Source organism: Ruegeria sp. SCP10 (assembly GCF_040329495.1).
Lineage (GTDB): Bacteria > Pseudomonadota > Alphaproteobacteria > Rhodobacterales > Rhodobacteraceae > Ruegeria.
Map to the genome: position 1 here is coordinate 449,943 of NZ_JBDZYF010000001.1, position 114,230 is coordinate 564,172.

The 114,230-nt window shown below is 57.1% G+C and carries 111 protein-coding genes, 4 tRNA genes and 1 pseudogene (2 of these 116 cut by a window edge); 60 read left to right on the forward strand and 56 right to left on the reverse strand.

The genetic code is table 11. From position 1 onward, the window contains the following. Positions 1-314: the end of a 3-dehydroquinate synthase gene (aroB, locus tag ABLN87_RS02285; protein WP_353007140.1), read on the forward strand. 799 nt of this gene lie to the left of the window's left edge; only the last 314 of its 1,113 coding nucleotides appear in the window; the start codon falls outside the window, past its left edge; its stop codon occupies positions 312-314. Between the two features lie 8 nt (positions 315-322). Here the strand turns inward: aroB and ABLN87_RS02290 are convergent, their stop codons facing one another. Further along, positions 323-1,393 carry a site-2 protease family protein gene (locus ABLN87_RS02290; RefSeq protein ID WP_353007143.1) on the reverse strand — a complete coding sequence of 357 codons (1,071 nt, stop codon included), beginning with the start codon at positions 1,391-1,393 and terminating at the stop codon, positions 323-325. A gap of 18 nt (positions 1,394-1,411) precedes the next feature. Further along, entirely contained in the window at positions 1,412-1,900 is a 489-nt protein-coding gene (gene ssb / locus ABLN87_RS02295; protein WP_353007145.1) for a single-stranded DNA-binding protein, read from the reverse strand. Between the two features lie 205 nt (positions 1,901-2,105). Here ssb and ABLN87_RS02300 point away from each other — a divergent pair, with 205 nt between their 5' ends. Further along, positions 2,106-2,684 (forward strand): lytic transglycosylase domain-containing protein, encoded by a 579-nt coding sequence (locus tag ABLN87_RS02300; RefSeq protein ID WP_353007147.1) that lies wholly within the window; start codon positions 2,106-2,108, stop codon positions 2,682-2,684. A 189-nt stretch (positions 2,685-2,873) separates the two neighbouring features. Here ABLN87_RS02300 and ABLN87_RS02305 read toward each other — a convergent pair whose 3' ends face one another. The 6 genes from ABLN87_RS02305 to miaA all read right to left on the reverse strand — a co-directional run bounded on the left by ABLN87_RS02305 (position 2,874) and on the right by miaA (position 11,583). Then, positions 2,874-3,563: a HEAT repeat domain-containing protein gene (locus ABLN87_RS02305; RefSeq protein ID WP_353007149.1), complete on the reverse strand. Its 690-nt coding sequence runs from the start codon at positions 3,561-3,563 to the stop codon at positions 2,874-2,876. Positions 3,564-3,820: 257 nt separating this feature from the next. Beyond that, entirely contained in the window at positions 3,821-5,908 is a 2,088-nt protein-coding gene (locus tag ABLN87_RS02310; protein WP_353007152.1) for an ABC transporter ATP-binding protein, read from the reverse strand. A 94-nt stretch (positions 5,909-6,002) separates the two neighbouring features. After that, positions 6,003-7,466: an ABC transporter permease gene (locus ABLN87_RS02315; protein ID WP_353007155.1), complete on the reverse strand. Its 1,464-nt coding sequence runs from the start codon at positions 7,464-7,466 to the stop codon at positions 6,003-6,005. A 13-nt stretch (positions 7,467-7,479) separates the two neighbouring features. Continuing rightward, positions 7,480-8,526, reverse strand: coding sequence for an ABC transporter permease (locus ABLN87_RS02320; RefSeq protein ID WP_353007157.1), 1,047 nt, complete (start codon positions 8,524-8,526; stop codon positions 7,480-7,482). Positions 8,527-8,649: 123 nt separating this feature from the next. Next, entirely contained in the window at positions 8,650-10,320 is a 1,671-nt protein-coding gene (locus ABLN87_RS02325; protein WP_353007160.1) for an ABC transporter substrate-binding protein, read from the reverse strand. Between the two features lie 369 nt (positions 10,321-10,689). Beyond that, a complete protein-coding gene (gene miaA / locus ABLN87_RS02330) occupies positions 10,690-11,583 on the reverse strand; it encodes a tRNA (adenosine(37)-N6)-dimethylallyltransferase MiaA (protein ID WP_353007161.1) in 894 nt (297 codons plus the stop codon). 97 nt (positions 11,584-11,680) lie between these two features. Between miaA and pyrH the strand changes: the two genes are divergently transcribed. The 12 genes from pyrH (at position 11,681) to ABLN87_RS02390 (ending at position 24,322) form a co-directional block, all read left to right on the forward strand. Beyond that, entirely contained in the window at positions 11,681-12,424 is a 744-nt protein-coding gene (gene pyrH / locus ABLN87_RS02335) for a UMP kinase (protein WP_353007164.1), read from the forward strand. A 42-nt stretch (positions 12,425-12,466) separates the two neighbouring features. Further along, positions 12,467-13,693 carry an aminotransferase class V-fold PLP-dependent enzyme gene (locus ABLN87_RS02340; RefSeq protein WP_353007167.1) on the forward strand — a complete coding sequence of 409 codons (1,227 nt, stop codon included), beginning with the start codon at positions 12,467-12,469 and terminating at the stop codon, positions 13,691-13,693. Between the two features lie 48 nt (positions 13,694-13,741). Next, the gene (locus ABLN87_RS02345) at positions 13,742-15,166 is read left to right on the forward strand and encodes a cryptochrome/photolyase family protein (protein ID WP_353007170.1); all 1,425 of its coding nucleotides are present in this window, start codon (positions 13,742-13,744) and stop codon (positions 15,164-15,166) included. Between the two features lie 69 nt (positions 15,167-15,235). Continuing rightward, positions 15,236-16,444, forward strand: a complete 1,209-nt coding sequence (locus tag ABLN87_RS02350) for a cyclopropane-fatty-acyl-phospholipid synthase family protein (RefSeq protein ID WP_353007172.1) — start codon at positions 15,236-15,238, stop codon at positions 16,442-16,444. Between the two features lie 15 nt (positions 16,445-16,459). After that, positions 16,460-16,900 (forward strand): TrgA family protein, encoded by a 441-nt coding sequence (locus ABLN87_RS02355; protein ID WP_353007173.1) that lies wholly within the window; start codon positions 16,460-16,462, stop codon positions 16,898-16,900. Between the two features lie 28 nt (positions 16,901-16,928). Beyond that, positions 16,929-18,044 (forward strand): NUDIX domain-containing protein, encoded by a 1,116-nt coding sequence (locus ABLN87_RS02360; protein ID WP_353007174.1) that lies wholly within the window; start codon positions 16,929-16,931, stop codon positions 18,042-18,044. A 68-nt stretch (positions 18,045-18,112) separates the two neighbouring features. Beyond that, complete coding sequence (locus tag ABLN87_RS02365; RefSeq protein WP_170530120.1) at positions 18,113-19,147, forward strand: cysteine synthase A; 1,035 nt, start codon at positions 18,113-18,115, stop codon at positions 19,145-19,147. Next, on the forward strand, positions 19,147-21,567 hold the full coding sequence (locus ABLN87_RS02370; protein ID WP_353007176.1) for a DUF3772 domain-containing protein: 2,421 nt from the start codon (positions 19,147-19,149) through the stop codon (positions 21,565-21,567). Before ABLN87_RS02365 ends, ABLN87_RS02370 begins: the two co-directional genes overlap by 1 nt. A gap of 90 nt (positions 21,568-21,657) precedes the next feature. After that, positions 21,658-21,747: transfer RNA gene (locus tag ABLN87_RS02375), tRNA-Ser, on the forward strand. A gap of 147 nt (positions 21,748-21,894) precedes the next feature. After that, the gene (locus ABLN87_RS02380) at positions 21,895-22,761 is read left to right on the forward strand and encodes an urea carboxylase-associated family protein (protein WP_353007178.1); all 867 of its coding nucleotides are present in this window, start codon (positions 21,895-21,897) and stop codon (positions 22,759-22,761) included. 137 nt (positions 22,762-22,898) lie between these two features. Next, positions 22,899-23,267, forward strand: a complete 369-nt coding sequence (locus ABLN87_RS02385) for a group I truncated hemoglobin (protein ID WP_353007180.1) — start codon at positions 22,899-22,901, stop codon at positions 23,265-23,267. Next, on the forward strand, positions 23,264-24,322 hold the full coding sequence (locus ABLN87_RS02390; RefSeq protein WP_353007183.1) for an adenylate/guanylate cyclase domain-containing protein: 1,059 nt from the start codon (positions 23,264-23,266) through the stop codon (positions 24,320-24,322). The genes ABLN87_RS02385 and ABLN87_RS02390 overlap by 4 nt, the downstream gene beginning before the upstream one ends. Before the next feature lie 5 nt (positions 24,323-24,327). On the opposite strand, the gene ABLN87_RS02395 is transcribed toward ABLN87_RS02390, so the two are convergent. From ABLN87_RS02395 to guaA, 12 genes are all read right to left on the reverse strand, one after another. Then, positions 24,328-24,942, reverse strand: a complete 615-nt coding sequence (locus ABLN87_RS02395; RefSeq protein WP_170530110.1) for a TetR/AcrR family transcriptional regulator — start codon at positions 24,940-24,942, stop codon at positions 24,328-24,330. Between the two features lie 113 nt (positions 24,943-25,055). Next, positions 25,056-25,706, reverse strand: a complete 651-nt coding sequence (locus ABLN87_RS02400) for a sterol desaturase family protein (protein WP_353007185.1) — start codon at positions 25,704-25,706, stop codon at positions 25,056-25,058. Beyond that, a complete protein-coding gene (locus ABLN87_RS02405) occupies positions 25,607-26,071 on the reverse strand; it encodes a hypothetical protein (RefSeq protein ID WP_353007188.1) in 465 nt (154 codons plus the stop codon). Before ABLN87_RS02405 ends, ABLN87_RS02400 begins: the two co-directional genes overlap by 100 nt. A gap of 115 nt (positions 26,072-26,186) precedes the next feature. Continuing rightward, the gene (ppk2, locus tag ABLN87_RS02410) at positions 26,187-27,056 is read right to left on the reverse strand and encodes a polyphosphate kinase 2 (RefSeq protein ID WP_353007190.1); all 870 of its coding nucleotides are present in this window, start codon (positions 27,054-27,056) and stop codon (positions 26,187-26,189) included. A gap of 48 nt (positions 27,057-27,104) precedes the next feature. After that, the gene (locus ABLN87_RS02415) at positions 27,105-28,058 is read right to left on the reverse strand and encodes an alpha/beta fold hydrolase (protein WP_353007192.1); all 954 of its coding nucleotides are present in this window, start codon (positions 28,056-28,058) and stop codon (positions 27,105-27,107) included. Beyond that, complete coding sequence (gene metA, locus ABLN87_RS02420) at positions 28,048-28,965, reverse strand: homoserine O-acetyltransferase MetA (RefSeq protein ID WP_353007194.1); 918 nt, start codon at positions 28,963-28,965, stop codon at positions 28,048-28,050. Before metA ends, ABLN87_RS02415 begins: the two co-directional genes overlap by 11 nt. Positions 28,966-29,002: 37 nt before the next feature. Next, positions 29,003-29,875, reverse strand: coding sequence for an ATPase (locus ABLN87_RS02425; RefSeq protein ID WP_353008367.1), 873 nt, complete (start codon positions 29,873-29,875; stop codon positions 29,003-29,005). A 50-nt stretch (positions 29,876-29,925) separates the two neighbouring features. Further along, positions 29,926-30,822: a DMT family transporter gene (locus ABLN87_RS02430; RefSeq protein WP_353007196.1), complete on the reverse strand. Its 897-nt coding sequence runs from the start codon at positions 30,820-30,822 to the stop codon at positions 29,926-29,928. A gap of 102 nt (positions 30,823-30,924) precedes the next feature. Beyond that, a complete protein-coding gene (locus ABLN87_RS02435; RefSeq protein WP_353007199.1) occupies positions 30,925-32,070 on the reverse strand; it encodes an OmpP1/FadL family transporter in 1,146 nt (381 codons plus the stop codon). Positions 32,071-32,195: 125 nt separating this feature from the next. Continuing rightward, a complete protein-coding gene (locus ABLN87_RS02440; RefSeq protein ID WP_353007202.1) occupies positions 32,196-33,101 on the reverse strand; it encodes a DMT family transporter in 906 nt (301 codons plus the stop codon). Positions 33,102-33,200: 99 nt separating this feature from the next. Then, positions 33,201-34,217, reverse strand: coding sequence for a hypothetical protein (locus tag ABLN87_RS02445; RefSeq protein WP_353007205.1), 1,017 nt, complete (start codon positions 34,215-34,217; stop codon positions 33,201-33,203). 235 nt (positions 34,218-34,452) lie between these two features. Then, a complete protein-coding gene (guaA, locus tag ABLN87_RS02450) occupies positions 34,453-36,027 on the reverse strand; it encodes a glutamine-hydrolyzing GMP synthase (RefSeq protein ID WP_353007208.1) in 1,575 nt (524 codons plus the stop codon). Between the two features lie 157 nt (positions 36,028-36,184). Here guaA and ABLN87_RS02455 point away from each other — a divergent pair, with 157 nt between their 5' ends. Further along, on the forward strand, positions 36,185-36,880 hold the full coding sequence (locus ABLN87_RS02455; protein ID WP_170530088.1) for an MgtC/SapB family protein: 696 nt from the start codon (positions 36,185-36,187) through the stop codon (positions 36,878-36,880). A 142-nt stretch (positions 36,881-37,022) separates the two neighbouring features. Continuing rightward, entirely contained in the window at positions 37,023-38,567 is a 1,545-nt protein-coding gene (locus ABLN87_RS02460; protein ID WP_353007210.1) for a trimethylamine methyltransferase family protein, read from the forward strand. Here the strand turns inward: ABLN87_RS02460 and ABLN87_RS02465 are convergent, their stop codons facing one another. Continuing rightward, positions 38,568-38,867 carry a DUF6477 family protein gene (locus ABLN87_RS02465; RefSeq protein WP_353007213.1) on the reverse strand — a complete coding sequence of 100 codons (300 nt, stop codon included), beginning with the start codon at positions 38,865-38,867 and terminating at the stop codon, positions 38,568-38,570. A gap of 242 nt (positions 38,868-39,109) precedes the next feature. On the opposite strand from ABLN87_RS02465, the gene ABLN87_RS02470 reads away from it, so the two are divergent. Both ABLN87_RS02470 and ABLN87_RS02475 read left to right on the forward strand, forming a co-directional pair. After that, a complete protein-coding gene (locus ABLN87_RS02470; protein ID WP_353007216.1) occupies positions 39,110-40,180 on the forward strand; it encodes a DUF6456 domain-containing protein in 1,071 nt (356 codons plus the stop codon). A 50-nt stretch (positions 40,181-40,230) separates the two neighbouring features. After that, the gene (locus tag ABLN87_RS02475; RefSeq protein ID WP_353007218.1) at positions 40,231-41,154 is read left to right on the forward strand and encodes a hydrogen peroxide-inducible genes activator; all 924 of its coding nucleotides are present in this window, start codon (positions 40,231-40,233) and stop codon (positions 41,152-41,154) included. Positions 41,155-41,200: 46 nt separating this feature from the next. Here the strand turns inward: ABLN87_RS02475 and ABLN87_RS02480 are convergent, their stop codons facing one another. Continuing rightward, the gene (locus tag ABLN87_RS02480; protein ID WP_353007221.1) at positions 41,201-41,749 is read right to left on the reverse strand and encodes a peroxiredoxin; all 549 of its coding nucleotides are present in this window, start codon (positions 41,747-41,749) and stop codon (positions 41,201-41,203) included. Between the two features lie 262 nt (positions 41,750-42,011). On the opposite strand from ABLN87_RS02480, the gene lipA reads away from it, so the two are divergent. Continuing rightward, entirely contained in the window at positions 42,012-42,962 is a 951-nt protein-coding gene (gene lipA / locus ABLN87_RS02485) for a lipoyl synthase (RefSeq protein WP_353007223.1), read from the forward strand. Beyond that, positions 42,959-44,101, forward strand: a complete 1,143-nt coding sequence (locus ABLN87_RS02490) for an amidohydrolase (protein WP_353007225.1) — start codon at positions 42,959-42,961, stop codon at positions 44,099-44,101. Before lipA ends, ABLN87_RS02490 begins: the two co-directional genes overlap by 4 nt. Before the next feature lie 9 nt (positions 44,102-44,110). Here ABLN87_RS02490 and hpt read toward each other — a convergent pair whose 3' ends face one another. Beyond that, a complete protein-coding gene (gene hpt / locus ABLN87_RS02495; protein ID WP_353007227.1) occupies positions 44,111-44,656 on the reverse strand; it encodes a hypoxanthine phosphoribosyltransferase in 546 nt (181 codons plus the stop codon). A gap of 73 nt (positions 44,657-44,729) precedes the next feature. Here hpt and ABLN87_RS02500 point away from each other — a divergent pair, with 73 nt between their 5' ends. Together ABLN87_RS02500 and ABLN87_RS02505 are read left to right on the forward strand one after the other, a co-directional pair. Further along, complete coding sequence (locus ABLN87_RS02500) at positions 44,730-45,176, forward strand: type II toxin-antitoxin system RatA family toxin (RefSeq protein WP_353007230.1); 447 nt, start codon at positions 44,730-44,732, stop codon at positions 45,174-45,176. 38 nt (positions 45,177-45,214) lie between these two features. Beyond that, positions 45,215-46,510 carry an MmgE/PrpD family protein gene (locus tag ABLN87_RS02505; RefSeq protein ID WP_353007232.1) on the forward strand — a complete coding sequence of 432 codons (1,296 nt, stop codon included), beginning with the start codon at positions 45,215-45,217 and terminating at the stop codon, positions 46,508-46,510. Here ABLN87_RS02505 and pyrC read toward each other — a convergent pair. Beyond that, on the reverse strand, positions 46,507-47,544 hold the full coding sequence (gene pyrC, locus ABLN87_RS02510; protein WP_353007233.1) for a dihydroorotase: 1,038 nt from the start codon (positions 47,542-47,544) through the stop codon (positions 46,507-46,509). The genes ABLN87_RS02505 and pyrC overlap by 4 nt on opposite strands. Before the next feature lie 121 nt (positions 47,545-47,665). Between pyrC and ABLN87_RS02515 the strand changes: the two genes are divergently transcribed. From ABLN87_RS02515 to ABLN87_RS02525, 3 genes are read left to right on the forward strand one after another with little or no spacing between them, the layout of a single operon-like run. Next, a complete protein-coding gene (locus ABLN87_RS02515; protein ID WP_353007235.1) occupies positions 47,666-48,574 on the forward strand; it encodes an AAA family ATPase in 909 nt (302 codons plus the stop codon). Between the two features lie 4 nt (positions 48,575-48,578). Beyond that, positions 48,579-49,124, forward strand: a complete 546-nt coding sequence (locus tag ABLN87_RS02520) for a hypothetical protein (protein ID WP_353007237.1) — start codon at positions 48,579-48,581, stop codon at positions 49,122-49,124. After that, positions 49,117-50,373: a vWA domain-containing protein gene (locus ABLN87_RS02525; protein WP_353007239.1), complete on the forward strand. Its 1,257-nt coding sequence runs from the start codon at positions 49,117-49,119 to the stop codon at positions 50,371-50,373. Before ABLN87_RS02520 ends, ABLN87_RS02525 begins: the two co-directional genes overlap by 8 nt. A gap of 3 nt (positions 50,374-50,376) precedes the next feature. On the opposite strand, the gene ABLN87_RS02530 is transcribed toward ABLN87_RS02525, so the two are convergent. Continuing rightward, on the reverse strand, positions 50,377-50,877 hold the full coding sequence (locus ABLN87_RS02530) for a hypothetical protein (protein ID WP_353007241.1): 501 nt from the start codon (positions 50,875-50,877) through the stop codon (positions 50,377-50,379). A 170-nt stretch (positions 50,878-51,047) separates the two neighbouring features. Between ABLN87_RS02530 and ABLN87_RS02535 the strand changes: the two genes are divergently transcribed. The 5 genes from ABLN87_RS02535 to ABLN87_RS02555 all read left to right on the forward strand — a co-directional run bounded on the left by ABLN87_RS02535 (position 51,048) and on the right by ABLN87_RS02555 (position 56,924). Beyond that, positions 51,048-52,016: an XdhC family protein gene (locus tag ABLN87_RS02535; protein WP_353007244.1), complete on the forward strand. Its 969-nt coding sequence runs from the start codon at positions 51,048-51,050 to the stop codon at positions 52,014-52,016. Continuing rightward, positions 52,013-53,014 (forward strand): molybdopterin-binding protein, encoded by a 1,002-nt coding sequence (locus ABLN87_RS02540; RefSeq protein WP_353007247.1) that lies wholly within the window; start codon positions 52,013-52,015, stop codon positions 53,012-53,014. Before ABLN87_RS02535 ends, ABLN87_RS02540 begins: the two co-directional genes overlap by 4 nt. 152 nt (positions 53,015-53,166) lie before the next feature. Beyond that, positions 53,167-53,652, forward strand: a complete 486-nt coding sequence (locus ABLN87_RS02545; protein ID WP_353007250.1) for a (2Fe-2S)-binding protein — start codon at positions 53,167-53,169, stop codon at positions 53,650-53,652. 25 nt (positions 53,653-53,677) lie between these two features. Further along, positions 53,678-56,038 (forward strand): xanthine dehydrogenase family protein molybdopterin-binding subunit, encoded by a 2,361-nt coding sequence (locus tag ABLN87_RS02550; RefSeq protein WP_353007253.1) that lies wholly within the window; start codon positions 53,678-53,680, stop codon positions 56,036-56,038. Positions 56,039-56,132: 94 nt separating this feature from the next. Next, positions 56,133-56,924: an FAD binding domain-containing protein gene (locus ABLN87_RS02555; RefSeq protein WP_353007255.1), complete on the forward strand. Its 792-nt coding sequence runs from the start codon at positions 56,133-56,135 to the stop codon at positions 56,922-56,924. Positions 56,925-56,969: 45 nt separating this feature from the next. On the opposite strand, the gene ABLN87_RS02560 is transcribed toward ABLN87_RS02555, so the two are convergent. Further along, complete coding sequence (locus tag ABLN87_RS02560) at positions 56,970-57,815, reverse strand: MurR/RpiR family transcriptional regulator (RefSeq protein ID WP_353007258.1); 846 nt, start codon at positions 57,813-57,815, stop codon at positions 56,970-56,972. A gap of 143 nt (positions 57,816-57,958) precedes the next feature. On the opposite strand from ABLN87_RS02560, the gene ABLN87_RS02565 reads away from it, so the two are divergent. The 3 genes from ABLN87_RS02565 (at position 57,959) to ABLN87_RS02575 (ending at position 60,492) form a co-directional block, all read left to right on the forward strand. Continuing rightward, positions 57,959-58,711, forward strand: coding sequence for a 3-keto-5-aminohexanoate cleavage protein (locus ABLN87_RS02565; RefSeq protein ID WP_353007260.1), 753 nt, complete (start codon positions 57,959-57,961; stop codon positions 58,709-58,711). Then, the gene (locus ABLN87_RS02570) at positions 58,708-60,024 is read left to right on the forward strand and encodes an aspartate aminotransferase family protein (RefSeq protein WP_353007263.1); all 1,317 of its coding nucleotides are present in this window, start codon (positions 58,708-58,710) and stop codon (positions 60,022-60,024) included. The genes ABLN87_RS02565 and ABLN87_RS02570 overlap by 4 nt, the downstream gene beginning before the upstream one ends. A 78-nt stretch (positions 60,025-60,102) precedes the next feature. Further along, on the forward strand, positions 60,103-60,492 hold the full coding sequence (locus ABLN87_RS02575; RefSeq protein ID WP_353007266.1) for a hypothetical protein: 390 nt from the start codon (positions 60,103-60,105) through the stop codon (positions 60,490-60,492). A 51-nt stretch (positions 60,493-60,543) separates the two neighbouring features. Here ABLN87_RS02575 and infC read toward each other — a convergent pair whose 3' ends face one another. The 7 genes and pseudogenes from infC to cobA form a co-directional block, all read right to left on the reverse strand. Continuing rightward, the gene (gene infC / locus ABLN87_RS02580) at positions 60,544-61,134 is read right to left on the reverse strand and encodes a translation initiation factor IF-3 (protein ID WP_425328970.1); all 591 of its coding nucleotides are present in this window, start codon (positions 61,132-61,134) and stop codon (positions 60,544-60,546) included. 116 nt (positions 61,135-61,250) lie between these two features. Then, positions 61,251-62,102, reverse strand: coding sequence for a ferredoxin--NADP reductase (locus ABLN87_RS02585; protein WP_353007269.1), 852 nt, complete (start codon positions 62,100-62,102; stop codon positions 61,251-61,253). 106 nt (positions 62,103-62,208) lie between these two features. Further along, positions 62,209-62,616 (reverse strand): DUF934 domain-containing protein, encoded by a 408-nt coding sequence (locus ABLN87_RS02590; RefSeq protein ID WP_353007271.1) that lies wholly within the window; start codon positions 62,614-62,616, stop codon positions 62,209-62,211. After that, on the reverse strand, positions 62,613-63,374 hold the full coding sequence (locus ABLN87_RS02595) for a phosphoadenylyl-sulfate reductase (RefSeq protein ID WP_353007274.1): 762 nt from the start codon (positions 63,372-63,374) through the stop codon (positions 62,613-62,615). Before ABLN87_RS02595 ends, ABLN87_RS02590 begins: the two co-directional genes overlap by 4 nt. Further along, positions 63,364-65,028 carry a nitrite/sulfite reductase gene (locus ABLN87_RS02600; RefSeq protein WP_353007277.1) on the reverse strand — a complete coding sequence of 555 codons (1,665 nt, stop codon included), beginning with the start codon at positions 65,026-65,028 and terminating at the stop codon, positions 63,364-63,366. The genes ABLN87_RS02595 and ABLN87_RS02600 overlap by 11 nt, the downstream gene beginning before the upstream one ends. Before the next feature lie 66 nt (positions 65,029-65,094). Continuing rightward, positions 65,095-65,409 (reverse strand): DUF2849 domain-containing protein, encoded by a 315-nt coding sequence (locus ABLN87_RS02605; protein WP_170537020.1) that lies wholly within the window; start codon positions 65,407-65,409, stop codon positions 65,095-65,097. Then, a pseudogene (cobA, locus tag ABLN87_RS02610) lies at positions 65,409-66,188 on the reverse strand (uroporphyrinogen-III C-methyltransferase); the annotation flags it as partial. The gene ABLN87_RS02605 and the pseudogene cobA, both read right to left, overlap by 1 nt. A gap of 132 nt (positions 66,189-66,320) precedes the next feature. On the opposite strand from cobA, the gene ABLN87_RS02615 reads away from it, so the two are divergent. Beyond that, entirely contained in the window at positions 66,321-66,800 is a 480-nt protein-coding gene (locus ABLN87_RS02615) for an Lrp/AsnC family transcriptional regulator (RefSeq protein ID WP_170537018.1), read from the forward strand. Positions 66,801-66,936: 136 nt separating this feature from the next. On the opposite strand, the gene ABLN87_RS02620 is transcribed toward ABLN87_RS02615, so the two are convergent. Next, complete coding sequence (locus tag ABLN87_RS02620; protein ID WP_353008368.1) at positions 66,937-68,118, reverse strand: cytochrome P450; 1,182 nt, start codon at positions 68,116-68,118, stop codon at positions 66,937-66,939. Positions 68,119-68,165: 47 nt separating this feature from the next. Here ABLN87_RS02620 and ABLN87_RS02625 point away from each other — a divergent pair, with 47 nt between their 5' ends. The 7 genes from ABLN87_RS02625 (at position 68,166) to ABLN87_RS02655 (ending at position 75,629) form a co-directional block, all read left to right on the forward strand. Then, on the forward strand, positions 68,166-69,899 hold the full coding sequence (locus ABLN87_RS02625) for a sensor histidine kinase (protein ID WP_353007281.1): 1,734 nt from the start codon (positions 68,166-68,168) through the stop codon (positions 69,897-69,899). Beyond that, positions 69,896-71,125: a sigma-54-dependent transcriptional regulator gene (locus tag ABLN87_RS02630; RefSeq protein WP_353007283.1), complete on the forward strand. Its 1,230-nt coding sequence runs from the start codon at positions 69,896-69,898 to the stop codon at positions 71,123-71,125. The genes ABLN87_RS02625 and ABLN87_RS02630 overlap by 4 nt, the downstream gene beginning before the upstream one ends. 365 nt (positions 71,126-71,490) lie before the next feature. Next, positions 71,491-72,492, forward strand: coding sequence for a DctP family TRAP transporter solute-binding subunit (locus ABLN87_RS02635; protein ID WP_353007286.1), 1,002 nt, complete (start codon positions 71,491-71,493; stop codon positions 72,490-72,492). A 112-nt stretch (positions 72,493-72,604) separates the two neighbouring features. Then, a complete protein-coding gene (locus ABLN87_RS02640; RefSeq protein WP_353007289.1) occupies positions 72,605-73,282 on the forward strand; it encodes a TRAP transporter small permease in 678 nt (225 codons plus the stop codon). After that, complete coding sequence (locus ABLN87_RS02645) at positions 73,282-74,658, forward strand: TRAP transporter large permease (protein WP_170537003.1); 1,377 nt, start codon at positions 73,282-73,284, stop codon at positions 74,656-74,658. The genes ABLN87_RS02640 and ABLN87_RS02645 overlap by 1 nt, the downstream gene beginning before the upstream one ends. Before the next feature lie 139 nt (positions 74,659-74,797). After that, complete coding sequence (locus ABLN87_RS02650; protein ID WP_170537001.1) at positions 74,798-75,109, forward strand: DMT family transporter; 312 nt, start codon at positions 74,798-74,800, stop codon at positions 75,107-75,109. A gap of 73 nt (positions 75,110-75,182) precedes the next feature. After that, the gene (locus ABLN87_RS02655) at positions 75,183-75,629 is read left to right on the forward strand and encodes a nucleoside deaminase (protein ID WP_353007292.1); all 447 of its coding nucleotides are present in this window, start codon (positions 75,183-75,185) and stop codon (positions 75,627-75,629) included. Between the two features lie 8 nt (positions 75,630-75,637). Here the strand turns inward: ABLN87_RS02655 and tpiA are convergent, their stop codons facing one another. Further along, complete coding sequence (gene tpiA / locus ABLN87_RS02660; protein ID WP_353007294.1) at positions 75,638-76,387, reverse strand: triose-phosphate isomerase; 750 nt, start codon at positions 76,385-76,387, stop codon at positions 75,638-75,640. Between the two features lie 123 nt (positions 76,388-76,510). On the opposite strand from tpiA, the gene ABLN87_RS02665 reads away from it, so the two are divergent. After that, positions 76,511-77,422, forward strand: a complete 912-nt coding sequence (locus tag ABLN87_RS02665) for an isopenicillin N synthase family dioxygenase (RefSeq protein ID WP_353007297.1) — start codon at positions 76,511-76,513, stop codon at positions 77,420-77,422. On the opposite strand, the gene ABLN87_RS02670 is transcribed toward ABLN87_RS02665, so the two are convergent. Next, on the reverse strand, positions 77,419-77,784 hold the full coding sequence (locus tag ABLN87_RS02670) for a HesB/IscA family protein (protein WP_170536994.1): 366 nt from the start codon (positions 77,782-77,784) through the stop codon (positions 77,419-77,421). The two genes, ABLN87_RS02665 and ABLN87_RS02670, sit on opposite strands and share 4 nt — an antisense overlap. 156 nt (positions 77,785-77,940) lie before the next feature. On the opposite strand from ABLN87_RS02670, the gene ABLN87_RS02675 reads away from it, so the two are divergent. Beyond that, positions 77,941-78,267, forward strand: a complete 327-nt coding sequence (locus ABLN87_RS02675; protein ID WP_353007300.1) for a hypothetical protein — start codon at positions 77,941-77,943, stop codon at positions 78,265-78,267. Positions 78,268-78,499: 232 nt separating this feature from the next. Here the strand turns inward: ABLN87_RS02675 and ABLN87_RS02680 are convergent, their stop codons facing one another. The 3 genes from ABLN87_RS02680 to ABLN87_RS02690 all read right to left on the reverse strand — a co-directional run bounded on the left by ABLN87_RS02680 (position 78,500) and on the right by ABLN87_RS02690 (position 80,120). Beyond that, positions 78,500-78,862, reverse strand: a complete 363-nt coding sequence (locus ABLN87_RS02680; RefSeq protein WP_170536990.1) for an SUF system Fe-S cluster assembly protein — start codon at positions 78,860-78,862, stop codon at positions 78,500-78,502. Positions 78,863-78,951: 89 nt separating this feature from the next. Beyond that, on the reverse strand, positions 78,952-79,230 hold the full coding sequence (locus ABLN87_RS02685; RefSeq protein WP_353007303.1) for an NfeD family protein: 279 nt from the start codon (positions 79,228-79,230) through the stop codon (positions 78,952-78,954). After that, a complete protein-coding gene (locus ABLN87_RS02690; protein ID WP_170536986.1) occupies positions 79,230-80,120 on the reverse strand; it encodes an SPFH domain-containing protein in 891 nt (296 codons plus the stop codon). Before ABLN87_RS02690 ends, ABLN87_RS02685 begins: the two co-directional genes overlap by 1 nt. Before the next feature lie 164 nt (positions 80,121-80,284). Here ABLN87_RS02690 and ABLN87_RS02695 point away from each other — a divergent pair, with 164 nt between their 5' ends. The 4 genes from ABLN87_RS02695 (at position 80,285) to lon (ending at position 85,523) form a co-directional block, all read left to right on the forward strand. Beyond that, positions 80,285-81,196, forward strand: coding sequence for a nucleoside hydrolase (locus ABLN87_RS02695; RefSeq protein WP_353007306.1), 912 nt, complete (start codon positions 80,285-80,287; stop codon positions 81,194-81,196). Between the two features lie 63 nt (positions 81,197-81,259). Continuing rightward, positions 81,260-82,390 (forward strand): tRNA guanosine(34) transglycosylase Tgt, encoded by a 1,131-nt coding sequence (gene tgt, locus ABLN87_RS02700; RefSeq protein WP_353007308.1) that lies wholly within the window; start codon positions 81,260-81,262, stop codon positions 82,388-82,390. Positions 82,391-82,482: 92 nt separating this feature from the next. Continuing rightward, on the forward strand, positions 82,483-82,890 hold the full coding sequence (locus ABLN87_RS02705) for a DUF6636 domain-containing protein (protein ID WP_353007310.1): 408 nt from the start codon (positions 82,483-82,485) through the stop codon (positions 82,888-82,890). Positions 82,891-83,114: 224 nt separating this feature from the next. After that, positions 83,115-85,523: an endopeptidase La gene (lon, locus tag ABLN87_RS02710; protein WP_353007312.1), complete on the forward strand. Its 2,409-nt coding sequence runs from the start codon at positions 83,115-83,117 to the stop codon at positions 85,521-85,523. Positions 85,524-85,630: 107 nt separating this feature from the next. Here the strand turns inward: lon and ABLN87_RS02715 are convergent. Next, a tRNA-Val gene (locus ABLN87_RS02715) sits at positions 85,631-85,705 on the reverse strand. Positions 85,706-85,906: 201 nt separating this feature from the next. Between ABLN87_RS02715 and ABLN87_RS02720 the strand changes: the two genes are divergently transcribed. From ABLN87_RS02720 to uvrA, 3 genes are all read left to right on the forward strand, one after another. Continuing rightward, positions 85,907-85,983, forward strand: a tRNA-Asp gene (locus ABLN87_RS02720). A gap of 52 nt (positions 85,984-86,035) precedes the next feature. Next, positions 86,036-86,112: transfer RNA gene (locus ABLN87_RS02725), tRNA-Asp, on the forward strand. A 175-nt stretch (positions 86,113-86,287) separates the two neighbouring features. Then, positions 86,288-89,146, forward strand: coding sequence for an excinuclease ABC subunit UvrA (gene uvrA, locus ABLN87_RS02730; RefSeq protein ID WP_353007314.1), 2,859 nt, complete (start codon positions 86,288-86,290; stop codon positions 89,144-89,146). Between the two features lie 15 nt (positions 89,147-89,161). On the opposite strand, the gene ABLN87_RS02735 is transcribed toward uvrA, so the two are convergent. From ABLN87_RS02735 to ABLN87_RS02755, 5 genes are all read right to left on the reverse strand, one after another. Continuing rightward, positions 89,162-89,545, reverse strand: coding sequence for a hypothetical protein (locus ABLN87_RS02735; RefSeq protein ID WP_353007316.1), 384 nt, complete (start codon positions 89,543-89,545; stop codon positions 89,162-89,164). Positions 89,546-89,654: 109 nt separating this feature from the next. Beyond that, a complete protein-coding gene (mmsB, locus tag ABLN87_RS02740; RefSeq protein WP_353007318.1) occupies positions 89,655-90,527 on the reverse strand; it encodes a 3-hydroxyisobutyrate dehydrogenase in 873 nt (290 codons plus the stop codon). 3 nt (positions 90,528-90,530) lie between these two features. Continuing rightward, a complete protein-coding gene (locus tag ABLN87_RS02745) occupies positions 90,531-91,571 on the reverse strand; it encodes an enoyl-CoA hydratase/isomerase family protein (protein ID WP_353007321.1) in 1,041 nt (346 codons plus the stop codon). A 7-nt stretch (positions 91,572-91,578) separates the two neighbouring features. Next, positions 91,579-92,721 (reverse strand): acyl-CoA dehydrogenase family protein, encoded by a 1,143-nt coding sequence (locus ABLN87_RS02750; protein WP_353007324.1) that lies wholly within the window; start codon positions 92,719-92,721, stop codon positions 91,579-91,581. Between the two features lie 113 nt (positions 92,722-92,834). After that, positions 92,835-93,950 (reverse strand): carboxylate-amine ligase, encoded by a 1,116-nt coding sequence (locus ABLN87_RS02755; protein ID WP_353007327.1) that lies wholly within the window; start codon positions 93,948-93,950, stop codon positions 92,835-92,837. Between the two features lie 141 nt (positions 93,951-94,091). Here ABLN87_RS02755 and ABLN87_RS02760 point away from each other — a divergent pair, with 141 nt between their 5' ends. Both ABLN87_RS02760 and ABLN87_RS02765 read left to right on the forward strand, forming a co-directional pair. Continuing rightward, entirely contained in the window at positions 94,092-94,943 is an 852-nt protein-coding gene (locus ABLN87_RS02760; protein WP_353007330.1) for a class I SAM-dependent methyltransferase, read from the forward strand. 71 nt (positions 94,944-95,014) lie between these two features. Beyond that, positions 95,015-95,491: a fasciclin domain-containing protein gene (locus ABLN87_RS02765; protein ID WP_353007332.1), complete on the forward strand. Its 477-nt coding sequence runs from the start codon at positions 95,015-95,017 to the stop codon at positions 95,489-95,491. A gap of 69 nt (positions 95,492-95,560) precedes the next feature. On the opposite strand, the gene ABLN87_RS02770 is transcribed toward ABLN87_RS02765, so the two are convergent. Together ABLN87_RS02770 and ABLN87_RS02775 are read right to left on the reverse strand one after the other, a co-directional pair. Beyond that, positions 95,561-96,145, reverse strand: a complete 585-nt coding sequence (locus tag ABLN87_RS02770; protein ID WP_353008369.1) for a L,D-transpeptidase — start codon at positions 96,143-96,145, stop codon at positions 95,561-95,563. Between the two features lie 209 nt (positions 96,146-96,354). After that, positions 96,355-97,854: a CoA-acylating methylmalonate-semialdehyde dehydrogenase gene (locus tag ABLN87_RS02775; protein WP_353007334.1), complete on the reverse strand. Its 1,500-nt coding sequence runs from the start codon at positions 97,852-97,854 to the stop codon at positions 96,355-96,357. 103 nt (positions 97,855-97,957) lie between these two features. Here ABLN87_RS02775 and ABLN87_RS02780 point away from each other — a divergent pair, with 103 nt between their 5' ends. The 3 genes from ABLN87_RS02780 (at position 97,958) to coaD (ending at position 99,933) form a co-directional block, all read left to right on the forward strand. Continuing rightward, positions 97,958-98,860: a LysR family transcriptional regulator gene (locus tag ABLN87_RS02780; RefSeq protein WP_353007337.1), complete on the forward strand. Its 903-nt coding sequence runs from the start codon at positions 97,958-97,960 to the stop codon at positions 98,858-98,860. A 61-nt stretch (positions 98,861-98,921) separates the two neighbouring features. Then, positions 98,922-99,359, forward strand: coding sequence for a CBS domain-containing protein (locus ABLN87_RS02785; protein ID WP_353007339.1), 438 nt, complete (start codon positions 98,922-98,924; stop codon positions 99,357-99,359). An 82-nt stretch (positions 99,360-99,441) separates the two neighbouring features. After that, positions 99,442-99,933: a pantetheine-phosphate adenylyltransferase gene (gene coaD / locus ABLN87_RS02790; RefSeq protein ID WP_353007341.1), complete on the forward strand. Its 492-nt coding sequence runs from the start codon at positions 99,442-99,444 to the stop codon at positions 99,931-99,933. Here the strand turns inward: coaD and gap (ABLN87_RS02795) are convergent. The 3 genes from gap (ABLN87_RS02795) to gap (ABLN87_RS02805) all read right to left on the reverse strand — a co-directional run bounded on the left by gap (ABLN87_RS02795) (position 99,925) and on the right by gap (ABLN87_RS02805) (position 102,236). Next, the gene (gene gap, locus ABLN87_RS02795) at positions 99,925-100,929 is read right to left on the reverse strand and encodes a type I glyceraldehyde-3-phosphate dehydrogenase (RefSeq protein ID WP_353007344.1); all 1,005 of its coding nucleotides are present in this window, start codon (positions 100,927-100,929) and stop codon (positions 99,925-99,927) included. The two genes, coaD and gap (ABLN87_RS02795), sit on opposite strands and share 9 nt — an antisense overlap. A gap of 89 nt (positions 100,930-101,018) precedes the next feature. Then, complete coding sequence (locus ABLN87_RS02800; RefSeq protein ID WP_353007347.1) at positions 101,019-101,162, reverse strand: hypothetical protein; 144 nt, start codon at positions 101,160-101,162, stop codon at positions 101,019-101,021. Positions 101,163-101,234: 72 nt separating this feature from the next. Further along, a complete protein-coding gene (gene gap / locus ABLN87_RS02805) occupies positions 101,235-102,236 on the reverse strand; it encodes a type I glyceraldehyde-3-phosphate dehydrogenase (RefSeq protein WP_353007349.1) in 1,002 nt (333 codons plus the stop codon). 183 nt (positions 102,237-102,419) lie between these two features. On the opposite strand from gap (ABLN87_RS02805), the gene ABLN87_RS02810 reads away from it, so the two are divergent. Together ABLN87_RS02810 and ABLN87_RS02815 are read left to right on the forward strand one after the other, a co-directional pair. Continuing rightward, entirely contained in the window at positions 102,420-103,391 is a 972-nt protein-coding gene (locus ABLN87_RS02810; RefSeq protein WP_353007352.1) for a DUF808 domain-containing protein, read from the forward strand. Between the two features lie 86 nt (positions 103,392-103,477). Next, on the forward strand, positions 103,478-104,278 hold the full coding sequence (locus tag ABLN87_RS02815; protein WP_353007355.1) for a thioesterase family protein: 801 nt from the start codon (positions 103,478-103,480) through the stop codon (positions 104,276-104,278). A 49-nt stretch (positions 104,279-104,327) separates the two neighbouring features. On the opposite strand, the gene tkt is transcribed toward ABLN87_RS02815, so the two are convergent. Continuing rightward, the gene (gene tkt / locus ABLN87_RS02820) at positions 104,328-106,349 is read right to left on the reverse strand and encodes a transketolase (protein ID WP_353007358.1); all 2,022 of its coding nucleotides are present in this window, start codon (positions 106,347-106,349) and stop codon (positions 104,328-104,330) included. A gap of 236 nt (positions 106,350-106,585) precedes the next feature. Between tkt and ABLN87_RS02825 the strand changes: the two genes are divergently transcribed. Genes ABLN87_RS02825 through ABLN87_RS02835 form a run of 3 tightly spaced genes read left to right on the forward strand, consistent with a single transcriptional unit; the run spans position 106,586 to position 108,185 of the window. Beyond that, on the forward strand, positions 106,586-107,443 hold the full coding sequence (locus ABLN87_RS02825) for a hypothetical protein (RefSeq protein WP_353007360.1): 858 nt from the start codon (positions 106,586-106,588) through the stop codon (positions 107,441-107,443). After that, complete coding sequence (locus tag ABLN87_RS02830; protein WP_353007363.1) at positions 107,443-107,838, forward strand: cell division protein ZapA; 396 nt, start codon at positions 107,443-107,445, stop codon at positions 107,836-107,838. Before ABLN87_RS02825 ends, ABLN87_RS02830 begins: the two co-directional genes overlap by 1 nt. Then, on the forward strand, positions 107,835-108,185 hold the full coding sequence (locus ABLN87_RS02835) for an MliC family protein (protein WP_353007366.1): 351 nt from the start codon (positions 107,835-107,837) through the stop codon (positions 108,183-108,185). Before ABLN87_RS02830 ends, ABLN87_RS02835 begins: the two co-directional genes overlap by 4 nt. Positions 108,186-108,192: 7 nt before the next feature. Here the strand turns inward: ABLN87_RS02835 and grxD are convergent, their stop codons facing one another. From grxD to ABLN87_RS02860, 5 genes are all read right to left on the reverse strand, one after another. After that, positions 108,193-108,555: a Grx4 family monothiol glutaredoxin gene (gene grxD / locus ABLN87_RS02840; RefSeq protein ID WP_170458109.1), complete on the reverse strand. Its 363-nt coding sequence runs from the start codon at positions 108,553-108,555 to the stop codon at positions 108,193-108,195. 249 nt (positions 108,556-108,804) lie between these two features. Beyond that, complete coding sequence (locus ABLN87_RS02845) at positions 108,805-109,041, reverse strand: BolA/IbaG family iron-sulfur metabolism protein (protein WP_039530494.1); 237 nt, start codon at positions 109,039-109,041, stop codon at positions 108,805-108,807. Between the two features lie 142 nt (positions 109,042-109,183). Then, on the reverse strand, positions 109,184-111,343 hold the full coding sequence (purL, locus tag ABLN87_RS02850; protein ID WP_353007371.1) for a phosphoribosylformylglycinamidine synthase subunit PurL: 2,160 nt from the start codon (positions 111,341-111,343) through the stop codon (positions 109,184-109,186). 186 nt (positions 111,344-111,529) lie between these two features. Continuing rightward, positions 111,530-113,797 carry a mechanosensitive ion channel family protein gene (locus ABLN87_RS02855; protein ID WP_353007373.1) on the reverse strand — a complete coding sequence of 756 codons (2,268 nt, stop codon included), beginning with the start codon at positions 113,795-113,797 and terminating at the stop codon, positions 111,530-111,532. A 278-nt stretch (positions 113,798-114,075) separates the two neighbouring features. After that, positions 114,076-114,230, reverse strand: the end of a protein-coding gene (locus ABLN87_RS02860; protein ID WP_353007375.1) for a LysR family transcriptional regulator. It continues 754 nt past the right edge of the window; 155 of the gene's 909 nt are visible here — the last part of the coding sequence; its start codon lies beyond the right edge, outside the window — the gene reads right to left on this strand; the stop codon is at positions 114,076-114,078.

Consider the following 114,230-nt stretch of genomic DNA (forward strand, 5'->3'; position numbering starts at 1 on the left):
ATGGCGAAGGTGTTGCCATGGGCTGTGCACTGGCGTTTGAGCTGTCATCCCGTCTCGGTCTGTGTTCGCAGGAAGACCCAAGCCGTGTTCGGGCACATCTAAAGGCCATGGGGATGAAAACCGACCTGTCCGATATCCCCGGAGAGCTTCCGGATGCCGAAGCGCTGGTCGACCTGATGGCGCAGGACAAAAAAGTGATCGACGGTCAGCTGCGCTTTATCTTGGCGCATGGGATCGGTCAGGCTTTTGTTACCTCGGACGTACCGCGTGATGCGGTGATGTCGGTGTTGCAGGATGCGTTGGCAGCGCGCTGAAACGCTATTCAGCGTCCACCTATGATCATCAACTCGGCAATGTTCTCGCGCGTGATATAGCCGATCATATTCCCTGTTTGACTCATCACCGCGACGGCAGGTGCGCCTTTGTGCAACTCTCCCAATACCGTTTCCAGCCCTGTGGTCAGCGCGACTTGGGGGATATCGGCCTCCATGATCGATGTTGCCGGGTCGGATCGCGGATGATCCCCGGCCAGCGCTGCAAACAGCCGATCGCGTGTGACAAAGCCCAGCAGTGCTCCGTCAGATTCCAGCACCGGAAACTCATGCTGAGTTGTGTGGATCACGGCCTCGGCCGTTGTGTTCAAAGTATCCTGAGGCGACAGAGAGCGAAACGCGGTGATCATGGCGTCGCGTGCCAGAACGCGCCGTGCCACTGACCTGAGCGCGACGTCCTGATTTTCGGAATTGGCGGCGATAAACACAAAGACTGCGATCAGAACCAGAACCGGATTGCCTGAGCTCAGCCCCCAGAACCCGAAGCCAACCGCGACGATCTGGCCGCTGACCGCGGCGATACGGGTGGCGGTGCTGCGATCCATACGCAGACAGAGCAGGGCGCGAAAGACACGCCCTCCGTCCATGGGAAAGGCCGGGATCATGTTGAATGCCGCCAACAGCAGATTGATGTAAGCCAGCCTTTGTACTAGCCCTGAACTGGCCGTATCCAGATCGGAGAAGGACCCGATCGACATCCCTGCGCCAAGCAGAACCAGCACCAACCAGATGACAATATTCACCGCTGGGCCTGCAAGGGCCACGAGGACTTCTTGCATCGGTTTTTCTGGCATCCGCTCCAGTCGCGCCAGACCGCCGATGGGCAAAAGGGTGATGTCAGGAGTTTTGATGCCAAAGCGCCGGGCCATCAAGGCATGGCCGAACTCGTGCGCCACGACGCAGGCAAACAAGGCCAGAACAAACAGCAGGTTGTCGACAGCCGCTGGCCAGCCGCCGCTGGAATAGGCCGCAAACCCGACCCAGGCGAGCAGAAGGAAGAAGGTGACATGGACCCTCAGTTCAGACCCGAGTAGTCGGCCGAGCGAAAAGGACCATGTCATGCGGTGTCTCCGTCTTGCTTAGAACGGAATCTCGTCGTCGTCGATTCCGCCGGATGCCGGGGCAGGGGCATTGGATTGGCCGTAGGGATCGCCATAGCCGCCACCGGCCTGACCGCCGCCATAACCACCCGACTGGCCACCACCGCCACCTTCGCCACGGCTGTCCAGCAGGGTCAGTTCACCACGATAGGGGCGCAGAACAACTTCGGTCGAGTAGCGATCCTGCCCGGACTGGTCCTGCCATTTGCGGGTTTCCAACTGACCTTCGATATAGACCTTGCTGCCCTTGCGCAGATACTGCTCGGCAATACGAGCCAGCGGTTCCGAGAAGATGGCCACCGAATGCCATTCCGTCCGTTCCCGACGCTCGCCAGTGTTACGGTCTTTCCAGTTCTCAGATGTGGCGATGCGCAGGTTGCACACTTTGCCACCGTTCTGAAACGACCGCACCTCGGGATCGCGGCCAAGATTGCCGACCAGAATGACCTTGTTGACTGAACCCGCCATGTATTTCCCCGTTCTGTATTACTTTGAATGCGCCGAATCTGACGCCGGATATCTTTGCGACCCTATATCGCCTGCGTCATGGTTAAAACATGATTGATCACACTATCGTTCGGCAAGAATTCCCGCCCCGGCCTTAACCAAGCTTTCATTTTTGACTGGAATACCTATACTCCGACTGATTTTTGAGCGAGCGGGATAAGCTTTGATGCGTTCTGTGTGTGTTGGTTTAACGGTTCTGGGCATTGTGCTGCTGTCGGGTGCTGCGCAGGCAGATACCTTGTCGACCAAAAGTCGAATGGATATTTTCCTGAAACAATCCAAAGTGTTGGATGGCCGCGCTGCCACGCAATATCGCGGGTCCGAGCGTTTGAAACCAAAGACCTCGCAAGGCAGTTTCGTCAAACGCTATACCGGTAGCTATCGCGGCCAATATCTGACCATGGCGCGGCAAGCCGCCCGTCTTCATAGCATCCCTGAGGAGCTGTTCTTACGTCTCGTGCAACAGGAAAGCGGCTGGAATCCGCATGCAAAGTCGCACAAAGGGGCGCTGGGTCTGGCGCAGCTGATGCCACAAACGGCTGAATTGCTGGGCGTGAATCCGCATGACCCCAAACAGAACCTGGAAGGCGGCGCGCGGTATTTGTCCTGGCAATATCGCAAGTTCAAATCCTGGCCCCTGGCTCTGGCCGCCTACAACGCTGGCCCCAAAGCGGTTGAAAAGCACGGCGGTATTCCGCCGTACAAGGAAACTCAGAACTATGTGAAAGTGATCTGGGGCGGTTAGTCTAGCGACACGAACACTTTGGTATCTGCGGGCTCACTCATAAAATCGTGCATTCGGTAACACAGAACTAGGCGACGGTTGTAAACTAGGCTACTTGCTGAGCATATTGCCGATTATGTGTCAGGCGTTCCAATATCGACAGCACCTTGATGTCAGCTTCGAGCCTAAAGCTGCGACAATATTTGGGCACTAGAGCCTCAGCGTTTCGGCGTATGCCAAGTAAGCACTTTTTCTGGCCCACTTAATGACATTGCGGCATTCCTCTTGCTCAACCCGTTCGGCCAAGTCGATCAGATTTTCATCTGCAATCAATCTGGGGCGTGTCGCAAGTCCCACGCCAAGCCTATTCGCTATAGGGTTCTCATGGCTCAACAACCATTTGAGTATATTCGGTAACCCAGAAGAAGACCGGTTTGCTCTACGTGAAAAGAAACTGCTTATGACGCGCGGGAATTGTTCGAAAACCGTTTCCTTTTTCGTCGCCGCAGCTTCATTAATCCCAGTAATCAGCATGCCAACTTCACAGTATTGGATGAAGCGCATGACTATGCGGTGCACGAAAGGATCAGGATCATCAAGCAATTCTATGACCTTACCCAAAGCAATGGTATCGAATTTTGTGGCGCATTGTCCCAGCGCAATCACTGCATTGGCACGAATTTGAGGGTCCTCGTGATCCAAGAGTGGGACGATATCGTCCAGAAGGCATCTTACCTTTGTTCCCAACTCATAGATCAGATAGGCAGCAAGGCTTAGAATCTCTGGGTTGCTTGACACCAGCATCGGTCTCAGATTCTCAATCGGGAAACCATTCCAGAAAGCTAAGTACAGTTCCTGACTAAATTCAGTTTCCTTGCCAGTCATGACAAGTTCAATCATTTTCTCGGGGGTCAATTTAAATCGGCACTTAGGCTGCCGCTTCTAGTTCTCTTTGTCAAAATGATATCACGCTTGAATGCAATCAACCACCTGATCCTAAGGTTCGCTTTGTCTCGCTTATCCGATTTTACGAGCTATTGTGCCCTCGCAGCTTTCTGCAAGGGCGTTCTCCTGCAGGAGTACTTGACGCCTTACGTTGGTTTTAACCTTGCAAAGAGTCCGACAAGAGCTGCTTGCCTGAACAGCGCCATTAATTCCTACTCTGCCGCGATTTTGATCACCGGCTCCATGCGAGCCAGAATGTCCTCGGCCAGGTGGCATTTCACCTGATGTCCTTCGGCAAGTGTTCTGACCGGTGGAACATCCGATTCACATCGTCCGTCCGGCACTTCGGATTTCCAGCGGCAGCGTGTCTGGAACGGGCAGCCCGGCGGTGGGTTCATGGCTGACGGTATATCCCCCTCCAGAACGATATGCGTTTTCTCGATGGATGTATCCGCAATCGGAACCGCGCTCAGCAGGGCTTCGGTATAGGGGTGATAGGGGGGGGAGAAGACCTGATCGGTTGTTCCCAGTTCGACCACGTGGCCGAGATACATCACCATCACCCGGTCGCTGAGATAGCGTACAATCGACAGGTCATGGCTGATGAACAGCAGTGTTGTCTTGTGCTCGCGCTGGATCTCCATCAGTAGATCGGTGACCGCCGCCTGTACCGACACATCCAGCGCCGAAACAGGCTCATCCGCCACCACAATCCGTGCATCGCCAGCAAAAGCTCGTGCGATGCCCACACGCTGTTTCTGGCCGCCCGACAATTGCCGGGGCATCCGATCCGCAAAGGCGCGGGGCAGTTTCACCAGATCCAGCAATTCCAGCATACGCTTCTTACGCTCGGCCTCGGAATTGCCGACCCCGAAGATCTCAAGCGCGCGGATGATCTGGCGCCCCACGGTCATCGAGGGGTTCAGCGTGTCAAACGGGTTCTGGAATACCATTTGCACTTCGCCGACAGTTTTGGCGTCGCGTTCTTCGATGGGCACGTCTTCAATATTGCGGTTGTCCAGCAGGATCTGCCCATCAGTCGCCGTCTCAAGCCCCATCAGAACTTTTGCAAAGGTGGATTTCCCGCACCCGGATTCACCGACAATGGCCAGCGTCTCGGATTCATGCGCCTCGAAACTCAGTGTCTCGTTGGCCTTCACAACCTTCGTCTCACCGCCGCCGAACAGAGCGTTGGCTGCCACCTCATAGTATTTCTTGAGGTTGTCCATCTTCAGAACGGTTCTGCCAATCTCGGCCTTTTCCTTCTGCTCGCCCACTGAGATCGGAGCGTTCCAGTCGATCTCTTTGAACTTCAGGCAGCGCGTGTGGTGTCGATCATTGCCGGGCACCGCCTCCATCAGGATATTCTGCGCGTCACAGCGGCCTTCTTCGAAATAGTCACAGCGCGGGCCAAAGTTACAGCCCGGCGGGCGTTCATGCGGCAAGGGGAAGTTCCCCGGAATGGCGACCAGCGGGCGCGCGTTCTTGTCCGCGCCGGGCAGGGGGATCGACCGGAACAGGGCCTGCGTATACGGATGCTGCATCTCGTCGAACACATCTTTGATCGAGCCACGCTCGACCGCTTCGCCCGAATACATCACGCACAGCCGGTCGCAGGTCTCAAGCACCAGACCAAGGTTATGCGAAATAAACAGCATCGATGTGCCGTATTTCTTACCCAGATCTTTGACCAGTTCGACCACGGCAGCCTCAACCGTCACGTCCAGCGCAGTGGTCGGCTCGTCCAGGATCAAAAGCGCTGGCTTCGACATCAGCGCCATGGCGATCACGATCCGCTGCTGCTGACCACCCGACAACTGATGCGGGAAGGAGTTCAGCATCCGCTCGGGGTCGGGCAGGCGCACATCGGTGACCACCTCCAGCGCGCGGGAATAGGCCTCTTCCTGGCTTACCCCTTCGTGGATCATCGGCACTTCCATCAGTTGTTTGCCGATCTTCATGGCCGGGTTCAGGCTGGCCATCGGCTCCTGATAGATCATCGCGATCTCGTTGCCGCGAATGTCACGCAGCTCTTCGGTGGTCATCTCAGACAGATCACGCCCCTTGAACTTGATCGAGCCGCCAACAATGCGCCCGTTCTTGCCCAGATCCTGCATAACACCCAGCGCCACCGTGGACTTACCACAGCCGGATTCACCCACCAGCCCGACAGCCTCACCAGGCTGCACAGAAACCGAGAAATCCATAACGGCGGGAATTTCCCTCAGCCGGGTGAAAAACGAAATCGAAAGCTTGTCGATCTCTAGGATAGGCCCATCATAGTCCGCCAATTTATTCATCTGTGTTTCTCCTCGCGAGAGTCCGGGGGATCCCCTTCATCTGGCTATAAATATCCCGGGGGTCCGGGGGGCTGGCCCCCCGGCCACAGTCACATCAGTCCTTCAGGCTTTCTTCGCGCAAACCGTCTGCCAACAGGTTCAAACCCAGAACCAGTGATAGCAACGCCAACGCAGGCGGAAGGGCAGGGTGCAGATAGATCGACAGAAGCTTGCGCCCTTCATTGATCGTGGATCCCCAATCCGGGCTTTCGGGCGGCAAGCCCAACCCGAAGAAACCCAAGGTCCCTAGAAGGATGGTTGTATAGCCAATACGCAGACAGAAATCGACGATCAGCGGACCACGCGCGTTAGGCAGGATTTCCCACAGCATGATGTACCACGGACCTTCGCCACGGGTTTGCGCCGCCGCCACATAGTCGCGGGTCTTGATATCCAGCGCCAGGCCCCGAACGATCCGGAACACGGTCGGAGAGTTCACAAAGACCACCGAGACGAACACCACCAGAATGCCGCCCGGAATATCGAACAGGTCCAGATAGGTGGGCAGACCCCATATGCGATAGCTATCCGTATTGATGATATAGCCGCCGGTCGATATCAGCGACAGATACAACCACAAGGCCACACCCAGAACACCGATCAGAAGAGGTGTACGGAAATTCGGACGCGTGTAGTAGCGCGAGTTCAACAGCACTCCCAAAAAGATGATCGGGAATATGAACAGGACAGCCGCCATATAGTTCGGCACTCCGGTTGCCACGATCTCGGGCGTCACCAGCAGGTAGAACAGCAGGATTACTGGGAAGGCCAGGATCAGGTTCGCCAGGAACGACAGCAGAGTATCCAGACGACCGCCATAGTACCCGGCGGGCAGGCCCAGCGTGATACCAACCATAAAAGCAAACATCGTGGCCAGCGGTGCGATCTGTACCACGATCCAGGCGCCTTTAACCATTCGGCTAAAGACGTCGCGGGCCAGATTGTCGCCGCCCAGCAGGTACCAGGCGTATTGGCCGTCTTCGATGTTGGATAGTGGGGTGCCGGGAACCTTGTTTTTCATCCCCGAAACCTGTGCCAGCGGATCATGGGTCACGATCATGTCGACCGCCCCGAATATCCCTGTAAAGACCCAGAACATGACAAGGCCGAAACCGATCATGCCGATGGGGCTGTCGAACAGCTTGCCATAAAGGCCCAGCTTGCGTTTGAAAGCGATCGACATGGCATAAAGCAGGATCAGCGAAAGCCAGACAGGTAGAAATTGCTGAGACATGGCGCCGATGATGCCCGCGCCCGTGCCCAGCACAATGCCGAGCACGATATAAGCGACGGCAATCCCGACACTGGCCAGGAAGCTATAGCGCAACGACGCGCCGATGAGATTTCTCAAGCCCGAACTTGAGGTCAGCGTGCCATCCGGGTTCACGGTCATCTGATCCTCTGGCAGCACGATGCTGGCCAACATCCAGACCACGATTGACAAGATCATCAGCCCCAATGCCAGGGCCAATAGCGGGTTCAGGAAGGCGATAGAGCCGGTCCAGGTTAATGGTTCCATATCCTATCCCTCCTTAAGAAATGCGGATGCGCGGGTTAAGGTAGACATAGCCGATATCCGAGATCAGCTGCGTTATCAGCACCACAAAGACCGACACGACTGAGATCGCCAGCAACAGTTGGATGTCGTTATTGCCCGCCGCCTGAACCAGTGCCCAGCCAAAGCCCTTGTAGTTGAACAGGGTCTCGACGATCACCACGCCATTCAGCAGCCATGGGAACTGCAGCATGATGACGGTGAACGGCGCGATCAGCGCATTGCGCAGCGCGTGTTTCATGACGATGTTCGGGAAAGACACGCCTTTCAAACGCGCGGTGCGGATGTACTGCGCCGTCATCACCTCGGTCATCGAAGCGCGGGTCATTCGGGCGATATAGCCCATACCATAAAGCGCAATGGTCAGCACCGGCAGGAAGAAGTTCTCAAACGTCGGGTTCTCCATCGCTTGCGTGGCCGTGCCCTTGAACCATTTCAATCCAACAGCGGATGAGGTGAAGATGGCGATGAAGATCACGCCCGACACATATTCTGGTGTCGCTGTGGTGGTGATGGCAAAGGTTGAAAGAGTCCGGTCGGTGGCCGAACCTTCTTTCATCCCGGCCAGGATACCCAGGATCAGCGCAGACGGGACCATCAGCAACATCACCCAGAACATCAGCCGTCCGGTCAGTGCCAGACGATTACCAACAACGGTTGAGACCTCTTCTTTAAAGACCGTCGAATATCCCCAATATCCTTGTAGGATACCGCAGAAGTTAGGCGCCTCTTCCGCAGATTGACCGGGCAGGATGCATCGGCCTTGAACCGTGCCATCTTCATTCGTATGCCGGTACGAGGGCAGAACCCCCAGCCATTCGCCGTATTTGATCGGCGTGGATTGCAGATAGCCGCCTTTTTCCAGAAAACTCTCAACCTGCTCATCCGACATCCGGAAATTGCCCTGCGTTTTCGCAAGCTTTTCCAGGTTTGGATAGAGGTTCGTCAGAAAGAAGACCAAGAACGTCAGACACAATGCTGTCAAAAGCATGATGCCCACGCGTCTTAGGATAAATAGTCCCATGTTAGCCCCTGTTGGTAGGCTGGCGTGAATGCCTTTTGGCTTCGCGCGTAGCTGTTTTATGGTCGTCGCAGTTAGGACGAAAAGGCCGCGCCAATGTGGCGCGGCCTCGTGTTTGGTATTGGCTCAGGACAGGATGCCGAACTTGTAGATCTGCGGCAGGTCCGCGATGTGCTTTTCGACACCCACCATGTTATCGCGGTGGTGGCGCATTGCTGTTCGCCAGTAAGGCTGAATAGTCACGCCTTCATCGATCATGATCGCCTGCAGTTTGGCCATCACCTCACGACGTCTGTCGACATCAGCGATCGAGTTCGCTTCGGCCAGCAGCGTATCGAACTCCTCATTGGCAAAGCCTGATTCATTCCACGCAACGCCTGATTTATAGGCCAGCGCCAGAACCTGTGTACCCAACGGACGGTGGTTCCAGTTGGTCGACGAGAACGCGTATTTGGTCCAGTCGTTCCAGAAGGTCGATCCCGGAAGAACGGTGTGCTTGGCCTTGATGCCCGCGTCGTTCAGCTGAGCGACAACAGCAGCGGTGGTGTTCCGGCGCCAGTCGTCGTCAATGGATTGAACCTCGTGTTCGAAATCACCCATGCCCGCTTCGTCCATCAGTGCCTTTGCACCTGCCGGATCGTATGGAATACGGGTCACGGCCGAGTCATGCTCGGGGTGCATCGGGCCCACATGGCAGTTGTCGGCTGGGATGCCGTATCCAGACATACCCAGTTCCAGGCAAACCTCGTTGTCCACGGCCATCGCAAGGGCCTGACGGACCCGCTTGTCACCATAGATCTTGTTGCCATTCCCATCTTCGGCCAACTGGTTGGGGCGGATAACGATAGTAAAGCCCGACGGAATTTCCGAACGAACCAGTCCAATACCGTCGAAGATATCAACGAATTCGCCGACCGATTCCCAGTTCATGTCGATCTCTTCGGCCTCATACGCGGCCAGGAAGGCGGCCGGGTCGGTGCCGTAGTCGATGAACTCGATCCGGTCGATATAGCCGCCCTTGCCGGCCTCGTAGCCCCACCACTCATGGCCTTCGTTGCGGACTAGAACGCCCTTCACGCCCACTTCGTGGCTTTCGGGCAGCATGAAGCCTGTTCCGACCGGGTTGCTCAGCATGTCATTGGCGTCAAAGCTGCTGTGCACGATGGCGGCGGGATAGTCGGCCATGCCCGGAATGATGGTGATGTCCGGGGCGTTACATTTCAGCTTAACCGTATGGCTGTCGACAACGGTGATCGCGCCATCGGCTGCTTTCTGCGTGTCTGCATTTGCCAGCGAAGCCATCCGCGCGGCCATCGAGTTGCCTTCGACCGTTGCATCACACCATGCGGTGATGTTGCGCGCCACGTCTTCGGCGGTGAAGTCGTCGCCGTTGTTCCACTTCACACCCTTACGCACGTTCAGCGTATATTCGGTGGCGTCGTCATTGGCTTCCCAGCTTTCCAGAAGCATGGGTTTGAACGTACCGTCGTTGTTATATTCGACCAGATATTCCAGCCAACCTGCGGTGAAGGTGGCGATCTGTGTCCAGTCATATGTGCGCGGATCCTTGAGCGCGCGCACTTCCATCTGATAACGAATGGTGCCGCCGCGCGGAGGTTCTTGAGCAGCCGCAGGTGTTTGCAGGCCGATCATGCCATAGGCTGTGGGTACGGCAACACCCAGCGCGGTTGCGCGCGCCATGAACTCGCGGCGGCTGAGCTTACCGTCGCGGCATTCCTGAGCGTGCATCTCGGCCGCCCAGTGAACATTTGCTCCGGTAGTTGATTGATTTGCCATTAACTCTTCTCCCTGAGTTACAGTTTTTTTTGATGTGATGATTCAGATTACGCGGCGCATTTTGCGCCGTCAGGTAATTCTATGGGTCTCGTTTTTTGGATTCTGTCTCTCCCCATGGGCGTATTCGGCACCAGAAAAATGGCAGCGTCAATGTTCGAATTCGTCATCCAAGGTACAAAAACGACATCCTTTGCCCTTCGGAACGGGCTGTTTCCGGTAACGGGCGGAGGTGATTGTTTTGTTAATAACCGGATTCAAGCGGGCTCTGGATGCTGCTTATGTCGATTCAAGGTGACGTTTGGCCCAGCGGGCCAATATGGGAGATGCTTATTCGATCTGCGAGAAGGCGCGCGATAACCTCACTTCATATCACTTTGAGATATCTATGCGATTCCAGTTCTTCATTCGAGCCCGGAACCAAGTGCGCTGTCGTTTGGCGAATTGTCGGGTTGAGATGGTGGCGCGCTCGCGGGCTTGGTCCAAGGTCATCTGGCCCTCTAAAACCGACATCAACTCGGGCACACCGATCGCCTTGAAGGCTGGCAAGGCAGGATCGAAGCGCTCGCGCATGGCAGCAACTTCGTCCAAAGCGCCTTTTTCCAGCATCTGATCAAACCGGTGGGTGATGCGGTCTTGCAGCCAGGCTTTATCGACATCAAATACCAGGGGGGTACAATCCTTGATCTGCAAGACCGGCGGCGGGGTGTCTGCCTGCCAGGAGTTCAGGCTGCGACCGGTGGCACGCTGAACCTCCCAGGCGCGCTGGACGCGCGCGCGGTTGTTGATGTCGAGCCCGGCCAACGTAACCGTATCTACTCCATTGATCAGGTCTGACAGGGGCAGTTGATCCGCCTCGTGCCGAACCTCGGGCGGAGTGACCGGGATTTCGGCCATGCCTTCGGTCAGGGCTGTAAAGTAAAGCCCGGTGCCGCCAATAATGATCGGTCGCTCAGTGCCTGTCAGCAGCGGAACGACCTCGCGCAGCCAATGTCCGGTGGAATAGCTTTGATCATAAGCGATGTGCCCATAAAGCCTATGAGGCGCGCGTGCCTCGTCCTGAGCCGAGGGTCTGGCCGAGATGACCTGCCAACAATCATAGACCTGACTGGCATCCGCATTGACGATGACCCCCCCAAAGGTTTCCGCGATCTGCAAGGCAAGCTCGGATTTTCCCGATGCGGTCGGGCCTGCGATCAGAACGGGTTTGCCGTCTTCAATTGGGGGCAAATCGTTCCAAATCTGTGCTTCGTTGTGCTGGGCCATACCGGGGTGTCTTATTCCTGACTAACCGCATTGAACCTGCGGAGGTTTTGCTTCATTTTGCGCCGGAAAATAAACCCGTGCCAGCCCGGAGCGCAATATGAGCCTAACCTCATCCACCGACATCACGAAACCCAAGTATAACCGCGTTATGCTGAAGATCTCTGGCGAGGCGCTGATGGGGGATCAGGGATTCGGCCTGCACCCGCCAACCGTCCAGCGCATCGCGCAAGAGGTGAAGTCGGTCCATGATCTGGGCGTTGAGATTTGCATGGTGATCGGCGGGGGCAACATTTTCCGCGGTCTCAGCGGCTCAGCACAAGGAATGGAACGGACCACAGCCGACTACATGGGGATGCTGGCGACCGTGATGAACGCGCTGGGGATGCAGTCGGCGCTGGAGGAGATCGGGGTGTTCACCCGTGTGATCTCTGCCATTCGCATGGATGAGGTGTGCGAGCCGTATATCCGCCGTCGCGCCGTGCGACATCTGGAAAAGAAACGGGTTTGCATCTTTGCTGCCGGAACCGGCAATCCCTATTTCACCACCGATACCGCCGCGACCCTGCGCGCCAATGAGATGGCCTGTCAGGCGATATTCATGGGCAAGAACGGGGTCGATGGTGTTTACGACAAAGACCCCAAAGAACACGCGGATGCCGTGCGCTATGACACGGTCAGCTATGATGACGTTCTGGCAAAACGCTTGCGGGTCATGGATGCCTCGGCCATTGCGCTGGCGCGGGACAATAACCTGCCATTGATCGTGTTTGGGCTGGATGAGCCCGGCGGGTTCCGGGGTATTCTGGCCGGTGAGGGGACCTATACCAAGGTTCAGGGCTGACGCTGCGCAACCAATCAAAAACACATAGGGGAGGGACCGGTCATGGCACCGTTGGATATTGATTTCGTGCGGGCGCAGTTCCCGGTCTTTTCCGAACCCAGTTTGCAGGGACAGGCTTTCTTTGAAAACGCGGGCGGGTCCTATACCTGTCAGCCCGTCATCGACCGGCTGACGCGGTTCTATACCCAGCGCAAAGTGCAGCCATATGCGCCGTTTGAGGTCAGCCAACTCGCAGGTGCCGAGATGGATGAGGCGCGAGCCCGGCTGGCCGCCATGCTGGGGGTTGAGACAGATGAGCTGAGCTTTGGCCCGTCGACCACGCAAAACACCTATGTTCTGGCACAGGCCTTCCGGCAGTGGCTGAAACCAGGCGAGGCGATTGTCGTCACCAACCAGGATCACGAGGCAAATTCCGGCCCCTGGCGCCGCCTCGCAGAGGCTGGCGTGGAGGTGCGGGAATGGCAGATTGATCCTGACACCGGCGCGCTGGATCCGAAGGACCTTGAAAACCTTCTGGATGAGAAGGTGCGCCTTGTCTGTTTTCCGCATTGTTCCAACGTGGTGGGTGAGATCAATCCTGTGACGGAAATCACCGCGATTGCTCATGCCGCAGGCGCTTTCGTCTGCGTTGATGGCGTGTCTTATGCACCGCACGGGCTGCCGAATGTCGGCGATCTGGGGCCGGATATCTATCTGTTTTCCGCGTATAAAACCTATGGCCCGCATCAGGGCTGTATGGTCATCCGGCGCGGGCTGGGCGAGCTGTTGCCCAATCAGGCACATTATTTCAACGGTGATGTCCTGTACAAACGGTTCACGCCGGCTGGGCCAGACCACGCGCAGATTGCAGCGAGCGCCGGGATGGCCGACTACATCGAGCAGCTTTGTCTGCATCACGGTGGCCCAAAGCAAGGCGCGGCAGAGCAAGGTGCATTTGTACATGACCTGATGCGCGCCCATGAAGAAGCGTTGCTGCAACCGGTTTTGGATGCCTTGAAAACCCGCAACACCGTGCGTCTGATCGGCCCCTCGGATGCAACGCGCCGCGCACCGACGGTTGCACTTGCATTAGGACGGCCAGCTGAACCTGTTGCGGCGGAGCTAGCAAAACATGGCGTGATGGCGGGCGGAGGCGACTTTTATGCTGTGCGCCCGTTGCAAGCGATGGGTGTCGATCCAGAGATGGGAGTTTTACGGGTCAGCTTCACACATTACACCTCGAAACAGGAAATTGATCAATTGCTGGAGGCACTTGACCGCGTTTTGTGATCCACTTTCAGCCCTGTTTCGTAGTGCGAAGAAAAGAACAGGCTGGCTATGTCGACACAGCACTCTCCGATCATCATCTGGTTTCGCAGGGATTTTCGCCTGTCCGATCATCCGGCGCTGTCCGCTGCTGCGCAAACAGGTCGCCCGGTGGTGCCGGTATACATCCTTGATCCTTTGGCCGAGGCACTGGGGGCTGCCCCTAAATGGCGTTTGGGTCTGGGGTTGGATGCCTTCTCCCAAAGCTTAGAACAGATTGGCAGCCGTCTGATCCTTCGGCGCGGCGATGCTTTGGCGCAGTTGCGCGCGGTGATCGCCGAGACAGGGGCGTCCGAGATTTACTGGTCGCGCGCTTACGATCCCGAGTCGATTGCACGTGATACCAACATAAAGACGAAGCTCACCGAGGATGGCGTACGCGCGAAGTCCTTCTCAGGTCATCTGTTGTTTGAACCCTGGACCGTCGCCACCAAAACCGGGCAACCGTTTCGGGTGTTCACTCCGATGTGGCGCGCGGTGCAGGGGAGAGACGTGCCAGAGCCTGATGCGGCCGTCACGCGCCTGACCGCACCGTCGCAATGGCCTCAGAGCGACATTCTGACTGACTGGAATTTAGCGGGATCCATGGACCGGGGTGCGCTGATCGTGCGCCCCTATGTCCAGCCGGGGGGAAGCGCCGCGTTCGATCATTTGGACGGGTTTCTTGACCGTGTCGCGCGTTATTCTGATGACCGGGATCGGCTGGATATCGATGGGACCTCAAACCTGTCAGAATATCTGTCGCTGGGTGAGATCGGGCCACGGAGCGCATGGCACAGGGTGCAGCGCGCGGCGATGCTGGGGGTTTCGGGCACTGGTAGCTTTTTGCGACAACTGGTGTGGCGCGAGTTCGCTTATCATCTGATGTACCACACGCCACATCTGCTCACTGGAAACTGGCGACCTGAATGGGATGCATTTCCGTGGAACACAGACACGGATCACCCCGAGGTGACCGCGTGGAAGCAGGCAAGAACCGGCATTCCGGTGGTCGATGCAGGCCTACGAGAGATGTATGTGACCGGCCGAATGCACAACCGCGCCCGGATGATTGTTGCGAGCTATTTGACCAAGCATTTGATGACCCATTGGAAGATTGGCATGCACTGGTTCGAGGATTGCCTGATCGATTGGGACCCGGCCTGCAACGCCATGGGGTGGCAATGGGTGGCTGGATCGGGCCCGGACGCGGCGCCGTTCTTCCGTATCTTTAATCCGCTAACCCAGCAGGAAAAGTTTGATCCGCAAGGCAAATATCTGGATCGCTGGATCGCCGAAGACCGTTCGAACCCAACGCCTACGGCCTTGTCATATTTCGATGCGGTTCCCCGGTCCTGGTGGCTGGATGCAGGGCAATCCTATCCGCCGCCTGTTGTTGAACTGGCCGCAGGCCGCGCCCATGCTCTGTCTGCGTATGACAGCCGAAAAAACCAGTAAGGAACTGAAAACTTGCAAGAAACAAAAACCCGTCCTAGCCTGCATCAAACACCGCAGAGGGGAGAGCGGATGACCCTGACATCGACCGAGGGGCAGAAAGACCTGCCCAGATATTTTGCTCAAGTTTTCAAAATGCTCGGCAGGATGGAGGCCGGGCGATTGGACATTACGTTGCCCGATGGTCGCGTGTTTCGGACGGAAGGTTCTCAGCCAGGTCCTATCGCTGCGGTTGAGATTCACGATCCCGATGTGTTTGCGCGATTGATCCGCGAAGGCGAACTTGGATTCTCGGACGCTTATTTAGAAGGGCATTGGAGCACGCCCGACCTGCGGTCATTCATGGATCTGGTGCATCTGGGCTCGGAAACGGTTTACGACGGGTTTACCGGCAAGTTCCTTGTTCAGGCCTATGAACGTCTGCGGTTCTGGTTGCATCGGAACAACCGGGCTCAGGCCAAAAAAAACATCTCGTATCACTACGATCTGGGCAATGATTTCTATGGGCTGTGGCTCGATGATACGATGACCTATTCCAGCGCCTTGTTCGAGACCGGGCAGGAGAGTCTGGAAAAGGCACAGACCGCCAAATATGCAAGCCTGATTGACGAGATGGGCGTGAAACCCGGTGATCATGTGCTTGAGATCGGATGCGGGTGGGGCGGTTTTGCCGAATATGCCGCGAAAGAGCGTGGCCTTCGGGTCACCGGCCTGACCATTAGTCAAGAGCAGTTGAAGTTTGCGCAGCAACGCATGGAAAAAGCTGGACTTTCCGAGATGGTTGATCTGAAGCTGCAGGACTATCGGGATGAGACCGGGCAATATGACGGTATCGCCTCGATCGAGATGTTCGAAGCGGTGGGGCAGAAATACTGGCCCGTCTATTTCGATACGGTGCGCGAGCGGTTGAAACCCGGGGCGCAGGCGACGCTACAAATTATCACAGTTGGCGATCACCGCTGGGATTACTATAAGAATGGCGTTGATTTCATTCAGAAATATATCTTCCCGGGTGGTATGCTGCCATCGCCAACGGTTCTGCGTCAACAAGTCGATCTGGCGGGGCTGAACCTGGTACGCTCGAAAGAGTTCGGCAAAAGCTATGACCTGACTTTGCGCCGCTGGTATGACACCTTCAACGCCAAATGGGATCAGATCGCTGAAATGGGGTTTGATGAGCGTTTCCGCCGCATGTGGAATTATTATTTGACCGCATGTGGCGCCGCCTTTGACACGGGCAATTGCGATGTGACACAGATCACCATAGCAAAGCCCAGTTAAGGAACGGAATACGCAATGCCCACAGCCGCACGTCTTGTTGCCGCCCTTTGCCTGGTGGTGGTGGCCTTTCTGGTGTCGACCATGATCATCGAGAATGGCGAAGAGGGCAAAGACTATGGCTATTTCACCCTTGTGAACATTGCACTGGCCGTTGCCTGTGGGTGGAAGATCATGGGCAAGCGCGCCGGGCGTGGATGGACAGCGGGGATCAACAATGGTCTGACCGGAGTGGCCTCGCTGGTGTTTTGGGCGCTGTTCGTGCAGGGCTGTTACGAGATGTTCCGCCAGGCCATGCGCAACCGGTATGATGGCCCGTTCGAGGCTGTAAAGGCGATCTTCGTGATCGGAGTGGACTATGGAAAGCTTCTGCTGGTGCCTGAAATTCTGATCACCTTGGCCATCGGATCCGTCTTGTCTGGGCTTGCAACCGAAATCGCCAGCCGCCGCTGGCGCTAACCCGTCACTCCAAATAGAAAGCCTCTCGGTGTCAGATTTGTTCTTTTACGGCACCCTTCGCTATGTCCCGCTGCTGGAGCGTGTCCTGGGCCGTTCCGCGGAGGATTTGCGCATCATACCGGCGACCCTTGCGGATCATGCTGTTCACGCGGTTCAGGGGCAGGATTTTCCGATGATCCAACGCGTACCCGGCACACAGGCCAATGGTTTGCTGGTGCGCGGCCTTAGCGAGGTCGATCTGGCGCGGCTTGGGTTCTACGAAGGCGGTTTCGACTATGACCTGCAGACGCTGAATGTAGAATTGCCGGATGGCGTTCAGGCTGAGGCTCAGGTGTTCTTCCCAGCCCCCAGCGCCTGGGTTCCCTCAGGTCTGTGGTCATTGGAAGCATGGGCCGAAAGACTGGGGCCCGTCACGGCCCTCGCCGCCGAGGAAGAGATGGCCTATTTCGGCAGGGTCGACGCAAAGCAGATGACCCGTAGCATGCCCGCCATCCAGACCCGTGCCTGGGCCAAGCTGTTCGCGCGACAGCGGCGCACTGGTGATCCGCGTGACATCACACAGGACGTGATCGTCCACGGCCACCACCGCGCCTATGTCGACTATTTCGGGATGGAGGAGATCCGGCTTCAACATCGCCAGCATGACGGATCGATGGGGCCGGTTCTGAACCGCAACAGCCTGTTGCAGGGCAGTGCGGTGGTCGTTTTGCCTTATGACCCTGTGCGTGATGCGGTTCTGCTGGTCGAACAGTTTCGGACACCGATTTTCCTGATCGAAGACCCAGAACCCTGGATGTGGGAGCCTGTCGCGGGCATGATCGATCCGGGTGAAACACCGGAACAGGCTGCACATCGCGAAGCGCTGGAGGAGGCCGGCGTCACCTTTGACACATTGGAGTTTGCAGGCGGGGCTTATTCGTCCAGCGGATCCTCGACCGAGTACCTGTATCTTTATGTCGGACTAGGGGAGTTGACCCAAACTACGGATACGGGCGGTTTGGCGAGCGAAGGTGAAGATATCCGCACTCGGATTGTGCCTTATTCCGAATTCATCGACCTTGTAGACAGCCATGCGTTCAAGGATTTGCCGCTTCTGTCCTTAGCCCATTGGCTGGCCCGCCATCGGGACCGGCTGCGCGGGTGACTATCGCGCTTGTGGTTGCGGCAGCGCGGCTGTAAATCTTGCCTGATACCAAATGACATGAGGGCGCCATGCGCATTGCACGAGACCTTGCCGACGCAGTCGGGAAAACACCGCTGATCCGGCTGAAACGCATCAGTGAAGAGACCGGATGCGAGATCCTCGGCAAAGCCGAGTTCATGAACCCAGGCCAGTCCGTCAAAGACCGCGCGGCGCTTTACATCATTCGCGATGCGGTTGCCCGAGGTGAGCTAAAGCCCGGCGGCACCATTGTCGAAGGCACCGCGGGCAATACCGGGATAGGCCTTGCACTGGTTGGCGCCTCGATGGGGTTCAAGACGGTGATCGTCATCCCCGAAACTCAATCGGAAGAAAAGAAGGACATGCTGCGCCTTGCGGGTGCGCAATTGGTGCAAGTTCCCGCCGCTCCGTATCGCAACCCCAACAACTTTGTGCACTACTCGCGTCGTTTGGCCGAGGAACTGGCCAAGACCGAACCCAATGGCGCGATCTGGGCCAATCAGTTCGACAACGTTGCCAACCGTCAGGCGCATGTTGAAACCACCGGGCCTGAGATTTGGGAACAGACCGACGGCAAGGTGGACGGTTTTGTCTGCGCGGTCGGGTCGGGCGGTACATTGGCCGGTGTGGCCGAAGCGTTGCAGCCCAAAGGCGTTAAGATCGGTCTGGTCGATCCGATGGGCGCGGGGCTGTATTCCTACTACACCACCGGTGAGATCGCGATGGAGGGCGGCTCGATTGCCGAAGGCATCGGGCAGGTGCGCATCACTAAGAACCTCGAAGGGTTTAAACCCGATTTCGCGTATCAGATGACCGATAACGAAGCCTTGCCTTATATCTTCGATCTGCTGCGCGAAGAAGGTCTGGTCATGGGCGGGTCGACCGCGATCAACATGGCGGGCGCTGTGCGTCTGGCCAAGGATTTGGGGCCAGGCCATACCATTGTGACCATTCTGTGCGACTATGGCACGCGCTATCAGTCGAAACTGTTCAACCCGGAATTCCTGCGGGAAAAAGAGCTGCCGGTGCCTGATTGGATGACCGAAGTTCCCCGTAAAATCCCCGGCGTTTTCGAGGATATCTGATGCTGCAACAGGTCCGCCTGTGTCTGACGCTGGTGATCTTTTGCATGTTCGGGCTAGTTGGCGCGGCTACCGCGCAACTGACCGACAGGCAGAGTGAGTATTATCAGGGTTGGATCAAGACGGCGGACCGGGCTGAGGCGGTGATCGATGCAAACCGAGCATCGAATGCCGCAATGGAGAACTTGCGCTCGGAAATTAATGGATATCGCGAAGATTTTAACAGGGCGCGTGGCGCCAACACCGAGCGGATACAGACCCTTGAAAGCCAATTAAAGGCCCTGGGCCCCAAGCCTGAAGGTGATGCCTCAGAACCTGAAGACATCGCTGCGTTGCGCGAACATCTCGAAAACCAGCTCAATAGTCTGCGGGTCCCTCGGATCATATCTGAGGAAGCATTTAGCCGGGCAAATGGGCTGATCAGCGAGATTGATCAAATTCTGCGCGAGCGTCAGAAAAAGCAACTGCTTGAAAAAGGGCCATCTCCGATCAATCCGGTTTATTGGGGTCCGGCGTGGGTGGACGTGAAAGAGGCCTTCCGCAGCCTCATCAATGAAACGGTCGAGAACATGCGAACAGACGTTGTTCGCGAACAGGTCACCGATCGTGGTTTAGGCATCTTTATATTGCTGGTGCTTTCCGCTGTTTTGCTGATCTTTGGTAAGCATTGGTCCGAAAAAGGCGGGGACTACTTGCGCAGGCTCGGCGGCAGGGGTGCAGGCGCATGGACCTTTGTGATTTCTCTGCTTCGGATTGTTCTGCCCTGGATCGGGGTCGTCGCTATCGTGACAGCAATCGACATGACCGATGTTCTTGGTCTGAGGGGCACTTTGCTGCTGGATGAGATTCCCTATTGGGCTGCGATCATTCTGTTTTACGATTGGATTGGCCGTCAGATTTACGTGATGAGCGCTGCGAACGACTTTAAGCGTATTTCCCCTGCCAGAATCACAGAATTGCGCATCTACATTGATCTTCTAGCGATCATGTTGATCCTGCACGAGTTGGCATTGCTGTTCGAGCAGATTGAAAACACCTCTGATGCGACCCGCGCGGTTGTCAGTTTCCCGGTGATCGTGGTCACTGCACTTTTGCTACTACGTGTTCGGCAAATTCGAACCAACGATATAAGGTTCGAGGGTTCCGATCAGGCGGGCACGGTGCGCAGCGCCGGTTTCACACAAGTAATCGAATTTTTGCGCCGCGCTGTTTTCTTGCTGGGTATCACAACGCCTTTTCTGGCGATTTTTGGCTATATCAACGCGGCCGAGGCCATTGTCTTCCCTGCTGTTAAGACGCTTGTTCTGATCGCTGCGTTGGTCATCATCCAACGTTTTGTCAGCCAGGTTTATGGCTGGATCACAGGGCAGGGCGATGCCGCGCGGGATTCTCTATTCGCAGTTTTGGTCGGGTTTGCCCTGTCGATACTGGCGTTGCCGATTTTGGCGATTTACTGGGGCGCACGTGAAACGGACTTGCTAGAGGTCTGGTCGCGCCTCTTGCAAGGGTTCAACATCGGTGGGATTACAATTTCGCCCAGTAACTTCCTGACCTTTGTCGCCGTATTTGTGATCGGTTATGGGCTGACACGATTGTTGCAAAGCGGGCTGCGAAACTCGTTGCTGCCCAAAACCAGTATCGATCCGGGTGGCCAGAACGCGATTGTGGCCGGTTCGGGCTATGTTGGGATTTTCCTGGCGGCTTTGGTCGCAATTATGGTGGCAGGTTTTGATCTGTCATCGCTTGCTATTGTCGCGGGTGCCCTGTCTGTCGGTATTGGGTTTGGTCTGCAGACCATCGTATCGAACTTCGTGTCCGGTATCATCCTGTTGGTTGAGCGACCGATCTCCAAAGGCGACTGGATCGATGTAAACGGAATGATGGGCTATGTGCGCGATATCTCGGTCCGGTCAACGCGGATCGAAACATTTGACCGTACAGATGTGATCGTCCCCAACTCGGACCTGATTTCCGGCGTGGTCACCAATTATACAAGAGGCAATACAATTGGCCGCGTAATCGTGCCGGTGGGTGTCGCCTATGGCACCGATACACAGCAGGTTGAAACAATCCTGGGTGAGATTGCAAACGCACATCCCATGGTTCTGGCGAACCCAGCGCCCAGCGTCGTGTTCCAGGGGTTCGGCGCGGATTCGCTGGATTTTGAAATCCGGGCGATCCTGCGGGATGTAAACTGGGTGCTGTCAGTAAAGTCCGACATGAACCACGAAATCAACCGACGCTTCACCGAAGCAGGTATCGAGATTCCGTTCGCTCAACGTGACCTCTGGCTGCGGAACCCAGAGGTGCTGCAGGCGCAATCGCCTGTCACCAAGCCTGAGGAGAAACCCAGAAAGGCCTCTTCTAAGCCCGCCGATCTGACTCAGGCGGATCTGTCTGACGGTGACGGAGATGAGCCTTAGCCCGATTTCAGATCTGCCTGTGAAAGGTTGAGTTTTCGCGCTATTCGGCCCTTGCAAATCCCCCAACGATGGTTCAAGTATCCCGCTCACGGAGAGGTGGCCGAGTGGTCGAAGGCGCACGCCTGGAAAGTGTGTAGGCGGGAAACCGTCTCCAGGGTTCGAATCCCTGTCTCTCCGCCATCAGCCCTTGCTGATAGGAACCTTCGATTGGCGCGCAGGCGGCTTTGGGTATGTGTTTCTTGTGGCAGCTCGATGCTGGCATGGTTGTTGATTGGAAACTAAGCTAACTAGTTACGGAACAATTGATACTTGGTCCGGAGTTAGCCTATGAAATCTGACAATCCCAAACACGCAGCGCCTTTTGATGCGGCGGCGCGTCAGGCCATTCAGCCGGTCATTTGCTACCCTTCTGATAGCTTGGTGCAGCCAAATCTGAATGGGCTAAAGGCACTGCGCGAAACAGCTCGTAAATCGGCTGAGGTGACAGCTGCACCGCGCGATGCTGCCTGTATCGACGTGCCTGCCGGTGCCTTTTTTCGCATCGTTTCGGTCGAAGGCTCGCAGGTTGGGGATTTGAACCTGTGGAATACCCACAACCTGTCGGAGCGGTTCTATTCCGGCAAAACCCGCGCATTGCATGGCACGCATTTGTCGACGGGTGACCGAATGTGGTCCAGCTTTCCTTTCCTGCGCCCGATGGCGACTATCGTTGACGATACGCTGGATTGGTACGGGTTCGACGCTTTTGGCGGCTCGGTCCATGATGTGATTGGCACTCGGTGCGATCCGTACACGGGACGTTTGCTGTCGGGCCAAGACTACCATTATTGCTGCCATTCGAACCTGACACGCGCGCTGGCTCAGCATCGTGAACTGCACTTGCACGAAGCCGAGATGCTTGTACACGACGTACTGAACGTTTTCATGTGCACCGGATTCACACAAGAGACAGGGCAGTATTTCATGAAGGCCAGCCCGGTGCGCCCCGGCGATTATCTTGAATTTTACGCCGAAATCGACTTGACCGTTGGCCTGTCAGCCTGTCCAGGCGGTGATTGCTCGTCAGAGCATTCGTCGGACACCGCCGCCTGCTATCCCTTGTTGATCGAGGTCTACGATCCGGGTGATGAAGCGCGATCAGCACATGTGCAACCTGCTGTATCCGCATATGATCAAACACACGGAACCAGATAGGCGCTGACTCACAATCCGATGTCACGTTTTTCAGCAGATACACAGGTTGCAGGTGCATTGACCCGTTAAACGTTAACAAAACCATTAATTTGATGTAGTCTCATGGTGTTATTCAAAGGTAGCACCCGGGTATTCGTGTGGCACAGACGCTTTATGAGAAATACGGTGGTTTCAAAACGATCAGCCGGGTGGTGATGTCATTTTATGAAATGGCGTTAGAGTCCGACCAGATCGGGGACTATTTCGAAGATATCGATATGCCTCGATTGATTGATCATCAGACCAAGTTTGTATCCTCTTTGATCGGCGGCCCGGCTTCATTCAGTGATGAGCGGATCAAGGCGGTTCACAGCCATCTCAATATTACGCATGCGGATTTTGACGAGATGGCTGCGCTGTTTGGTGAAGCTTTGGAGATGCACGGTGTATCCGCTCAGGATATCCAAACGGCCCTTGGCGCGATTGAAAACAAACGTTCGATCATAGTGGTTCGGCACGCTGCATGAGCATTCATGCCATCAATGAACAACTACTACGCGCGATCGGGGTCGGCGTAGCAATCGTGCGGGCGTCGGACCTGAAGTTTGTCTTTCACAACAGTCCTTTCTCGGAATGGTTCGGCACGCCCGAAAAGAAACAGACGCTTTTGGACCTTATCCCTGACCTTGATCTGCGTGAACTGGATGATGTGAAACAGTCCGGACTACGCTACTCTGTTGAGTTACAGATCAAACCAAAGCGCCGCACACTGGTCTTTGCGGTCACCGTTTCGCTGACCAATGAACTGTCAGACCAACTGCTGATTGTTGAATGCCAGAACATCACTCGCATTCGTGAGCTTGAAAGCATGATCGACAGCTACTCGACCATGGTAGAGCGCAACACCCGTGAGTTGGAGCGTGAAAAAGAGAGGGTCGAGCGTCTTCTGCTGAACGTCATGCCGCGCGCGGTCTACGAAGAGTTCAAAACCTTTGGCGTTGTGACGCCTCAGTTGTACAAAGAAGTCTCGGTGGTGATGCTGGATTTTGTCGGCTTCACCGATTTCGCCGCCAAAACCGATCCAACCGTCACACTCAGCGAATTAAATGATATATTCACGGCCTTTGATCGGATCGTCGAACAGTTCGGTTGTGAGCGGATCAAGACGATTGGCGATGCTTATCTGGCTGTTTCGGGTATGCCGGACGCCACGCCTGATCACGCAACCTCTGTAGCCCATTGCGCCGTGCGCTTTCTGCGATATCTCGAGCGTCGAAACGAAAGCCACCCCCATAAATGGCAGGCCCGGATTGGTCTGGGCATGGGCGCGGCTGTTGGGTCGGTCGTGGGTATTCAGAAATATGTTTACGACGTGTTCGGGCCTGCGGTGAACACAGCTGCGCGTCTACAGGTCTTTGCAAACCCGATGCATATTGTTGCTCCGGAAGAGATGAAATACGCGTTGATTGACGAGTTTCAGGTGTCGGATATCGGGCGCGTTGCGATCAAGGGAATGGGTGACATGGACCTGATAAATGTCACACCTGGCCTGCGTGTCCCTCAGGGCAGCGGGCGCGTTTGAACTAATCAATCGTCCTGCGGGACCAGACCCAAACCTCGCAGATAGATGCCGATGCCGCTTTCCAGCAGATCCTCGGGCGGGAAGGGCGATGTTGCACCCGTGTTGCGGGCATACAGCTCGACCACGCCGTGGCTCATCGCCCAGATATGTGCGCTGAACATCGAGGCAGGAGGGCGCTTTTCGGGCGGAATATGCTGCGACAGATCTGCAGCTGCCTTTTCCAGCACGGATTTGGCACGATTCGCGGCCAGCGACAGCTCGGGCGTGCGGTTCAATGAGACGCCGCTTTCGAACATCGCAATATAGTGGCCCGGATGTTTTCGGGCAAAAGCCAGGTAGGCGCGCCCTGTGGCCTCGAACGCGGCTAAAGCCGAAGGCTGACCTTGGTCATAGGCGTATTGCATCAGGTCAGCGAACATCTCAAAACCCTGTTTTGCCGCTTCGGCTATCAGGTCCTCGCGCCCGTGATAGTGGCGATAGACAGCGGCAGGTGTGACACCCGCGGTTTTGGCGGCCTCGGACAGCGTAAAGCCCGTTGGCCCCTTTTCTTCGATTAGGGACAACGCGGCCTCGATCAAGGCTTGTTTCAGGTTTCCGTGGTGGTACCCGCGTTTCGTCATCCCGGCCTCAGAGCTCTTTGTTCAATAGGTTATTGAATCTAAAGAGATAGAGTATCCGCAAGAGTTCGTCCAACGCTTGACGCGTAGGATTTCATCTAGCTGCTACTAAAACACTAATTGGTTTCGGCTGAGCTTTCGGGTGCAACCGCCTGTTTCGCCTTTGATTTCGCCGGTTGGCGCGTCAAAGCACCGCGCGGGTCCTTTTTGAACAGCTCATACGCGTTCTTGAAAGGCCGGAAATACAGCGTCACAGGATTGTTCCAGGTTCCGTCTTCACCGTTACCTAGACCGTATTCGACGTTTTCATTGGTTTTAGGCGAATACAGTGTCCCGGCGCCCCAATCCCAAAAGGCAAAGATGAAGCCCTTGTTCTTGTCCCAATGCTTGCGCGCCTTCGAATGGTGGATCTGATGCTGGGCGGGGCTGACAAAGACATGTTGAATCCAATTGGGATACTGAAGCCAGACATGGCTGTGTCGAAGGTTGAACGCGACCACAAAGAACAGAAAAATCACGATGTTCAGGCCAAACAGCGTAAAGGCACGCGCACCTGTGCCAAAATACTGATCCAACAACGCAACGACAACGCCAACGGCAAAACCACTCATGGAGGGCGAAACGATGTCTTCCAGCGGGTGCATGCGTGTTGCAGTGAGCGGTGTCATCACTTCGGCAGAGTGATGCACCTTGTGGAATTCCCACAAGAATGGAACCTTGTGGAAGATGTAGTGACCAAGCCAAAGCGCCCCATCCACAGCCAGCACAGCGGCGAGCGTATAGACGCGGATATTGTCCAGGATGGCTCTGACGGTCCTGGACCAGCGGGTCCCGTGATCTTTTCCACGAGCGCATACCAGACCGAGACGTGCATCAGGACCGATGCATAGATCGCCGCGATGATGGATTTGTTCACAAAAAACATCACATAATCGGCCTTGGCGGATTTATGCGTCAGGATATCCCAAGGCAGCAGCCATTTTATCAACCCTTTCAAATTCTTGCGGGATCGATAAAAGACGAAGATCGCAAAGGCCAGGGCCGCGCCCATATGTAGAAAAGACAGACGCTGGGACGGGTCGAAGAACAGTTCGAAAGGGTGACGGAACGCCGCGAAAATTTCTTCAACCATGACCGGCTCCTGTCTCGAAGCTGGGTTTTTTGTGCACCATGAGTTGTATCAACGGCAATGACGTGGCCGAATTGAGGCCAGTTTCTGTCATTTCGACTACGTATTGCTCAAGTGCTCAGCTTTCCCATATCTCGGCCCCGCCACAAATCTTCGCGTCCACCTTGCCCAAGGCCTTGCGATCTTTTTGATCATAATCCAACGCATGTAGGACCGTCTGTATGGCCGCAATACGAGCGCGTTTTTTGTCGTCTGAACGGACGATGGTCCAGGGGCTTTTCTCGGTATGTGAACGGGTTAAGGTTTCGGAGATCGATTCCGAATACGAATCCCACTTGTCCAGACCGGCCACGTCGATCGGGCTGAGTTTCCATTGCTTTAGCGGGTCGGTCTCTCGTGCCAAAAACCGGTTGAGCTGCTCGGCCCGACCGACATTTAGCCAGAACTTGAACAGTCGAATGCCGTCATTGACCAAACCGGTTTCCAGTGGAATGACCTGACGAAAAAAGCGCTCCCGTTCTTCGTGCGTGCAGAAGCCAAAGACATTCTCAACCACCCCGCGATTGTACCAGCTGCGATCAAAAAACACGATCTCACCCGCGGCAGGCAGATGAGGGATGTAGCGCTGAAAATACCATTGGCTGCGCTCGGCGTCCGAGGGCTTGGACAGCGCAACATTGCGTGCACCTCGTGGGTTTAGATTTTCGCGGAACCGCTTGATTGTGCCGCCTTTGCCCGCGGCATCACGGCCTTCGAAGATAATCGCTACCCGCTCGCCGGTTTCTTTGACCCAAGACTGCATCTTGACCAGTTCGATCTGTAGCGCATCGATCTGAGCGTCATAGTCTTTCGACTTCATTTTTCGAGCATAAGGATAGGTCGGGTTCAGGATATCGCCTTTTTCGGCCGCCCTGATCAGCGTGCGTACGTCCTTGGGGGCTTTCTTGTTGAAATAGGCCGTGATCGCGTCTTTTTCGGTCCGGGCCATGCATCACCTCATGATAAATCCATAAGTTACTATGGATTAGCTGACCGCTTAACGCAAACCCGCGCGTTCTGCGGCGCGATCAATTGCTGCTGCGACCGCATCAGCCGCGACGACCTGAGGCATGTGGCCGATCCCCGGCAGCTCGATGAGTTCAGCACCTGGTATCTGGTCAATCAGACTGTGGGAATGCCACTCCAGCCCAACCGTATCATCCGCTGTTCCATGCACGATCTCGGTCGGAACCGAAATTTCTGAATAGCGCGGCTGTAGCGCGGCGACTTCGTCCAGGAGGTTTGCTCGCTGCTTGGCATTGGCATGCATAGATGCGCGGCGCATCGTCAGTTCGGGTCCGAAATGCGCAGCATAGCCTTCTGGCGTGGTTTGTGGGGCAAAGACTTGATCCATCGCCTGGTCCACATACCAGTTTGGAACAAAGGATGTGATCAACGGCAAGGCCAGAGCATTGCCAGTTGAGGTTGAGGCGAGGCGGTTAAATCCATCCAAAGGCGTTTCCCAGGGGATTGCGGCCGGGGCAATCAAAACAAGGGCCGAGATGTTATCAGGCCGTGTCACGGCCCAGGCCAGCGAGACCGATCCACCATAGCTTTGTCCTGCAACGATTGGCTTTTCTGCCCCCAACAAAGCAGCGGCCTTTTGCAGGATGTCGGCCTGTTCAATGATAGTTTCGCCATCCGGGTTGAAGCTGGCCGAGTATCCAAGACCGGGCCGGTCAAACACAATCACGCGGTAATGTTCGGCTAGGATCGGGGCCAGTGCAAAGGTCATGTCGCGGGTGTTGCCGCTGGAGCCGTGGATCAAGACAACATCCGGCCCGTCGCCCATGACAACAGCGTGGACAGCGACCCCATCGACATCCAGTATCTCACCTTCCGGAGGGAACGCGGCCTCGGCCCGTGCTTCGATCTGGGTGCTGCGCCAAGTTATAAAAATGGCGAAGCCTAGCAGGAGTACGGCAAATGATATCAGTATCTTAGCGGCCAATTTGATCCATATCGAACGGTGTTGTCTGATAGATTTCGTTGATCCAGTTGCCATAAAGCAGATGCGCATGGCTGCGCCACCTGTTTTGAGGCGTTTGTGCAGGATCGTCATCCGGGTAGTAGTTGATCGGCACGTTGATTGGCGTGTCATTGGCCACGTCCCGATCATATTCCTGCTTTAATGTATCGCTGTCATATTCGAAATGGTTGAAGATATAGAGCGCACGGTGCTTTTGGTCTTCGACCAGGCAGGGGCCGACATCCTCGCTGCCCAACAGGATGTTCAGACCCGGTGCGGCATTGATCTCAGCTTGCTTCATCTCGGTCCAGCGACTGACGGGGATGACGCAATCGTCTGAAAACCCGCGCAGAAATGGCGAGGCCGGATTCAAATTCTGGTGCCGAAAGCAGCCAAAGGCCTTGGCGTCCAGCATGTGTTTCTTCACGCCGTGGAAATGGTTGATCATCGCCATTCCTCCCCAGCAGACGCCGAAGGTGGAATGCACATTGGTTTGCGTCCATTCGAACACTTCGCTGATTTCGTCCCAATAGGTGACATCGTTGAATTCCAGATGCTCAATCGGGGCACCCGTAATGATCAGGCCGTCGAACTTTTGATCCTTCACCTCCTGAAACGGCCGGTAAAACTCCGCCATATGCGCGGCAGCCGTGTTCTTGGTCCGGTGTTCCGTCATGCGGATCAGCGACAGGTCGATCTGCAGCGGTGTCGCCCCGATCAATCGTGCAAATTGGTTTTCAGTCTGAATTTTCTTGGGCATCAAGTTCAACAACCCGATGCGTAAGGGCCGGATGTCTTGCCGCATCGCCTGATCCTCGGCCATGACCATGACGCCCTCCTTTGTAAGGACATCATAGGCGGGCAGGTCTGATGGGATTTTGATCGGCATCGGTTCAGGCTTCAATAAGTGTAACGGAAACTGCTAATTAGGCTTTCCTGGTCTGGGCCTCAAGGGTGCCTTCGATCAACTCATCGAAATCAGATGCATCACGCACGCGACCGATCTCCGCTGCGGTGAGGGCGATGCCCCAGTTTTTGGCCATCGCGGCATATCTTGGCTGGCGGTGGGCCAGCGCCTGAGCATAGGTCCAGCGGATGAAGGCGTCGGGATCGACCTCCGCCTCGGAACAGCCTTGCTGATCCAGGTAATCAGTCCAACTGCGGGTGAGGAACTCGGACTGATAGGACATCGGCTTGGGGGCTTTATCGAAGCGGCGAATTAGCTCGGCCGTGTGCTCTTCATCGCCTTTGAGCCAGATCATCAACGTGTGCTTTGACAACTCAGTCATCACCTGATCCGAAGGGTCGTCGGGGTCGACCCATTCGCAGATCGAGCCACCGGTGTCGCAGATGAAATGAGGATAGTTATACAAGCGCTGAGCGCGATCGATAAAATATTCAGTATCCAGCAAGGCGTGAATCTCGGCCAATCTAAACTGTTCCTGGCGGCGCCGGTATTCGGGCATTTCGAGCCCACCCTTGGCCGGATCGCCCGGCTTTCCCAGATAGGCGGCCACGGGGGTCAAATTCTCGAACGAAATATTCGAGCCAATATAGATTGAGTCCGACAGAAGAAGATCCCGCAGAAAGGGCACTTTCATCGCCTCGGCTTTGGCGTTGTCGGTGATGTATTCGCCCATGTAGCGCGTGCCGATCCGATAATCGATCGAGTAGTGGAACCAATCACCTGAATCGCGTAGGATGTTGGACACATAGGTTTTGCCCAAGCCCGACATGCCGAAAAACAGCACTTTCTTGCGCGCGGCTGTGCGCCAGTCTTTTGCCGAGCCGTAGATCATGATCCGCTGTCCCTTTGTTTCGCCTTTGCTAGAACGGGCGAGGGGGCGCGTCAATCATGCTTGCCGTGGCGGTTCAAGATCAGCAGACCCAGTGCAAGGATCGCAAAGCCGATACAGGCGTTTGCGCCAAGCGCTTCGTCCCGCAAAAGCGAGCCAAGTATGATCGCAACCGGCGGGATCACAAGGGTTACCAGCATCAGATTTCCACTGCCTGCCATGGCAAGTACGCGGTAGTAGAGCAGATAGGCCGCCGCCGTTGCGATGATCGCATAGTATCCGATGGCAGCCCATGTCACTGCCGGAAGGGCAAGTGTGGGCAGCCCGTCATGTATTATACTGATTGGCAGGATCAGCAAGGTTGCCCCCGTCAGCATTCCAGCCGCCGCGAGGATAGGAGACAGACCTGACAAGTGTTTGCGGCCCCACGCGCTGGCAAATGCGTAAGAGACTGTGCCCGCCAGTACGGCCAGTTGGGCAAGGCTTTGCAGATTGAAACCGGTGAAACTGCTTAATCCGATGGCAGTTGAGACGCCGAGAAACCCCAGGACCACACCGATCAACCGGTTTGGTGTCAGCCGTTCGTCTTTAAAGAGCAGCGCGGCGACCAATACGCCAAAGACTGCTGTTGCGGCGTTCAATATCGCAGTCAGGCCGGTGTCTATGTAAAGCTGCCCCCAGGCCATCAGTGAAAACGGGATAGCGTTGTTCAAAAGGCCCATGATCAGGAACGCGAGCCAAACCTTTGGGCTTTTTGGGATCTCAATGCCTTTGATCCAGACAATCAACCATAGCGCGGCCATCGCCCAGAAGGTCCGGTGCAGAACCGAAGTCATAACTGGGATAGTGTCCAGAGCGATGCGGATCGCAACAAAGGACGCGCCCCAGATCAGGCCGAGCAACAGCAGTTCGGCCCAAGCTCGGGGTGAGAGATGTTTTTGAGGTTCCATGGCCTTAACTTGTCATCTGATGACAGGCGTCGCGACCCGGTTCTTGCGAAAAAGAAAGACCCCGCCGGGTGGGCGGGGTCTTAGACTTGCGATTTGGACTGATCAATTCAGCTGATAGGTAACCTGGAAGCCAACGCTCCAAGCGCTGTTGCCGGTGAAGTTGGCGTTTTGACCAAATCCACCATCCGCAACGGCATCACCGATGTCAGTATAACGAACTCCGCCTGAGATCTTGGCTTTTTCCAGCGAGTAAGTACCGCCAAGTCCGATGCTCCAGAAGCCGTTGGTCGGCCCTAGGTTCGACACAGGTTCGGCGCCTTTGGATTCGTAACCCAGGGTCACTGCCCCCGAAAACTCATCGGTGAACTGATAGCCCAAGCCAAGCGTATAGGTGAAGGTGTCATCCTCGAAGTCCACCAGGTTAGCCTGCCCAAGCGGTCCAGTGTAGACCGGCGGAGCATAAAGCAATTGCGGCCAATCAACCCATCGGACCGACCCAAACAACAGTGTCTTAGGTGCGACACCTGTCTGGAAGTCCAGGTTAACCGATTGCGGTGTTTCAATTTCACTGTTTGTAGCGGCAGTTCCAGTTGAAAGGCTTGTCTCGGTTTGCGACAGGTCATGCGAGATTTTGGAATTGTATGTCAGCGATACGCGCGCTGCGATCTCGGGCTTTTCCCATGCCACACCAACAACATAGCCGAATGCAGTATCTGCACTTGTTTGAACATTGTAGCCCCTAACAGCAGGAACATTCACAGTAGCTTCAACCCGTTGAACGCGTAGACCCGCCAACGCACTGAAACCGTTATCAAACTTGTAGCGGAACAAGCCAGTTATGGCATCGGTGTCTGCGGTCGCGTTCAGCGTGTTGGTCACTGTCGGTGCCAACGGGTTAATCGACAGCGGGTAAGCTGACGAATAGGAGAGGTCTGCCCCGAATGGCTGATCATACATGATTGCGAAATCAAGCTGCTCGGTCAGCGATGTCTTAAAACCCAAATGCGGGGTGAAGAAGCTTTCCGTTACGTTGCCCGAGTCTACGACCTGTCCGTTGGTTGGGCTTGCAGGGTTCGCATCCAAAAGCGTCCCGCTTACCCGAGGATCGGTATATCCAAGCCGAAACTGAACAACCGTTCCTTCTTCAAAAATCAGGTTGATACCTTGACCACTTCGGTCGATACCACCTGCATAGCCTGCCGTTGCCCCCACGCACAGCGCGCATGTGGCGAGTAGTGCCTTTTTCATTGCTGTCCTCCCTTGCTTTCGATGCGGGTTTTCGTGAATAGAACTGAGTGTGTTCGACACTGACCCGCTGATTAGTGCCCGATACTTTCTTTTCGGTTAGTTTAAGGTCAACGGGTGACGGAGCGTTACTTATTGCAACTAGACTTATGGACTGTTGCTAAACTGTTACGATTTTCAGACCAGACATTCAGAAAGATGCCGGAAAAAATTACTGCAGCGCCCAGCATGGTCCAATGATCAATGGGCTCATGGTACAAAAGCATGCCAACCACCGCAATGGTGGGCAGGCGGGCAAAGTCGAACGGTACGACCACTGTTGCAGGCGCGATTGCTAAGGCATTGGTAATGCAGAAATGTGCCAGCAAACCGGCCAATCCAACCAGAACCAAAAAAGGTGCGGTTTGGGCGTTTGGTAGGGCGATCTGACCATCCAGACCGGCCGCTGCTGCGCCGAGTGCAGCCTGCATCACCGCCAGCCAGAACATGATGCAGCCGATGCTGGCAAAGCGCGTCAGCTTTTTCGTGGTAATCGTTGTAAACGCAAAGAAAATTGCAGACGCTGCGGCGGTTATCAGCCCCGGGCTTAACGGCGCCGTTCCGGGGCGGGCGACAATCAAGATACCGGCAAAACCGATGAGGGCGGCCAGCATTTTCAGCGGAGTCAGACGCTCTTTCAACAACAGAGGCGAAAGAAGGATCACCCAGATCGGTTGCGTGAATTCCAGTGCAAACACCTGGGCCAGGGGAATCACTCCTACTGCATAAAACCACAGGTTTTGCCCGGTGAAATGCAGCACGTTGCGTACGGCGTGAAGGCCAAGTCGCTGGGTTGTGACCTGATGCCATTTGCCGGATACGCTCAGCACCAGAGCGACCAGCACGATGCCCACAAAGCTGCGATACATCATGATTTCGAACGTATCGTGATGCAGGCTTAATTCTCGCCCGGCCACTGCCATTGAGGAAAATGACAGAATGGCCCCTGTCATCCAAAGGGCCGCCTTGCCGATTTGAATTGAGCCGTTATCCACCCGGTGTCCTTCGCAATTTCTTGACGTTGCAACTGGAACTAACCGGTTTTTTTCCGCTCTGGCACTCTGAATCTTTTCGTGTAGGAGGAAATGGCTGGATTAGTTGAGGTCCTGTGCAAAACGCCGGGCGATTTCCAGATTTCCCTGTGCGTTTACGTGACAGCAGTGATCGATATAGAAATCCTGCTGCAGGATGCCGGAATAGTCCTGAAAACAGCCGAGTTTTTGCGCCTTTTCACGGATCAGCGGATAGACCTGTTGAATCTGCGCGGCATATGTGTCGTTGTGGCTGAACGGACGGTCGGGCAGGGTATATGGGTTTGGTTGCAAGACGCAGGAAAAACGAGCCTCCCGTGAATTTACAATGGCTTCGGTTGCAGCCCAGCTGCTGACGAGGAAATCGGCGACACGCTCGGCATAGGCCGGATCACCACATTGGTTCAGATCGTCAAAACGCTGGGCGTTATCGCCCGAGCCCAGCTTTTCACTGAACCGCCGGGCCAAGCGGTAAGTTGAGGTCGATGATACCAGCCCCCAGATGCCGCCGGACTTCCCACTCAGCTTTTCCTTTATAAACCCTTCGCGCGGATGCCCGTCGGGCGAGTTCAGGCTGAGGCAGTTGTGGTAGACATCATTCACACCATCAAAAAACACGACGTTGTCGCCGGGTTGGATACTGTCCAGAGTGTTGAGAAGCCTGTTGAGGCTCTGGCGCGAGTTATAGGCTTGTTCCCCGTAGTTGATTGCTGTTTTGCCTGACAAATTGCTGAAATGGGATGGGATTGTATTTTTGTCAGAAACACTGTGCCCCCACATGGTGGAACCGCCAAAGAAATGCACCTTTTGATCCGTCGGCGGGTTCGAATTGACGGTGATCCGACGCAGATTTTTGTCGATGTTCAGCGTTTCGCTTGCGATTTGAGGCGATTGCCACCCCACAAAAGCCTTGTAGGGATAGCCCTGAAAGCTTTGTGCGTCGTTTTGGAACTGCCGGGTCTCTTCATCTTGATTGGGATTTTCAGAGGTTTTGGGAGCTTCGTTTCCACTGAGCATGTCCCGCATCGAAAACGCGGCAAACAGGACCACTTCAAGCGCGATCAGTGTGAAGATAGTCATGAAAAGAATATAAAAAGCGTTTCGGATCAGTGCCATAAACAAAGCCTTGGGCGGAACCTAGTAACAAAAAATCAATTGGCTGGGTCATACATACCAGACGAGCCGCTCATAAGGTGAGTGATAAGGGATTGGATTGCAAGCCAATCCTGAGCGCAAGAAATCGCGCTCAGGTGGGTAGATTGCCTGTACTGGCGAAGGGGTTTTCAGCGCGATTTCCCGTTCGTTCAGTCGGGGATTACTCCCACTCAATCGTTCCGGGTGGCTTCGAAGTGATGTCGTAGGTGCAGCGGTTGATGCCCTTCACCTCGTTGATGATCCGGGTGGCGGTTTCACCCAGAAACTCATGGCTGAACGGATAATAATCCGCCGTCATGCCATCAACCGAGGTAACGGCACGCAGCGCACAGGCGTAGTCATAGGTGCGGCCGTCGCCCATCACGCCCACGGTGCGCACGGGCAGAATGGCTACAAAGGCCTGCCAGATATCATCATAGAGCCCGTGTTTGCGGATCTGGTCGATATAGATGGCGTCAGCCTCGCGCAGGATCTCCAGCTTTTCGCGGGTGATCTCGCCAGGGCAGCGGATCGCCAGGCCGGGCCCGGGGAAGGGGTGACGGCCAATAAAGCTGGCGGGCAGACCCAGTTCGCGACCCAATGCACGGACCTCATCCTTGAATAGCTCACGCAGGGGTTCAACCAGTTTCAGGCCCATCTTTTCAGGAAGACCGCCCACATTGTGGTGCGATTTGATCGTCACCGAGGGGCCGCCCGAGAAAGAAACAGACTCGATCACATCCGGATACAGCGTGCCCTGCGCCAGGAACTCGGCCCCTTCGATGGTATCGGCATGTTTCTGGAACACGTCGATGAACAGCTTGCCGATGATTTTGCGCTTGGTTTCCGGGTCGGATTGACCGTCCAACTCGCCTAGAAACAATTCGGATTCGTCGGCGTGGATCAACTGAATATTGTAATTGTCGCGGAACATGCCGACGACTTCCTGGGCCTCGTTCTTGCGCAGTAACCCGTGGTCGACGAACACACAGGTCAGCTGATCGCCGATGGCTTCATGAATCAGGATCGCCGCGACCGAGCTGTCGACGCCGCCGGACAGGCCGCAGATGACCTTTTTGTCGCCGACCTGTTCACGGATTTTGCGGATCATTTCCTCGCGATAGGCACCCATGGTCCAATCGCCTTTGAAGCCCGCAAGCTTTACGAAGTTCTCATACAGCTTGGCGCCCTTTGGGGTGTGGTGCACTTCGGGGTGGAACTGGACCGCATAGAAATGGCGTGTGGTATCGGCCGTGATCGCATAAGGAGCATTGGGCGAAGTGCCGTAAACCTCGAACCCTGGGGCCAACTGGCTGACATGGTCGCCGTGGCTCATCCAGACCTGTTCCTCACCCTCGGCAAACCAATCGTCGAGCAGGGACAAGGCACCCTTGGGGCTGACAAAAGCACGGCCGAACTCCGCAGTGCCGCCACCGCCCGAGATCTTGCCACCTTCAACCTTCCCACCCAGTTGCTGCATCATCACCTGCTGGCCATAGCAGATGCCAAGAATTGGAACGCCGTAGTCGAAAATTTCTTGCGGGGCGCGGGGTGATCCATCGCGCGTCACGCTGTCGGGCCCACCCGAGAAGATCACGGCGCGCGGGGCCATTTCGCGCACAAGGTCGATCGTGACATTCTGATAAGGGTGGATTTCGCAATAGACATTCAGCTCGCGCAGGCGGCGGGCAATCAGCTGCGTCACCTGGCTGCCGAAGTCGATGATCAGAAGGCGGTCATGGGTGTCTTGGGTCATATCCGCGCCTTAGGCCAAGCGCATCAGTTTCGCAAGAGCAACCTCTGATCCTCAGGTAAGTTCTGCGAACCCAAAAAAGGAATTGTAAAAGTTTTGTAACGAAAATATGACAGCCCAGCTGGGTCAAGGAATGCCCCGATAAAACAAGGGACAGAAATTGCCGATTTCCATCGAGATAGCCGCATTGAACCTGGGATTGGCGCTGTTTTGTGGCGCTTTGATCGGGTCAGAGCGTCAGGTGCGTCAAAGAATGGCCGGGCTGCGCACCAATGCCCTTGTTGCGCTAAGTGCCGCCGCATTTGTCGTGTTCTCAGCGCTTTTTCCCGATGAGGTGAGCCCAACGCGTGTTGCGGCTCAGGTTGTTTCGGGCATCGGCTTTTTGGGGGCCGGGATAATCTTCCGGCACGGGTTCACGATTCATGGCCTCAATACCGCGGCGACGTTGTGGTGTTCGGCAGCAGTTGGAATGATGGCGGGGGCGGGTGCCTGGGTGTTTGCCGTCATGATGACGGGCTTCGTCATCTTCGTGAACCTCGGCCTCAGGCCGTTGGTGAAGTGGCTAAAACGCACGACGCGAGCCGGAGTGCCTCTGACGCAAGAGTTTAAGGTTGTTCTTCAATGCTTGGAAGAGGCGCAGGCAGATGCCCGTGTCGCTGTTCTCAAGGCATTGGCGCAGAACAATGTTCGGATCGTGGGCTTTGAAAAAGGCGACGCAATTGAGGGCAAGCGAACAATTGCTGTTCTTGTCTCGATGGAGGATCATCCCGAAGAACTGCAGCACAAGGTCGTGGCCCCACTGATGTTAGAGCCAAGCATCGACAGTATCGAGTGGGATACGATCTCGGAAGCGTAGCGTCATCGCCGCGACGGATCAGATGATTGCGAACGCTGCGCCCAATGTCGCTTTTCCCCCCAGAGCGCCGTAAACCATATGCCTGCGGGTGCTCAATCCTGTAACTAAGCTGTCAATCTAAACACATCAGACGGGATTTCTCATGGCAGAGGCAAGCACCCGACGCAGGGCGAGAGGTGGCGGTGGCGCCGCCCGCCGTGCCGAGCGCACCGCAGTTCGTATCGAAACGGCGAAGTATATCGAACGCAACATTCCGAATTTCGAGATCCTCAACGAAGAAGCGTTGGAGATCATCGAACAAAACGCGGAAACCGTGCTGGAAGAGATCGGCGTCAACTTCGTAGACAATCCGGCCGCGCTGGAACGCTGGCGCGATGCCGGCGCGGATATTGATGGCGAACGCGTGCGCATCCCTCGTGGATTAGCTCGTGAGCTGATCAAGACCGCCCCCAGCGAGTTCACACAACATGCCCGCAACCCCGAGAAATCGGTGGTGATTGGCGGCCGCAATCTGGTGCTGGCTCCGGTCTATGGCCCGCCGTTTGTGCGGGATGCTCAAGGTGGCCGCCGCTATGCGACCATGGATGACTTCAACAAGTTCGTGAAACTGGCCTATATGTCCAAGTGGCTGCACCATTCGGGCGGTACCGTATGCGAGCCGACTGATATTCCGGTGAACAAGCGGCACTTGGATATGCTCAAGGCGCATATGACCCTGTCTGATAAGCCGTTCATGGGATCAGTCACCGATCCCAGCCGTGCGCAGGATTCGGTTGAGATGTGCGAGATTCTGTTCGGCAAAGAGTTCGTTCAGAACAACACAGTCATGACCTCGCTGACCAACATCAACTCACCGATGACATTCGATGACGTGATGATGGGCGCGCTGGAGGTGTATGCTAGGAACAACCAGGCCTGCATCATTTCGCCCTTTATCGTGGGCGGTGCAATGGCGCCTGTTTCGGTTGCGGGCACGCTGACGCAGGTTCTGGCAGAAGTGCTGGCGGGTATTTCTTACAGCCAGATCATTCGGCCCGGCGCGCCGGCAATCTTCGGGGCCTTTGTGACCTCGATCGACATGAACTCGGGCGCGCCGACATTCGGTACACCAGAGGCGGCGCATATCACCTATGGCGCAGGTCAATTGGCCCGCCGCCTGAACCTGCCGTACCGCTCTGCCGGATCGTTCTGCGGCTCGAAACTGCCGGATGCGCAGGCGGCCTATGAAACGGCGAACTCACTGAACATGGGTCTGATGGCGGGTGTGAACTTTATGCTACATGCCTGTGGCTGGCTAGAAGGTGGTCTGGTTGCCGACTTTGAAAAGTTTGTCATGGATGCCGACCAGTTGGGTGTTTTGCATGGGCTGGCCAAAGGCGTGGCTTATGATGAAAACGCCCAGGCCATGGATGCGATCCGCGAGGTTGGTCCGGGCGGGCACTATCTGGGTTGCGCGCATACGCAGGCCAACTTCAAAGAAGCCTTTTGGAAATCCGACGTTCTGGATTACAAGCCGTTCGAGACCTGGCAGGACGAAGGCGCGCGCGATACCCGGCAGTTGGCGTCGAGCCGGGTAGAACATCTGTTGGCCAACTATCAGCAGCCACAGATGGACCCGGACACAGCCGCAGCACTTGAGGCTTACATCGCTGAGAAGAAAGCCTCGATGCCGGATGCGTTTACCTGATCAGTTCAGGGCCGAGGCGCGGTTGGCCTGATACAACTGCGCCTCACCCAACAGCGCGATCAGAAGATCCAGATGCCGCACCAATGAGTAAGCGGCATCTTCTTCTTTTCGTTGCGTGTTTACCTCTCGCTCAAGATCCATCAGCCGCATAAGGGCCGCGCCTGTACTGGGCAGTGATCCATAGCCCAGAATGCGCTGCAGATGTCGGTCCCGATTGTAATCCTGCACCCCGAGTTTTGCCGCCCGTGTCAGCAGCCGTGGGCGGCGAAGTGTCGTGATCATGGTCATCAGGTCCTGCATCTTCCGTGTTCCTTTACGCGGTTTTGATTTGGCCTGTTTGTCACACAACCTAAGCGGGTGTTGCTTGGTTTGGGTTCCCTCCGAACTATGGTTTCACGACTGTTTATCTTTTTGAATCAAATCTGGTTGGCAACCGTTGGGGTTAACGAACGAGTAACGAAAGCACCTCTAGTTAGATTTGGTTAACTCAAATTCCGCGGGCGAAAAGTGGCAGTCAATTTTGTCGACGAGGGCAAATGAATATGGAAAACTACATGGCTTTCACCATACCGGCTTGGGTGCCCGAAGGGGCGCAGCGATACCTTGCGCATACCGAGACCGGTCGATCGATACGAGATATCGCACGATCCGAGGGGTGCCATGCATCAACTATTCTGCGACAAATCAGACGTATCGAAATGCGTCGGGATGATCCACTTGTGGATGCCGCGTTGCAATCGCTGGCCGAAACGCATTTCTCGATCTCGGAAGATCACCGGGTTAGGCAAGAGTCAGAAGACGCAGAGAATTTTGATCAGGAAGCGATGCGCATCCTGCGTCGTCTGTGCGAAACCGGATCGGTTCTTGCCGTCGCGGAAGATATGGATAAGGCGGTTGTTGTTCGGGATACCGGCGATGCCGCGGCAACCCGAACGGCCGTTGTCGATTGCAAGATTGCGCAGGCGCTTGCGCTGCAGGATTGGATCAGCTGCGACAATCCTGGTCGCATCTCGCGATACCGGATTTCGGCATCGGGGCGCGCGGCGCTGAACCGTCTGGTGGCAGAAGCAGAGAACGAGGCCCGCACCAAGAATGAATTTGGAATGGCTGAGGCTCAGATGCCGTTTCAGGCCAAAGCCACAACACCGCAAACGGATCGGACGCGGCGGATTCGTTATTGTGCCGCCGAAAGCCCCTTGGTTGCGCTGGCGCGTCGCAAGGATCGCGATGGCAAACCCTTTCTGGACGAAAGCCTTGTCAGCGCCGGAGAGCGCCTGCGCGAGGATTTCGAATTGGCACAGATTGGGCCGCAGGTTGCGCAGAACTGGGATCGATTCCTGACAGGGGGTGGCAGGGGCAGATTTGACAGTGAATCGCATGGCGGGCGCGGATCTTCGGATGCGCGAGATCGGGTCGCGCGGGCATTGTCGGATCTGGGGCCGGGGCTGAGCGACGTGGCCCTGCGCTGCTGCTGTTATCTCGAAGGGTTGGAAGCGGCAGAGAAGCGTATGGGTTGGTCTGCACGGTCCGGCAAGATCGTTCTGCGTATCGCCTTGCAACGCCTGAAACGCCACTATGAAGATCAGACGGAGCGGGACCAGATGATCGGGTAAAGACCATATGCAACACTTGCGGAATCGCCCGGTATTGATAAGCAAGAGTTATGAGCTATACCCTTAGACAATTGCAGTATTTTCAGGCCGTCGCCGAACAGCGCAACTTTGGTCGTGCGGCTCAGGTCTGCAATGTGTCCCAACCTGCGTTATCGGTTCAGATCAAAGCGCTGGAAGAGATTATGGGCGGTGTTCTGTTCGAAAGACAGGCTCGCGACATTCTGCTGACGCCATTGGGGCGCGATGTGCTGGAGCGCGCGCGGCTGATCCTCGGCGCCGCCGACCGGCTGGATCAGTTTGCGCGTGATCATTCGGGCGGGCACAGGTCCTTATCCATTGGCATTATCCCAACGATTGCACCTTATCTTTTGCCTGGCGTTCTGGCTGGTCTGCGTTCGGGTGATGTTTCGCTGCGGGTGCAGATACGTGAGGCCAGAACCGAGCGTCTGTTGGCCTTGCTACGCGCGGGAGAGATTGATGCGGCTGTGCTGGCCTTGCCGGTTGGTGGTACCGAATTCCGGGAAACACCTCTGTTTCAGGATCAGTTCCTTTTGGCAGGCAGTGCTGCGCGTCTTGAAAAGGTATCAGCAAGCCCGGATATGCTGCGCCCGCTTGATCTGCAATCTGCTCAATTGATGCTGCTGGAAGATGGGCATTGCCTGACCGATCAGGCGCTTGAGGTCTGCGGTCAGGACCGGGGCAGCGGGCAGATCAACATGGGGGCTTCATCCCTGGCAACGTTGTCGCGGTTGGTGGCCGAAGGCTTCGGTTTGACCCTGATGCCTGAGCTCGCGGCCCATTCGGAAGCTGAGGCCGTACCGGGCCTTCGATTGTTGCGGTTCGGCAGCCCGCAACCGGCCCGTACTGTCGGGCTGGTCCACCGTGCTTCGAGCGGCAAGGCTGATTGGGCCGAAAGGCTGGAACACGTGATCCGCGATGTGGGTGAACAGATCGTAACGGCCACCCGAACATGAACTGGCCCGCCAAGGGGCGGGCCAGATCTTGGGTGTTAAAGTTGGCTTAGGCCAATTCAGGTTCTGCCGCCTGTTCCAAGTGTTTCATCAGGTTCTCGGGCGACGAAACCCCATACGGATCTTCGGGGCAGTTATCCATCAGACCGGGCTCTTCGAACCAAGCTTCGACCACACCGTCATTGATGATCGCTGCATAGCGCCAGGACCGCATGCCAAAACCAAGATTGTCTTTGTCGACCAGCATGCCCATCTTGCGAGTGAATTCACCGGACCCGTCCGGGATGACCTTGACGTTTTTCAGCCCCTGATCCTGCGCCCATTTGTTCATCACAAAGCTGTCGTTGACCGACATGCAGTAGATAGCATCGACGCCTTTGGTGACGAAATCGCCGTAGCCCTTCTCGAAACCCGGTAGTTGGTAAGTCGAGCAGGTCGGGGTAAACGCACCGGGCAGCGAGAACAGGATAACCCGCTTGCCTGCGAAGTAATCCGCTGTGGTGACATCCTGCCAACGATAGGGGTTGGGGCCTTCGATGGCCTCATCCCGGACGCGAGTGTGAAAGGTGACATCAGGCAGTTTTGCGCCGGATTTCATGCTGGATCTCCTGTGATTCATATTGAATTGGCTTGGGATTAGAACAGTTGATCCGGGCCTTCAATCGTAGAAATGCTGCGTATGCGAGTTATCTCTAAGCAACAGGAAATAAATTAAAAACAAAGCGATATTGCTTTGATTTCCGCCGTATTCTGCGCTTGCGCGGTGTGCATGCATAGCGGCTATGCAGCGCTGGCGTAACCGGCTTCACTGCACTATGCTATAGGTACACAAAGTTGACCCAATGCTAGGAAAGCGGCCCGTGCGAGATCTGAAGATCCCAGAACAACGTCATCCGGAAAAAGCTCACCGCCCGGACAATGCGCAGCCGAAAAAACCCAAATGGATTCGTGTGAAGGCGCCCGGTGGTAAAGGCTATGCTGAAACCCATCGGATCATGCGCGAAAACAATCTGGTCACCGTCTGCGAAGAGGCCGGCTGCCCCAATGTGGGCGAGTGCTGGAGCCAGGGTCACGCCACCATGATGATCATGGGTGAGATTTGTACCCGTGGCTGCACCTTCTGCAACATCGCCACCGGGCGTCCCGACACGCTGGACGTGTTTGAACCAGGCCGTGTGGCGCATGCAGTTGAAAAATTGGGTCTAAACCACGTGGTGATCACCTCTGTCGATCGGGATGACCTCAAGGATGGTGGTGCAGATCATTTTGCGCAGACTATTCGCGCGGTGCGTCATCGATCACCCAAGACAACCATCGAAATTCTGACGCCGGATTTCCTGAAATGTGATCCGGAGGTGTTGGAGACCGTGGTGGAATCGAAACCGGATGTGTTCAACCACAATCTGGAAACCGTTCCGGGCCTTTATCCCGAGGTGCGTCCTGGTGCGCGGTATTTCCATTCTCTGCGTCTGTTGCAGCGGGTCAAAGAACTGGACCCGTCGATTTTTACCAAATCCGGCATTATGGTTGGGTTAGGCGAAGACAAACAGCAGGTTGCCCAGGTCATGGATGACATGCGCGCAGCCGACATCGATTTCCTGACCATCGGGCAGTATCTGCAGCCGACGCCTAAACATCACGCGGTGGATCGTTTCGTGACACCCGAAGAGTTCGAGTCCTATGAAAAAGCGGCCTATGGCAAGGGATTCCTGATGGTTTCGGCCACACCGTTGACTCGGTCTTCCTACCATGCCGGTGATGATTTCGCCCGCCTGCGCGTCGCTCGGCAAGAAAAACTGGGGCAGGCGTGACGCCAGACCATCTGGCGCGGCTCACGCAGCTGCGCCACGAACTGCACCAACAGCCCGAACTGTCCGGACAGGAACAGGCCACCGCTGCGCGGATGGCAAATGAGTTGCGGCACGCAGGCGCGGACAGGGTTCTAACGGGGCTTGGAGGGCATGGCGTTGCCGCCATCTTCGACGGCAGCCAGAGCGGCCCTTGCGTTGCGATCCGGTGTGAGTTGGATGGGTTGCCGATACAGGAGCTTTCGGATCTTCCATATCAATCACAATTGCCGGGCAAGGGGCATCTCTGCGGTCACGATGGCCATATAGCGATGGTTCTGGGTGTGGCGTTGGCCTTGCAACAGCAACGCCCAATACGCGGTCGTGTTGCCCTGATCTTCCAACCTGCCGAAGAAACCGGGCAGGGGGCCAAAGCCTTTCGCGCTGATCTGCGTTTTGCAAAGATCGCTCCTGACTACGTGTTTTCGTTGCACAACTTGCCGGGTCTTGCGCTTGGTCGGGTCGAGTTGTGCAAAGGCCCTGCCAATTGCGCCTCACGCGGGATGCGAATTGGGTTGGCGGGCAAAACCTCGCACGCCGCAGCGCCTCAGGATGGGGTGTCCCCGGCGGATGCGGTGTCAGCCCTGATTCCCAGGCTCACGGGCCTCGGCACGGGTGGCGACCTAAGCGAGGACTACGCGCTCACGACTATCACTCATGCGCGTTTAGGAGAGCGAACATTTGGCGTTGCCCCCGGGCAGGGTGAATTGTGGGTGACGTTACGCACGGTATCTGATCAACGCATGGACAAGCTGGTATCAGACGCCGAAGCGTTGGTGCAAAAGGTCGCGCGATCCGAAGGGCTTAGCGCCTCGATCAATTACGAAGATGTCTTTGACGCTTGCACCAATCATGCGGATGCCGTCGATATTTTATGCCATGCATGCGCGACACAAAACGTTACCTGTGACCTGACCGACCAACCGCAACGGTTTTCTGAGGATTTCGGACAGTTCGGCAAAGACGCAAAAGCCGCGATGTTCTGGCTTGGGTCAGGGCGAGATCACCCGCAGCTCCACAATCCCGACTACGATTTCCCGGACGCCTTGATCCCGGTCGGAACGGGTATCTTCCTGAACGCGATCCGTCAGATTCTGGGCTGAAACCGCTGCTTACCCGTTTTCGGTGAACCTGACCTTGCCGATAAAGGGCAGGTTGCGATTGCGCTGCGCGTAGTCGATGCCGTAGCCCACGACAAACTCATCCGGGATTTCGAACCCGATCCAGTCCGAGCGGAAATCGACCTCTCGCCGGCTGGGTTTGTCCAGAAGAGCAATGGATTTCAGGCGATTTGGCTCGCGGCTGCGCAGCAGGTTTGTGACGTGGTTCAGCGTATGGCCGGTGTCAACGATATCTTCGACAACCAGTACATCGCGCCCTTCAATTGCGCCGCGCAAGTCTTTGAGAATGCGAACTTCCCGGCTGCTCTCCATCGAATCGCCGTAAGACGAGGCCTCAAGGAAATCCACTTCGATCGGCAGGTCCAGCTCGCGCACCAGATCGGCGATGAACACGAAACTTCCGCGCAACAGGCCGACCACAACCAACTTGTCTGTATCGCCAAACTCTTCGGTGATTTCGCGACATAACTCCTCGATCCGCGCCGCGATGGCCTTGGCCGAGATCATCTCATCTATCACATATGCGCGGTCGCTCATCTCTGCCCCCTTGATCTTTGGCGCGCAACATACGACATGACGCGCCATTGTCACCTGTAAATGCCTGAATGCCATGCCTATCCACTCGGAAACCCGCCACCTACCATACACCGCCCAACAGATGTATGATCTGGTCGCGGATGTCGCCCAGTATCCGCAGTTTCTGCCCTGGTGCGCGGCTGCCCGTATTCGCAAAACCTATGCGGTGGGCGAGGCTGAAGTGATGGAGGCTGATCTGGTCATCTCGTTCAAGGTGTTCCGCGAACGATTTGGCAGCCGGGTGACCCTGTATCCGGATCAAAAGAAGATCGATACCGAGTATCTGGATGGCCCGTTCAAATACATGAAATCCGATTGGCAGTTCGAGGATGCGCCCCAAGGCGGGTGCAATATCTCATTCCACGTGGATTTCGAGTTCAAGAACGCCATCCTGCAAGGCATCATCGGAGTTGTATTTAACGAAGCTATGCAGCGCATCGTGCGTGCGTTCGAGGCCCGCGCCGCCGCGCTTTACAGCTAAGGCTTTACCCGCGCTTGGCGCACGCTAGACTGCGCCTCATGTCAGACTTCACCTCAACGCTGGCGGCATTTGCCGCAGGCCCGATCACGACCACCGCGCAGGCGCGCATCGTCACATCGCTTTCTGTTCTGGATTGGGTCGCTGTTGGCCGGGCCGGTATTAACGAGCCCGTTTCGACCATCGTCCGGGACATGGCAATGGACGAGGCGGGCGCAGCGCAGGCGCATCTGTTCGGTGGCGGCGCCGCGCCCTTGCGCACTGCGGCTTTGGTCAATGGCACAGTGTCCCATGCGTTGGATTATGACGACACCCATTTTGCCCATATCGGCCATCCTTCGGTCGCTGTCCTACCCGCGGCGTTGGCCGTGTCAGAGTGGGATGATCGTATCCTGGTCGATCTTCTGAAGGCGGCTTTGGTTGGGATGGAGACATCAATCCGTATCGGGCTGTGGCTGGGCCGTGGTCACTATCAGAACGGGTTTCATCAAACGGCCACAGCAGGGGCCTTTGGGGCAGCCGTTGCGGTCGGGCGCATTCTGGGGTTTAGCGCGGGTCAGATGCGACAGGTCCTGGGCCTGACGGCGACACGCGCGGCGGGTCTGAAGGCGCAATTCGGGACAATGGGCAAACCCTATAATGCAGGGATGGCCTCTGCTGCGGGTGTCGAGGCTGCGCTTCTGATTCACAAAGGGTTTGACCCTAACGCGAACGCAATGGAGGGCCCGTTTGGTTTTGGTGCCACCCATCAAGGAGCTGCCGATGACGCCGCAGCGTTGGATGGGCTCGGAGATGAATGGCTGTTCGAATCCGTTAGCCACAAGTTCCACGCCTGTTGTCATGGATTGCATGCGGCGCTTGAGGCGGCACGTGATCTGGATATCGCCGAACCTGAAGTCGCTGAGATCAAGGTCAATACGCATCCGCGCTGGATGAGCGTCTGCAACCAGATGTCACCCACCACAGGGCTGGAAGCCAAGTTTTCCTATCGTGCCGTGATCGCGATGCAGGCCCTTGGCTATGATACCGCCTTGCCTGGAAGCTACTCTCAGAAAGTCTGCGCGGACCCGCGTGTCAAATCGTTGCAGGACCGTATCGTGGTCGAAGCGGATGAGGCCTTGTCCGAGACGCAAGCCCATCTGGCCTTGCTGCGCCGCGATGGGGCCCGGCTTGAGGCAACGCATGACCTGATGACCCCGATATCCCTCCCGGATCGAGAGGATCGTGTGCGCGCCAAAGCCTCGAAACTGATTGGCACGGATGAGGCGGACGCGATCTGGTCGATGCTGCGCACCGGAGGTCGCGCCCGCGATCTGGCTGCAAAACTGGCGGGTTAGACCACGCGCCAGTGCAGAGGGAAACCGGGATCGAACACCCTAACGGGGCCGTCTTCGGTTTCGATCTTGTCGGGATATTCGACCGGGCCGCCTTTGGCCAACGTGATGGTGCCTTCGTTCACCGGCAGGCCATAGAAGGCGGGTCCGTTCAGTGAGACGAACCCTTCCAACTTGTCCATGGCCCCTTCACGGTCGAACATTTCTGCCACCAGTGACATCGTGTTGGTCGCGGTGAAACACCCGGCGCAACCACAGGCCATTTCCTTGTTGTCATCCGTATGCGGTGCACTGTCCGTGCCCAGGAAATAACGTGGATCACCCGATGTCGCGGCTTTCAGAAGCTCCAGCCGATGTTCTTCGCGCTTGGCAACCGGCAGACAGTAGTAGTGCGGTTTGATCCCGCCTACCAGAATGTGATTGCGATTGATGATCAGGTGATGCGCGGTAATCGTCGCACCCAGATCGGTGTCGTTGGCGGCAACATACTGAACGCCATCGCGGGTCGTGATGTGCTCCATCACCACGCGCAGGCCCGGTGTGGCCTTGCGGATCGGGTCAAGAACGCGGTCGATGAATACCGCCTCACGGTCGAAGATGTCGATCTCGGCGTCTGTGACCTCACCATGCACACATAGGGGCAGACCAATCTCGGCCATTTTTTCAAGCACCGGGCGAACCTTGTTGAAATCTCGCACGCCCGAGGCTGAATTGGTCGTGGCCCCGGCCGGATAAAGCTTCACAGCCTTGACCAATCCGCTGGCGTGGGCCGCAGCCAGATCGCTCGAGTCGGTATCCTCGGTCAGATACAGAGTCATCAGCGGCTCAAAATGCATGCCTTCTGGCAGCGCAGCCAGAATGCGATCCCGATACGCGGCAGCCAGCGCTCCGGTCACAACCGGCGGCACCAGATTGGGCATAATGATCGCACGCCCAAAATGGCGTGCGGTTTCGGGCAGGACGGCCTTCAGCATCGCGCCATCGCGCAGATGCAGATGCCAATCGTCGGGGCGGCGGATCGTGATGCTTTCGGTCATGACGCCCCGCTAACATAGCGCGGGCCGCTGTGAAAGAGCTTGGAATGCGACTAAGGGACCATATCGCGCCGGGTTGACGACCGGCGCCCGGCGTGACCTTTTGGTCGGACGGAGGGATGCCATGTCAAAGATGCAGTCGATTGATGCGGTTCAGAAAACGTTGGGAGAGCAGGGTTATGTCTGCGGACGGGCTTTGGCGACCGTGGTGTTCTTATCACTAAAACTGGGTCGACCCCTGTTTCTGGAAGGCGAAGCTGGGGTTGGCAAGACCGAGATTGCCAAGGCGCTGGCCGCCGGATTGAACCGCCGGCTAATCCGGCTGCAATGCTATGAGGGGTTGGATGCGTCCTCGGCCGTCTATGAATGGAACTTCCCGGCCCAGATGGTGGCGATCCGCACGGCCGAGGCGGCCGGGGGTGCAGATCGAAACGCATTGCAAACAGAACTGTTCTCGGATGATTTCCTGATCGAGCGCCCGTTGTTGCAAGCGATGAGGCCCGACGAACATGGCGCGCCAGTATTGCTGATCGATGAGCTGGATCGCACGGATGAGCCGTTCGAGGCCTTCCTTCTCGAAGCGCTCAGCGATTTTCAGGTCACCATCCCCGAACTCGGCACCGTCAAGGCACCCGAACCGCCCATCGTCATCGTGACCTCGAACCGCACCCGCGAAGTGCATGACGCCCTGAAACGGCGTTGCCTGTATCACTGGGTCGACTACCCTGATTTCAATCGTGAGATTGAAATTCTACACGCCCGCGCGCCCGAAGCCGCTGAGGCCCTTAGCCGCGAGGTTGTGGCCTTTGTTCAGCGTCTTCGCACCGAAGACCTGTTCAAGAAACCCGGCGTGGCAGAGACGATCGACTGGGCCAAATGCCTGTTGGCGCTGGACGTCATCAACCTCAGCCCCGAGGTGATTGGCGACACGTTGGGCGCGATCCTGAAATACCAGGACGACATCCAGAAGCTGCAGGGCTCGGAAGCGAAACGCATTCTGGACGAGGCCAAAGCGGATTTGGAACCGGTCTGATTCAATGCCCGTCGCTCCCGTTATTCATATCGGTGGCTGGCCAGGTGTTGGCAAAATGACGATCGGTCGGATCGTGGCCGAGACTTTGGGCGGACGTCTGATCCATAACCATTTGATGTTAGACGCCTCGCGCGCTCTCTACGCGCGCAACTCGCCTGAGAGTATTGAAATGCGTGAGGAGCTTCGCAAACTCATACTCGACCGCGCCAAGAGGTTGCCCAAGGACATAGCCATCGTTTTTACAGATGCGTTGGCGGATGAACCTGCGGCGGTTCCCTTGTTTCAACCAACGCTTGATTTTGCGAAAGATCGCAACGCGCCTTTGCATCTATTTGTCTTGGATGCCACCGTTCAAGAGAACCAAAGAAGGCTGATGGATCCGACACGTGTTGGCGGGGTCAAACTGACTGATCCTCACATCCTTGCAAGCATTCGAAACTCAGAAAAGCTGCTCATTCCCGACACAGCGGTGGTTTTGGATGTAACAGATATGACGGCGGAGGCTGCGGCGGCGTTCATTGTCCAGCACTTGGAGGCGTCGCGTGGCTGAACAACTCCCGCTTGATATCCCCGAAGACCCGAAGCTGGCTCAGAACATCACGCATTTCGCACGGGCCTTGCGCAAAGCGGGGCTGCCGATCGGGACGGGCCGGGTGGTGGACGCGATCCGGGCAGTGCAGACTGCCGGTTTTACCCAAAGGCAGGATTTCTATTGGACGCTGCACGCCTGTTTCGTGAACCGGCCCGAACATCGCACCGTTTTTGCTCAGGTCTTTCGCCTCTACTGGCGCGACCCGCGATATCTGGAGCATATGATGTCCATGATGCTGCCCGCCATTCGTGGGGTGCAGGAGGAACGCAAAGCGGACGCGGCCGAAAAACGGGCGGCAGAGGCGTTGCTGGATGGGGTCGAGCGCGACCAGCCCGAGAGCACGAATGATGAGGGTGAGACCGAGCTCGATATCGACGCGTCACAAACCGCATCCTCCGAAGAAAGGCTTCGCAGTCTGGATTTCGAACAGATGAGCACGGCAGAGATCGCCCAGGCCAAACGCCTTTTGGCGAGTCTCAGCCTGCCGGTTAAACCAATTGAAAGCCGTCGTGGACAGCCGAGTCATGTTGGTCATCGAATAGATCGGGCCAGAACTTTGCGTGCAGCTATGCGACAAGGGGGTGAACTCCACGAAATTGCCCGGCAAAAACAGCGACCGCGTTGGCCCAATCTGGTGGTGCTTTGCGACATCTCCGGGTCGATGAGCCAATATAGCCGCCTGATCCTTCACTTCCTGCACACGGTTTCGAATGCCAAGGGGGCGGGTTGGGCAAAGGTCCATGCCTTTACCTTCGGAACTCGGCTCACCAACATTACTCGTCATCTGCACCAACGTGACGTGGATGCCGCTTTGGCCGCTGCGGGGGCCGAGGCGCAGGATTGGGAAGGGGGCACGCGGATCGGAGAGTGCCTGCACGCGTTCAACCGGGACTGGTCGCGCCGGGTGATGGGGCAAGGTGCAGTCGTTCTGCTGATCTCGGACGGGTTGGATCGGGGTGACGCAGAAGCGTTGGCAAAGGAAACCGAACGGTTGCACCTGTCTGCACGTCGCCTGATCTGGCTCAATCCGCTGCTGCGCTGGGATGGGTTTGCGCCCAAGGCGCAGGGTGTTGCCGCGATGTTGCCACATGTTGATAGTTTTCGGGCCGGTCACTCCATTGCCTCGCTTGAAGACTTGGCGACCGTCATCTCGGAACCCGGTGACATGGGTGAGAAAGCGCGGCTTATGTCCGCGCTTTCAGGCTAGGATTTAGCCAAGTTGTTTTGCGTTGCACTCCCGTGCCATTTCCATCGCCTTATAGGTGCCGGTCAGATCGACGGTGAAGGCGAACTCCTTTTCGGGGAACACGATCATCACCTGTTTCTTCGCGATGTCTTCCGCGAACTGAGGGTCATCGGACAGGACATATCCGCCGGAATAACCTTTGGTGATGTTGCCCTTCATGCCTGTGGCTTCGCCCAGATACAGGTTGTCGCCCAGAAGGATTGCCACGGCTTCTTTCTCGCCGCGTTTGATGTTTGTCTTGGCTTTGGTGAACACACCAACATAGCCAACGCCGCGATCTTCGGTCAGCCCCATCTGGACCACATTTTCAGCGTCATCAATGGCTTCGATCAGGCAGGATTTACGCTCATTATCGATGAAGACTTTCCAGCCTTCGACCTCACCATAGCGTTCATATGTATCCGCAGAGGCTGCGGTTGCAGCCAACATGCCGATTGCGGCGCCGAGTGTAAGAATGCGTTTCAACTCTGTGTCTCCGTTCTGAAATTTTGGGGGTCTGCTGGATTTGATTCCAAGCATGATGACAGACTAGAAGTCGGGCGAGATAGGATCAATCTGATATCACAGCAGCCCGCCTACGCTTTTCTTTGCATCATGGTTCACTATGTTGAACCGATACACCGCAGGAGGCTCTGATGCAGAGATTCGACAACAGCCCTGAAACGGCTCTGGACTGGTATCGCAGCGGGCGCGGCGCGGCCCTTGCAACTGTTGTCGAAACCTGGGGCAGTGCGCCGCGTCGCGTTGGAGCGCAGTTGGTCATCGGTGGCGATGGTCGGATCGAAGGCTCTGTCTCGGGTGGCTGCGTCGAAGGGGCTGTGATTGTCGAGGCACTGGAAGCTATCGACGAGGGTGAGGCGCGCCTATTGGAGTTTGGTGTCAGCGACGAGGACGCCTTTGCCGTCGGTCTGGCTTGCGGCGGCACCATCCGGGTTTTGGTCGAGCCGGTGGGCGAGGTTCTGCCCGAACCCATGCTGGCCGAACTTGTGGCTGCGCGGGCAGCGCGCGAGCACTTGGCCTATGAGGTTAATATCGACAGCGGCCATCGGTCCCTGCGACGCAATAAATATCCCGACCGTTTGCGCATGGACCGGTCTGGTTTCGAAGAAGATGACAAAACCTTTGTTGCCGTCCACAATCCGCCGCTTCGGCTGATCGTCGTTGGTGCGGTTCACATCGCGCAGGCGCTTGTGCCGATGGCTCGGATCGCCGGATATGATCCCGCAATTGTCGACCCGCGTGAGGCTTTCGCATCTGAAGCCCGCTTTCCTGGTGAGACTATTCTCACTGATTGGCCGGATGAGGCCGTTGCCAAGCTGGGATTGGATACGCGTACCGCGGTCGTGTTGCTGACCCATGACCCAAAGCTGGATGATCCCGCACTGCAAGCCGCGCTTGAGGCGAATGTGTTCTACATCGGCGCGCTGGGTTCGACCCGGACCCACGCGAAACGGGTCGCGCGGATGCAAGCCGCCGGGTTCACCGACGCACAGATCGATCTGATCCATGGACCTATCGGTCTGGATATCGGAGCGTCTGATCCATCAGAGATTGCAGTGGCCATCCTGGCCCAGATGACGGCTGTTCTGCGGGGCAAGGCATGAAGTTTGGCCCAATGCCAGTTGAACAGGCGAAGGGAGCGATCCTTGCGCATTCAGTTTCGGCGAACGGGCGCAAGCTGCGCAAGGGATTGACGCTCTCAGATGATCACATTGCGGAACTGACGCAAGCGGGGTTGACCGAAGTCACCGTCGCGCGACTTGATCCCGGAGATTGCCATGAGGATGAGGCGGCGGGTCTTTTGGCGCACGCTTTGGTTCCCGATGCAGAGGCCGCCAATCTGCGGATCACCGAAGCGTTTACTGGGCGCGTGAACCTTTTGGCTGATGGTCCGGGCGTCGTGATCCTAGATGTCGAAGCGCTGGAACAGTTCAACCGGGTCAACCCGATGATCACCGTCGCCACCGTGCCTCAGCACCAGCAGATGAGCGATGGGGGTATGGTCGCAACGATCAAGATCATCTCTTATGCGGTTCCCGTGGCTGACGTTCGGCGTGCCGCAAACTATGCGCTAAGCGCGGTTCGATTGATTGCACCGGTCCACAGAACGGCAGGGCTTATCGTCACTGATATTCCCGGTGGCCCAAGGAATGAAAAAGGCATCGCGGCCATAAAAGGGCGGGTCGAGCTGTTGGGGATGGAGCTGAGCGACGTTCAGATCGTGCCTCACGATAGCGACCGGATCGCTACGGCAATCGCCCAGATGCCTGGGGACCTGTTGATGATCCTGACCGCCTCGGCAACTTCGGATGTGGATGATGTGGCCCCGTCAGCCATTCGTGAAGCCGGAGGGGTGGTGGATCGGTTTGGGATGCCGGTCGATCCCGGCAATCTGCTGTTTCTGGGGTCGTTGGGTGAGCGCCCTGTGATCGGGCTACCGGGCTGCGCGCGGTCCCCTGCCTTAAACGGGGCGGATTGGGTTCTGTCCCGCGTGGCTTGCGGCGTTGAGACAACTGGCGCGGATATCGCCGCGATGGGGGTCGGCGGATTGCTCAAGGAAATCCCGACACGCCCCCAACCACGCGCGCATCGCAAGCCGTAATGCGACGGTATTTTGACCCGTTTCGCTATCGCACTAAATCGTGAGTACTAAGCGACGCATAGCGCGTCGAATACGACAAAATTTTTGTTCTCAAACAATAATTCCCGTGCTTAACTTGTTCACAGGGAGAAAATCAAAACTGGGAGGAATTCATGACACAGGTCTCAATGACCGTGAACGGTAAATCCGTTAGCGGTGATGTCGAAGGCCGGACCCTGCTGTCCAGCTTTCTGCGTGATCATCTGTCTCTTACCGGCACCCATGTAGGGTGCGATACGGCTCAATGCGGAGCCTGTGTCGTGCATGTGAATGGCGAGGCGGTGAAGTCCTGCAACATGCTGGCCCTTGAGGCGGATGGAGCTGAGGTTGGCACGATTGAAGGCCAGTCTGGCCCGGATGGCTCGTTGAACGTGATCCAGCAGGCGTTTCAGGATCACCACGGGTTGCAATGCGGCTTTTGTACGCCGGGTATGGTGATGAGCGCGGCGGCCTTGCTGAAGGACAATCCGCGCCCGACCGAGGCCGAGATCCGCAAGTATCTGGAAGGCAACCTGTGCCGCTGCACGGGCTATCATAACATCGTCAAGGCGATCATGGCCGCTTCGGGTCAGGACGCCAGCAGCATCGCCGCCGAATAAGCGGCCTCAGGGAGGAGAACAAGCAATGCCCAAAGACAGTGGCATCGGAGCCAGTTCCAAGCGGCGCGAGGACGTGCGCTTTCTGACCGGAGCAGGCAATTACACCGACGACATCAACGTGGCCGGACAGGCCTATGTTCATTTCCTGCGCTCGGATATCGCGCATGGCCGGATCACCAGCCTTGATACCTCGGCGGCCGAGGCCATGCCGGGTGTGGTCAAGGTGTTTACCGGCAAAGACTTCGAAGGCGTGGGCGGCATGCCCTGCGGCTGGGAGGTGACGGACAAGCATGGCGCGCCCATGCAGGAGCCTGCGCATCCCATTCTGGCCCAAGGCAAAGTGCGCCATGTGGGCGATCCCATCGCCGCCATCGTGGCCGACAGCCTGGAACAGGCGCGCGACGCGGCCGAGGCGATTGATCTGGATATCGAGGAACTGCCCGCCGTGATCGACATGAAGGCTGCCGCGCAAGAGGGCGCGACGCTGGTCCATGACGATCTGAAGAACAACATCTGCTATGACTGGCAGCTGGGTGAGGCGGATGACGCCAAGGTCAATGAGGTCTTCGCCAACGCGGCCCATGTGACCACACTGGATCTGGTCAACAACCGTCTGGTCGCCAACCCGATGGAACCGCGCGTGGCGGTGGGCGAGTATAAACGTGGCACGGATGAGTACACGCTCTATACCACTTCGCAGAACCCGCATGTGATCCGCCTGCTGATGTGCGCCTTTGTGCTGGGCCTGCCCGAGCACAAGGTCCGAGTGGTGGCTCCGGATGTGGGCGGTGGTTTTGGCACCAAGATTTTCCACTATGCGGAAGAGGCGTTCTGTACCTTCGCCGCCAAGGCCTGCAACCGCCCGGTGAAGTGGACCTCCAGCCGGTCCGAGGCGTTCATGTCGGACGCCCATGGCCGGGATCATGTCAGCAAAATCGAGCTGGCGCTGGATGCAGACAACAACTTCATCGGGTTGCGCACCAACACCTACGCGAACCTTGGGGCGTATCTGTCGACCTTCTCCAGCTCGGTGCCAACCTGGCTGCACGGCACGCTGATGGCAGGCAATTACAAGACGCCGGTCATTCAGGTGAATGTGAAGGCGATGTTCACCAACACGGTGCCGGTGGATGCCTATCGCGGCGCGGGCCGGCCCGAGGCGACGTTCCAGTTGGAGCGTGTCGTGGACAAGGCCGCGCGCGAGCTTGGGGTTGATCCGATTGCGCTCAGGCGTCAGAACTTCATCACCCAGTTCCCCTATGACACACCGGTGGCGCTGACCTATGACACCGGGGATTACAACGGGACGATGGACAAGCTTGAGGCTGCCGCCGATCTGTCAGGTTTCGCCGCGCGCCGTGCGGCAAGCGAGGCCAAGGGCAAGCTGCGTGGTCTGGGCATCAACTGCTATATCGAGGCGTGCGGCATTGCGCCCTCGAACATCGTTGGCATGCTGGGGGCGCGTGCGGGTCTCTATGATGCGGCGACCGTGCGGGTGAATGCCACCGGCTCGATCAGTGTCATGGTGGGTGCGCATAGCCACGGGCAGGGGCATGAGACCGCCTTCCCGCAGGTTGTGGCCGACATGATCGGTATCGACGAGTCGATGGTCGAGATCGTGCATGGCGACACCTCGAAGATCCCGTTCGGCATGGGCACCTATGGCTCGCGCTCGCTGGCGGTCTGTGGCTCAGCGATGGTCAAGGCGACCGAGAAGGTGATCGACAAGGCCAAGAAGATCGCCGCTCACCTGTTGGAAGCCTCCGAGGCCGATATCGAGCTGAAGGACGGTCAGTTCAGCGTGGCAGGCACCGACAAGTCGGTGGCCTGGGGCGATGTAACCTTGACGGCCTATGTGCCGCATAACTTCCCACTGGAGGTGGAACCAGGGCTGGAGGAGACCGCGTTCTACGACCCGGCCAACTTCACCTTCCCGGCGGGCGCTTATGCCTGCGAGGTCGAGGTGGACCCCGAGACCGGTCAGGTCAGCATCGAAAAGTTCACGGCCGCCGATGACTTTGGCAACATCATCAACCCGATGATCGTGGATGGTCAGGTGCATGGCGGTATTGGTCAGGGCATCGGTCAGGCTTTGCTGGAGAACTGTGCCTATGACGAGAATGGCCAGCTGCTGAGTGCGTCCTTCATGGATTACGCCATGCCGCGTGCTGATGATGTGCCCTTCTACGGCGTGGATCATTCCAGCCAGACGCCCTGTACGCATAACCCGTTGGGGGTGAAGGGCTGTGGTGAGGCCGGGGCGATCGGATCTCCGCCAGCGGTGGTCAATGCGGTGTTGGATGCGCTGAACGCGGGTGGCAAATCGGTGGATCACATCGACATGCCGGTGAGCCCGTCGCGCGTTTGGGCAGCGATGAACAGCTGAGAGGTTGGGGTAGCTGGGGGCTCTGCCCCCAGACCCCCGGGATATTTTTAGCCAGATGAAGGGCGGATCCGCGCCTTTCGGAAAGGAAGACGAAATGTACAATTTCGAGTTTGAAAAGCCCACGACCATTGCCGACGCGGTTGCTGCGATGGGGGCCGAGGATGCGCAGGCGCTGGGGGGTGGTCAGACGCTGATCCCGACGCTGAAGCAGCGCCTGGCGGCGCCTTCGGTGCTGGTCAGCATGAGTGGGATTGCCGAGATGCAGGGCGTCTGTGTCGAGGATGACGGCTCGGTCGTCATTGGCGGGGCGACGCCCCATGCCACGGTGGCGCGCGAGGCGGCGGGGTCGTATCCGGCGCTGGCAGCCTTGGCGGGTCAGATCGGTGATCCGGCGGTGCGCAACCGCGGCACCATCGGCGGGTCAGTTGCCAATAACGATCCCGCAGCCTGTTATCCGGCGGGTGTTTTGGGGTCGGGCGCGACGGTTGTGACCAACACGCGCCAGATTGCGGCGGATGACTTCTTTGAAGGCATGTTCAGTACTGCGCTGGATGAGGGCGAGATCATCACCTCGGTCCGATTCCCGGTACCGCAAGCGGCAAGCTACCAGAAGTTCCTACAACCCGCCTCGCGCTTTGCCTTGGTCGGGGTCTATCTGGCCCGGTTCGTGGATGGTGTCCGTGTCGCCGTCACCGGCGCCAGCGAGGACGGCGTGTTCCGCTGGTCCGAGGCGGAAGCCGCGCTCAACACCGAATTCCGCGCCGACGCGTTGATGGGGCTGAAGGTCAACCCGATGAACATGATCGCCGACCTGCATGGCAGCAAAGACTACCGCGCACATCTGGTCACCGTCATGACCAAACGCGCAGTCCAAGCTTGTTTGTAGAAAACCGATAGACACAGCAAAGCCCCGGTGAAAACCGGGGCTTTTTCACGTGCGGCGTAGTCTGGGCAATTTTTGCGGCTGCCAATAAGCGCCTGTGTCTTCTCGGGCTTTCTCATAGGCCTCGACCCGGTGAAGGGCATCTTGACCACCTGCAGAAAAGAGATGGCTTAGCAGGCATTCCAGAACGGCCATCGCCCCGGAAAAGCTAGAGAAATGGTGCATTGACCGTGTGCTGATCTGTAAGCTGATATCGGGGCGCACTCCCGGTGCAATCACATCACTATCTGAAATCAGGATGATCCGGATGCCCTTGCCAGCGGCAAAGCGCATGGTGCGGATGGTTTCGGCTGAATAGGGCCTGACAGTAATGGCCAGCAGGCAATCGCCGCTGCCCGCATCCAGCAGATCATCTGCTGCAGAGCCCATATGCCGGGGAACCAGCTGCAATCCGGGATGGGCCATGCGACCTGCATAGTGAAAGTAGTAGGCCAGGGCATAGCTGGCCCGTGTTGCTGTGACAAAGCACCGTTGCGTGTTCAGAATGAGATCTGTTGCGGCCTTGACCCGTCCAGGTTCTACAAGGCGCAGGGATCGGGCGACCACGTTCAACTCATTACGGGCAAAATCGGCTTGGGCCGCGCTGAACGGCCCGTCGGACGATTGAAGCGATAACCAATCCTGGTGTAAGCGATCTTCTCCATCCGTGACCAGGGCTTGACGAAACGGGTGGCGAAATGCGTCATAGCCGTCATAGCCCATCCGTTGGGCAAGGCGGACAAGAGCGTTGGAACTGACGCCGATCTTCCGGGCCGTTGTGCGGATCGGATCAAGGCCGAAATCGCCGGGATGATCGATCACGTATTTCGCAGCCGCCTGCAGTTGTGGCGGCATGTGATCAATGTCGTGCCGGAGGGTTCTGATCAAATGGCTAAACGTGTCGGTCATTGGGCAAAGAAAACATATGTTTTCTATATTGCCAATTGAAAACAAGCTGGAACAGAGTAGGTCGAGCTGAGGCAATTGCGGAGGGTCCGGTGGCCACAACCCCTTATATTCTAGTCGCGCCGAATGGTGCCCGGCGTGGACCTGAGGATCACGCCAAGCTGCCGGTCACCTTGGATCAGACCATATCAACCGCACGGGCATGTCATTTGGCAGGGGCGGATGGTCTGCACCTTCACATTCGGGACGCGGATGCGCGGCATTCGCTGGATGCAGCGCGATATCTTGAGGCGGTCGCAGAGCTGAACAGACAACTCCCTAAGCTGGATGTTCAGATCACGACTGAGGCGGCAGGTCTCTATGATGTTGAGGCGCAGTTTGAGTGCTTGCGCCGTGTGCAACCGAAATGGGCCTCCATCTCGGTACGAGAAATCGCCCGGCAGCCGGATCTGGCCGAACGCGTCTATGGGCTGTGTCATGATCAGGGCACACGGGTGCAGCATATTCTGTATGACGCTGAGGACGCGGCGCTGCTGAACGAATGGCAGAACGCGGGCGTCGTGCGAGACGGGCAGGTGGATCGCCTGCTGGTGCTGGGGCGGTACACAGTCAATCAAATCTCCTCACCCGAAGATATCGCATCCTTCCCTCAGGATACTTCCCCGTGGATGGTGTGCGCATTTGGGCCGCTGGAGCATGCGTGTCTGGCTGAGGCGGCACGGCAGGGCGGTGATCTACGGGTTGGATTTGAAAACAGCCTGACAAATTCGGAAGGCCAGCCTTGGCCTGACAATGCAGCCTCGGTCACAGGACTCATGGCTTTGCTTAAAGGAACTTCCCAATGAGCCACGTCTTTCCCCGCCATACCAAATCCACCTTGCCCGTCGCGGTTGCAGGCGATGGGTGTTACCTGATCGACGCAGACGGCAAACGCTATTTGGATTGTGGGGATGCGGCCGTGTCCTGCTTAGGCCATTCCAACCCGGCGGTCATCAAGGCCGTGCAGCAGCAAGTGGAAAAGATCGCCTTTGCGCATAGCGGGTTTATGACTTCGGAACCGGCTGAAACGCTGGCGGATTTGCTGATCAAACACGCCCCGGGTGATTTGGAGCGGGTTTATTTTGTATCCGGCGGGTCCGAGGCCACCGAGGCAGCGATCAAACTGGCACGGCAGTATTGTTTAGAGATCGGGCAGCCCGAACGCCGCCATGTGATTGCACGCAAGCAGAGCTACCATGGCAACACGTTGGGCGCGTTGTCAGCGGGGGGCAATGAATGGCGCCGGGCGCAGTTTGCACCGATGTTGATCGGTATGTCCCATATCGCGGCCTGTTACGAATATGCTGAAAAGCCCGACAATGAGAGCAGCTTTGATTATGGTCAGCGCGTTGCCAATGAGCTTGAGGCCGAAATTTTGCGCCTTGGCCCGGATACCGTGATGGCGTTCATGGCAGAGCCGGTGGTGGGCGCGACTTTGGGGGCGGTTCCAGCCGTTGATGGGTATTTCCAGCGGATTCGGGAGATTTGCGATCAATACGGCGTGCTTTTGATTTTGGATGAGGTCATGTGCGGTATGGGGCGAACCGGCCATCTTTTCGCCTGCGATCATGACCAGATCAGTCCGGATATATTGTGCATCGCCAAAGGGTTGGGGGCCGGATATCAACCGATCGGTGCGATGTTGTGTACCGGTGAAATCTATGATGCCATTCGGGATGGTTCAGGCTTTTTTCAACATGGCCACACTTATATCGGCCACCCCGTCGCCACCGCAGCCGCCCTGGCTGTGGTTCAGGAATTGACCTCCAAAGACCTACCTACACGTGCCGGTGCGATGGGCGAGAAGCTGGAAGCCGCGCTGAACGCAGCCTTTGGTCAGCATCCTCATGTGGGGGATATACGCGGGAGAGGCCTGTTCTGGGGGCTGGAGCTGGTGACTGATCGCGCGACCAAAACCCCGTTTGACCCATCTTTGGGGCTAGCGGGGAAGGTTAAGAAAGCGGCGTTGGCCGAAGGTCTGATTTGTTATCCGATGTCGGGTACCCGCGATGGTAAAACCGGTGATCACATCCTGCTGGCACCACCTTTCATCATCGAAGCGGCCCAGATTGACGAGTTGGTCACCAAGCTTTCGGCGGCGTTGGACGCGTCCCTCTGACAATTCTGTGAGGGGCCTTTCCGCCAGCGAGGGCCTGATTGAGCTCGACCTGAAATAAAGACAGTAAGGTCCTTGAAAATGCTCAGAGATATCTGGATCAGCTTTCGAAACCTTCCGGCCTGGGTCCAAATTTGGATGTCGGTCGTTCTGGTTCCGGCCAATTTGGTGCCGCTGGCGTTTTTGGATCAGCCCTATGGGACGTTGATTGCGGGGCTGGCCATTCTGGGGATGGCATTGAACTTGCCGATCATGATGGCAGAGCGTGGTATGTCGCGCGCCATGGCGCTTCCGCATCTGCTGTTCTGGACGCCGATGGTTTTGATCATCGTCTACGTCCTGAACACGCATACCGATCTTCTGCCGATCTACGCGCAGTTTTTGCTGGTGCTGCTGGTGGTCGATCTTATTTCGCTGGGCTTTGACCTGCGAGACGCGATTTTGTGGAACAAAAACCGCAAAAGGCAGTAATGCGCGCGCAAAAAAGCCCCCTTGGCATCAAGGGGGCTTCTGCAATCGGTTTTATTTCTGTGGAAGCGGGCCGATCATCATGATCATCTGACGGCCTTCCATCTTCGGCATGTTTTCAATCTTGCCGATTTCTTTAACATCCTCGGCCACCCGTTCCAGAAGCTCACGGCCTAGGTTCTGGTGTGCCATCTCACGACCGCGGAAACGCAGCGTGACTTTGACTTTGTCGCCGTTTTCCAGAAACTTGAAAACATTGCGCATCTTGACGTCATAGTCATGAGTGTCGGTGTTGGGCCGGAATTTGACCTCTTTCACCTCGATGACTTTTTGCTTCTTGCGGGCTTCGGCTTCACGCTTTTGCGTTTCATACTTGAACTTGCCGAAGTCCATGATCTTGCAAACCGGCGGATTCGCATTTGGCGAAATCTCGACCAGGTCGAGACCAGCTTCGTCAGCAAGTTGCATGGCTTTGGCGGGATGAACCACCCCGACATTTTCGCCTTCAGCGCCAATCAGGCGAATTTCGGGGGCACGGATCTTGTCATTGACGCGCGGTCCGGTGTCTCTCTGCGGCGGCGCGTTGTGGGGTCTGCGAGCTATGGGTTCATTCCTTTGATGATTGCAGAATTTCGAGCCCGGAATTTAGACCGGGCGGGGCAGCGTTTCAAGCAGCATAAACGCCTGTTGGCCGGAAATTCCCGTGAATTATCGCGGGAATCGGCTGGTCGGGTCAGGAAAGGCCCGGCCAGCCGTGTCGATCAGCCGACAAAGGCCTTTTCGATCACGAATTCCTTGGGTTCGGAGTTTGCGCCCTCGCGAAGGCCAAACCCTTCCAGGATTTCCTTGATATCCAGGTTAAAAGCCAATGAACCGCAGACCATCGCACGGTCGGTTTCCGGCTTGATACCACCCTCGATGCCCAAATCGGCAAACACGGTGCCATCTTTCAGCAACTCGGTGATGCGGCCCATCTTAGGGCTCTGTTCCCGCGTGGTGGTTGGGTAGTAGCGGATCTTGTCGGCAAAGCCTTCGCCGATCAGTTCGGCCAGCAATTCGTCCTGACGGATGTTTTCGATCAGCTGACGGCCATATTCCAGCTCGGCCACTTCGCGGCAGGTATGAGTGATGATGACCTCATCATAATCCTCATAGGTTTGCGGCTCGCGCAGCAGCGAAGCAAAAGGCGCAAAGCCGGTGCCGGTGGCGAAGAACCACAGACGCTTGCCCGGCAGCAGGGCGTCATGGACCAGCGTGCCAACAGGCTTGGGCCGCAGGATGATCTGGTCACCCGGTTTGATGTGCTGCAGCTTCGATGTCAGCGGGCCGTTCTGTACCTTGATCGAATAGAATTCCAGTTCCTCATCCCACGAAGGCGACGCAATCGAATAGGCGCGCAACAAAGGCTTCTGGCGGCCAGTCTTGGGGTCCGGGTCGCCCATCAGGCCGATCATCACGAACTCGCCCGAGCGGAACCGCAGCGTTGCCGGGCGCGACACTTTGAACGAGAACAGGCTGTCGGTCCAATGCTTTACATTAGTCACGGTCTGCGCGTCAGGCAGGACAGGGGCCTTCACGGCGGTGGCTTCACTCACGGGTTTCATCTCTGTCATCGTTTCACTGCCGGTGTGTTAAACCGACATCTCCGTTTAATCTTTGATCCAGGTCAGGAAAAGGGGACAGATTGCCCCCGGTTCTGGTTGGCTGTCGATAGCTGGCTTAGCCGCGCAAACGGGCCTGATAGTTGTTGTTTTTCCAATCGGCGCGTGCCAGCCATTGATCTTCGGGTTGGCGGGCGGCCAGTGCGTTGTCGATTTCGACCTCGTCAAAGCCGCTGCGACGCGCCATGGCGTACTGGTCTGCAAGGACATGACCCTTTGCGCGCAAACGACCAGTGAAGCCTTTCAGGCGCAGAACACGAGCGATAGTGAAACCACGCCCATCCGCCGAGGATGGAAAGTCCACGCGCACCATCTTGGCGCCGCCTAGGCGGTCAATCAGCTCATCTGGGTCGGTGTCCGAGGCCACATCCAGTGCCACAACGTCATTTGCGGCGTCTTCCAGTGTAACGAACCCGTCGGTCCAGTCATCGGGGGCAAAGCCCTCATCGTTTACGATTACGTTCATGCTGTCTCTCCGGCGCGCACCATCTTGCCATCTACAAAATGAATGCCGCATTCTTCCTTGCTCTGGTCGCGCCAGCGTCCGGCGCGGGGGTCTTCGCCTTCTTTGACCGGCGAGGTGCAGGGCGCACAGCCGATCGAAGGGTATCCTTTGGCCACCAGCGGATGCCGGGGCAGGTTGTTTTCGTCCATATAGGTGCGCACGTCCTCGGGCGCCCAATGGGCCAGCGGGTTCACCTTGATCCGACCGGTGCCGTCCTCGACCTCGAAAAAGTCGAGCGCGGCCCGCGTGCCGGCCTGAAACCGTTTGCGCCCGGTGATCCAACCGCAATACCCCGTCAGGGCCTGTTGCAGCGGGAAGGTTTTGCGCAGGTTGCAGCAGGCATCCGTATCACGCAGACGCAGCGCGCCATATGGGTCTTCTCGCTGCACATCCCCCTCATCCGCGCGGATGATCTGGACGTTCTGCAACCCCAAACGCTCGCTGACGTCCTGCTGGTATGTCAACGTTTCGGCAAACAGCATCTGGGTGTCGATGAACAATACCGGGGTCATCTTGTCGACCACCGCCACCATATGCAGCAATACCACCGATTCCGCACCAAAGCTTGAGACGAGGGCAAGCCTTTCGATCTCTTCGATGGCTCCATGCATCACGTCATGGGCCGAGTGATGGCGGAACCGGGCATTCAGCGCGTTAACCTTTTCGGTCAGTTCACGCCGATCCCTGCCCAGTTCCGTCTGGATCAGATCAAGCGGCATTCGCCTGCGCCTCGGGGTAGAGTGCGGCCTTGAACGGCGCCATGCCGACGCGACGGTAGGTTTGCAGGAACTCCTCTTCCGCGCTCTCGCGCAGTTCCAGATAGGTACCAACGATGCGTTCCACGGCTGGCACGATCTCATCATAGGCAAAGCCCGGGCCTGTGCGGTCTCCAATGGATGCGTTCTCCGTGCCGTCGCCGCCCAGAGTGATCTGGTAGTTTTCGACGCCTGCACGATCCAGCCCCAGAATGCCGATATGACCGACATGGTGGTGACCGCAGGCGTTGATGCAGCCCGAGATCTTGATCTTCAGGTGACCGATATCATGCTCCAGCTTCAGCTCGTCGAACCGGGTCGCAATTTCTTGCGCAACCGGGATCGAGCGAGCCGTTGCCAGAGCACAGTAATCCATGCCAGGGCAGGCGATGATATCACTGATCAGGCCGATATTGGCGGTGGCCAGCTCGTATTTCTTCAGCTTCGCATGGATCGCGGGCAGGTCCGATTTATGGACATGCGGCAGGATCACGTTCTGCTCGTGGCTGATGCGCAGCTCGTCATAAGCGAACTCTTCCGCCAGATCAGCCATCACGCGCATCTGTTCGGCAGTTGCATCACCCGGCGTGTTGCCGTGCTTCTTGATCGAGATCGTGACAATCGCGTGGTCCGCGTTCTTGTGCGGCGCGATGTTGGTATCGACCCACGACCGGAAGACCGGATCGTTGGTGTAGGCCGACTCAAAGGACGCAACCGAGCCTTCGCAGAAATCAGGAGCTGCAAAATGGCCCTTGATCTCTTCCAGCAGCGCCATGTCGGCACCCTTGAATTGTGGGCGAACCTGCAGGAAGCGTTCGTTGACCTTGGCGCGGATGGCGTCGATGCCATGCTCGTGCACTGTGATCTTAATGCGTGCCTTATACTTGTTGTCACGGCGACCGATCTGATTCCAAACGGAAACGGTGGCTTCGAGGTAAGCCAGCAGGTCATCAAAGGCGACAAACTCGGACAATTCTTTGCCGATCATCGGGGTCCGGCCCAGACCACCGCCCACGATCACGCGGGCGCCCAGAACGCCGTTACGCTGGACCAGTTGCAGGCCGATGTCATGAGCCTTAATCACGGCGCGGTCGTTTTCGCTGCCGGTGATCGCGATCTTGAACTTACGCGGCATGAACTGAAACTCCGGGTGGTCGGTCGACCACTGGCGCAGCAGTTCGGCATATGGGCGCGGGTCGGCGACCTCGTCTGCTGCGGCGCCGGCAAAGTGGTCGGCGGTCACGTTCCGGATGGTGTTGCCTGAGGTCTGGATGGCATGCATGCCAACCTCGGCCAACGCGTCCAGCATATCCGGCACGTCATTCAACTTGGGCCAGTTGTATTGGATGTTCTGGCGGGTGGTGAAATGGCCATAGCCCTTGTCCCACTTCTCGGCCAGCAGGGCCAGTTGCCGCATCTGGGCGCTGTTCAGCGTGCCGTAGGGAATGGCGACCCGCAGCATATAGGCGTGCAGTTGCAGATACAGGCCGTTCATCAGGCGCAGGGGTTTGAACTCATCTTCGGTGAGCGAGCCGTCAATACGACGCTCGACCTGCGCGCGGAACTGTTTGTTGCGTTCTGCCAGAAAGGCTGTGTCGAACTCGGAGTAGCGATACATATCTAGCTGTCCTTAGCTGCAGCCCCGAAACCCGGGGCCTTGAAGGGGGGAGAGAAGGGCCGGAAATCAGGCCCGGGGCTGCGTTTCGGTTTCCTGCTTGCCATGGGCATAATTCGAAGGTCCGGTGCGGCGGAACTCCTCGCGGAAATGGGTGGGTTCGGGGCCGTTGTCGCCAGCAACCGCATCGGCGAGATAGGCGCCAACAATCTTGTTGGCCTGACGGGCGGCATCCAGCAGACGCACCTGCGCGTGGGCCTCGTCCGTGATCAACTCGGCCTCGGACAGCTCACGTGACCAGCGGTCATCTTCGGTCTGATAGATCACGTCGCCTTCCAACAGGTCATTGGCGGTGACAACTTTGGGGGTAAAAGCGCGGGCCATCAGGCAAGCTCCTTATTGAATTCGGTCAGGGCCTCAGCCGCCTGGCGCGGGGCAAGGCCATAGAATGTCAGCACCGGGCCATCCATTTCGGCGGCGCTCAGGTCGGCGGGCAATTGATCCAGGTTGGTGGTCAGAACGCGCTGATCGGGGCGCGAGGCGTTTTCGACCAATGTGATAGGGGTCGCACGATCCGCGCCATGCATGATCAGACGGCCCGGAATGAATCGCGCGGATTTTTTGCCCATATAGATCGCAGCAACCGAGCCATTGCGGGCCAGCGCAGACCAATCGTGATCGGCAAAGCCTTTCATGTCATGCCCGGTCAGAAAGCGAACCGAAGAATTACGACCGCGGCGGGTAAGGCTTTGGCCAATTCCTGCAACAGCGGCAGACGCGGCTGTGATGCCCGGAACGATGCTCCAACGGATGCCAGCAGCATCGACGGCGTCGATTTCTTCATCCAGCCGCCCGAACACTGTGGGGTCACCGGATTTGAGGCGCACAACGCGGTTGCCCTTGAGCGCATAGTCGACCAGAAGAGCGTCGATATCTTCCTGTTTCCAGGAGGCTCCAAAACCGGCTTTTCCAACATCGACGAGAGTCGCAGCCTGACCGGCAAGCGCCAGAATCTCTGCGCTGATCAGCCGATCATGCAGGACAATATCCGCAGCTGCGAAGGCTTTGAGCGCCTTTTGCGTCAGCAGGTCCGGATCACCGGGTCCCGCGCCGACAAATTCGACATATCCTGTTTTGCGTTCGAACTGCATCAGATCGTCCAGAGCGTGGTTTGACTTGCTCATCAATATAGGAAATATTCCCGCTAAAGTGCCATATTGGTGATCAAATAAGAACGAATGTTTTGATGATTGAAAATAGCGGGACGCGGGTTCTAATATCGAAGGAAAACCGGAATGACGGTGCGGATAGACAGCACAGATCGGAAAATTTTGGCCGAGTTGCAGCGTGATGCCAGTCAGTCGCTGGATGAAATAGCGGCCCGGGTAGGCAGTTCCAAGACACCTGTTTGGAATCGAATCCGTAAACTGAAAAGTGCTGGCATTATTGGCCAGCAAACGGTTTTGCTGGATGCCGAGGCACTGGGGTTTGAAGCGACGTTTTTTGTTCTGATCCGGACCTCGGAGCATGAGGCAGACTGGCAGCGGAAGTTCCTGAAAGCGCTACGGGATCAGCCCGAGGTGCAAGAGGCGCACCGCCTGGCTGGGGATATCGATTACATCCTGAAAGTGCGCGTTAAAAACGCTCGCGCATACGATCAGTTCTATCAATCCCTGATCGCTGAAGTGCGCGTTCACAACGTGACCGCGTTGCTGTCGATGGAGGAGATCAAATCGACGACAATGCTGCCCCTGAGCGCATTGGCAGATGGCTAGGATGTCTTGGGGGCTCTGCCCCCGCCGCCCCTAAAGGGGCGACTCCCCCGGGATATTTGGGGCCAGATGAAGTCTGGATCCCCTGTTCATCTGGCCAAAAATATCCCCGCCGGAGGCATCGCGTGGCACGCGCGATTCAGTATTGAACCATCAGCTTTTCCAGGCCGTGGAAATGGTAGCTGTTTGAAAACTGCGGAGGTTCGGTCAATTGCAAATCGGGGCATCTGTCGAACAGGATTGGCAGGGCGATGCGCATTTCAAGACGGGCCAGCGGCGCGCCGACGCAGAAATGAAGACCGCCGCCAAAGCTGGAATTGGTTTGGACGGGCCGAGTTGGATCGAAAGGGGTTGGATCAGGCCAAGCCGCAGGGTCTCGATTGGCGGCCCCGAGCAGCAGTGCCACCTGATCGCCGCGTTTGAATGGATGACTGAAGACCTCGATGTCTTCATAGGCGTAGCGTGTGAACATATGTAGGGGCGGGTCGTAGCGCAGGATTTCTTCGACCGTGGAGTCTATGGCATCAGATGCGAGCGCAGTCGGGGTGGTTTGAGTTTGCAGTAGAGTTTTGACCCCATTGCCGAGCGAATGCACCGTTGCCTCATGCCCGGCGTTCAAAAGCAGGATACAGGTCGCGACCAGTTCATCCGTCGACAGTTTCTCTCCTTCTTCCTCAGCCGCAATCAGGCGGGTGATCAGATCATCGCGCGGGTCCATACGTCGTTGATCGATATAACCCAGAAGGAAGTCGGCAAACTCGCGCGAGGATTGCGCTGCCCGATGTTCTGTTTCGATCGTTCGGCTGGCCTGGTACATGGCGACCATATCATGGGACCAGCGCAAGAGATCCGGGGCCATTGCCTCGGGTACACCCAGAAGGCGGCAGATTGTGATGACCGGAACTTGGGTGCAGTAAGCCTGCAGCAGGTCGAACGGCGTATTGGGAAAGTGATCGATCAGTTCGTGGCAGAGCGTTTCGATGGAAGGTGCAAGACTGTTAATCGCCCGAGACGTGAAGGCGCGGGTGACCAGGGCGCGCAGGCGCGTGTGGCGAGGTGGTTCAGCTTCGAGCAGCGAATGCGCCTCGACCGCAAGCCACGGGGCCAGATGATCGGGCGCGGGTTGGGCATGTTCGGGTGGGACTTCACGGCCAAATCGTCGGTCACGAAACAGCGCCTGCACAGCTTTGTGTGAGGCTGCCGCGACCATCTGGTAGTCCTCCCAATAGAACAGATCGCCACAGGCGCGGGCCGTGTCGTAGAACGGGTACGGGTTTTGGACAAAAGCGATGTCGGTCGGGGATTGTGACAGGGTCTTCATGTCGCGCAGACTTGCCATCGGGCGTGGTGAATGCAAGACCCTATGTCATGCAGAGGCTTTGGGTCATTGCTGGATTCCTGTTGGCGGTTGGTTTGCTATCGACGGCTGTGTGGTCTTATGGGTATCGGCAAGCCCTGTCGCAGCTGAGCCAAAAGGCTGAGGCCGATCTGGAACTCGCCGCCGACCGGCTGAGTACGCAGATGCAAGTCTATCAAGAGCTTGCGGTGTTGATGGCTAACCATCCGACGCTGCAAGAGCTCAGTACTCCTGAGCAAGAACTGGCGGCCCGTCTGATGCTGCTGGATGTGGCGGACAAGACGGCCGCGATCAACATGATCTATCTGGATCAGACGGGCCGGGTTTTGGCATCCGCAAAGCCCATGGGGCCACGTAATATGGCCGAGCATCCAGCCTTCAAGCGCGCCCTGCAGGGGGCCATGGGCAGCGCGCATGGCGTTGAACCGGACAGCGGAAACAGGACGTATTCTTATGCCGCGCCCAGTTTCGGCCCCACAGGTCAGGTTGACGGCGCGCTTATGGTGGTCGCGGATGTTCAGGATGTAGAACAAACCTGGCGCGGCAGTACAGAAGCGGTGTTTTTTGTGGACAATGACGGAGTTGTCTTTATCTCAAACCGGTCCGATCTTTTGTTCTGGTCGCGGGCTGAGGGGCAACGGGGGCTGACACCGCCCGATGGGAGCCCGATTGATTTTGCCACGTCCTGGGTGGATGGGCACGAGCTCTGGTCGTTGAACTGGGGTCGCTATTTGCCTCAACGGGCTCTGCATCTGACACTTGATCTACCAGTGATCGACATGACGGCTGAGGTGCTGGTGGACGTGGCCCCGGCGCGGCGTTTGGCTGGGCTGCAGGCGGCGGCGGTTGCAGCGATCTGTCTGGCTTTCGGTGCGTTGTTGTTTCTGGCAACTGAACGACGGCGCACTCTGACTGAGGCAAATGCTGTGCTGGAAGGCCGCGTGGCGAAACGAACGCGTGACCTGACCACGGCCAATACCGCTTTGCGGCGCGAAGTGGCAGAGCGGCAGGAGGCCGAAGCGGCGCTGAAGAAAGCGCAAGCGGAATTGGTTCAGGCCGGTAAGCTCAGCGCTTTGGGTCAGATGTCGGCAGGCATCAGTCACGAGTTGAACCAACCGTTGATGGCAATCCAGCAATTTGCGGACAATGGCGCGGCCTATATGGAGCGCGGGCAAGGCGAGAAAGCTGGGAAAAACCTTGGGCGCATCTCAGAAATGGCGGCACGCATGGCGCGGATCATCAAAAACCTCAGGGCATTTGCTCGTAATGAGAGCGAGCCTATGGGGAAGGTCGATCTGGTGCAGGTCATCCAGTCGGCAATAGAACTGACCGAGCCTCGCCTGCGAGAGGAGCGGGTGACACTAAATTGGTGGCCTTCCTCGCATCCCGTGAACGCCTGGGGTGGAGAGGTCCGTCTGGCGCAGGTTTTTGTGAACCTGATTAACAACGCTATCGATGCCATGGACGGTCAGGCGGACAAACGGATCAGTATTCAAATCAATAGCGGTGATCGTCTGGTTGTGCTCATCCGCGATACAGGGCCGGGGATCGAAGATCCGGACAAACTGTTTGAACCTTTCTACACTACAAAATCCGTAGGCTCGTCCGAAGGTTTGGGGCTTGGGTTGTCGATCTCTTACGGATTGGTGCAAAGCTTTGGCGGCAATATCCGGGGTGCAAACGCGGAAGGTGGTGCTGTGTTCAGCGTGGAACTGGAGCATTTTGCAGAGGGTAAAGTGGCATGACGCGCAAAGTGCTTTTGGTGGATGATGACGCAGCGGTGCGCGAGGCGTTGTCACAGACGCTGGAGCTGGCGGAATGTGAGCCTCTGTCCGTGGGATCGTTTGTGGCAGCCAAGGATCATATACGCGCCGATTTTCCGGGTGTGATCCTGTCGGACATTAGAATGCCGGGGCGGGATGGGTTTCATCTGTTGATCTATGCACATGAGATTGACCCGGACCTGCCGGTTGTCCTGCTGACAGGTGAAGGCGATATCCCGATGGCGGTGAAAGCCATGGGGCAGGGTGCTTTCGATTTTTTGGAGAAGCCCTGCGCCGCTGCTGATTTGCTGACCGTGCTCGAACGCGCTTTTTCGGCGCGCTGTGAAGTTCTGCGTGAGCGTGCGCTAAAAACCGAGTTGGAGCGTGGCGACCCAGCGGCACGGTTGCTGTTTGGCTTGTCCGCGCAGGCAGCGGCTTTGCGCGACCGGGTCCGCAATGTTGCAATGACAGGCGCCGAGGTTTTGGTCACCGGTCCGCCGGGCAGCGGCATATCCAAGGTCGCGGAGGTTGTGCACCTGATGTCACCCGTTGCCCAGGGATCGTTTGTGAAACGCCCGGCCTCGGGGCTGAGCGCTGATGATCTGGTACAAAGCGCTGCTTCTGCTGTCGGCGGATCGTTGTTTCTGGACGAGATATCGGCGTTGCCGGTGGCAACCCAATACGCCGCGCTTGAGCTGATGGAACAGGGCACTGAGACGCGTATTATCGCGGGAACAACCACTGATCTGTCAGCGCTTTCAGACCAGGGTCAGTTCAACGCCGATCTCTTCTATCGGTTGGATGTGATGCGGGTGCGTATTCCGTCATTGGCAGAACGGCCTGAAGATATTCCTGTCATCTTCCGCCACTACGTTGCGCAAGCGGCTGAACAGGCAGGCATTCCCGAGCCAGAGATCACTTCGGAACACCTTGCCTCGCTGATGGCGCGTGACTGGCCGGGCAATGCGCGGTCTCTGATGTCGGCAGCGATGCGTTTTGTTCTGGGGATGCCGGACGATGTGGCGCAAGCGGCTGAGCTTGGGCTCAGCGATCAGATGGCGCGGGTCGAACGATCGTTGCTGATCGCTGCGTTAGGGCGGCACAATGGCAAGGCCTCGGACGCGGCAAAGGCCCTGAAACTGCCGCGCAAGACGTTTTATGACAAACTCGCGCGGTACCAGATCAAACCGGAAGACTACCGAAGATAAGCAGGTATTCCTGCCAACTTAACCCGCATGTCATGCGGGCAAGTTGTTGGACCGGGCAGCCCGCTGGCGCGGGCTGCGGTCGGTGCGATTGGGTATCAAATGCGATTCGTACCAATTGATTCGAAATCCGTGCGAAAATCCGCACATACAAGATTTCTGATGTGCGGATTTTCGCACAAGCGAGTTGCCTTGTGTAGAGGGGTGGTTCGGGATTAAGTGTAAAATATTGTTATTAAATATAAAAATAGAGGAATGACTATAGTCGATCAAATCGTTGTGCCGTTAGAGTTGATTCGTTTGACTGCCCGGCATGCGGTGCCCGTGTGGCACCTATTGAACTGTTTTGAAGTCAGGGAGGAAAACAGATGAAACTTCTAGCAACCGCCGCAACGGCGATGGCGCTTACGGTAACCGCCACAGCAGGCATGGCGGCCTGTGACGACGGCGAGATTGTCGTCAAATTCGCGCATGTAACCAACACCGACAAACACCCCAAGGGCATTGCCGCCTCGCTGCTGGAGCAGCGCGTCAATGACGAGATGCAGGGCGTGATGTGCATGGAGGTCTACCCGAACTCCACCCTCTACAACGATGACAAAGTGCTTGAGGCGATGCTGCAGGGCGATGTGCAACTGGCCGCGCCGTCGCTGTCGAAGTTCGAGAAATTCACCAAGCAGTTCCGCTTGTTTGACCTGCCGTTCATGTTCAAGAACATCGATGCTGTGGACGCATTCCAGGCATCAGCAGATGGTCAGGCGATGAAAGACAGCATGCAGCGTCGTGGCCTGCAAGGGCTGGCCTTCTGGCACAATGGCATGAAGCAGATGTCGGCCAACAAGCCTTTGGTTGATCCGTCCGATGCAGATGGCCTGAAGTTCCGTGTGCAATCTTCGGACGTTCTGGTTGCTCAGATGGAAGCCATTGGTGGCAGCCCGCAGAAAATGGCCTTCTCGGAAGTCTACGGCGCGCTGCAGCAGGGCGTTGTGGACGGGCAGGAGAACACCTGGTCGAACATCTACGGCAAGAAGTTCTTTGAGGTGCAGGACGGCATTACCGAAACCAATCACGGTATCATCGACTATCTGGTTGTGACCTCGGTGGACTGGCTGGACAGCCTGGATTCGGAAGTGCGTGACCAGTTCACGACAATTCTGGCCGAAGTGACCGAGCAGCGGAATAAGGAAGCCTTTGCCGTGAACGAAGAGGCTAAAGCGTCAATCACAAATGCGGGCGGTATCATCCGCGATCTGACACCCGAACAACGTCAGGCCTGGGTCGATGCGATGAAACCCGTTTGGGATCAATTCGCCGGTGACGTAGGTCAGGACAAGATCGACGCCGCTCAGGCGATCAACGCCGGGTTCTGATCCGGATCGGGCCACGCGTCGGGGGACTGGGGAGTATTCGACGCGCCGGCCGGGCGGGCTGTGAAAGCCCGCCCGCTATCACTCTCATCACAAAAATTGCGGGGACAGAAAGATGTCTGGTGCGAAATCCGGCCCAGCCGGGCTGGTCGACCATATCGAAGAAACCCTGATCGCATTGCTGCTGGGCCTGATGACGGCCGTGACTTTTGCCAATGTGATCGCCCGGTTCTTCTTTAATTCCAATATTCTATGGGCGCTGGAGCTGACAGTGTTCATGTTCGGCTGGCTGGTGCTGCTGGGGGCGTCTTATGCGGTGAAAAAGCACGCGCATCTGGGCGTTGATGCGATCTTGAACATGCTGGCCCCTGGACCGCGCCGCATATTGGCGCTGATTGCCGTCGCCTGTTGTCTGGTCTTCTCGCTTTTGCTGCTCAAAGGGTCCTATGACTACTGGGCGGTGTTCGCGGATTTGCCGCCCACATCAGGCCGCTGGTTTCCCACGGGTCTGAATTTTGATGCGCGCAGTCAGAGCTTTTATGAAGTTGACGATATCCCGATGATCGCTCCGCTGCGGTTTCTGGAGGGCCTGATCAACTACGGCGAATATTACGAAAAACTTCCCAAGGTCGTTCCTTACTTCATCCTACCCCTGTCGATGCTGCTGCTGGTGATCCGCTTTGCGCAGGTCGCCGTTCAGATCTGGCGTGGTGAGACCGACCGCCTGGTCGCCAGTCACGAGGTCGAGGACGAGATCGAAGAGGTCCGGGCTCAGCAAGGAGAGCACAACTAATGGACGTCGTACTTCTCTTTTCAATGGTCATTGGCCTCCTGCTGATCGGTGTTCCGATTGCCGTGGCTTTGGGCCTCAGCTCGACCCTGTTCCTGCTGATCTATTCCGACAGTTCATTGGCTTCGGTCGCAGGAACATTGTTTGAGGCGTTCGAGGGGCACTTTACCCTTCTTGCGATCCCGTTCTTCATTTTGGCCTCGTCCTTCATGACGACGGGTGGCGTGGCGCGGCGGATCATCCGGTTCTCCATTGCCTGTGTGGGGCATTTGCCGGGCGGTCTGGCAATCGCGGGTGTGTTCGCCTGTATGCTGTTTGCAGCACTGTCCGGATCGTCGCCAGCGACTGTTGTCGCCATCGGATCCATCGTGATCGCTGGGATGCGGCAGGTTGGTTACTCGAAAGAGTTCGCCGCCGGTGTGATCTGTAACGCGGGTACGCTGGGCATTCTGATCCCGCCTTCGATTGTGATGGTGGTCTACGCCGCGGCCGTCGAGGTTTCGGTCGGGCGCATGTTTCTGGCCGGTGTCATTCCGGGCCTGATGGCCGGTCTGATGCTGATGATCACCATCTATGTTATGGCCAAGGTTAAGAATCTGCCGAAGGGCGATTGGAAGGGCTGGGGCGAAATCTTCGTCTCGGCGCGCGAGGCTGGTTGGGGCCTGTTCCTGATCGTGATCATCCTGGGCGGTATCTATGGTGGTATCTTCACACCAACCGAGGCCGCAGCCGTGGCCGCTGTCTACGCCTTTCTGATTGCCAGCTTTGTCTACAAGGATATGGGGCCGCTTAGCACGGAAGAAGGGACCGCGAATATCTCGCTGTTCAAGAAACCCCACGCGTTGATCACAGCGTTCTTCCATCCTGACACCAAGCACACGCTGTTCGAGGCTGGAAAGCTGACCGTCACGCTGCTGTTCGTGATCGCCAACGCGTTGATCCTGAAACATGTTCTGACCGACGAACAGGTGCCGCAGCACATTGCCGAGGCGATGCTGTCTGCTGGCCTGGGTCCTGTAACCTTCCTGATCGTAGTGAATGTGATCCTGCTGATCGGTGGTCAGTTCATGGAACCTTCAGGTCTGTTGGTGATCGTTGCACCTCTGGTGTTCCCGATTGCAATCGAACTGGGCATCGACCCGATCCATTTGGGCATCATCATGGTGGTGAACATGGAAATCGGGATGATCACACCGCCGGTTGGGCTGAACCTGTTCGTGACCTCTGGTGTTGCCGGCATGCCTATGATGGGTGTCGTGAAGGCTGCGCTGCCTTTCCTGGCGGTGCTGTTCGTCTTCCTGATTATGGTGACCTATATCCCGTGGATTTCGACCTTCCTGCCGAACTCGGTCATGGGGCCTGAAATCATAACGAACTAGCGCGTGGATGGCCGGGCAGCAGATGTTGCCCGGCCGGACTTGAACCCCGGGACCGGGATACCCATCTTTGGGTCAGAGGACGACCTCCCCACCACGGGCAGATCATGCGGGACGACCCGCTTTGATACGGGGTCACCTCATGGCATGGATCATGCTTGTTTTTGCCGGAATACTAGAAATTGTTTGGGCGGGTGCGATGAAGCAATCCGCTGGTTTTACACGGCTGTGGCCGACCGCGATCATGGGCGTTTCGATGATCGGGTCGTTTGGACTACTGTCGCTGGCGATGCGAGACCTGCCGCTAGGCACCGCTTACACGATCTGGGTGGGTATTGGTGCGGTTGGCGCGTTCGTGGTTGGCGTCACCGTGTTGGGTGAAGCGCTGACTCCTATGCGCTTGTTGGCCGCGGCCCTCATCATTGCGGGGATCGTAACCATGAAGCTTGCGTGATGGCGGCGTTGACGCCTGCATCTGTATTCGTCACGCTGCTTACAAAACACCGATCCGAGGAGGTTTGCGCGACATGATGACAGACACCGACATGCGCCTACTGCGCATTGCCTATGATGAGGCGAAAGCGGGGTTTGACGAAGGTGGCTGCCCAATCGGATCGGTGTTGGCGCGGGGTGGAGAGATTGTATCCAGAGGGCGCAACCAACGGGTGCAGCGTGGTGACCCGATCGCCCATGGCGAAATGGATGCCTTGCGCAAAGCGGGGCGACAGAAGACCTATCTTGATACGGTCCTTTATACCTCTTTGTCACCCTGCATGATGTGTGCGGGCACCATCGTGCAATTCGGAATCCCACGAGTAGTGATCGGGGACACTCAGAACTTTGGCGGTAATGAAGCGTTTCTGCGTGAACGCGGCGTTGAGGTTGTCTTAGCCGAAGACCCAGAATGTATCGCCTTGATGAAGCGGTTTATCGCGGAGAAGCCCGAGCTTTGGGCGGAAGATATCGCTGAGTAACATCCGTCTCACATCGCACGCAATGCGTCGACAATGCCCGAGAAATCATCTGCTTTCAGACTTGCGCCGCCCACCAGCGCGCCATCCACATTGGATACGCCAAAAATCTCCGCCGCGTTCGACGGCTTGACCGAGCCACCGTAAAGCACGCGCACCGAACGTCCAACACCCTCGCCAAATCGGCGTTCAAGACGGGCACGAATGAAATCGTGTACGGCCCCAATCTCGTCCAGAGTTGGGACTTTGCCGGTGCCAATGGCCCAGATCGGTTCATAGGCGATGATCAGGTTCTCGCCAGTGGATTGATCGGGGATCGAGCCTGACATCTGACCGCCAATGATGTCCAGCGTGTTGGCCGCTTCGCGCTGTTCTAAGCTTTCACCGACGCAGATGACGGCTTGCAGCCCTGCGTCCATGGCAGCACGGGCCTTTGCGCGGATATCTTCATTTTGTTCGCCATGGTCCACACGGCGTTCCGAATGGCCCAGGATCACCGCCGAGGCGCCCGCATCCCGCAGCATCTCGGCGCTGATATCGCCGGTATGTGCACCCGCGCTTTCCGCGTGGCAATCCTGGCCACCAACGGCCACACCAGAGCTTTCGACGGTTGTCGCCGCACGCTCTAGCAACGTGGCTGGCGGGCAGATCAGGATATCGACCTCGGGTGTTGGATAGCGCGCTGCCAAAGCTTCAAGCTCGGCAAGGGCCGCGCCGGTTCCGTTCATTTTCCAGTTTCCCGCCGCCAGCTTGCGCCGCATATCCGTTTCTCCTGCTAGATCCGCGATTTGCCTTTCGGATAGCACCGTTGATCGGAGCTTACAATTCCGGTTGCAGTTCCGGCTGCACCTCGGCACGGTCCGCCGTGATTCGGTGAGGGCGCCATGATTGATAATCTTGATCTCGAAAAACTGGATAGCCGCGACAAGGACGAACTTGCCCGGCTTCAGCAAGCCATCGGGCAGGTGGGTTTTTTAACCATCGGAAATACCGGGCTGAGCGCTGAACGGGTGCAGCAGGTGATTTCGACTTACTTCGACTTCTTCCGGCTGCCTGAGCAGGATAAGAAACTGGTCGATATGGCTGCGACCGGGTCAAACCGGGGGTGGGGCGCGCCGAAATCTGAACAGGTGGATCCGAACGCCAACCCGGATTTCAAAGAGGTCTTTGATTGCGGCTATGAACTGCCTGAGCTGAGCCCGTATCGCGCGCGCAGACTGAGCGTCTATGCGCCGAACCAGTGGCCCGAGGCGCCGGAAAGCTTCGAGCGGACCATCCGTGCCTATTATGAGGATGCGTGTGGTGTAGCAATGCGGGTACTACGCGCCATCGCCGTGGCCCTGGGTCGAGATGCTGACAGTTTCGACACGGCCTTTGACACGCCAATGGCTCTGCTGCGCGGGAATTATTATCCGCAGCGGCCTGTATGGGCGGGCGAGAGGGATTTTGGCATTGGGGCCCATACCGATTATGGCTGCCTGACCCTGCTGGCAACCGATGGAACCGCAGGCCTGGAAGTTCGTATGCCTGACGGGACCTGGGAAAAGGTCGAGGCCGCGCCAGGTACGTTCATCATCAACTTTGGTGAAATGCTTGAGTTCTGGACCGCAGGCCGCATCAAGGCTACCGAACACCGGGTGGTTGGCGGGGCTCATGAACGGATTTCGGTCCCGTTGTTCTTTAACCCGTCCTACGACACCAATGTCGCGCCGCCTGAGTCAGATCAGATGATTTCGGCAGGTGAGCACCTGACGAAACGCTTCAACGAAACCTATGTGCATTTAAAGTCGGCCTAAGCCTGCGAAGACAGGCTTTCGTCAAATTTGATTGACTCGCCGCATCCGCAGGCGTCGACCACGTTCGGGTTTCTGAACTTGAAACCGGATTCAAGCAGCGAGACCTCATAGTCAATCTCGGTGCCGAACAGGAACATCTGTGCCATAGGGGCGATCATTACGCGTGCGCCGTCTTGCTCGACGACCTCATCATGGGGGTCGGCCTCATCCACATAATCCATGGTGTATTCCATGCCAGCGCAGCCGCCCTTTTTGACGCCGATGCGCAGACCGGCATGCCCACCTGTTGTCATCAGGCGGGTGATCTGCTCTGCAGCTTTGGGCGTCATGGTCACGGCTTGTTTGCCGGGAATGCCGAACATCTGTGTCTCCGTCGTCACGCGTTTGTTTTAATCTAGGCCCGACACGGGCCGGGCTCAAGAGAGCGCGCATTCAATTTCTGTTTCTGCTGCGGGTTGTCATCGGTGGCTGGGTCGCTTTAGCCTGCGAGCAGATTGTTTTGAAAGAGGTCAGACGCGATGACGGTGCAACACATAGCTACAAAATGCATCATGATGAGTTTGCTCTGCTTCGCTGTTGCGCAACCGGCGATGGCTGCCGATGATACAAAGCGGCATCCAGTTAACTGCGCGACTGCACCCGGTGATTTACGCGCGATCGCAGCTGAGAAGCGACATGCTGAAGATCAGCAGGTCGAAAGTGTTGTTTCGATTCTGCCTGCTGGTGCTTTGCTGGGTCTGGTGACGGGAACTGAGAACAAACATCTTAAGATGTTAGCAGGCGACTATATCAAACAGCTTGATGCACGCGCAGCCGAGATCAGATCGACTTGTGGTATACCATAAGTGCTTGTTAAAAATTGAAAAGACCGCTCTCGGGCAAGAGCGGTCCAAATTCGGGGCCGAGCGACGGGGGGCGGCGCATTGGTCACGGCCCAAGTGCATCACTGCGTTCAACCTGTGCGATTGCAGATGCGCCGTATATGTCGCGCAGCAATGTGACAGCCGACACACAGCAAGGTAACGCAAAAGCTAATGTTTTGTGACAATCAGCCTTCAGCAGGCTGTTCAGGCTGAATTACATAAAGCCGAGTTCTAGCCGCGCTTCGTCGGACATCATGTCCATGCCCCAAGGGGGTTCCCATGTCAGTTCGACATCAACTTCTTTCACGCCAGCCACGGGTTCGATGGCTTCGACAATCCAGCCTGGCATTTCCCCGGCAACCGGGCATCCCGGGGCGGTCAGGGTCATGATGACTTTGACGGCATTATCTTCCTTGATGTCGATCGTGTAGATCAAGCCCAGGTCATAGATATTGACTGGAATTTCAGGGTCATAGACCGTTCGGCATGCATCCACCACTTGATCGTATAGAGGATGTTCGATTGTCGAGGGCGCAATCAAGGGTGCACCTTCAAACTGTTCGCTGGGATGGGTCATCATTGCCTCGGGTCAGTTGCCTGACTTTTTATATAGGGAATGGCCTGCCCAGCGTCCAGTCATGCCGTCCGGGCAATGCCAGAATGGTGTCAGTCATTGATATCGTGCTGGAATGTTTTCACTTGGCCATGCGGCAGGGCAAACATGCGGCGCAAAATCAGCCAGGCAATCAGGGACAGAACCGCAAAAATCAGCAACAGGATCGGCAGCGACGGCGCGACTCCGGGGATGACCAGAATCAAACCTGTGATCGCGGCTCCGATTGCAAAGCCCAGAAAGATGAACCCGGGCAGAACCAGTTCCAGTATGCCGAGCGCCAAGGCGCCCGCCAACCAGATCCACCATGTCAGCCAAAAGGGATCAGCCATTACTTTGCTCCTTTCAGCATCTTAAACGCATCTCCAAATGCTTCCAAGGCGTTGGCCGGAACAACGATAGTCTGTTTGCCCGAACCATTGCCCAATGCGTTGAGCGATTCCACCTGTTTCAGGGCAACCTGATACTGAGCAGCCTCAATCCCGTTGTCCTGAATGGCCTTGGCCACGACACCGGTAGCGTAGGCTTCGGCATCGGCCTGAATACGGCGGGCTTTGGCCGATTGCTCGGCGGCATACAACTCGGCATCTGCCTGCAGCTCAACCGCGCGTTTTTGACCTTCGGCCTCGGTCACTTGTGCGCGTCGTGCGCGTTCGGCGTTCAGCTGCTGCAACATCGCGTCCCGTGTTGCTTGGTCAAGGTTCACGTCCAGAATTTCTGCACGCGTCACCTCAATCCCCCAGTCATCCACGGCGGTTTCGACGCTTTCCTGAATACGGCTGATCAGCTGCGAACGGTTCGATTGAACCTCATCCAGATCCATTTTACCAATTTCCGCCCTGACGATACCGGCGACGGTGGTGGCAATCGCGCCGTCCACATCGCGGATACGGTAGACAGTCTTTTCCGGCTCCAGAATCCGGTAGAATACTGATGTGTCGATCTGCACCAACACGTTGTCCTTGGTAATCGCGTCCTGCGTTGCATTTGGCAGCTGACGTTCCAGGATCGAGATCTTGTGGCGTGCAACATCCAGAAATGGAACGATAAAGTTGATGCCGGGTCCAAGCACCGAGTGCAAACGCCCGAACCGTTCAACAACGTATTTCTCAGATTGGGGCACGATTTTAATGCCCTTGAGAATAACGATGACGACCAGAACGGCGCCAAGCAGGTAGATAATATTCGATGAAAGCAATCCGATGATCTGCTCTTCTGTCATATCTGTCCTCTTTTATTGTGTACTATAGTATACATTTGGGGATTGAGTCGCCCGATTTCAACTCTGGTATGGCGTGAATGCGGTTGGTTGCAAATAGTGTCGTGCCTGGGCGAAGACGACAGTGATCGCTTTGCATCTGCATGTGACTGCGGTATCGGGGCGGAATGAAACTGATAATTGATACAGACCCCGGCATCGATGACGCAATGGCCATCGCCTACGCTGCCGCGGCACCCGAAATAGACCTGATCGGTCTGACCACCGTTTTTGGCAATACACATGTCCACCAATCAAGCCGGAACGCGCGGTTTCTGGTCGATAAACTAGGTTTGGATATCCCTGTTGCCCAAGGTGCAAGCGCGGCTCATGGCAAAGACGATCACAGCCCATCCGAGCATGTGCACGGGCCAGAAGGCTTTGGTGATCTGACCGATATCCCCGAGATCGGGCAGAACCATGATCTGACAGCGGCTGAGTTTCTGGTCGAAATGGCGCGCGAACATGCTGGCGAACTGGTGGTCTGTGCCGTCGGTCCGCTCACCAATATCGCTGATGCGATGGCACTGGACCCGGCGTTTTCAAAGAATCTTGGGCGGTTGGTGATCATGGGGGGCGCTGTCTATTGCCCCGGAAATATCACCCCGCATGCCGAAGCCAATATCTATCACGATGCGCATGCGGCAGATGCGGTCTTTACCGCGCCGCCCGAAACGGTTCTGGTGGGTTTGGATGTGACGCTGAAAACGCTGTATCAAAACGCGGATTTTGAGGCGCTGGCGCAGAAATCAGCCGATATGGGGGTGTTCCTGCGGGATATCTCCAAGTTCTATTTGCAGTTCTACAAGGAGATCGGCGGCCTGGATGGCTGTGGCCTACATGACTCCACCGCGGTGATTGCCTGCACCCATGACCACATGTTCGACTTGGTTCAAACCGGGGTGCAGGTGATTACCGAAGGGGATGCGTTGGGCGCGACAATACCACAGGATGGCCGCCCGCCCGTGACCGTGTGTCGAGATGTGGATGGGGCAGGGGTGGTTGACCTCTTCACGGCCCGGGTCGCCTCGCTGCCTTGACGGGTTGCAATGCATCAGCGGATCGGGCAAAGCCTGCCCGGTTCCGCTATCCGAGATACTGACATGACCCAGCCGTTTTCATTTGACCTCAAAGCCACCGATGGCAAGGCCCGCACAGGTGTGATCAACACGCCCCGCGGTGAGGTGCGCACGCCAGCGTTTATGCCAGTCGGGACGGCGGCGACGGTCAAGGCGATGATGCCAGAAAGCGTGCGCGCCACTGGGGCGGATATCCTACTGGGAAACACTTATCATCTGATGCTGCGTCCCACGGCTGAACGGATCGATCGGCTAGGTGGTCTACACAAGTTCATGAACTGGGGCCGGCCCATTCTGACAGACTCGGGTGGGTTTCAGGTTATGTCTCTGGCCGGGCTTCGCAAGCTGACCGAAAAGGGCGTGACCTTCAAATCCCATGTGGATGGATCCAAACATGAGTTGACGCCGGAACGGTCGATGGAGATCCAACGCCTGCTGGGCTCGGATATTGTGATGTGTTTCGACGAATGCCCCTCTCTGCCTGCTGATCGGGATCGGATTGCCGAGTCGATGCGTCTGTCGATGCGGTGGGCCGAGCGGTCTCGGGACGCGTTTGGTGACCGTCCGGGCCATGCGTTGTTCGGCATTATGCAAGGTGGTTTGGAACAGGACCTGCGCGCAGAAAGCGCCGAGGCGCTGAAAGCCATTGGTTTTGAAGGCTACGCTATCGGTGGATTGGCTGTCGGTGAGGGGCAGGAGGCGATGTTCGACTGCCTCAACTACGCGCCCGACTTTCTGCCCACGGACAAGCCGCGCTATCTGATGGGCGTAGGCAAACCCGACGATATTGTAGGTGCCGTTGCGCGCGGCGTTGACATGATGGATTGCGTATTGCCATCACGCTCCGGGCGTACGGGGCAGGCGTTTACGAGACGTGGTGTCGTCAACATCAAAAACGCCCGCCATGTCGATGATCCGCGCCCGCTGGACGAGGAATGCTCTTGCCCGGCCTGTTCGAACTATTCACGCGCCTATCTGCATCATGTGTTCCGGTCTAATGAGATGATTTCGGGCATGCTGCTGACTTGGCACAATTTGCACTACTTCCAGGACATCATGCAGGGCATGCGGGATGCGATCGCCGCCGGAACCTTCGACGCGTGGCAGGCTGAGTTTCATGCAACACGCGCGCAGGGTGATATCGAGCCGCTGTAGCCATCCCGTTCGGGTGACAATTGCGTGGTTTTCAGGTAGTCTAAGACCACTTCAAGCAATGCTATTTTTTGTTCGTGACCCGGAGAGTTTTTATGTTTCGCCTTTTTCTCGGTGCAGCTGTTTTCTGCGCGACACCTGCCATTCCAGATGTCTGGACCTTTGAAACCCCATCCGAAAATATTCAGTGTTCGGTAGGGGAAGGCGCTGAGTCTTCTGATATCCAGTGCACGATAATCGAAAAGTCTGGCCAGCCCGCGTTGCCGCGGCCTTCGGACTGCCAATCCGACTGGGGCCATGATTTCCTGATGTTCGATACCGGCCCCGTGGAAATGCTGTGCCAGCCGCTAAATCGAAACCGCGGCGGGTTTGACCGCGCGGAATATGGGGTCACGGGCCAGTTTGGTGGGTTTACGTGCAGTTCTTCTCGGAAAGGTCTTGAGTGTCGCAATCAGGACGGCCACGGATTTTTCCTGTCTCGCGCCGTGCAGCGCGTGTTCTGAGTTTTGGCTGCGTATTTTGCATGCGTGGCGCTCTAATTTCGGTGGATATCTCGGTCGGGCGCCTTGCAGTCCGGAAAACCTCGGGTCATGCTGCGAACTGAGACATGATGGTGAGGTTGAAATAGGGCCCATACAGCCCCACCTTTAACCATCCAAGACAGGAGACGGCCAGCGGTTGCCTCACGCAGGGACCAGAGCCGTCTTGCCAACGATAAGGATAGAGCATGCAAGAGCCTCTGAATTCCTCATACCCCGTCCTGCCGCTGCGCGATATTGTGGTGTTTCCGCATATGATCGTGCCGCTGTTCGTGGGCCGAGACAAATCGGTCCGCGCGCTGGAAGAGGTGATGCAGGATGATAAGCAAATTCTGTTGTCCAGCCAGATCGACCCCGGTGTCGATGACCCGGAAGTGGACGGCATCTATCAGGCCGGCGTTCTGGCCAATGTGCTGCAACTGCTGAAACTGCCCGATGGCACCGTGAAGGTGTTGGTCGAGGGGCAGGCACGCGTGCAGATCACGGAGTTCCTTGAAAACGATCAGTTTTTCGAGGCTCGTGCCGAATACCTGACTGAAATTCCGGGCGATGTCACCACGACCCAGGCGCTGCTGCGCACAGTGGCGGATGAGTTCGAGCGCTATGCCAAAGTGCGCAAAAACATCCCCGAAGAAGCCCTGACCGCAGTCGGTGAAACCACCGAACCCGCCAAGCTGGCTGATCTGGTGTCGGGTCACCTGGGTATTGAGGTCGAGCAAAAGCAGGAACTGCTTGAGACGCTCTCGGTCAGCGAGCGGCTTGAGAAGGTCTATGGCCTGATGCAGGGTGAAATGTCGGTCCTGCAGGTCGAGAAAAAAATCAAGACTCGCGTCAAATCCCAGATGGAGAAGACGCAGCGCGAGTATTATCTGAATGAGCAGATGAAGGCCATTCAGAAGGAGCTTGGCGATGGCGAGGACGGCTCGAACGAAGTTGCCGAGCTGGAAGAGAAAATCGCCGAGACCAAGCTGTCGAAAGAAGCGCGTGAAAAGGCCGAAGGAGAGCTTAAAAAGCTCCGTAATATGAGCCCGATGTCGGCTGAGGCCACCGTTGTGCGCAACTATCTGGATTGGATTCTCTCGTTGCCGTGGGGTACCAAATCCCGCGTCAAAAAGGATCTGGGTCGCGCGCAGGATATTCTGGATGCGGACCACTATGGGCTTGAGAAGGTCAAAGAGCGGATCGTTGAGTATCTGGCGGTTCAGCAGCGCTCGAAAAAGCTGAAAGGCCCGATCCTGTGTCTTGTTGGCCCTCCGGGTGTGGGTAAGACTTCGCTGGGTAAGTCCGTTGCCAAAGCCACGGGGCGCGAGTTCATTCGCATTAGCTTGGGTGGTGTGCGCGACGAATCCGAGATTCGCGGTCACCGTCGGACTTACATTGGCTCAATGCCCGGTAAGATCATTCAGGCGCTGAAGAAGGCGAAAACCACAAACCCGCTCATCCTACTCGACGAGATCGACAAGATGGGGCAGGACTTCCGTGGCGATCCGGCCTCGGCGATGCTTGAAGTGTTGGACCCGGAACAGAACAGCACGTTCATGGATCACTATCTTGAGGTCGAATATGACCTGTCCAACGTGATGTTCCTGACGACCTCGAACAGCTACAACATGCCCGGGCCTCTGCTGGACCGGATGGAGATCATCCCGCTGGCTGGTTACACCGAAGAGGAAAAGAGCGAGATCGCCAAGCAGCACCTGATCAGCAAGCAGGTCAAGAACCATGGTCTGAAGGCCAAGGAGTTTGAGCTGACCGATGAGGCGTTGCAGTCGATCATCCGCACCTACACCCGCGAGGCGGGTGTGCGGAACCTTGAACGTGAGATCGCCAAGGTGGCGCGGAAATCGCTGACCAAGATCATCAAGAAAGAGGCGGACTCGGTTACCGTGACGCCGGAAAATCTGGATGACTTCCTTGGTGTGCCCAAGTTCCGCTATGGTCTGGCCGAGCAGGACGATCAGATCGGCGTTGTGACCGGTCTGGCCTGGACCTCCGTGGGCGGTGACCTGCTGCATATCGAAGCGCTGAAACTGCCCGGCAAGGGTCGGATGAAGACCACCGGTAAGCTGGGCGACGTTATGAAGGAATCCATCGATGCGGCCTCGTCTTATGTGCGGTCGATCTCGCCCAAAATCGGGGTAAAGCCGCCCCAGTTCGACAAGCTGGACATCCACGTCCACGTGCCGGATGGCGCGACGCCCAAGGATGGCCCGTCGGCTGGTCTGGCGATGGTCACGTCGATTGTGTCTGTGCTGACCGGTATTCCGGTGCGCAAAGACATTGCCATGACGGGCGAGGTATCCCTGCGCGGGAACGCCATGCCGATAGGTGGGTTGAAAGAAAAACTGCTGGCGGCCCTGCGCGGTGGCATCAAGACGGTTCTGATCCCGGAAGAAAACGAAAAGGATCTGGCCGAAATTCCAGACAACGTGAAAGAAGGGCTGGAAATCATCCCTGTCAAACACGTCTCGGAAGTGTTGAAGCTGGCGCTGGTGCGTGATCCTGAACCCATTGAATGGGACGAGGCTGCTGAGGAAGCAGCCGCGGCGGCAGCAAAAGCGGCTGAGAGTGCAGGCCCGGCAGCGACGGCGCACTAAGCTTCTCAGATAAGGTTACAAGGGCGAGCAGAAATGCTCGCCTTTTTGACGGCGCATCTGGAAATCCAGGACACGGGAGCGTTTCAATATGATCAACATTGGTAAGATGGTGGGTGATAAGAGATTTGAACTCCTGACATCTTCGATGTGAACGAAGCGCTCTACCACTGAGCTAATCACCCATAGCGCGTGCTGTTATCGTGTCCTAAAAGGCTGCGCAAGCCCGAGCTGCTCGGAAATGCCGTGTGAGGCACGAAAATGGGGCCTTCGATTTGGGCCGTATGGAAAAATCAGGCTTCTGTTAAAAAACTTCAAAACGCCGCTTGACGATGCCGGGGCGGGGCCATAATACACCCCAACGTTCCATCGGGAACGGGCAGTGGGCGGTTGTAGCTCAGTTGGTTAGAGTACCGGCCTGTCACGCCGGGGGTCGCGGGTTCGAGCCCCGTCAACCGCGCCATCACTGTCAGCCTTTGATCCAGGCAAACGGATCGGACATAGACCCAAAATGCGCGGTTGTAGCTCAGTTGGTTAGAGTACCGGCCTGTCACGCCGGGGGTCGCGGGTTCGAGCCCCGTCAACCGCGCCATTTTCCCTTGATCATGTCACGTTGCCAGAGCGCTGGTCGCATCGCGCCTATCTGCATCGCATCTTGTCAGGATGTGTCGGCAATAATCCAAAAGTTCCGCCTTTGTTCTAACTTTTCTGTTGGAGACTCAGCGCCACTCGCCTATTTCTGAGGGACGTGTTTGTTGGGGGCCAGAATGGCTGAGCTGAAAAATATCGAGGTGCGCGGCGCGCGCGAGCATAACCTCAAAAGCATCGACGTGGATATCCCACGGGATCAGCTGGTGGTGATCACCGGCCTGTCGGGCTCGGGCAAATCTTCGCTGGCCTTTGATACGATCTATGCCGAGGGTCAGCGCCGCTATGTCGAAAGCCTTTCGGCCTATGCGCGTCAGTTCCTGGACATGATGGAGAAGCCGGATGTGGACCACATCAGCGGCCTGAGCCCGGCGATTTCCATCGAGCAGAAGACCACGTCGAAAAACCCGCGTTCGACCGTGGGGACCGTGACCGAGATTTACGACTATCTGCGTCTGCTTTTTGCGCGCGCCGGGACGCCATGCAGCCCCGCAACGGGCCTGCCGATCGAAGCACAACAGGTGCAGGATATGGTCGACCGGATCATGACGATGGAGGAGGGGACTCGAGGGTACCTGCTGGCCCCCATCGTGCGGGATCGGAAAGGCGAATATAAGAAAGAGTTTCTGGAACTGCGCAAGCAGGGGTTCCAGCGTGTGAAGGTCGATGGCGACTTCTATGAGCTGGATGAACCACCCACATTGGACAAGAAATTCCGCCACGACATCGACGTGGTGGTCGACCGGCTGGTGGTCCGCGAAGGGATGGAGACCCGGCTGGCCGACAGTCTGCGCACCGCTTTGGACCTTGCGGATGGCATTGCCGTTCTGGAAACGGCTCCGCGTGAAGGTGACCCAGAGCGTATCACGTTTAGCGAAAATTTTGCCTGCCCGGTCAGTGGCTTCACCATTCCCGAGATCGAACCCCGGCTGTTTTCGTTTAACGCACCCTTCGGCGCTTGCCCGGATTGTGACGGCTTGGGGGTAGAGCTGTTCTTTGACGAACGACTGGTTGTGCCGGACCAGACATTGAAACTGTATGATGGGGCCTTGGCCCCGTGGCGGAAGGGAAAGTCTCCGTACTTTCTGCAAACCATCGAGGCCATCGCACGGCACTATGAATTTGACAAGAACACGCCGTGGAAGGACCTGCCCAAGAAGGTGCAGCAGGTGTTCCTGCGCGGCTCAGGTGATGACGAAATCCAGTTCCGCTATGACGAGGGCGGTCGGGTCTATCAGGTCACGCGCAGTTTTGAGGGTGTGATCCCGAATATGGAACGCCGCTATCGCGAGACCGACAGCGCCTGGATCCGGGAAGAGTTTGAGCGGTACCAAAACAACCGCCCCTGTGGCACTTGTGAAGGCTATCGCCTGCGACCAGAAGCGCTGGCCGTGAAAATCGCCGGTCTGCATGTGGGGCAAGTGGTTGAGATGTCGATCCGAGAGGCGTTGGCTTGGGTTGAGGATGCGCCAAACCATCTTTCCGTACAAAAGAATGAGATTGCGCGGGCCATCCTCAAGGAAATCCGCGAGCGGCTTGGATTCCTGAATAACGTTGGTTTGGAATATCTTACGCTGTCACGTTCAAGTGGAACTTTATCTGGTGGCGAAAGCCAACGTATCCGGTTGGCCAGCCAGATTGGCTCGGGTCTGACCGGCGTTTTGTACGTGCTTGATGAGCCCTCCATCGGGTTGCACCAGCGTGACAACGACCGATTGCTGGGTACGCTCAAGAACCTGCGGGATCAGGGGAATACCGTGATCGTGGTCGAGCATGACGAGGAAGCCATCCGCGAGGCGGATTATGTGTTCGACATCGGCCCCGGTGCCGGTGTGCATGGCGGGCAGGTTGTCAGTAAGGGCACCCCGGGTGAGATTGCAGCCGATGCGGCCTCGGTCACCGGGCAATATCTGGCCGGAACACGCGAAATCGCAGTGCCTGCCGAACGCCGAAAGGGTAACGGAAAAAAGGTCTCGGTCGTCAAGGCGACGGGCAACAATCTTAAGAATGTGACTGCTGATTTTCCATTGGGGAAGTTTGTTTGTGTCACGGGCGTATCGGGTGGCGGCAAGTCCACGCTGACCATTGAAACGCTGTTCAAAACCGCCTCGATGCGGTTGAACGGTGCGCGACAAACCCCGGCCCCCTGCGAGACGATCAAAGGGTTGGAGCATCTGGACAAGGTCATCGATATCGACCAGCGACCGATTGGGCGCACCCCGCGGTCGAATCCAGCGACGTATACCGGGGCCTTCACCCCGATCCGCGACTGGTTCGCGGGATTGCCCGAGGCCAAAGCGCGCGGCTACAAGCCGGGACGGTTCAGCTTCAACGTCAAAGGGGGGCGGTGTGAGGCCTGCCAGGGCGACGGCGTTATCAAGATCGAGATGCACTTTTTGCCTGATGTCTATGTCACCTGCGAAACCTGCAAAGGCGCGCGGTACAATCGCGAGACGCTGGAGATCAAATTCAAAGGCAAATCCATTGCTGATGTGCTGGATATGACGGTGGAGGACGCGCAGGAGTTCTTCAAAGCTGTGCCCTCGATCCGGGATAAAATGGATGCGCTGGCGCGTGTGGGGCTGGGCTATATCAAGGTTGGTCAACAGGCCACGACTCTGTCCGGGGGCGAAGCGCAACGGGTCAAGCTGTCGAAAGAGCTGTCGAAACGCTCAACCGGGCGGACGTTGTATATTCTGGACGAGCCGACGACAGGTCTGCATTTCGAAGATGTGCGTAAGCTTTTGGAAGTGTTGCATGAATTGGTTGATCAGGGAAACACGGTTGTCGTGATCGAACATAATCTGGACGTGGTCAAAACCGCAGACCACATCATTGATATCGGCCCGGAAGGCGGCGATGGAGGTGGTGAGATCGTTGCAACCGGAACACCCGAGGAGGTGGCTGATGTTGAGCGCAGCCACACAGGGCGTTACCTCAAGCCGATGTTGAACCCAGGGCGGGTGGCCGCTGAATAGCGGCCAGATTGCGCATCAGTTGAGGATATCTGCGACAGCTCCAATCAGGTTCAGAACCTTGCGTGTCTCCGGGTCAATCCGGTAGACATAGTCTCCCGCGCGCACATAGTTGCCACCACGCTTGAGGCCATACCTGTAGGGATCGTCGATCCAGAAATAGTCACGGTCTATTCTGTCTCCGACCCGGTAATACTTCTTAGCCTGTCCGGGCGGAACGCAGGGCACCGCCTTTTTCGCGAGTCCGGGAGGGCAGTTGACAGGGACCGTGGAATGTCCGGGCGCGACCCGTTCCACTGAAAACTTCGAGTTCTTCCCTTTGCCGTTGCCATTTCCAGCCAAAGCGACAAGCGGGACGCCTGCCAATGCAATGGACGCTGCTATCGCTGCTGCATGTTTCATGCCGTGATCCCCGGATTTTCGTGCGGCGATACATGCACGAAAGGGCAGACCCGAAAAAGGTCTGGGGTGCTGGGGCGGGGGACTTCGGCAAAGACCTGCCTGATTGTGGCTACTCTCGACTACGTTTCTCAAATCTGGGCAGCATGGCCGAGAAATCCTGACCCAAACCATCTTCGGCTTCGACGAACTGCTGATAGAGTGCGGTTGCAGCTTGGCCCATCGGGGTGTCTGCGTCCGCGCTTTCCGCGGCTTGCTGGCTGAGGCGCAGGTCTTTCAGCATCAACTCGGCGGCAAAGCCCGGTTGATAGTCATTGTCTGCAGGGCTGGTCGGGCCGACGCCGGGGGCGGGGCAATAGGCGTTCATCGTCCAGCTGTAGCCGGAGGAGGTGCTCACCACGTCGAACATCTTTTGGCGGTCGAGCCCCAATTTGTCAGCTAAGGCAAAGGCTTCGCAAGTGGCGATCATGGTGACGCCGAGGATCATGTTGTTACAGATCTTGGCCGCTTGTCCGGCTCCGGCCTCACCGCAATGCACAGCCTTTTGCCCCATAATGTCGAAGAGCGGCGCGGCCTTGGCAAAGGCGTCTTCAGACCCGCCGGCCATGAAGGTCAATGTACCCGCAGAGGCGCCACCGATCCCGCCCGAAACGGGCGCGTCGACCGATAGCAAGCCAGCGGCATTGGCTTGATCAGCCACGGCGCGCGCGCTGTCGACATCGACTGTGGAGCAGTCGACCAGTGCTGCGCCAGATTGCATATGAGGGATGATCTGGTCTGCGACGGTCCGCAGGATGGCGCCATTCGGAAGCATCGTGATTACAGCCTCGGCACCCGCCACGGCCTCGGCGGCGGTTTCAGCCTTTGTCACACCATCGACACTGACCCCGGCGGTGTCGAACCCCAGCACCTGATGGCCTGCTTTGGCCAGATTGGCCGCCATGGGTGCGCCCATGTTGCCCAGCCCGATGAACCCGATTTGCATGACTTATTCCTCCTCGAATGTCAGGGCGTCCTTGCCCAGGGGCTGCAACATTTTTGAAACCGCGACCGCTGGCACGGTCATATCCGCATATTGCCAGCGGGGATTACGGTCCTTGTCGATGATCTGCGCCCGGATGCCCTCCAAAAAATCACCATGCTGCATGGCGCGGAAGGTGAAGCGGTATTCCATCTCCAGCGCGCGGCGCATGGTCAAAGAACTCCCGCGCAGGCGGTGCAGCATCTCAACCGTGCAGGCCGTTGAAAGCGGCGCGTTGCGTTCCAGTTTGGCCAGAGTGTTCGCCGCGAACTCTGAATCACTTCCGCGCAGATTGGTTAGGATATCGCCAAGTGTTTCTCCGTTGAAGCTGTCATCGATTTCGGTTTGCAGATCAACAAGGTCACCGGTGGGCGGAGCCACAGCGTGCTCGGTGATCAAATCGGCATTGCCAGACGCCTCAAGAATTTCGATCAGATCGGGCCACTGATCCTGTGAGATGAAGTGATCGGCAAACCCGGCAAGGATCGCATCGGCCGGGCCCATGCGCTGGCCTGTAGTACCCAGGAACTCTCCCAACCGGCCGGGGGCGAGGGCTAGCATGAGCGTGCCGCCAACGTCCGGAACCAGCCCGATGGAGCATTCTGGCATTGCGATCTGGGAACTTTCGCCAACAATCCGGTGGCTGCCGTGGCAACCAATGCCAACGCCGCCACCCATGGTGAACCCTTGCAGGAAGCTGACGACAGGCTTGGGATACTCAAAGATCAGCGCGTTCAGCCGGTATTCATCACACCAAAACGTCTGGCCATAGGCGAAGTCGCCCTGCGTGCCAGTCTCGTATAACTCGGCAATGTCCCCCCCGGCGCAAAAGGCTTTGTCACCTTCGGCATCGAAGATGATCAGATCAACCGCATCATCCTCACGCCAGTTGCGTAGGGCCGTATCAATGGCCATGCACATGTCATAGGTCATGGCGTTCAGCGCCTTGGGGCGGGTCAGGGAGATGCGACCGGCGCGGCCGGTTGTGCGGATGTCGATGTCGGACATGAAACCGTTAGCCTTGTGCAATCATCTGGCGTGCAACAATCACGCGCATGATCTCGTTCGTGCCTTCCAATATCTGGTGCACCCGCAGATCACGCACAAGCTTTTCGATGCCGTAATCAGCCAGATAGCCGTAGCCGCCGTGTAATTGCAGACATTGATCCACAACTTTCGAGCCGGTCTCGGTCACGAATTTCTTGGCCATGGCGCAGAACTTGGTTGCATCGGGCGCACCCTGATCCAGTTTCCAGGCGGCTTGGCGCAGGAAAGTGCGGGCAGCTTGCAGTTCAATCTCCATATCCGCAAGGCGGAATTGCAGGGCCTGGAACTGGTCGATGGATTGACCAAAGGCTTTGCGCTCTGACATGTATTGCAGGGTCATGTCCAGCCCGGCTTGTGCGGCACCCAGCGAGCAAGAGGCAATGTTCAGACGCCCGCCGTCCAAACCCATCATGGCATATTTGAAACCGTCGCCCTCGACCCCGACGAGATTGCCCGAAGGGATTTTGCAGTCGTCGAACTGAACCTGCGCAGTGGGCTGGCTTTTCCAACCCATCTTCTGTTCCAGCGCGCCAAAGCTGAGGCCCGGTGTGCCATCCTCGACATAGACGGTTGAGATGCCTTTGGGGCCATCCTGCCCGGTACGCACCATGCAGACATAGGCGTCCGAGTAGCCTCCACCGGAGATAAAGGCCTTGGAGCCGTTCAGCGTGTAGCCCTCATTCGTGCGTTCCGCGCGGGTTTTTAGGGCAGCGGCGTCCGAGCCGGAGCCCGGTTCGGTCAGGCAGTAACTGAGGACTGTGTTCAGGCTCAGTACCTCGGGCATGATGCGGGATTTCAATTCGTCGCTGGCAAAGCTGTCCAACATCTTGGCGCACATATTGTGGATCGAGAGGAACGCAGCAACCGAGGGGCAGGCCATAGACAAAGCCTCGAACACCAGCGTGGCGTCCAATCGGGTCAGGCCCGAGCCGCCGCTATCCTCGGAAACATAGAGCGCACCAAACCCTAGCTCGCCGATCTGGGGCCACAGCTCTTTTGGGATGGTGCCGTCACTTTCCCATTGCCGTGCGAATGGGGCGATGTTTTCCTGCCCAAACCCATAGGCCATATCGAAAATCGCGGTCTGTTCCTCGGTCAGCCCGAAATCCATTGCTACCCTCCCGTCGGCATTGAATTGAACGGTTGTTTATTTCTCAATCGTTACAGAAATTTTTCAAGGTCGGCAATTGCAGGCGGCGCGGGTTTTTCAGTCCTGATCCGGCGTCACAAATCCGCGTGGAATTCCTCGATCAGGTGCCGCACAACCGCCTGGCCCGGGTCGTCTCCCTTGGCGACAGCCTCAGCATGAACGCGGCGTTGGCGGGTGGCTGAGGTTCCGGTTTCGGCGATCTGGCGCAAACGGGCAAGTTCGGTCATGGTGCCTAGTGCCTCGGCATCCTCAGCCAGCATGCCCATCAGTTCGCCGATGAGTTCGGCCATGGGTTTGACCGAACGATCTCCAAAATCAATCAAGCCTTCGCCGACCCCATAGCGTTGCGCGCGCCAACGGTTTTCGCCGATCAGAAAGCGATCATATTGGCGCCAACGCAGGTTTCGCGCCTTCAGACGGCACAGCATCCGGGTCAGGGCCTGCACCAAAGCGGCCAAAGACAAGGTGTGTTCCAGACGCGGTTGAACATCCATGATGCGCGTCTCAAGTGTTGGGAACCGGTGCGAAGGGCGCAAATCCCACCAAATTTTGGAGGTGTCTTCGATCACGCCAAGCTCGACCAGAACGCCGGTTGTCCGCTCATATTCCGACCATCCGCTGAAATCCGGCGGCAGGCCGGTGCGGGGCAGGTTGTCAAAGACCGTCAGCCTGTAGGAAGACAGGCCGGTATCTTCCCCGTTCCAAAACGGAGATGAGGTTGATAGCGCCAGAAGATGCGGCAGGAAATAGCACAGCTGTGGCATCAGATCGGCCCGCAGCGCCTGATCTTCGACCCCGACATGCACATGCATTCCGCAGATCAGCATGCGCCGCGCAACGCCGCCCAGTGCGTGCTGAAGGGCATCATAGCGCTCTTTCCGCGTGTGATGCTGGTCTTTCCAATTGGCGAAAGGATGACAAGACACGGCGATCGGGCTGAGATTGTAGTGCGCCGCGTGTTTCGAGACGCAGGACCGCAGACGCTTCAGATCCTCACGCGCGCTTTTGACGGTGGTATGAGGTCGGGTTCCAACTTCGATCTGGCATTGCAGGAATTCAGGGCTGACCTGACCTTCGAAATCGGTCTGGCAGGCCTCCATCAGGGCGGCGGGTGCCTCGGTTAGTTGCAGGCTGTCGCGGTCGACCAGCAGATACTCTTCTTCGATGCCCAGCGTGAAATCCTGCTGCATGGGCGGACCTCTCTTTATCGTGTTGATTCAGTGAATACGGAAATTGGCCTTTTGCCAAGGGTTTGGGGTTCTGCCGCTTGCAGAGGCCGGCCCTGCACAGGTAAGGAGCGGTAACTGCCCCCTCAGATCGGAGCCCGCCGCGTGAAACCAAGAAAATTCCCCCGGATCAATGCCGCGTTGGACCGTTTTGGCGTCAAACTGGTCGACAAGGTCACCGAGCAGGAGGAGCGTGCGCGGCTCGAAACCTTTGAGCGGGCAGGAGGGCTTACGCGACCGGCTTATGCCCTGTCACCGGGGATGGAGGGGTTTGATATCGAGCCGCTAAAACAAGAGTTCGCGCAGCATCAAGACGCTCTGGCCGCGCTGAAAGACCCCGCGTGCAACAAAACCGGCTATCACATTGGCAATGGCTACTATGACAGTCCGGATGCGGATGCGCTTTATCTGATGATCCGCAGGTTTCAGCCAAAACGGGTGATCGAGGTTGGATGCGGAAACTCGACCCGCGTGACGCGGCAAGCGATCATCGATGGTGGTTTGAACACAACGATCACGGCCATTGATCCGTATCCTCGTGCCGACATCGCTCATGTGGTTGATGCGTTCGAACAAAAACGGCTGGAGGATGTGGACCCGGCGCTGTTCGACCAGCTTGAGGCAGGAGATGTCCTGTTTATCGATTCCAGCCATGTCGTGCGGATGTCCAACGACGTGGCGCACCTGTTTTGTCGGATTATTCCTGCGCTGAAACCCGGTGTCGTGATCCATGTGCACGATGTTTTTTTGCCCTATGAGTATCCCAAGCGGTTCTTCTATGATTGTCCGGGTTGGGGAGAGCAGTACATGCTGCATGCAATGCTGCAATCAGGCGCGTTTTCAATGCTTTGGCCGGGGTACTACCTGCAAACGGATCGCCCCGATGCCGTCGAGGCTCTGCCGTTTCTCGCCGACGGGCGTGCGCAGAGTATCTGGGTCCAGATCAAGGAACCGTGATCGCAAAGTGATCCGGGTTTGAAGAAGGCCCGTACCCCTTTCCATAACAAGCTGGAGAGGAGAAGACAGCCATGTTTCGTCGTACGTTTATGGGCGCTGCCGCCGCAATCGCATTTGCCATGCCGCTAAAGGCCCAAGCTGCTGACATTGTCGACACCGCCGTTTCGGCCGGATCGTTCAGCACCTTGGTTGCAGCCGTGCAAGCCGCCGGGCTGGTCGATACGCTGAAGGGGGATGGCCCATTCACTGTGTTCGCACCAACCGATGAAGCATTCGCTGCGCTGCCTGAAGGCACCGTTGAAAGCTTGCTGCTGCCCGAAAACAAGGATCAACTCGTTGCGATCCTGACCTATCACGTGGTTCCTGCCAAAGTCATGTCGGGTGACATCGCAGGGAAGCGCGCGAAGGTTCTGACCGTGCAGGGCGACCGCCTAAGTGTGAATGCCAGAAACGGCGTCAAGGTCAACGGTGCCGAAGTGGTACAGGCTGATATCGAGGCCAGCAACGGTGTGATCCACGTCATCGACGAAGTAATCCTGCCGGAATAGTCGCTGCCCGCTTACGAAAAAGCCCCGGTCCTGCTGGCCGGGGCTTTGCTGTTTCTTGGGTGTCGCGTTTCAGACCAGCCGCACCTGTGTGCCAACCTGCACCAGTGGATACAGTTCTTCAACATGCTGGTTATAGAGACCAATGCAGCCAGATGAGCTCTGACGTCCGATTTTACGTGTGTCATGCGTGCCGTGTACCAGATAGGCGGGCCAGCCCAGATACATCGCACGGGTGCCCAGAGGGTTGCCGGGATCACCGCCATCCATCCGTACAGGCAGCGAAGGATCACGTTCCCGCATCGATGCGGTCGGGGTCCAACTGGGGTTTTCGGCCTTGCGCACCACTTTGGTATAGCCGCGTTTTGTCAGCTCTTCGCTCATCGGCACGGAACTTGGGTAGAGCTTGTAGGTCCCGTCGGCCCCCCAATAGTGAACAGCGCGGCTGGTGATATCCGCCAGCAAGCATCCGGAGCCCAATTCATCAAAGTGATCCTGCCAGTTCTGTTGTGAGAACGAGGATACATTGCGGCGCACCGGAGGTTGCGTGCTGATCGGGTCTTCGGCCTGCGGAAAGGCATCCAGGCTTTGGGCGCGCAACACTGCGGGTGTCGCCAGAACGGACGCTGCACCCAACAGGGCAGAGCGGCGGGTCATGCGGGAACTAGACAATTCGGCCTCCGAATATTCAAACTGCTCGATCAACAAATCGCGAGTAAGATATTTCCGCAGGGCTTTAAATTCCAGCCCAAGCGATCTGAATTTATCGTGAGGGCACAGGACTATCTCGAAGTCTGGGCAAGTCTTTGCACAAAAAACCGGCCCTGATGGAGCCGGTTTTTGTTTTCGGATTAAATTATATAGGGTTAATCCATGGCCTTAAAGTTGAACTCTCCACCTTCTTTGATGCCCGACGGCCAGCGCGCGGTCACGGTTTTGGTGCGAGTGTAGAACTTGAAGCTGTCCGGGCCGTGCTGGTTCAAGTCACCGAACATAGATTTCTTCCAGCCGCCGAAGGTGTGATAGGCCAGCGGAACAGGGATTGGCACGTTGATGCCAACCATGCCGATGTTGATCCGGCTGGCAAAATCACGAGCAGTGTCACCGTCGCGTGTGAAGATCGCGGTTCCATTGCCGTATTCATGATCCATGGCCAGGCCGATCGCCTCTTCGTAGGAACCCGCACGGACAGTCGACAGAACCGGTCCAAAGATTTCCTGCTTGTAGATGTCCATGTCGGGCGTCACGTGATCAAACAGGTGCGGACCAACAAAGAAGCCGTCTTCATAGCCCTGCAAGCTGAAATCACGATTGTCGACAACCAGCTTGGCGCCTTGCTCAAGACCCGAGTTGATCAGACCAAGGATACGCTGTTTCGCAGCGCCGGTTACAACAGGGCCCATATCGACATCGTCGCCCGCGGTATAGGGGCCAACTTTCAGCTTTTCGACACGCGGGATCAGCTTTTCGATCAGGCGATCCGCAGTTTCTTCGCCCACAGGAACAGCGACCGAGATTGCCATGCAACGCTCGCCTGCCGCGCCAAAACCAGCGCCGACCAGCGCGTCGGCGGCCTGATCCAAGTCAGCGTCAGGCATGACGATCATATGGTTCTTTGCGCCGCCAAAACACTGCGCGCGTTTGCCATTGGCGGTTGCGCGGCTGTAGATGTACTGTGCGATCGGGGTCGAGCCTACAAAGCTGACACCCTGAATGATCTCACTGTCGAGGATCGTGTCCACGGCTTCCTTGTCGCCATTGACGACCTGGAACACACCTGCGGGCAAGCCAGCCTCGATGAACAGTTCGGCCAGCATCAGGGGCACCGAGGGGTCACGCTCGGATGGTTTCAGAACAACGGCGTTGCCGCAGGCCAGTGCTGGGCCCACGTGCCACAGGGGCATCATGGCCGGGAAGTTGAAAGGCATGATCGAGCCGACAACACCTAGTGGCTGACGCATCGAATACATGTCAATACCGGGGCCCGCGCTGTCGGTGAACTCACCCTTTAGCATTTGCGGTGCGCCGATGCAGTATTCGATCACTTCCAGACCACGCTGCAGGTCACCCTTGGCGTCGGGGATGGTCTTGCCGTGCTCGCGGCTCAGCGCTTCGGCCAGCTTGTCCATGTCACGGTTCATCAGGCCGACCATGGCCATCATCACACGCGCGCGTTTCTGCGGGTTTGTCGCGCCCCATGCGGGTTGCGCTGCGGCGGCGGCCTCAATCGCGGCGGTTGTTTCATCCGCGCTGGCCATTGGACATTTGTACTGAACTTCGCCTGTTGCCGGGTTGAAGACATCGTCAAACCGGCCCGAGGTGCCGGCGACTTGTTCACCATTCAGGAAATGGGTCAGGTCTTGCATCGAAAACTCCTCTGAATCTGTTGCGCGCAGAATAGGCTTGCAGAAATCACCTGAACAGAGGCAATGTTTCAAAAGGGCTTTGCAAAAATGCAAAAGGTGATGCGTGAACCCGAATTGGGATGATATGAGGATTTTTCTGGCTGTCGCGCGTGAGGAAAGCCTGTCCTCGGCGGGCCGCATCCTAAAGATTGATCCTGCAACGGTCGGTCGCCGCATTGCGCGGCTTGAGGCCAATCTGGATGCGCCGTTGTTCACCAAGTCCCAGCAGGGGTACATGCTTACAACGGCGGGTGAACGGCTGCTGGATCATGCTCAACAAGCCGAAGAAGCGATGCGCGCGGCAACCGGGGCCGTGGTCGGATCAACCAAATCACTGAGCGGGCAGATTCGGATCGGGGCGCCGGATGGATCGGCCAACTATCTACTGCCGCAGGTCTGTGCGAAAATCAGCGACGCCAACCCAGATCTGGATATTCAAATCCTCGCCTTGCCACGGATCATCAACTTGTCCAGACGCGAGGCGGATATGGCTGTCACGGTCAGTGCGCCGACAGCTGGGAAACTGCTGGTTCAGAAAATCTGTGACTACCAGCTGCACATGGTGGCCACGCAGGACTATTTGGATCGTCACAACGCGATCCGCTCGGTCGCTGATCTGCAGGGACATCGGCTAATCGGATATATCCCAGACATGATCTTTGACCGGGAACTGGACTATCTGAACGATATCGGCATCGACCGCGTTGCGCTTGCCTCGAACTCGGTTTCTGTTCAGTTGCGGCAAGTGTCTCTAGGGACCGGTGTCTGCGTCGCGCATGATTTTACACTGCCGTTCCATCCGGGCCTGCGGCAAATCCTGACGGATCAGGTGAGTTTGACACGCAGTTTCCATCTGGTTCGACATCAGGGCGATCAGCGGAATGAGCGGTTGAACCGGTTTGCCGAGGCCCTGACCCAGGGTATTCGGGAAGAGGTCGCCCGGCTGGAAGCTGCCACTGAAACTTGACAGGGTGCCCTAATCGCGCAACGCTTTGGAAAACAGTACGTTATTGCCGGAGGTTTTTTTAATGCTCGTTCAAGCCATTCTGAAATCCAAAGCCACCGAGGGTGTTGTGACGGTCAAGCCTTCGGCGACCGTTTCGGAAGCATCGAAAATACTCGCGGAAAAGCGGATCGGTACGGTTATCGTCTCGGACGATGGGGGTCAGACGGCCAAGGGTATTCTGTCAGAGCGTGATGTCGTCCGCGAACTGGCCGCCAGTGGCAGCGGATGCCTGAACGAACCCGTCAGTTCGTATATGACGAAGGAACTGGTGACGACCACGCGCCAAGCGACGGTGCAGGACATCATGTCCCGGATGACCGAAGGCCGCTTTCGCCACATGCCGGTGGTTGAGGATGGCAAGCTGATCGGGATCGTCACGCTGGGTGATGTGGTCAAGGCACAGCTTGCAGAACTGGCCATGGAGAAAGACGCCCTTCAGGGGATGATCATGGGTCACTAACGGGAGAGGGGAGTTCAACCCCTTGCACCTGCGGCAAAGTTATGTTTGCTAGCGCAGAAATATTATTGCGCGGGAGAGCCTGATGCGGGTTGGATTATATCCTGGAACTTTTGATCCGATAACCTTGGGTCATATCGATATCATCCGCCGGGCCGCTGCGCTGGTGGACAAGCTGGTGATCGGCGTTGCGATCAACCGCGACAAAGGGCCGTTGTTCACGCTGGAAGAACGTGTTGCGATGATCGAGGCGGAATGCGCTCAACTGACCCAACAGACCGGGACAGAGATTGTCGCGCATCCGTTCGAGAACTTGCTGATCGACTGTGCCCGTGACGTTGGTGCTCAGATCATCGTGCGCGGGCTGCGCGCTGTTGCGGACTTCGAGTATGAATTCCAGATGGTCGGAATGAATCGCGCTTTGGATGATACGATTGAAACCGTCTTCCTGATGGCCGAAGCACGGCACCAAGCGATTGCCTCAAAACTGGTCAAGGAAATTGCGCGGTTGGATGGGGACGTGTCGAAATTCGTCACGCCCCGCGTGAATGACGCGTTGAAAGACCGCTTAGGATAGCGCGCCCATGGCGGCAGCGGTATCCAGCATCCGGTTCGAAAAGCCCCATTCATTGTCATACCAGGCGAGCACGCGCACCAAAGTGCCGTCCGTCACCTTGGTTTCATCCAGTGACACAGTCGAGCTGTGGGGATCGTGGTTGAAATCGATCGAGACCAGCGGCCGGGACTCTGCAGCCAGAACGCTGGGGATTTTTGCGGCGGCTTCCGTGAACAGGGCGTTCACCTCATCTTCGGTGGTTGGGCGCGACACTTCAGCCACCAGATCAACGACCGAGACATTCGGGGTCGGAACTCGGATCGCTTGACCGGTCAGTTTACCTGCGAGCTGCGGTAGAACCAGCCCCACGGCCGACGCCGCCCCGGTGGTAGTCGGGATCATCGACAGAGCAGCAGCACGCGACAGGTAAGGGTCCTTACCGGCGTTGTCGTGGACCGGCTGGCTGGCCGTGTAGGCATGAACCGTCGTCATGTTCCCATGCACAATGCCGAGCCCTGCGTCCAGCGCCGCAGCGACCGGAGACAGGCAGTTGGTGGTGCACGAGGCGTTCGAGACGATCGTGTCCGCCGCCGTTAACTCGTGATCATTCACGCCGAAGACGATGGTTTTGACGCCGCCATCACCGCGTGCGGGGGCCGAAATCAGTACTTTTTTCGATCCGTTTTTCAGGTGACGTTCTGCCGCCTCGCGCGTTCGGAAAACGCCGGTGCATTCCAGAACCACATCTACGTCGGACCATTCCAATGCTTCAGGATCGCGCTCGCTGGTCAGGCGGATCGGACCTGCACCAACATCCAGGCCTGCTTCGGTCAGCGTGACTTTGTTTGGGTAACGGCCATGCACGCTGTCGAACTCGAACATATGCGCGTTCATTTCCGGTTTTCCCAGATCGTTAATTGCGACGATCTGCACATCTGTGCGGCCTGTTTCCATCAAGGCCCGCAGAACACCGCGCCCGATCCGTCCAAAGCCGTTGATTGCCAGTTTGAGTGTCATGTCACGCTCCGTTCGTCTGCTGGCCTCGATGTGAGGCTTGGTTAGCGCTAACAATGGCAGATTGCTGAGAATGTCAAGCAAAACCTAGATCAACGCCAGAAGGCGAGCCAGTCCAGAAACGCGTAAAGCTTTTTGCTGAGAAACACCAAATGTTCCGGGCCGACCAGTGCATAGTCCAGAATCACCGCGCCAAGGAGCAGAAGCCCAAGCCATATAGCGAGTTGATTTGTCATTCTTTCCCCGAACGAAAAAGGCCCGCCCAGATAACCTGAGCGGACCCGAAGGTACAAGCGATGTGCAAAGGCTCAGTTAAGACGGCCCATTGCAACAGCCACATCGGCCATGCGCACGGAAAAGCCCCATTCGTTGTCATACCAGGCCAGCACACGCACCATGCGGTTGTCGACCACACGAGTTTGATCCGGCGCGAAGATCGAGCTTTCTTCGGTATGGTTGAAATCGGTCGAAACCAGCGGAGCGGGCTCAAAGCCCAGAACGCGTTGCATCGGGCCCTTGGCGGCTTCTTCGACGATGGCGTTAACCTCTTCGACAGTGACATCGCGCGAAGCGCGGAAGCTCAGATCCACCGCCGAAACATTTGGAGTAGGGACGCGGATCGCCGAGCCGTCCAGACGGCCTTTGAGGTTGGGTAACACTTCGCCAAGTGCAGCGGCAGCACCGGTCGAGGTCGGGATCATCGACATGGCTGCTGCGCGTGCACGGTACAGGTCGCTGTGGCGGCGGTCCAGCGTCGGCTGGTCGCCGGTATAGGCGTGGATCGTGGTCATGATGCCATGTTCGATGCCAACACCTTCGTCCAGGACCTTGGCAAGCGGAGCAAGGCAGTTGGTGGTGCAAGAGCCGTTCGAGACCATGTTGTCATTGGCGGTCAGAGTGTTGTGGTTCACACCGAACACGATGGTCTTGTTGACGTTCTTGCCGGGTGCAGACAACAGTACCTTTCGTGCGCCACGCTCAAGATGCGTTTTTGCTTTGGTGCCATCGTTGAACTTGCCGGTGCATTCCAGAACGACATCGCAGCCTTCCCAGTCCAGCTCGTTCATGTCGTAGGTCGAGAACATGTGCATCGGGCCACGACCCAGATCCATGGTGTTACCCTCGATTGAGACGTCGCGGGGGAAACGGCCGTGAATACTGTCATATTTCAGCAGATGCGCCGAGGTTTCCAGCGGGCCGGTGGCGTTGACTTTGATAACCTCGATATCGTTGCGCCCAGAGGCGGCGATATGCGACAGGGTACAGCGACCGATACGGCCAAAACCATTAATCCCGACCTTGATGGTCATAACATGTCTCCAGAATGCGCTTGTGTTGTTGGCCATATAGCGGTGAAACCTGAGTCTCAAAAGGGCAAAAATGGCATATTTTGAAGGTGTTAGCGCAAACCTGGTCCGATTGCGCTAACGCTTGCGCTAGCTGTTGGATCAGGTAGGGTCCGAAACGCGACAGGTGACAGGAAAGGAAGCGCGATGAGCGGTCTGTTGGCCCTTTTGGACGATGTGGCGGGGATCGCCAAAGTTGCGGCTGCTTCGGTTGACGATGTTGTCGCCGCTGCGGGCAAGGCTGGGGCCAAGACGGCGGGTGTGATCATCGACGATGCGGCGGTGACCCCGAAATATGTTCAGGGTTTTGCGCCTGCGCGCGAATTGCCGATCATCTGGCGCATTGCACGGGGGTCCTTTTTTAACAAGCTGATCCTGTTGCTGCCGGTTGCATTGTTGTTGGCCAATTTTGCGCCATGGCTGATCACGCCGTTGCTGATGATCGGCGGCTCATACTTATGTTTCGAAGGGGCCGAGAAGATATTCCATGTGCTGTTTTCCCATGGCAGCCACGTCATCGACGAGGATATGAAAAACCGCGACCCAGGCCATTTGGAAGAACAAAAGGTCAAGGGCGCGATCAAGACGGATTTCATTCTGTCCGCCGAGATCATGACCATTGCATTGGCCGCGATCGAAGCCCCGAACCTGTGGATGCAGGCCGCGACTCTGGCCGTGGTGGGGATCGGGGTGACCGTGGCCGTCTACGGTTCGGTCGCGCTGATCGTGAAGATGGACGACGTCGGGCTGTTCCTGGCTGGCAACGCGCCCACGCCGATTGGGCGTGGTATCGGGCGCGGGTTGGTCAAGGCCATGCCTGTGGTGATGAAATTGCTGTCGATCATCGGCACGGCCGCGATGCTTTGGGTTGGTGGGTCGATTGTGATCCACGGGCTTGAAGTGTTGGGCTATGGCTGGCTGGGTCACCATATCCACGATTGGGCCTATGCGCTGGGGCACATGGCATCCGAGCAATGGGTCGGAGCAGTCGAGTGGATTTCCAAAGCAACAATGGATGGCATTTTCGGTCTGGTCTATGGGCTGGCGCTGATCCCGGTGGCAACCAGGGTCGTTGCGCCGTTGATGGGGATGGTTTCAGGATCAAGTAAACAGCACTGAAAATCCTGTTTGTGACGTTGGGTCGTTGTGGCCGCACGCCGAACGGCAGGTAGGCTGTGACCTGAAACACAAGAACTGGAAGTCAAATGTCGTCTCATACGCTAACCGAGGTTCTTGAAAGCCGAACGCCGCAGGGCGATGGCCTAAGCTATCCCGTGCCATCCAATTGGATGCAGGGCCGGACCACCTTCGGAGGATTCTCTTCTGCGCTTATGCTGGATGCGGTTCGCGCGCGGCATAAGGATCTGCCACCACTACGCTCGGCTTTGGTGAATTTCACCGCACCGATTGGAACTTCGCCAATCATCGGCACTGAGGTGCTGCGGCAGGGGCGGAATGTGACCATCATCAATGCCCGCGCTCAGATCGATGGGAAAGTCGCCGCTATGGCGACGTTCTCCTTTGGTCACCCTCAGGATAGCCATGTCGCGTTTGACCGCCCGGCCAAACCTGCGGAGAAACCTGAAGATACGGGGCCTTATTTCCCGCCAGATTTGCCCAGACCTCCTATCCCGTTCCTTCAAAACTTCGATGTCCGGCTGGTTGAAGGCGCGTTGCCGTTCTCGGGTGCTGAGAAAGGATATCTGCGTCTTTGGGCGCGACACAATGATCCGCGTATGTGGGATCGGATGGAAGGGTTAATTTCGGTTGCTGATCTGCCGCCACCTGCAATCTATCCGACGTTGAAGAAGCCGGGTCCAAACTCGTCAATGAATTGGATTTTCAATGTGTTGGCCGAGGATATTCAAACGCGTGACGGCTGGTTCTTGCTGGAGCATCACCTGACCGCCGGGCGTGACGGCTACAGCTCACAGGTCATGCGCGTCTGGAACACCGAGGGAGATTTGGTGGTCGACGGAATGCAGTCTGTGATTATCTTCGTCTAACAAAAAAGCCCCGGTCCGCACCGGGGCTTTTGAGGCTCTTAGGCGGGGATCAGCCCACGAGGTCTTTGACCTTCGCAACGGTCGTCTCGGCAGTGATGCCGAAATGCTCGTAGAGCTCACCCGCAGGGGCTGACGCGCCAAAGCTGGACATGCCGATGAAGCCCGCCTTGGCTTCGCGTCCACGTTCGCCGAGCAGCCAGCGATCCCAGCCACCGGCACGTACGGCGGCTTCGATGCCGACGCGCACAGCACCGGCAGGTAGAACCCGTTTGCGGTAGGCTTCGTCCTGCTCAGCGAACAGTTCCATGCAGGGCATGGAGACGACGCGAGTGCCAATGCCGTCGGCCTCAAGCAGCACTTTGGCTTCCATCGCCAGCGAAACCTCGGACCCGGTGGCGATCAGAATGGCCTGACGTTTGCCTTCGGCCTCGGCCAGAACATAGGCGCCTTGGGCGGTCAGGTTTTTGGTCTTGTGATCTGTGCGCACAGTTGGCACGCCCTGACGGGTCAGTGACAGGACCGAGGGGCTGTTCTTGAAGGTCAGGGCCAGTTCCCAGGCTTCAGCGGTCTCGACGGTATCGGCAGGGCGGAACACATAGGTGTTCGGCGTCGCGCGGCTGATCGCCAGATGCTCGACCGGCTGGTGGGTCGGGCCGTCTTCACCCAGACCGATCGAGTCATGGGTCATCACGAAGACCGACGGGATTTTCATCAGCGCGGCCAGACGCATCGACGGGCGGGCATAGTCGGTGAAGGCCATGAAGGTCCCGCCGTAGGGGCGGATGCCGCCATGCAGCGCCATACCGTTCATCGCCGCGGCCATCCCATGCTCACGGATACCGTAGTGGATGTAGCGACCCTTGCGATTTTCGGGCAGGAACACGCCCATATCAGCCGATTTGGTGTTGTTCGAACCGGTCAGGTCAGCCGAGCCACCAACGGTCTCGACCATGATCGGGTTCACCACGTTCAGCACCTTCTCGGACGAAGCGCGGGTGGCCAGTTTCGGCTGGTCTTCCGACATCTGTTTCTTGAATGAACGGATGGCGCCGGCCAGTTTCTTGGGTGCGTCAAACGCATAGGCCCGGTTGAACTCGGCCTGCTTGCGTTCGGAAAGCTGCGCGAAACGCTCTTCCCAGGCGGTACGTTCAGCGGCACCTCGCGTACCAATGGCTTCCCATGCGGATTTCACATTGGCCGGGATTTCGAACGCATCATGCGGCCAGTCATAGGCTGCCTTGGCCGCCTTGAGCTGATCTTGATCCGTCAGCGCGCCGTGACCTTTGGAGGTATCCTGCGCCGCGTGACCCAGCGCGATATGGCTTTCGCAAGCGATCATAGTCGGCTTTTTCGACGTTTTGGCCTTGGTTATGGCCGCATCAATCGCTTCGGGGTCATGCCCGTCAATCTCGATCACCTGCCAGCCCGAAGCGGCAAAGCGTTTCACCTGATCGGTGCGATCAGCGATATCGACGGTGCCGTCGATGGTGATGTTGTTGTTGTCCCAGAAGACGATCAGCTTGCCCAATTCGTGACGTCCGGCCAGAGTGATTGCCTCTTGGCTGACGCCTTCCATCAGGCAGCCGTCACCTGCGATCACATAGGTGTAGTGATCGACCACCTTCTTGCCGTACTGGGCGCGCTGGATTTCCTCGGCCATGGCAAAACCCACAGCGTTCGAGATACCCTGGCCCAGCGGGCCGGTGGTGGTTTCGACACCGTTGATCAGAAAGTTTTCCGGGTGGCCCGCAGTTTTGGCACCCAACTGGCGGAAGTTCTTGATCTCATCCAATGTCACATCCGCGTGGCCGGTGAGATAGAGCAGCGAATAGACCAGCATCGAGCCATGACCGGCAGATAGGATGAACCGGTCGCGGTCGGGCCAGTCAGGGTTTGCGGCGTCGAATTTCAGGTGCTTTTCGAACAGCACGGTCGCAACATCGGCCATGCCCATCGGCATACCGGAATGGCCGGAATTTGCGGCGGCGACGGCGTCAAGGGTAAGGGTGCGGATGGCCGCAGCTTTGTCCCAGTGTTCGGGGTTGGCATTGCGCAGCGCAGTCAGGTCCACGGGCGTTGTTCCTTCGGATTACAAGCAGATTGCGGGCTCAATACCATCCACCCCTCAAAGTGCAAGCAGAACCCGGTTTTGCATAAGGTTTATGCTTCAACAGCGCGGTCCAAGTTGTTGAAACCAAACAGTGGGTATTTTCCGTCGCATTCCGTTAGACTAGGCGCAGGCGGGGGGTGAAGTTGATTCGGATCACCCTGTAACAGAACGAACCTTGATAAAGAGGTGACAGGGGCATGAGCCAGATCGAGGAATTACAGCATCGCATCATCGCCGCGATGGAGCGCATCGGCGCAGGTGTCGACGCCATGCAGCACGTGGCACCCGGCGGAGAACCGGCCGATGATAGCCTGAAAACCGCGCTTGATGAGGAGCGCGTTGCCAATGCCCAGTTGCAGGAGAGGCTGAAGTCCCTGAAAGAACGCCATGATCAGGAAATGGACAGTCTGCGCGCTGAGTTGGATCACGCGCACGCTTCGTCCGGTGACAACGCCGAGGTTGAGGGGCTGCGCGAACAGCTAGCGGAAGCGTCGACCAAGCTTGCAAGCGTTGAGGCCGCCCGGCTGGAACTGGCCGAGGCCAAAGAGGCGCTGGAGAATTCGGAAGAACTTGATGCATTGAAGACTGAGAATGCGCAGCTTCGATCCGAAATGGATATGCTTGCCGACACAGCTCCGATACAGGCAGAATTGGATGAGCTGCGTGGGCTCGTAGAGCGATCCAAGCAGATTGAGGCGGAAAACAGCCGGTTGCGGTCGGAACTTGCCGATACCGAACGGCTGGAAGACCTGAGCGCCGAGCTTGATATGCTGCGTGCCGAACGGGCCAGCCATGGGGCCGCGATGTCGCGCCTGGACAGCGATTTGCAACGAATGCGCAAGGCGAACGCGACGCTTCAAAGCGCGATTGATGAGCTGCGAGCGGCGGCGGAGCAGGGGCAGCCCGTTGCCGAACTGCTGGATCAGGTCACCGCCGCCGAATTGGAGGCCACCCGCGCAAAACAGGCCTCGGACGCATCCGAAGCGCATGCCATTCTGGCCCGACTTGAGCCCCTGCTCAGCAAGGCAGAACTGGCAGAAGGTGAGGTAGAATAATGCCCGAAGTGACCATTCATATCGGCGGACGTGGTTTCGAAGTGTCTTGCCAGGACGGGGAAGAGGCGTTTCTGCACACTGCCGCCAAGATGCTGGATGACGAAGCGCAGGTTCTGTCAGATCAGATTGGCCGGATGCCCGAGGCGCGGATGCTGTTGATGGCGGGCTTGATGCTGGCCGACAAAACCGCCGCGACGGATGACAAGGTCAAAGTTTTGGAACGCAAATTGACCGAGGTTGAGGCCGAGTTGAATACGCTGCGCGCAGCACCTGCGCCAGAACCGGAACGGGTTGAGGTGGCTGTGGTGCCCCCGTCGGTAACTGACACATTGGCTGAACTGGCCGCACGGGCCGAGGCTTTGGCATCCGTGATCGAGGAGAAGAAAACCCAATGACCTTCATGCGTTCTTTGACCTGTTCTGCCGTACTGACACTGTCTGCGTCACTTGCATCGGCAGAGATCGACATTCTGACCGTGAGTTTCACCTGTGAGAATGGCGTGCCGCTGCCGGTGACCTATTTTAACGCGGCGGACGGGTCGGGCGCGGCGGCGACGATTTTGGACAACACCCTTGTCTCGATGCGTCAGGTCGAAAGCGGATCGGGCATTCGGTATGAATCCGTGGACACCAACGGAACTTATATTCTGCGCTCAAAAGGATGGGATGCCAGCGTAAGCTACGCGGCGGCATCAGGTGCCGCCGACGAGCAGGTCATCTATCAGAATTGTTCCAGCCGCTAAGGGCGGATCAGGCGTTCGCTTCGCGGATTTTGTCTGCGGCGTCTTTGTTGTAGCCAACACCGTTTTCGTCAAATAGCGTGTCCAGCTCACCCGACAGAGTCATCTCGGTAATGATATCGCAGCCACCGACAAATTCGCCTTTGACATATAGCTGAGGGACAGTCGGCCAGTCGGAGTAATCTTTGATGCCCTGACGCACGGCCTCATCAGCCAGAACGTTCACATCGGCATAGTCGACGCCCATATAGTTCAGCACACCTGCCACACGGGATGAGAAACCGCACTGAGGCATCTCTTTGGTGCCTTTCATATACAGCACAACGTCATTGGCTTTGACGGTTTCGTCGATCTGGGTTTTCACGTCGGTCATTTCGCGTTTCCTTTGCTCTTCGGCATCATCGCTTTGGCGTAGTTTTGTGGGTCTTTGGGCATATGGGTCTGCGACGAACTAATTGCACCATCTTGTGAATTGTAAGAGGAATGCAAAAGATGCTGTCCGCGTCCGGGCGGCGATCCTCGCCTCGTCTTGTGTATGGTTTTTGAATGGCTCCACGCTAACAGCGCAATGAGCAAAACAAAGACAGAGACCGCAATTGAGATTACAATCGCATGCTCCATTTTACTCCGGCACTTTTGTAGTCAGGGCCAGCGCGTGCAGCTCCCCATCGGGGCCGTCCATCTTGCCTTTCAATGCCGCGTAAACGGCCCGTTGCTGTTGCACCCGGTTTTTGCCACGAAAGCTTTCATCCACGACCATGGCGGACATATGCACGCCATCGCTGCCGCCGACCTGAATTTCCGCATTCGGAAAGCTCTCGCGCAGCAGGGTTTCAATTTCGTGGGCGCTCATCGGCATGTAGGTCACTCCTGAAAGTCTTTCCCAAGATGTAGAGCGATGGACGGGGGCGTGCAAGATGGCACGGGGCGCCCAAGACGCTAAATCCTGCGCCACGAAAGCGCAGGAGTACATTAGGCTGGTTCGCGTTGCTGGCGTGTGATCAGGCGACGGCTGCCGCAAAGCTGCTGCGGAATGTGTCCTGCAGGTCGGTTAAAGCTGCTTCGGAACCGCCGATCTTCACAGTGTCGCCGGTGAAGCGGCCAACCGAGACCAGCGGCACACCGGCTTGACCGGCGGCAATCATCAGCGCCTCTGCCTGATCAAAGTTGCAAGCCACCAGATAGCGGGCCTGATCTTCGCCAAACAGGAATTCGGTTGGGGCTTCATCGAGATGCACACCAACGCCAGCGGCCTCGGCCAATTCGAACGCCGCCAGTGCAAGGCCGCCATCGCCCAGATCGGTGCAGGCTTTGATCAATTCGCGGTTGGCGCGAATGAAGTCGCCATTGCGCTTTTCCGCATCCAGATCGACATGAGGCGCATCGCCATCTTCGCGGTTGAACACCTCAGCTAGCAGAGCGGATTGGCCCAGATGGCCAAGGGTTTCGCCAATCACCAGTGCCACATGGCCCTCACGAACCTCGTTGCCAATGATCTCATCGCTGTGGCTGAGCAAGCCAACCGCACCAATGGTCGGGGTAGGCAGGATCGCCTGTCCATCGGTCTCATTGTACAGCGAGACATTGCCCGACACGATCGGCATATCCAGCGCGCCAACGGCTGCGCCGATGCCCTGAATGGCACCGACGAACTGGCCCATGATCTCGGGCTTTTCGGGGTTGCCGAAATTTAGGTTGTCGGTGGTGGCCAGCGGTTTGGCCCCGACAGCGGTCAGGTTGCGATAGGCTTCGGCCACCGCTTGCTTGCCGCCTTCGACCGGGTTGGCACGCACGTAGCGCGGCGTCACATCGCTGGTGAAGGCCAGCACCTTGTCGGTGCCGTGCACGCGGACCATGCCAGCGCCCAGTCCCGGCGTGCGGGCGCTGTCGGCCATGACCATGGTGTCGTATTGTTCATAAACCCATTGCTTGCCCGCGTAGTTGGGCGAGGCGAGCAGGGCGCGCAGACCGTCAATGGGATCGATCTGCGGTACATCCTCCAGCGGTGCGGCCTCGGGGGTTGGCTCCCACGGGCGGTCGTATTCCGGTGCGGTGGAGGAGAGTTTCGACAGAACCAGATCAGCTTTGATCTCGCCATTATGCATAATCAGAAAGCGGTCTTCGGCGATGGTTTCGCCAACGATGGCGAAATCCAGGTCCCATTTCTCGAACACAGCGCGCGCCTCGGCCTCAAGCTCGGGCTTAAGGACCATCAGCATGCGCTCCTGAGACTCGGACAGCATCATTTCGTACGCCGTCATGTTCTCTTCACGCTGGGGTACGTTTTCCAGATCAAGACGTACACCCAGACCGCCCTTGTCACCCATCTCAACGGCGGAACAGGTCAGGCCAGCCGCCCCCATGTCCTGAATCGAAATCACGGCACCGGTTTGCATCAGCTCCAGTGTCGCCTCCATCAGGCGTTTTTCGGTGAAGGGGTCGCCGACCTGAACGGTGGGGCGTTTTTCTTCGATGGTGTCGTCGAATTCGGCTGAGGCCATGGTCGCGCCGCCGACGCCGTCACGGCCGGTTTTCGCGCCCAGATAGACGACAGGCATGCCAACGCCTGAGGCGGCGGAGTAGAAAATCTTGTCGCTATCGGCGAGGCCGGCGGCGAAAGCATTCACAAGGCAGTTGCCGTTATAGGCCGGGTGGAAACGCACCTCGCCACCCACGCAAGGTACGCCGAAGCAGTTGCCATAGCCGCCAATGCCTTCGACCACGCCATTGACCAACTGGCGGGTCTTGTGGTGGCTGGGCTCGCCAAAGGACAGGGCGTTCATCGAGGCGATTGGGCGCGCGCCCATTGTGAAGACATCTCGCAGAATGCCGCCAACGCCGGTCGCCGCGCCCTGATAGGGTTCGATGTAGGATGGGTGGTTGTGGCTTTCCATTTTGAAGACCACTGCCTGACCGTCACCAATGTCAACCACACCAGCATTTTCCCCCGGTCCGCAGATGACCTGAGGGCCCTCGGTCGGAAGGGTGCGCAGCCATTTCTTGGATGACTTGTAGGAGCAATGCTCGTTCCACATGGCAGAAAAGATGCCCAGCTCGGTGAAGGTCGGCTCACGCCCGATGATCTCTAGGATCATATCGTATTCCTCGGGCTTAAGCCCGTGTGCGGCAATCAAATCCGGTGTGATGGCTGGCTCTTGCATCCTGTATCCGTCCCCGAGATGGCAATGTCTGGCGCCTTTTAGGGGAAGCAGCCGCCGGGGGGAAGAGGAAAGGCGGCTCTGCCAATTGAGGCAGGGTTTTGAGTGTGTGTGCGATGTCTGCTGAAAAAAGGGGCCGCCTCATGGCGACCCCGATTTTGATTCTTGGACTACTCTATGATCTTCAGCTTATTTAGGCTGATCTTTCTGTTGCTGGGCCTGCTGAGCAACAGCTCCTGCCGCTGCGCCAATAGCAGTCTTTTGCTCGCCAGACAGGTCATCATTCTCATCCAGCCCGGGGATCGCAACGCGCACCTCGCGGCGGGCAAAGTCGATACCGTTTTCCTTGAACGACGCCTTGACCCGGTTGAAAATCTCCTTGCGCAGTGTGAACTGCTTGCCCGGCTTGGCCATGAACTTGCCGCGGATGATCATGCCGACGTCGTCAAAATCAAAGACGCCTTGCGACTTGAATGGTTGCAGGAAACCATCCTTGTGGGTCTCGTCTTCCATCATCTCGGCGCCGATCTTCTTGAAGATCTTTTTAACCTTGTTGGGATCGGTGTCGAAAGGCACGGTGAATTTCAGCTTCATGATGACCCAGTCGCGGCTGTAGTTGGTCAGTTTCTGAATCTCACCATAGGGAATAGTGTGTACCGGCCCGCGGTGGTGGCGCAGCTGCATCGAGCGGATCGAGATTTTCTCGACCGTACCGGTGGTGCCACCAACGTCGACATACTCACCCACACGGAAAGCGTCGTCGATCAGGAAGAAAATCCCGCCGACGATGTCGGAAACCAATTTCTGAGCGCCGAAACCGATGGCGAGACCCAGGATACCAGCACCGGCCAAAAGCGGTGTGATATCCAGCCCCAAGGCCCCCAACGCCAGAAGGGCGAAGATGACCGCAATTGCAACCTGTGCAGTCACGCGCAGCAGCGGCAGAACGGTCGCCAGACGAGAGCCGCCCGCGCCACCACCTTCACCGGCCTCTTCGTCAGGGCTCTGCTCGGATGCGGTCATCTCTTTCGCCAAGCGGCGGTTGATCCAAAGCGAGACAACCTCGTTCAAGATGTAGCCTACCGCGATGATAATAAAGAACTGGATGACACGACTGCCTTCTTCCCCACCGCCACCAGCGATTTCGCTGAGGTTCAGGTTCCAGGCGCGGGCGATCATTAGGATCACGAAAATTACTGCCACAACTCGACCAATCCGAATGTAGCTGCGCTTCGTAGATTTATACGCTTGTTCCGCTACAGGTCCATCGCCTAGCATTGGTGGTTGAAGGTGGCGGACCAAGCCCCTGATCAATGTGTCGAGCGCCGGAGCGATCAACAACCAGAACATGGTCGTGAAATGAGCACCTTGTAGCAAGATAACTCGGATCGCCGGATCGCGCTGAGCAGCAAGGAATTCCACCAGAAGCCAAATCACCGCCGATACACCAATTGCGAAGTAAGGGTAGTAGTGGGCGATTTCCTGGTCAAACTTGGTGTGATCAGGGTCAGTACCCAGCATCATCTGAGATAAGCCTTCGCGCGCTTTCCATGCGATCAAACCAATGTAGATGTGGATGCCTGCATTGAGCCAGAAACCGATACGTGTTTCACCACCTGTTACTCCGTTCAGGCCGTTGAAATGCAGCAGGAACAAGGTAAAGCCCACGAGGATCAGAAGGCCAATCAAATTGCGATGCAAGTATTTCGCCCAATGGTCGTCGATATTTACCAGCCGGAATTCCGCTTTGTTTGGCGCAAGAACGAACCGCGATGCCGCGGCGCCAAGGCGTGGAACCCAGATCAAATAGAATACAAACGGCGCGGCGTAGGTTATTTGCTCGGTCGTCAGAAGCCCGCGACCAACGGCCCGAATGACGACATAAAAGACAACGAGCCCGGCGATCTCCTTGCAGAACCGAACAAAGAGATAACTCACCGCTCCCCTAAGATCGTTCTCATCCGCAACTTCTGCATTGGGTTGCCACTTTCTCGTGAGCAGGCCGAACAGTTTTTCAGCCACGAACCCGACAACCAGAACGCTGAAGACGAGAGCTATCAATAGTAGAGCACCATTGCCGCCGAACTTTTTGACAAAGTTCTCGACGGCGTGGGCCTGGGCGCTGAACAAATTCGGAATCGTGACAATAACATGAGTCCAAGACGCGACCATTTCGGCCCAAATCTCGTTGATTTCGGTGATTGGGTCATCTCGCTCTTCAGCGTCGGCTGCGTTTTTCTCAGCAACGGCGTCTAGACGTTCGAGTAGGATCGACCTGACTTGGTCATCTGACATACGTGCAACGAGATCATCCACTTGTTCCGGCGTAAGGTCTTCCGGAATTGTCACGCTGGTCGACGTATCGCTCGAAGTGGTCCCTGCTACCTGCGCATGAAGCGGCAGGGTTAGGAACATGACAGATACCAGCGCCAAAATCAGGCGAAGTGGGTGGAGCATGAATTATCCCTCGACCTTAGAAATTCGATCATTTTTCCGTGATCTTAGAGCGCACCCGCCTGTTTTCCCAGACTTATTCGCGCGTTGAGGGATGCAATTGGCGGAAAACCAAAAAAAAGGCCGAGCACTAAGCTCGGCCGTAGTCCAACAGGGAGGTATGAAGATGATGAGCGTTTCAGCATCACCGCCTTCGAGAGTTCATTTAGGTGGCAGTTTGTGAACGTTCAAGGAATAACGGCCTGTAGATTGGTCATGTCCGATATGCTGTCAGCGCATATCTAAAGTTTACCCATTCTTTTCATTTGCTTACGCTGTTCAATGATTTCATCTTGGACAAAATCACGGAATGCTGCGACGCGTTTGGAATGCCGCAATTCTTCCGGATATGCCAAATAGACGGGGACATCAGCAGTTTCGATATCGGACAGAACCG

Coding starts and splice junctions, on each gene's coding strand:
- ABLN87_RS02845 (WP_039530494.1), bottom strand. CDS start 109,041: ATGCCGATGAGCGCCCACGAAATTGAAACCCTGCTGCGCGAGAGCTTT.
- ABLN87_RS02520 (WP_353007237.1), top strand. CDS start 48,579: ATGCCCGTCGCTCCCGTTATTCATATCGGTGGCTGGCCAGGTGTTGGC.
- ABLN87_RS02755 (WP_353007327.1), bottom strand. CDS start 93,950: ATGCAGCAGGATTTCACGCTGGGCATCGAAGAAGAGTATCTGCTGGTC.
- lon (WP_353007312.1), top strand. CDS start 83,115: ATGCAAGAGCCTCTGAATTCCTCATACCCCGTCCTGCCGCTGCGCGAT.
- ABLN87_RS02355 (WP_353007173.1), top strand. CDS start 16,460: ATGCCCACAGCCGCACGTCTTGTTGCCGCCCTTTGCCTGGTGGTGGTG.
- uvrA (WP_353007314.1), top strand. CDS start 86,288: ATGGCTGAGCTGAAAAATATCGAGGTGCGCGGCGCGCGCGAGCATAAC.
- ABLN87_RS02750 (WP_353007324.1), bottom strand. CDS start 92,721: ATGGATTTCGGGCTGACCGAGGAACAGACCGCGATTTTCGATATGGCC.
- ABLN87_RS02585 (WP_353007269.1), bottom strand. CDS start 62,102: ATGACAGAGATGAAACCCGTGAGTGAAGCCACCGCCGTGAAGGCCCCT.
- ABLN87_RS02605 (WP_170537020.1), bottom strand. CDS start 65,409: ATGGCCCGCGCTTTTACCCCCAAAGTTGTCACCGCCAATGACCTGTTG.
- ABLN87_RS02670 (WP_170536994.1), bottom strand. CDS start 77,784: ATGTTCGGCATTCCCGGCAAACAAGCCGTGACCATGACGCCCAAAGCT.
- miaA (WP_353007161.1), bottom strand. CDS start 11,583: ATGGCCCAGCACAACGAAGCACAGATTTGGAACGATTTGCCCCCAATT.
- ABLN87_RS02640 (WP_353007289.1), top strand. CDS start 72,605: ATGTCTGGTGCGAAATCCGGCCCAGCCGGGCTGGTCGACCATATCGAA.
- ABLN87_RS02635 (WP_353007286.1), top strand. CDS start 71,491: ATGAAACTTCTAGCAACCGCCGCAACGGCGATGGCGCTTACGGTAACC.
- ABLN87_RS02310 (WP_353007152.1), bottom strand. CDS start 5,908: ATGAATAAATTGGCGGACTATGATGGGCCTATCCTAGAGATCGACAAG.
- ABLN87_RS02315 (WP_353007155.1), bottom strand. CDS start 7,466: ATGGAACCATTAACCTGGACCGGCTCTATCGCCTTCCTGAACCCGCTA.
- ABLN87_RS02430 (WP_353007196.1), bottom strand. CDS start 30,822: ATGGAACCTCAAAAACATCTCTCACCCCGAGCTTGGGCCGAACTGCTG.
- ABLN87_RS02395 (WP_170530110.1), bottom strand. CDS start 24,942: ATGACGAAACGCGGGTACCACCACGGAAACCTGAAACAAGCCTTGATC.
- ABLN87_RS02625 (WP_353007281.1), top strand. CDS start 68,166: ATGCAGAGGCTTTGGGTCATTGCTGGATTCCTGTTGGCGGTTGGTTTG.
- ABLN87_RS02290 (WP_353007143.1), bottom strand. CDS start 1,393: ATGACATGGTCCTTTTCGCTCGGCCGACTACTCGGGTCTGAACTGAGG.
- ABLN87_RS02695 (WP_353007306.1), top strand. CDS start 80,285: ATGAAACTGATAATTGATACAGACCCCGGCATCGATGACGCAATGGCC.
- ABLN87_RS02810 (WP_353007352.1), top strand. CDS start 102,420: ATGAGCGGTCTGTTGGCCCTTTTGGACGATGTGGCGGGGATCGCCAAA.
- ABLN87_RS02545 (WP_353007250.1), top strand. CDS start 53,167: ATGACACAGGTCTCAATGACCGTGAACGGTAAATCCGTTAGCGGTGAT.
- ABLN87_RS02300 (WP_353007147.1), top strand. CDS start 2,106: ATGCGTTCTGTGTGTGTTGGTTTAACGGTTCTGGGCATTGTGCTGCTG.
- ABLN87_RS02630 (WP_353007283.1), top strand. CDS start 69,896: ATGACGCGCAAAGTGCTTTTGGTGGATGATGACGCAGCGGTGCGCGAG.
- ABLN87_RS02345 (WP_353007170.1), top strand. CDS start 13,742: ATGTCGACACAGCACTCTCCGATCATCATCTGGTTTCGCAGGGATTTT.
- ABLN87_RS02460 (WP_353007210.1), top strand. CDS start 37,023: ATGGCAGAGGCAAGCACCCGACGCAGGGCGAGAGGTGGCGGTGGCGCC.
- ABLN87_RS02480 (WP_353007221.1), bottom strand. CDS start 41,749: ATGAAATCCGGCGCAAAACTGCCTGATGTCACCTTTCACACTCGCGTC.
- ABLN87_RS02380 (WP_353007178.1), top strand. CDS start 21,895: ATGAAATCTGACAATCCCAAACACGCAGCGCCTTTTGATGCGGCGGCG.
- ABLN87_RS02535 (WP_353007244.1), top strand. CDS start 51,048: ATGCAGAGATTCGACAACAGCCCTGAAACGGCTCTGGACTGGTATCGC.
- hpt (WP_353007227.1), bottom strand. CDS start 44,656: ATGAGCGACCGCGCATATGTGATAGATGAGATGATCTCGGCCAAGGCC.
- tgt (WP_353007308.1), top strand. CDS start 81,260: ATGACCCAGCCGTTTTCATTTGACCTCAAAGCCACCGATGGCAAGGCC.
- ABLN87_RS02470 (WP_353007216.1), top strand. CDS start 39,110: ATGGAAAACTACATGGCTTTCACCATACCGGCTTGGGTGCCCGAAGGG.
- mmsB (WP_353007318.1), bottom strand. CDS start 90,527: ATGCAAATCGGGTTCATCGGGCTGGGCAACATGGGCGCACCCATGGCG.
- tpiA (WP_353007294.1), bottom strand. CDS start 76,387: ATGCGGCGCAAGCTGGCGGCGGGAAACTGGAAAATGAACGGAACCGGC.
- ABLN87_RS02775 (WP_353007334.1), bottom strand. CDS start 97,854: ATGCAAGACCTGACCCATTTCCTGAATGGTGAACAAGTCGCCGGCACC.
- ABLN87_RS02735 (WP_353007316.1), bottom strand. CDS start 89,545: ATGAAACATGCAGCAGCGATAGCAGCGTCCATTGCATTGGCAGGCGTC.
- ABLN87_RS02370 (WP_353007176.1), top strand. CDS start 19,147: ATGCTGCAACAGGTCCGCCTGTGTCTGACGCTGGTGATCTTTTGCATG.
- gap (WP_353007344.1), bottom strand. CDS start 100,929: ATGACACTCAAACTGGCAATCAACGGCTTTGGACGGATCGGGCGCGGT.
- ABLN87_RS02590 (WP_353007271.1), bottom strand. CDS start 62,616: ATGAACGTAATCGTAAACGATGAGGGCTTTGCCCCCGATGACTGGACC.
- ABLN87_RS02365 (WP_170530120.1), top strand. CDS start 18,113: ATGCGCATTGCACGAGACCTTGCCGACGCAGTCGGGAAAACACCGCTG.
- ABLN87_RS02500 (WP_353007230.1), top strand. CDS start 44,730: ATGCCTATCCACTCGGAAACCCGCCACCTACCATACACCGCCCAACAG.
- ABLN87_RS02515 (WP_353007235.1), top strand. CDS start 47,666: ATGTCAAAGATGCAGTCGATTGATGCGGTTCAGAAAACGTTGGGAGAG.
- ABLN87_RS02540 (WP_353007247.1), top strand. CDS start 52,013: ATGAAGTTTGGCCCAATGCCAGTTGAACAGGCGAAGGGAGCGATCCTT.
- ABLN87_RS02830 (WP_353007363.1), top strand. CDS start 107,443: ATGCCCGAAGTGACCATTCATATCGGCGGACGTGGTTTCGAAGTGTCT.
- ABLN87_RS02855 (WP_353007373.1), bottom strand. CDS start 113,797: ATGCTCCACCCACTTCGCCTGATTTTGGCGCTGGTATCTGTCATGTTC.
- ABLN87_RS02475 (WP_353007218.1), top strand. CDS start 40,231: ATGAGCTATACCCTTAGACAATTGCAGTATTTTCAGGCCGTCGCCGAA.
- ABLN87_RS02615 (WP_170537018.1), top strand. CDS start 66,321: ATGACGGTGCGGATAGACAGCACAGATCGGAAAATTTTGGCCGAGTTG.
- ABLN87_RS02650 (WP_170537001.1), top strand. CDS start 74,798: ATGGCATGGATCATGCTTGTTTTTGCCGGAATACTAGAAATTGTTTGG.
- ABLN87_RS02390 (WP_353007183.1), top strand. CDS start 23,264: ATGAGCATTCATGCCATCAATGAACAACTACTACGCGCGATCGGGGTC.
- ABLN87_RS02685 (WP_353007303.1), bottom strand. CDS start 79,230: ATGGCTGATCCCTTTTGGCTGACATGGTGGATCTGGTTGGCGGGCGCC.
- ABLN87_RS02815 (WP_353007355.1), top strand. CDS start 103,478: ATGTCGTCTCATACGCTAACCGAGGTTCTTGAAAGCCGAACGCCGCAG.
- ABLN87_RS02620 (WP_353008368.1), bottom strand. CDS start 68,118: ATGAAGACCCTGTCACAATCCCCGACCGACATCGCTTTTGTCCAAAAC.
- ABLN87_RS02645 (WP_170537003.1), top strand. CDS start 73,282: ATGGACGTCGTACTTCTCTTTTCAATGGTCATTGGCCTCCTGCTGATC.
- ABLN87_RS02340 (WP_353007167.1), top strand. CDS start 12,467: ATGGCACCGTTGGATATTGATTTCGTGCGGGCGCAGTTCCCGGTCTTT.
- purL (WP_353007371.1), bottom strand. CDS start 111,343: ATGCAAGAGCCAGCCATCACACCGGATTTGATTGCCGCACACGGGCTT.
- ABLN87_RS02785 (WP_353007339.1), top strand. CDS start 98,922: ATGCTCGTTCAAGCCATTCTGAAATCCAAAGCCACCGAGGGTGTTGTG.
- ABLN87_RS02705 (WP_353007310.1), top strand. CDS start 82,483: ATGTTTCGCCTTTTTCTCGGTGCAGCTGTTTTCTGCGCGACACCTGCC.
- ABLN87_RS02655 (WP_353007292.1), top strand. CDS start 75,183: ATGATGACAGACACCGACATGCGCCTACTGCGCATTGCCTATGATGAG.
- ABLN87_RS02765 (WP_353007332.1), top strand. CDS start 95,015: ATGTTTCGTCGTACGTTTATGGGCGCTGCCGCCGCAATCGCATTTGCC.
- ABLN87_RS02680 (WP_170536990.1), bottom strand. CDS start 78,862: ATGACCCATCCCAGCGAACAGTTTGAAGGTGCACCCTTGATTGCGCCC.
- ABLN87_RS02560 (WP_353007258.1), bottom strand. CDS start 57,815: ATGCCGCCACAACTGCAGGCGGCTGCGAAATACGTGATCGATCATCCC.
- ABLN87_RS02665 (WP_353007297.1), top strand. CDS start 76,511: ATGATTGATAATCTTGATCTCGAAAAACTGGATAGCCGCGACAAGGAC.
- ssb (WP_353007145.1), bottom strand. CDS start 1,900: ATGGCGGGTTCAGTCAACAAGGTCATTCTGGTCGGCAATCTTGGCCGC.
- ABLN87_RS02405 (WP_353007188.1), bottom strand. CDS start 26,071: ATGGTTGAAGAAATTTTCGCGGCGTTCCGTCACCCTTTCGAACTGTTC.
- ABLN87_RS02550 (WP_353007253.1), top strand. CDS start 53,678: ATGCCCAAAGACAGTGGCATCGGAGCCAGTTCCAAGCGGCGCGAGGAC.
- ABLN87_RS02770 (WP_353008369.1), bottom strand. CDS start 96,145: ATGACCCGCCGCTCTGCCCTGTTGGGTGCAGCGTCCGTTCTGGCGACA.
- coaD (WP_353007341.1), top strand. CDS start 99,442: ATGCGGGTTGGATTATATCCTGGAACTTTTGATCCGATAACCTTGGGT.
- metA (WP_353007194.1), bottom strand. CDS start 28,965: ATGCCGATCAAAATCCCATCAGACCTGCCCGCCTATGATGTCCTTACA.
- ABLN87_RS02555 (WP_353007255.1), top strand. CDS start 56,133: ATGTACAATTTCGAGTTTGAAAAGCCCACGACCATTGCCGACGCGGTT.
- ABLN87_RS02575 (WP_353007266.1), top strand. CDS start 60,103: ATGCTCAGAGATATCTGGATCAGCTTTCGAAACCTTCCGGCCTGGGTC.
- grxD (WP_170458109.1), bottom strand. CDS start 108,555: ATGACCGACGTGAAAACCCAGATCGACGAAACCGTCAAAGCCAATGAC.
- ppk2 (WP_353007190.1), bottom strand. CDS start 27,056: ATGGCCCGGACCGAAAAAGACGCGATCACGGCCTATTTCAACAAGAAA.
- ABLN87_RS02825 (WP_353007360.1), top strand. CDS start 106,586: ATGAGCCAGATCGAGGAATTACAGCATCGCATCATCGCCGCGATGGAG.
- ABLN87_RS02505 (WP_353007232.1), top strand. CDS start 45,215: ATGTCAGACTTCACCTCAACGCTGGCGGCATTTGCCGCAGGCCCGATC.
- pyrH (WP_353007164.1), top strand. CDS start 11,681: ATGAGCCTAACCTCATCCACCGACATCACGAAACCCAAGTATAACCGC.
- ABLN87_RS02465 (WP_353007213.1), bottom strand. CDS start 38,867: ATGCAGGACCTGATGACCATGATCACGACACTTCGCCGCCCACGGCTG.
- ABLN87_RS02690 (WP_170536986.1), bottom strand. CDS start 80,120: ATGACAGAAGAGCAGATCATCGGATTGCTTTCATCGAATATTATCTAC.
- ABLN87_RS02745 (WP_353007321.1), bottom strand. CDS start 91,571: ATGTCCGACATCGACATCCGCACAACCGGCCGCGCCGGTCGCATCTCC.
- ABLN87_RS02800 (WP_353007347.1), bottom strand. CDS start 101,162: ATGACAAATCAACTCGCTATATGGCTTGGGCTTCTGCTCCTTGGCGCG.
- ABLN87_RS02425 (WP_353008367.1), bottom strand. CDS start 29,875: ATGATCTACGGCTCGGCAAAAGACTGGCGCACAGCCGCGCGCAAGAAA.
- gap (WP_353007349.1), bottom strand. CDS start 102,236: ATGACCATCAAGGTCGGGATTAATGGTTTTGGCCGTATCGGTCGCTGT.
- ABLN87_RS02675 (WP_353007300.1), top strand. CDS start 77,941: ATGACGGTGCAACACATAGCTACAAAATGCATCATGATGAGTTTGCTC.
- ABLN87_RS02305 (WP_353007149.1), bottom strand. CDS start 3,563: ATGATTGAACTTGTCATGACTGGCAAGGAAACTGAATTTAGTCAGGAA.
- ABLN87_RS02600 (WP_353007277.1), bottom strand. CDS start 65,028: ATGTATCGCTACTCCGAGTTCGACACAGCCTTTCTGGCAGAACGCAAC.
- guaA (WP_353007208.1), bottom strand. CDS start 36,027: ATGACCCAAGACACCCATGACCGCCTTCTGATCATCGACTTCGGCAGC.
- ABLN87_RS02835 (WP_353007366.1), top strand. CDS start 107,835: ATGACCTTCATGCGTTCTTTGACCTGTTCTGCCGTACTGACACTGTCT.
- ABLN87_RS02320 (WP_353007157.1), bottom strand. CDS start 8,526: ATGGGACTATTTATCCTAAGACGCGTGGGCATCATGCTTTTGACAGCA.
- ABLN87_RS02595 (WP_353007274.1), bottom strand. CDS start 63,374: ATGCCGCTTGATCTGATCCAGACGGAACTGGGCAGGGATCGGCGTGAA.
- ABLN87_RS02445 (WP_353007205.1), bottom strand. CDS start 34,217: ATGACTATCTTCACACTGATCGCGCTTGAAGTGGTCCTGTTTGCCGCG.
- pyrC (WP_353007233.1), bottom strand. CDS start 47,544: ATGACCGAAAGCATCACGATCCGCCGCCCCGACGATTGGCATCTGCAT.
- ABLN87_RS02325 (WP_353007160.1), bottom strand. CDS start 10,320: ATGGCAAATCAATCAACTACCGGAGCAAATGTTCACTGGGCGGCCGAG.
- ABLN87_RS02435 (WP_353007199.1), bottom strand. CDS start 32,070: ATGAAAAAGGCACTACTCGCCACATGCGCGCTGTGCGTGGGGGCAACG.
- ABLN87_RS02350 (WP_353007172.1), top strand. CDS start 15,236: ATGACCCTGACATCGACCGAGGGGCAGAAAGACCTGCCCAGATATTTT.
- ABLN87_RS02570 (WP_353007263.1), top strand. CDS start 58,708: ATGAGCCACGTCTTTCCCCGCCATACCAAATCCACCTTGCCCGTCGCG.